The sequence below is a fragment of the Bacteroidales bacterium genome (assembly GCA_016707785.1).
Lineage (GTDB): Bacteria > Bacteroidota > Bacteroidia > Bacteroidales > UBA4417 > UBA4417.
This window is the reverse complement of sequence record JADJGZ010000002.1, coordinates 1-115,343: the sequence shown is the minus strand read 5'-3', so window position 1 is coordinate 115,343 and position 115,343 is coordinate 1. Positions and strand designations below refer to the sequence as shown.

The following is a 115,343-nucleotide window of genomic DNA, read 5'->3' as shown; positions in this document are numbered from 1 at the left end:
GTTTATCCGGACAGAAAACAAGGGAAAGCATTTCTGGGATACATTTGGCAGGGCATTGGCTAAACTACACAAGCAGCCAGGGGAAATGTTTGGATGGGAGCAGGATAATTACATCGGATCTTTGTCTCAAAGCAATCATGAACACCCGGATTGGAATGAGTTTTTCATCCTGGAACGACTGGAACCATTGTTGAAACTTGCCCTTGATCAAAAGAAAACAAGTTCGGCACTGGTCAGGAAATTTGAGTCTTTTTACTCATTATTGCCTGAATTGTTACCATTGGAAAAACCAGCCCTGTTACATGGCGATTTATGGAATGGGAATTTCCTGGTGGATGAAACCGGTAACCCATGCCTGATCGATCCGGCCGTATATTTTGGACATAGGGAAGTTGACCTTGCAATGACCCGTCTTTTCGGGGGATTTTCTGAAGAATTTTATTCAGCCTATCATGCAGAATTTCCCCTGGAAAAAGGCTGGGAGAAACGAATAGATATTTTCAATCTTTACCCCTTATTGGTTCATGTAAACCTTTTCGGAGGAGGATATATTTCGGATGTTGAAAGAATCATGGCTTATTATTAATATCCGGCAAGGGACAATTATAACTTCCTGCTGATTTTTCTGAAAAACAGGATAAAGGAGATAATCACCAGGGTTTCGAGGATAAAAATGATACTTTGCATAGAGTGAAGGGAAAAAGGTACCGAATCCACACTCGATGTGATAAGCGCATAAACATCTGTAATAACTGAATATAGGGTTAGTGCCGTAAACAGGGCAAGAATGAATTGCATGACCCGTTCCGATTGCTGGGTTCGGGATACCTCCATTCCTTCTATGGCAAAGGATAGGGATTTCTCAGCATCCTTGTATAATTCATATTTTGATTCAATATCTGAATTCTTGCGATAAGTCTTCATGAAACGGAACTGGTGCAAGGTGAAATTGGGATTGAACAGTCGAAGGTTCTGAATTTGCCAGGTGTTATAATTGAAAATATTCCGAAGATGGTTGGAGTCAATTTCCAGGTTTTGATTCAAACAATCCAGGAAGGAATTGTAAACATGAAGGGAGTTATTAATCGCAACGGTTTCACAGATCATATAGCTGTCGATGGAAGTTAATCTGACCAACTCTTCATCATCTACCCGCTGTTTCAGTTCCCAGAAATAAATAGGGAATACCGCATAATACTGATGATTTTCAAAGGTGTTGGACTGTTCTTCTACCTGGTAATGAGTTACTGTTTTCAATAATTGTTCGGAATCATTAATATAGAACTGATGAACGAGGTAGTTATAGCTGTCGTCTTTGGTATGGACCTGGTACTTTTCGATGCCTGATGGAACACCAAAATGATAAAAAGCCGATTTTTTCAGTATGCCTATTTCATCCAGGATATCAATCACACGGGAAATTTCTTCAAATAATCCGTCTAATACTTCTGCTGAAGCATCTCCAAAAGATTCAATAGCTGAAAGTTGTTCTTCTTCTATCTTACCCTTGAATTCAAAGATGGGAAGGATATTAAGGAATCCAAAAGTGTTTATAATGAAGCGGAAGGAGGTCAACAGGAAAGGAATTTCTTTTTTGTCCAGTAATTCCTGGTATTTTGCAATTGCCACCTCTGTGCATTTCATAGTTATTTCAATAGGCCTGAAGGAATAGTTACCTATTGGGTTTTCACTGTAAGCAAACTGAATACCACCCTCTGAAAAGAGCCCGGAAGTAATTTTTCCCTGAATCTGTTCATTGATAATTATTGGATCTGCGTCTGTCTGGACAATCCGGGCGTTTAAAGCCCAGACCCGGTTTTCAAGGTACTTGATCATACGATGCTTTAGTGTTTAAATCCGATTGCTTTCTTTCCTCCACCGCCGGAAAGGGGTCTATCCATTGCCTTTTCCGCATCCTCAGGGGCGAAGGTGTTTAATGTAGCCTCATCCACTTCCGGCAACAGAGAAATTCTGTCGGAATGCACCTGGATCATTTTCTCAAAATAGTTCCTGACCATTCTGCCATTTCCAAAGCTATGATCCTTTGATTCATATAAGGTACTGAAGTATTCCTGTACTATTTCCGGCACTTCAGGGTTACCTGGAAGTGGTTTGCCTTACACATTCCGAGGAAGATTTCTGTCAATTCTAGAGATTCATAGTCATTGAAATAAAAATTCCTGTTAAACCTGGATCGGAGGCCGGGGTTGGATTCCAGGAAATGATTCATTTCTTCAGTATATCCGGCTACAATCACTACGAGCTTGTCCCGGTCATCTTCCATACGTTTTAGAAGGGTGTCGACAGCTTCTTGCCCGAAATCATTGGATGAGTCAGCAGGAGTGAGCATATAGGCCTCATCAATAAAGAGAATGCCATGAATGGCTGAGTCGATCACTTTCATAGTTTTGGGTGCTGTATGCCCAATATATTGTCCAACAAGATCGGCCCTCGACACTTCTACCACATGGCCTTTTGAGAGGATACCCATCGCTTTGAAGATTCGTCCAAGCATGCGGGCAACCGTGGTTTTTCCGGTTCCCGGAGGCCCATAAAAAACAGTATGCAGACTAATGGAGTTGGATCCCAACCCCTTCTCCCTCCGCATCTTTTCAATTTTTATATAATTGATCAGGGTAGAAACATCTTTCTTTACATTTCCTAGCCCGGTAAGTAGTTGCAATTCCTTGAGAACATCCTCAAGGGTTTCCTGTTTTTCATCTGCAAACTCATCTTTTACTGCTTCAGTGATATCTGACTCAGTGAATGTAACCAGGTCATCATCACTGATATGTGGAAGCATTGCCAATCGTCCCGACTGTAACCTGACCACTTCCTCAAACAGGTTCCGCATCACCCGGGCATTTCCAAAGCTTTTTGTCCTTGATTGATAAAGAAACCCGGTGTATCGCAGCAGTTTATCAATGGCCTCCTGTTCAATCCTGAAATCACGCGATTTGGTGATTTCGATGAATATATCAGATAACTGTTGAGGGCTGTAATCCTCAAAGAAAAAATAGCGGGTAAAACGGGATTGTAACCCTGGGTTTGCTTCAATAAAACGTTTCATTTCCTGGGTATATCCAGCAACAATCACGATCAACCGGTCCCGGCTATCTTCCATTCTTTTTAACAATGTCTCAATGGCTTCTTTCCCAAAATCCCTCGGATCTTCTTCCGGGGCCAGGCTATAGGCTTCATCAATAAAGAGGATGCCATCAAGTGCCGTATCAATGATTTTATTCGTTTTTAATGCCGTCTGCCCAATATATTCAGCTACCAGTCCTGAGCGGTCAACCTCCACAACATGCCCCTTCTTCAATAATCCCATGGCTTTGAATATTTTCCCTAGCAATCGGGCTACAGTAGTTTTTCCGGTTCCCGGGGGGCCTGAGAAAACAGAATGTAGTGCTACCGGGTTAACATTTAGGCCCCTTTGCTGACGAAGCTTTTCAATCCTGATATACTTCATCAGGTCTTCAACATCCCTTTTAATCGTGTCAAGGCCGGTTAGTCCGTTTAATTCCTTCAGCGACAGGTTCAGTAACTCTTCATCACCTATATCAGGCACCTGGTAAATGGCCGGCTGAGCAACCGTTTCCGACTGAAGGGCCGGTTGCTGTTTAAGGTTTTCTTCTGCATGCTCCAGGTTATCATTGTAACACTCATTCTTTGGATCAATTTTTATCGCCTTTTTGTAATAGTGGATGGCTTTTTCGAACTGATTTTTATTAAAAAATGCAACACCGATTGCATTAAAGGTTTCAGCAAATTCAATCTGGTCGATACAACCGGGAGTTGCCAGGTTTACTGTTTCCAGTACCTTTTCATCATTTTCCTTATAGTTATATGTGCTTATAAGATTGGAAGCAAGAATAGGGGAGTTCTTATCCAGGGCAAAGGCTTTTTCATAATAGACTAAGGCAGTATCAAAATCATCTTTCCATGTATAAGTAGTTGCAATTCCGGCCAGTGCATCCACATTCTTCGGGTCCAGGTCAATGGCCTTTTTGAACTGAACAATCGCCTTATCATAATCCCCTTTATTGAAAAACTGGCTGCCTACAGCCGATAATCGTTCAGACTCAGGATTTATATTTACCGCTACCTTGTCAACTTTACCTCCACCTGATTCAATTTCTTCTTCACTTTCTTCCTCTGAATCCGCTTCCATTTCTGTCATTGCCAGGGCCCATGCATCATTGCCAAATGTTAAGGTGCTGATGCTATATCCTTCCCTGATTTTATCATTGATATCATTCATAGGGAATTCCGGGTTTGTGTACCATTGCTGCATACCAAAACCAGTTCCCTTGGTGAGGATAAGGCCCCATTTGCCATTCCCATAAGCTAAAGAGGTGATATCATATCCCGAATCCCATCCTTTTTGAATTGCGGTTTTCGGAAATTCATTATAACTGTTATATAGCTGCTCATCATAACTGCTTCCTTTTGACATGATAAGACCCCATCTATCAGAACCAAAGGCCAGTTGAGTCACAAAATATCCATCCTTAATCCCTGTTTGAATTTCCTTTTCAGGAAAGCGGGAACTGGTTCTCCAGATCTGGTCAGTATAACCTGAGTTTTCCGACATGAACAGTACCCACCGTCCATCGCCATACCCCAGGAACGTCACATCCTTCCCCGCATTCCATCCGTTTTTTATTTCTTCAACAGGAAATTCACCATCAGTGTTCCATTGTTGTCCTGTATATTCACTAACGGAGGCAACGGTCAATGCCCAGCTTCCATTGCCATATGAGGCTTCATTAATAGCATGTCCTGCATTCCATGATTGCTGAATTTCTTTATCCGGGAATGCTTTGGAGAGGAAAAAGCGATCGATTCTCATTATCTTGTTGTATTTATAAAAATGGGATAACTATTTGATATGCTGTCAGCTGAGTGCTAAGTTGATAGACTGGCTCCACATCCCGGGCAGGAAACCGAACTTCCGGCAGAGGCACTGAATGAGCGGCCACAACTAGGGCATTTGTATGAACCGGATCCAACAGTATTCCCGAACACCCACAACCCTATCATGATGAGAATGAAGGCTGCCACCAGCACCAATAAAAAGAAGGATACCAGTAACGACATGAAATTCAGAATGAATAAGATAAGTATCCGAAGTAAACCAACCCAGGGTCCGGCAACTACAAAACTCTCTATGCACCAGCTTATCGTCAGCAGGATGGTGAGTAAAGTCATCCCGTAAAAAAACCAATGTATCGGGCGGTCGTACCCAATGGGAAGGATATTGAATCCTTCATTATAGAACCATTCCATTTCGTATCCATCCCAGAATGAGCCTATGAATAGAGTAGCACCAAGCATTAAGCCCGAGAGCAGGGGATACCACTGAAAAGCTTTAACCGGGTAAATCTTGTGCAGGAAGTTAATGCCTTGTGAATGTGAGGAGGTCTCATTTTTACCTCCGCCACCCGCGAATTCATCCCCGCCCTTTCTTAGCCGGATAAGTAAAAGGTCCAGTTTAATAAAATAGCGTTTGACAAAAAAGAGGATAATTGCAAAGATGGCCACAATGATCCATGAACGAAGTTTTGTAAAATCGAAGATGTGACTGAACTCATATGAGAGTTTATGAAGGAAGGAACTTCCCCCGGATGGATAGGCATATTTTATAATGGTGCCTCTTGTTGTGAAACCGGATGCACCCCCATTAACCGTTACTTTATACCATCCATCATCATATTTACTGATCACATAAAGGGTATCTCCTTCACCAAGAATTTTTGTGGCATTTGTTTGATTGGTTGTGTCAAATAGTTTGTATTCCGGAGCATCGACAATATAAATATCCCCCACTTTGATTTTATTCTCTTCCTTAAGTTTCCTTTTCTCTTTGTAGCTGTAACGGTCTTTGATTTCGAGTTCAGAGAGGTTTCCGGTTATTGGTTTTCCTGACAGTTGCTCAATTTCTGCCTGGGTGAGTATCTTATCAAAGAACCGGATATCGTCAATTGTACCGTTGAAGGCTCCCACAAAAGCTTTATCTGCATTATCACGTGTAGTTGCCCTTGATGAATAAACCTGGTCGTTAATGATAAACCTTGCTGCCTGGTTTCTGCTGTCGTAAATCATGGCAATAAAGGTCCATTCATCAATTAAAGGCGGGCCATACAAAATCCCATCTTTGCCACAGTTCATTCCAAACCTGAAATTATCATCATGCTTATCAATAATTAGCCCGCGGGCATATTTATCGGTCCCATTCACCAGCACAAGCATTTTGCGAAAGCAGTTAGTGGCTTTGACCCATGCAGTGATAGTGAGTAAAGGGAATTTAGAGGGATTGATATCGATAGGGAAGTTCATATTCTGAACAGAACTGTTATATGTTTTTGGATGGATTGAAAAAGAATAGGCGGAATGCGCCTTTCCATCATGACCTGATGCAATGTTTCCCTGTTTGATTTTTGCTTTTCCTCCACCAGGTGCTGAATTGAGCGTGTTCCCATCGAAAAGATAGGCTGCTACCGGTGCAGGTATAGATGGTTTATTTTTTTCTTGTCCGCAAACATTGATCTGGCTGAGCAGTAAAAGAAATAAAAAGGAAAAAAAGGAAATGGCTTTCATGAGAGGAGGATTGGTACTGACATTTGTAAATAGTGGCTTCGGGGTCTGGGGATGTTAAAAAACAGGCCTGCAATGGTGGGTATTACAAGCCTGCCTGATATAGAATTCACATATAAAAATTCAAAGGATTATCCCCTGTACACAATGGCTTCATTTAAAGCATCCACTACCCTGAAGATGAAATCCTTGTCAAGATCAGTGAGTGCGTCTTCATTTCCGGAGGCTGAACTTAAAGAGACGGTGTATTTATTCTTCTGAAGGAACCAGAAAGCAACGGCTCCGGCAACCAGGATAAGCCCGGCCCAGTGGAAAATAGTAATGATCAGTCCGATAACAGCCAGGATGATGGGCTGCTTTCTATTGGGTTTGATGATGTAAGAACTAACAGCTGTGACCCCCGACATGGAATGGGTTTTGCCAAAAGTTAGGAAACGGGCATTAGTTACTTTAACACCTTTTTCATCGAGAAAAATTTTTTCTTCTGCCATTGTTGTAATTGTTTAGTGATAAGAATTGATTTGGTTTATGAAAGTTTCAACTTGGTTTTCTGTCGGATTGATGCCACAAATGTAGAGGGCCCTGAAGGGTCAATGCAAACGAAGCCTGTTCGGATTTATAAATCCGAACAGGCTTCATGATTTAGAAAATCAATTAGTTGATCAATTGGGGTTTGAGACAGGCTTTCTATCCTTAGATGGAACCTTGTTCAGGTATTCGGAAGGTGTTTTTGAGGTATATTTCTTAAAGGAGGTATTGAAGGCACTTTTGGAATTGAATCCTACTGAAAGAGCAATCCCTTCAATCGTCAAATATAAATTGTCCGGATCAGAAAGCAGTAGTTGAGCCTCCCGGATACGCAGTTGATTGAGATAATTACAGAAGTTTTCCCTCGACATCTCATTAATTACCCTGGAAAGATAGCTGGTATTTGTATTCAGCCTGAGAGCAAGATCAGATAATTTCAGGTTCCCGTTGAGAAACAACTTTTCTTTATCCATGATCTGGTTAAGTTCTGACCAGATCCATTGCTGCTGATCTGGTGTGAGGGTTGGTTTGGATGCCTGGTCAGTAATAAAAGTGATTTTCTTAAGATCCAATCCCGGGAAATCTGAATGGACAGCTCCGGAAGCCTGGCTGGCTAGTCTCATTTTAGATTTCATCCTATAAAGGAATAAAACTGAAATCAGCAGGATCATCAATCCAATTGTAATATTTCCGGCGAGAAATGAACGGTTTTCCAGGGAGCTATTCAGGATCAACCTACTCATTTCCTTAAGCTGGGACTCCTTTCTGTCAGAATCGTACTTTACCTGCATCTCAGCAATGGCTTTCCTGTCATTTAAACTGGCTACCGAATCCTTCCTGGCAGTGTATCTTTTAAAGAAGGCCAGGGCTTCTCCGGGTTTGCCCTCGGCATCATATTCGGCGGATATGGATTCAAGGTTTGACGTGATAAAATCATGCAGTTTTGCAGTCTCAGCAAGGTAAAGGCTCTTTTCAAAAAAACTGCGGGCTATTGAATGTTCATACCTGGCTGAATGATAATGACCGGATGTATTGTAGAATACTACCGTTGACAGCATATCACCTGCCTTTCCGGTAAAATATTCTGCAATTTTCAGGTATTTCCCTGCGAGTGTCAATTCCTTTGTGTTGATATAGAGATCAGCAATATTATTATAAATGAAACATGCCCCTTGCCAGTCAGCTACCGCAACTTTGAGTTGCCCGGCTTCCAGATAGTACTTTAGTGCTTTTGAATTTTCTTTTAATCCTGAAGCTGTAATGCCTAAACTATTCAAAGCATAGGCCATACCCCTCTTATTTCCTGTATTTTTAAAGACATTATAAGCTTTCAGATTATACTCATTAGCTTTCTCTGGTAATGCGAAAGCACCATATACACCTGCAAGATTAGAGCAGAGGTAACCTAGTCCAAGACTATCACACAGTACTTCTGCAATTCTGATAGACTGAATAAATGAAGACACTGCATTTTCCAGCTGGCCGAGATCATTTTGTAAAATCCCAAGGTGACAATAGGCATTGGAAAGCAGCAAGGAATCTCCTCCTTTTTTTAATGTAAGGAGCGCAGCCTCTATCGACTGATTCATTTTAGCGGATTCGTTCAGAAATTTGTAACAATTAGCCAGTTCTGTATAACAACGGGCCTGCAGCGTAGTTTTACTGCTTAGTCTGGCATATTGAAGGGCTATCTGGTACTTCTTAATTGCCTCCCGATATTTGCCATCCTTTTGAAGAATCATGCCCCAATAAAAATAAATCCTGTCAAGACCAGATATGTCTTCAATTTCATTTTTAATCTTTTGCGAATTGAAGAGGAAGATTTTTGATGAGTCAATATTTCCGGCATCGTAATAAACCCTTGCAAGGCTTAAGAGTGAATTGGCAATATCGGGTTCTTGTTTGGTTTGAATGGAATAATTGTAAGCTTCCCAGGCCAATTCTTTGGCCCTGCTCATCGAATCGCTTGATCGATAGTAAGCCAGTTCAGACAACAACTGCACTTTTTCTGAACCCGCTGACCTGGCCAGTTTTGCATATGCTAATTCTGATCTAATTTTAATAGTCTGACATTCAGCGTCCTGTAGAAACTGAAAATATAAAAAACATAAGGCCAAGAGCAATAGAGACTTTCGTAGCATACGCAATAAAAATAAAAAGAATCCTACAATTTATTTACCTGAATTAAATATGTCATTGAGAAATTATCATCAGTATTGAATAATTTTGATAATTGATACATTGATGGCGAACATCTTCAACACACCGTTTGTTATTTCATTAACAGTATGGTGGGGGTGGCATAATATTAAAACATATTGCACAATGGAAACTGAAATTCTGGCCAGAATACAATTTGCTTTCACAATCTCATTTCATTATATCTATCCCCCTTTAAGTATTGGGCTTGGATTGATCATGGTGATCATGGAAGGCATGTATCTGAAAACTGGTCAGAAGATATATGAGCAGATGGCCCGGTTCTGGACGCGAATTTTTGCCCTGACTTTTGGAATTGGGGTAGCCACAGGAATTGTCATGGAGTTTGAATTCGGGACCAACTGGGCAACTTACTCCAGGTATGTCGGCGATGTTTTTGGCAGTGCACTGGCAGCAGAAGGAATCTTTGCCTTTGCCCTTGAGAGTGGTTTCCTGGGGGTTTTGCTCTTTGGCTGGAACCGCGTTAAACCCCCTGTTCATTTTATTGCAACCCTGGGAGTCTGGCTGGGATCAATGTTTTCAGCTGTTTGGATAGTAGTAGCCAACAGCTGGCAGCAAACTCCGGCAGGATATCATATTGTAGGTGAAGGTATAAATGCCCGTGCTGAAATTACTGATTTCTGGGCGATGGTTTTTAATCCTTCCAGCGTTGAGAGATTGTTACATGTATGGATAGGGGCTCTCCTTGCAGGTGCATTCCTGGTATTGAGTGTTCATGGGTATTACCTGCTGAAAAACCGCTATGTTGAATTATCACAAAAAGCTTTTAAGATTGCCCTGGTAGTTGCCACCCTCTTTTCTGTCTCTCAATTGCTTACCGGCCACCAATCCTCTATTGGGGTGGCTAAAAACCAACCGGTTAAACTTGCAGCTTTTGAAGGCCATTTTGATAGCCTGGCAGTAGCTGATATGTACCTGTTTGGCTGGGTCGACAAAGAGAATCAGAAGGTTTATGGCCCTGCAGTTCCGGGAGGATTAAGCTTCCTGACAAATTTCGATTTTAAAAAGCCGGTAACCGGACTGAATGCTTTCCCTGAAAAAGATCGCCCCTCAGCCGTAAATGCAGTGTTTCAATTTTATCACCTTATGATTGCCATTGGAATGGCTATGATTGGCTTAACACTCCTGGCTAGCTGGTTATGGTGGAGGGGAAAATTATTTACCAGCCGATGGTTACTGACAATCTTTGTGTGGGCTGTGCTTTTGCCACAACTGGCAAACCAGGCAGGGTGGTTTGCTGCCGAAATGGGCCGTCAGCCATGGGTAGTCTATGGTTTATTAAGAACCAGCGATGCTTTTTCCAAATCAGTCACAGCCAACCAGATCATCTTTTCGTTGGTCATGTTTACCTTTATCTATGTGTTATTATTTGCTCTTTTTATCTATTTGCTGGATAGAAAGATCAAACATGGCCCCTATGATGAATCTGAAATTGAAGATCGCCCGCGCCAGCATGAAATAGCTGAAATTGTAGAATCCTGATAAATAACGAAGATGGAAACATTTCTTGGTATCGATTATCCCACCTTATGGTTCCTGGTAGTAGGAGCACTTTTTTCGGGATATGCCATCCTGGATGGATTTGACCTGGGAGCCGGAGCCTGGCATCTTTTTTTCCGGAAGGAAGAAAGCCGAAGGATCGCAATAAATGCAATCGGGCCGGTATGGGATGGTAATGAAGTATGGCTGGTGATTGGAGGAGGTGCTCTTTTTGCTGGCTTCCCCGTAATGTATGCCACTCTTTTTTCTGCAATGTATATTCCTTTCATGCTTTTCCTGGCCTTTTTGATTTTCAGGGCGGTTTCTATTGAATTTCGCAGCAAGGAACCCATGGCATGGTGGAGGATGCTTTGGGATATTTCTTATTGCATTTCAAGCGCAATGCTGGCTTTTCTGCTGGGTGTTGTTTTGGGGAATGTTTTACAAGGGATTGCCATTGGTCCGGATTATGAATTTAAAGGCCACTGGCTGCAATTCCTGAATCCATATGCAATACTGGTGGGTTTGACTACCCTGGCCTTATTTATGGTTCATGGTGCCATCTACCTGGCAATGAAAACAGAAGGAAGACTTTTTGCTAAAATCTATGTTTTACTCAAAAAGGCTATCCTGTTTTTTGTGGTCACTTTTGTTGTAACCACAATATTAACCCTTCTAAGTATTCCTCATCTGTCGGATCACCTGCTGGGAAATCCGATCCTCTGGATTGTTCCTGTCCTGGCTTTTCTCAGTATAGCAAACATTCCCCGACTGGTTAGCAAGCGCAAATTCAGGAATGCATTCCTGTTTTCTTCACTTACCATGAGTTTACTGCTAATCCTCGTGGCTATTGAACTTTACCCGGTATTATTATTATCAACGATCGACCCTGCTTATAATATCACAGTTTATAGCGCTGCCTCTTCGATTAAGGCACTCAAAACCATGCTGATTATTGTGCTGATCGGTGCTCCAATGGTAGGAATCTATACCCTTTTTGTCTATCGCACATTCCGCGGAAAGGTTAAACTCGATGATACAAGTTATTGATGAACCAACACCATCCAGACAGGATTCTTCGTATCTTTAAAAATCAGGCCTGAATGAGCATCTGTGGCTTAGAATTCAAGAATTCAAGCCAAAGGCTTCCCTTCGGGAGAATTCAGAATGATTGAACTTAAATATTTTAGAAAAGTTGAGAAAGAAATGGAGAAAAACCGTTGGCGATATTAATACCTGATAATCAGGCTAATCTGACCTCTGAATTCTGAAATCTAACATCCACAATCCAACATTCACCAACATCCGCCATCCAACATCCGACATTCGACATTAGCCATCCGCCCTTCCCATAATTTCAAAACAATAAAGTCGTCAATCAATCTATTAAATTATAGCAAGATGAATATACATTTGAAGTTTATCAACCTTTTTGTGTTTTTACTTTTTATGGGACACATTCTCAACGCTCAGCAGCCCAAGGTCTCCAGAGTTTTTTATGATATGTCAAATCCGGTTAAGGCCAATGCAATCGTAAACACCTATGATCAGGGTTTCCTGCTTTGCGGACAGCACTCGGGTAGCGGCCTTATTATGAAACTGGATGCTGAAGCCAACCTGGACTGGGCATTTAAAATTGGGGATGATTTCTATGAAGAGTTCTGGGCTATTGCGCCCACCCACGATTCCTGCTTTGTGGTGGCAGGCGAAAGTTATGCAGAGGTTGACCCCAATGCTGTTGTTTACTATGTCAAAATCAATATTGATGGCGATACCCTATGGGCAAAATCCATCGACTTTGGTTCATGGTGCAATGTAACCAGCCTTCAGCAAACTGCCGATCACGGATTTATCATGTCTGGAAATCTGGGTTATTCGACAAATCCGTACTCGAGGATTTTTGTCGCCCGGCTGAACGCCGATGGAAATGTACTCTGGGCAAGGAATTATACTGCGTTTAATAATGAAAACAAGGTGAATTCTATCAATGAAACAGCCGGGGGTGAATTTGTCCTTACCGGCATCGTTGAAAACCTTAATCCTTTTATGGCAAAGCCTTTTGTAATGAAAATTTCTGACCAGGGGGATATTATCTGGTCAAAATCTTATGAAGTTTCCAGTTCTGACTTTTATACTGGCAGTGGTTTGATAATCGATGGTAATGCTATGTTTATCAATCTGTTTTCATATAATTATTTCGAACCTATCGTAATGAAGATGGATCTCTCAGGGAATGTTCTGTGGAGTAAGAAATATTCAGCTATGTATTCATTTAATTTTAATAATAACTTTCCTAAATTACACAAGACCTCTGACAATCACTTTGTTTTAGTGACGCCTGGGCAATTTGGAATATTAATGAAGATTGGAATGGATGGAAGCTTATCCTGGATGAGCAGCCTATTTATGGAACCGGTAGATGTACTTGAAAACCATGATGGAGGTCTAATGATTGTTGGCACTGGACCCATATATGGAGTGAAAAAGGGGGCCAATCCGAATCCTCATATTGGTATCATTTTGGCTGACTCGAATGGGAAAGGAGTTGATTGCACCTATGAATTCTCGGGAGGGCTTAAGAATGTTTCAATGGATACCGCTTCAATAACCTTCAGTTGGCAATCAGGTTTTACTCAGAATCATTTATCACTACCGGTGGTTCAGGATTTCCCGGATATCAAGGAAGGCTGTGTCGATTTTATTGGTGGAACAGATGAAAGCCCGGAGGATGAATCTGCATTCAAAATATTTCCAAATCCCACTTCCGGTCTGACAGCCTTTGTACTGGAGGCAAAAAAAAGCACTTCAGTACAAAGTATCCAAATCATCAGCAACAGTGGACAAGTCCGGAACTATCCTGTGGATTTCAGAAACCATGTTTGCACCCTTGATCTTTCAGCACTGCCAAATGGAATTTACCTGGCAAGAATCGTCTGTGGAACAGAGGTATACACAAGGAAACTGATAATCCGGCATTAATTAAGCCGGTAAGAGGTATAATTATTTTGAGTATTGATCGAAAACGTTTCCCAAGCTGCGTTGGCACACCTTGCAAAACTGCATATGACGGGTGTACATGATGCAATCGAGCTGCGAACGGTATAAGCCTTTGGGAGTATAACCGGCTCCTTCAAAAGCGCCTACTTTGTCCTTATACTTTTCTTTAGAAAAATAGGCATCCTCACCGGCCATTTGCCTTACAAAAAGATCTTCCATAACTGATTCCGGCAATAAAGCAGCCCTGATACTATCACGGGACTTTTGTATCTCATAGCCAAATTTGTCAAAGGCTTCCTTCTCCCAGGGGGTGGGAAGAGGCGTTCCCGGTTCAACCAGGTCTTTCCATTTGATGTTATTCTTGTCGAAAAGGGCAGTGATATTGGTTTCCCAGGGTTCAACAGTGATTGCCGGAACTTCATAGGCTACAGAAGAAGTATAATACTCATCGGCGAGGGCGGCAATATGGTGCCCCAACTCATGGATCATGATATACTCAGCAAATTTATTATCAGAAGAAACGGTAGTGTAGAGGTTATAAATCCCGCCACCTCCATAGGTTTGTTCATTTACCAAGTATGACCATGAAATCATAGGGAACGGCAGAAGCCACATTCCTGACGGTTCTGTTATCGTAGGTCAGTACATATCTTTCCGAGTCAAAACTACTATAGTGAGCGGAAAGTGGAGTGCGTTTAAAGATATGATGGTGTGGTTTGGCTACACCTGATTCCATGGCTGGGGTTTCAACCGTTCGAACGTTAAAATCAGCCTTTCTCGATTTAAAAGGTTCAGCAGAAAATAATGCCTCTGTTAATCGTTTAGCATCCTGCTGGAATTTACCCATCTCCTGTGTAGTATATCCATCACCAAGAATCACCAGGTCTACCTTCGATTCAGCCGGGCCGTTTTCGAATACTACCTGCGATTGAAAAGTGTGTGGCAATTCAGCATTGGTAACCTGTCGGGATGCCGGATCAATAATGGTAGACCAGATGGGTTTGAATTTGTTTTCAGCATCTCTTTTCTCCATTTGAACGATAACTGGTTTCAGAGGCCAGGGAAACCGAATGGACTCGTGAAATGTGCCCCAGGTGCTGTCGGCTTCAGGAGTAGTCTGCCATTCGCCAAATACACTGGCAAAGCCTCTTGAATAGAGGAGCTGATGGGTTTCTTTATCAACAACCTTAAACAGGTAAAGCCCTAATTCCAGCGCGTCGATAAGTTGTGTTTTGCTCCCGGGCCAACTGCCATCTGATACCACCTTATCTACAGAAAAATGCTCTTCTTTCTGATTACCGTTGTGGAAATAGTCGAGGCGCAGAGTATTTGCTGCAAAGAAGGTTTCATACGCCGGGTTTCCTTTATTGATAACCTCTATGCCGGATACTGACTTGTCGTCCGGATTCTTTTGAGTTGTGGAGGTTTGCTTGCAGCCGACTATGAGAAGAATTAACGAACTGAACAGAATCGCATTTTTCATCTTTATTGGTTTTGTTTGAAGATCAGTGACAAATTATAGTGTAAAGTAATACAAAAAAGAAGAAGAGGGAGACTGTAGTAATAGTGAAAATTCAATTAAGCAGCTTTTTCCGAAGAAATGGCCATTTTCCGATGGTCAAGTCCCCAGGCAATCATTGCATCCAACACGCTATGTAAGGAGCGCCCTGACTCGGTAAGTTCATATTCTACCATAACAGGGATGGTATCAAAAACCGTTCGTTTGACAATGCCATTGATTTCAAGGTCTTTCAACTCTTTTGAAAGCATTCGTGGGGTAATTCTCGGTATTTCCCTTTCCAATTCCCTAAATCGCTTCTTCCCGAACAATAAGGAACCAATAATGGGTAGTTTCCATTTGCCTACCAGTACATTTAAGGTATCATTGATGGCTAAAACAAAATGAGTTGGGCAACTCTTTACTTTATTCAGGTCTTCTATTGAGCTCATAATTAATTGATATTAAGATCGCTATACAAAAGTATAGTGCTATACAAAAGTATAGTGGTTACAAAAGTATAGCAAAGGTATGTATTTTTGCAATCACAAAACAATTGAAAAAAATATTTTATGATAATGATTACAGGCGCAACAGGAAACTTCGGGAAAGCCACTATCGACTTTCTCCTGGCCAGGGGTGTTCCAGCCACAGAAATAACGGCCTTAGTGCGTGATACTGAAAAAGCAAAAGACCTGACACAGAAAGGAATTTCACTCAGGTTAGGAGATTATCGCGATTATTCTTCATTAGTTGAAGCTTTTCAAGATATTGACAAACTGCTTTTGGTTTCATCTTCTGATATTAATGACAGGGCTAGCCAGCACACCAATGCTATAAAAGCTGCCAGGGAAGCAGGAGTCGGTCATATCATCTACACAAGTTTCCAACGTAAGAACGAAGTAAATTCACCTATACAGTTTATTTCAGAAGCTCACCTTGTAGCTGAGAAAGAAATCAAAGCCTCCGGACTGACTTATACCATTCTGCAAAACGGACTTTATGCAGACATTATTCCCTGGTTCCTGGGAGAAAAAGTGTTTGAAACCGGTATTTATTTACCGGCGGGTAATGGCAAAGCAGCATTCACACTGCGCAATGATATGGCCGAAGCAGCTGCAAATATCCTGGTTGGGAAAGGACATGAAAACAAGATCTACCAGACAGCTGCAAATGAGACGTCTTCTTTTGAAGATGTAGCTGGAATTCTATCTGAGATTTCTGGAGCACCAGTAAGATATACTGATGCTTCCCCTGAAGAGTTCAAAACAACCCTTACTTCTTCAGGTGTACCCGAAGGAATCATTGCCATGTTTGGCGGCTTCAGTGAAGCAATTAAACAAGGGGAATTCGATTTTGAAAATAATGACCTGGAAACCTTACTAAACAGAAAACCCGTTTCGATAAGTGATTATCTGAAGGCTGTATACCAGGAAGGATAAGATCGCAACGAAACAAAACATTATTCACTTCCGAAATGTTAGAATTCATAGAACTATCATCTTAATATTTCGGAATCGAGACAAAATCTAATCAAGTAACCCAATTAAATCTTTGTACTATGAAAAAAGCAGGAATAATAACCGTAATCGTGCTGGCTCTTGGATATTTATCCTTTACAGTAGTTGAAAAATCTACCTGGACCTATGATAAAGCCCACGCAAAAGTCGGGTTCAGCGTAACACATATGATGATCTCCGATGTGGAAGGCTATTTCAAAAATGCCACTGCCACACTTACCACCACTAATCCCGATTTCACAGATGCAGTTGTCGAATTAACAGCTGATGCATCCTCCATTTTCACAGATAACGAAAAGAGGGATGAACATTTAAAATCGGCGGATTTTTTTGACGCTCAGAAATATCCGACCATTACATTTAAGAGCTTCTACTTCAAGAAGACCAAGACTGCAAATACTTATTATGTGAAAGGCAATCTTACTATGCATGGTGTAACAAAACCTGTTGGACTGAATGTAGTTGCCAAAACAGGTGTGAATCCTTACAGTAAAAAAGAAATTGCCGGTTTTAAAATTACCGGGTCATTGAAAAGGTCCGATTTTGGAATTGGTGGTGAAACTCCTTCAGCCATTGTGAGTGATGAGGTTCAGATCATTTGTAATGCTGAGTTCTCAAAAGATTAATGCTTTAGATAGTCATCAGGTGCCATTCTGGTTTATATAGACGAGAATGGCACCTTGACTGTTTATATCCACAAATAACTGTTCCAAAATTTCTGAATTCAAGAATCCAAGAATTTTCAATTTTATTGAAATGACAACGCAGAATAAACTTCCAATCCGTTCCATCGACCGGATTATAGCTCCTCCGGCACCCCATATGGTTGGGGATGGTTTCAGGGTGCACAATTTTATTCCGGGTGCCATTCCCGGTGGGATGGAGAGAACCAATCCTTTCATTATGCTTGATTATGGATCGAAGCATTATTTTCCACCCAGCGAAAAACCCCGGGGTGTTGGTGTACATCCTCACAGGGGTTTCGAAACCGTTACCATTGCTTACCAGGGTAAGGTCGCTCACCATGATAGTGCCGGCAATAGCGGTATTATCGGGGAAGGAGAGGTTCAGTGGATGACTGCTGCATCGGGAATATTACATAAGGAATACCATGAAGAGGAGTTCAGCCGGATGGGTGGTAATTTCCAGATGGTGCAATTATGGGTAAACCTGCCTGCAGCACATAAAATGTCACCACCTAAATACCAGGCTATTACGAAAGAGATGATAAGCCGGCATGAGTTGCCGGGTAAAGCAGGATCTGTGGAAGTGATTTCCGGAGAGTATGGAGAGGTCAAAGGACCGGCAACTACTTTTACCCCGGTTCACCTGATGAATGCAAATCTCAAGGCTGAAGGAGAAGCCATATTTTCATTTCCGCAGCATTATCTTACAGCTTTGCTTGTTATCGAAGGAGAGATCATCGTTAACGAACAAAAACTTGCTGAAGAGAACAGATTCGTCCTGATGGCAAATGATGGTAATGAATTCTCCCTTCGGGCTATTTCACCTTCAATCGTTCTGGTAATGAGTGCCGAACCGATTAATGAACCCATTGCTGCTTATGGGCCGTTTGTGATGAATACCCGCGATGAATTGATTCAGGCTTATGCAGATGTGGAAGCTGGTAAATTTGGTTTTCTGAGTGAGTAATATATAAGAAGGAACTGCTTCCCGTTATTTTACTTTACTTTGCAGGATTATTAAGCCGATATATGTTAAAGACAATCAGGGAAAACCACTCCTTACTGCTCCAAAAGTTCCCACCCAGTGAAGCCTGCAGTTGTGAGATTTGTCAGAGTTATTGCCAGCGTCCCGGCTGGTGGACAGTTGCACAAGCGTCAGATGCTATTGCAGCCGGTTTCGCAAACAGGATGATGCTGGAAATGGCACCCGAAGGTACCTTTAGTGTATTATCACCCGCCTTCAAAGGCAATGAAGTAAATTTCGCACTTGAGGTGTATGCCACACAAGGCTGTACTTTTTTTAGTGGGGGCTTATGTGAATTATTCGGCACAGGACATGAGCCACTGGAATGCAGATTTTGTCACCATGAAAGAAAAGGTGAAGGCCTGGAATGCCATGCTGAAATTGAAAAGGACTGGAATTCCCCGGATGCCAAGCGCCTGATTGTTCAATGGGGCAACCTCACGGGTTTCTGGGCCAGGCAAGGCTTAATCGTTAAGGAAAAACCCTGATATAGCCAAAGTTTATCCACGAATCCGCCAGGCGGCGGATTCGTGCGCATTCGTGGACCCCAGGCTTTTCCCAATATGAAATTATTTCAGTACAACCGTAATTATCGAATGGGCCGGGCTTTTAGCTTTCACGGCTTTTCCATCCAACCATACATAAAACTCCTTTTCTGCAGCCGTTTCATTCTGGATTACAGAAACAATGCTTCCATCAGTATTCACAAAGGCAGTGGCCAGTAAGGCATCGTCATTTGATGAACAAATGATTCGCTTAGCCTCGGGGCGGACAAATTTCGAAAAATGGCCCAGATAGTAAAAGGAATTCATGTAATGTAACTCTCCGGTTTTGGTATTTCCAATCACAGGGGCAAAACAGAAGTTCTGCACATGATTTGGCCCACCGGTTTCATCCAGAAGTATGTTCCAGTCAATCCAACCGGCAGCACCATTATTGAAATCATGAATCATTGACCGGCCATAGGTTTCACCCCAATGCCATTCAAAAATGCTATCGTAATTAAAAGGATAAACGCATCCTTCAGTAAATAGCATTGCCTTATCGGGGAAAGCTTCAGCATGCAACTTTACATTTTCGAAATGATCGCCGGTATACCAATGGAACCCGGTTCCCCAAACATATTTGGCAGCATCCTTATCGTCATACATCACCTTTGCCCTTTGATACATAAGCCCACGGTTATGATCCCAGATGACGATCTTTGTATCCCTCAAAGGAGACTTTCTGATGGTTGGGCCGAGGAAATTTTTCACAAAATCACGCTCTTCTTCAGCGGTATAAATACAGGATTCCCAGGTTTGAACGGCCATCGGTTCATTCTGAACAGATAATCCCCAAAAATCTATTCCCTCTTTTTTATAGAATTCCATAAAGCGGATATAGTAATCCGCCCAGCTTTGGTAATATTCTTCTTTTAACTTGCCACCCTTTAACATATTATTATTATCCTTCATCCAGGCCGGGGGGCTCCATGGAGAAGCAAACATTTGCAGTTCTGCTCCTGCTTTATCCAAAGCGGCTTTTATTAATGGGATCCTGAATTTCTTATCATGGTCGATATTAAAGGATTTGAGCTCTTTGTCACCTGCATTTGCATAAGCATAACTCTCACTGGAGAAGTCACAACTATTGATATGAGTCCTGCAGAGTGAATATCCGATTCCTTTATCTACAGAGAAGTAAGCCTGAATCAATTCATCCTGTTTTGCTTTTGGAAGCTTGTAAAAGGTTTCGGCTGAAGCATCAGTAAGGGCTCCACCAATGCCTACGATGGTCTGGAACGACTTATTCGGATCCAGCATTATTGTTGGAACATGTTCCGAAGGTTGTTTCAGCTCTTCAAATGATAGCTGAGGCATGAGTGTCAGACGCAATGAATCAGCAGGAGCCGTTACATAAATCTCGGCAGTTTTCATTGTTGAGGAAGTGGCACCGTTATTGCCTTCCTGGCTTCCTGATTTACAACCCAGGAAAAGCACCAGGGCTGACATGAATAAATAAATGCTGAAATTCTTCTTCATATCGTTGTAGATTTTGTTATTGCTTATATTTTAATGTCTATTGAAATACCCTGACATAATCGACGATCATCGATTGAGGAAATACTGTGGAAGCATTTGGACTTCCGGGCCAGTTTCCCCCAACAGCTACATTGAAGATGAAAAACTGAGGCAAGCGAAATGCATCATATTTTATTGTTGAAGGTGTCACGGTATAATAACGTTTATAGTCAACAAACCATTCAATTGAATTTTCCTGCCATAAGATGGTAAATACATGAAACTTATCATGATAGTTTTCACTCTGGTTTACCTTGTAGGAGCCTCCGATATATTTATGCCCGCCATCATTGTAATGGATGGTACCATGTACTTTATCTGATTCATGTCCAAGGTATTCCATAATATCAATTTCCCCGCAAGCTGGCCAGCCAACACTGGAGATATTCCCGCCCAGCATCCATAATGCAGGCCAGATCCCTTGTCCGATTGGCATTTTGGCACGTATATCAATCCTTCCATACGTGAATTCTTCTTTCCCTTTAGTGGTAAGTCTAGCAGATGTGTAATTTCCATTATAAGGATTCTTCAAAGCCGTAATAGTCAGAAAACCATTCTGTAGATTCGAATTAGCAGGTAAATCGGTATAAATCTCCAACTCATTATTCCCCCAGCCACCGCCACCAATTTCATAGTTCCAGGAGGTTGTATTTAATGTAGCATCATCAAATTCATCACTCCAGATCAGGCTCATCCCGGGGTAATTATCAGGTGTAATATACCCATCTGCATCCTGAAGTGGTACATAATTATCGTCGTCCTCAATGGTAACCTTAACCTGGGGAATCAGCATTGTTGTATTCTGTAAATTGCTGAATTTGACCACAAAAGCACCATCTAATTCAAGATAGGTATCTGAAAGAATGCTAATTTCAATTACTTTGGAAACTTCACCAGCTAAAAAGATGAGTGGTTGATCAGTAACTGCAACAAAATCCTCTCCTGCTTTGGCAGTTGCATCCTCTGTTGACCAATTGAGAGATACATCAACGGTAGTAGCTTCTGACAGGTCTACAGTAATTATAGCCTTTTTCCCGTCGATATTGCCTTCTGTCACTACAACATCTTCAGCAACAAGTTTAGGGATTACAGGGGGTGCTTCTGATTCTTTCTTACAGGAAAGAAATAATACTCCTCCAATCAGAAGGGCTGATAATATTAGAGCTATGTTTTTCATCTGTGAGTGAATTATTGGATTGTGTGATCAGTGCTATAGAATTGTGAGTTTTGAACGCCAGGTTTCGTTTCCATTTGTAAGTTCAAGGATGTATAGTCCGGAAGAAAGAGTATTCAACATGATGGTATAATTTTCATCGGCACTTTCCAGGGTTTCTTGCCTCAGCAGGGCTCCATTTAATGACATAATAGAAAGGGTTTTATCATTCCCTTTGGATTCTGGCATCTCGATTTTCAGCTTATTCTCATTTTTATTCAGAGGATTAGGGAATATCCGGATGTTCTTATTCGGGTTTACTACTGTATCTTCTTCTGCAATCTTTGTAAACCTGTACCAATTGATATTGAATTCAGGTTTCATAATTTTTACCCGGAGGATTCCCATTCCTTCATTCAGGTTCATTATAACAGAATGGGTAGCCCAGGTTTGCCAGCCTCCTGTAACAGGAACATCCAGTGTTGCAGAATTCAGTAGTGTTCCGCTTTTATCAAGTTGCTGGAACTCAAGAATGCCAGCCGAACTTTGACAAGCAACACGGGCATCAAGGGTATAGGTGCCGCTTTTTGAAACCCGGATTTTGTAATCGAGGAAGTCCCCGGTATTTGTATATCCGATGTTTTGTCCGCCCCCTGCATCTGTTGTGGTTTCAAGCTGTAATCCCCGGTTATAACTGAATGCTTCTGCTTCAATTTTTCCCGGAACAGCCAAGTGAACAGGAAGATTATTGATTACCTGCAGATCAGTAAAAGTTGCTAAAAGGGATTCATCTAAGGCCATAATCCCGGAACCGGAATAATTCAACTTGATATTATCCCCATCCATTAATTCTTCAGATAAACGAATAATTAACTGTTGAGGGTTGAGGCTATTGATTTTTACCGAACTGACGGATACAGTCTGGCCATTCACATTGCCCTCGAAACCGGTACTACTGATAGTTGCAGGATTAATTGATTTGTTGAGGGTAAGATAAATGTCTTGTGTTTCCTGGTATGTTTCAGCGGATAAGGAGCGAAGGGGAACATCTTCAATCTTTTTTGACAGAGAAAACCTCATATATCCCAAATTGGCTCCTCCTTTATCAATGTATACCTGGAGTTGATTAATACCTTTATATAGTATCAGGTCTCCTGCCTGTAAGGTCTTCCATGTTTGATTTCCACCTGTTGAAGTTAGCATAAGGGTTCCGGAGATATCACTTCCATTGCTTTTTATTCGGATCCTTGGAGTTGCCAAAGAAGAAGAAGCATATCTGAGATCCATATTATAGGCAGCCGAGGAGTCGATTTGAACTGTGTATTGAATCCACTCAGTATCCTCTGTCCAGCCCACATTGTAATCATTGGACTGTGGATCGGAATCGAAACAGGTTTCAACATCCACTCCATCATTTCTATACACCCATCCATTATTCCAGGAGGTATAGGTGCCGGAACTTACATGATAATCTGCGAACTCTTTATCTTTATAAGCAACACCATTTTTGCCCATATCAAAATCGGAGAAATGGATGAGTCCGGGGATATGATGATTGGCATATGGTTTGGCTGATGCATCATTAACCTGTCGGAACATTGCATCAATAATATCTTTCCTGAAGATGCAGTTTTCAATTTTAGAATTTTCAGCCAGTTGCATCATGGCATTTTTAGCAAATTCGGTACCCGGTGTGGCACCCCCGTTTTGCCAATAATCCAGTAAAACCTGGTAATCACTGTTCTTTGGTATTGTAAGGGGATTTACTACTGAACTGACCTTTTTCATCGGCCACCAGCACCATCCAATTGAGTTTTTTTCACACAACTGAATAGCATCAGTAAACCAATGATTTGAATTTTCACCGGATTCTCCAAGCCAAAGAGGTATGTTATGGGTATTCCGGATATTGATCATTCCCTGGATAGAATTCTGATCGTTGGTTGACCAATACTTGTGGAAGCTGGCAACCATATTGTTATCCCAGGGAGGGAGCAGTCCATTATAATTATTTGCCCAGCAATTTCCCTCTATGATGATCATGTGCTGCTGATCAACCTCGCGAATGGCCTGTGTAATTGCTACCAGTAGTTGACGAAGAGGAACATTGCTGGATTCAGAACATCCGTTTTGATTAGCTCCAGCTGTGAAGTTCCAGTTCGTTTCATTGATAAGGTCATAGCCACCCATCCATGGTTCATTAGCATATCTTTCAGCCAGTTTTCTCCAAAGTGCGATGGTTTTCTGTTTATTGGCTTCACTCTCCCAAAGAGAAGGTTTAGCCGGGTCATAATCTGAAATTGCCATATCCTTGCCCTGGCCTCCGGGTGCTGCATGCAAATCAAGAATAAGGTAAATCTGGTTCTCCGAGCACCATTTCAGAAGACTGTCAGTAAGGGTAAAACCTTCTTCCAGCCAGGTATTCTCACCGGCAACGGGTTCTGCTTCAATGGGAAGAGTATAAAGGTTATAATGCATTGGGAGCCTGACGGAGTTGAAACCCCAGGAAGCTAAAGAATCGATATCTGTTTTAGTACAATGATTCTGATGCCAGGTTTTATAAAAATTTTCAGTATTCTGAGGGCCTATCAGGCTCTGAATTTTTGCTTTGATCTCTCTTTGTGGATTTGCGAAACTGCTGGTTTCCATCATGTAACCTTCCATGAGCATCCAGCCACCTAATCCCATACCCCGAAGGATTACCTCATTGCCGGCTTCATCAACAATTTTTTTACCACTGGTTTTGAGGTTTTGAGCACTCAAAACATTAATTATCAGCAGGAATACGAGGATCCCTGCTGATCTTAATGCTTGTTTTATTTCGAAGGAAACAAAGGATGTTGTCATTATTCAGACTAGCTTTTTATGAGTTATTTGAGAAATTCCAGTAATACAAGTAACACATCATTTTAGTATCCCGGATTTTGAATCAGTTTAGTATTTTTATCAAGTTCCGATTGTGGGATAGGCCACAATAACCTGTTTTCGTTCAGGTTATAGCTCATATTAACGCCACCGAACTCTGATACTGCATTGAGAACAGCGATAGCCCGGCCGGTGCGCTTTAGGTCAAACCAGCGATGTCCTTCGAAAGCCAGCTCTAATCTTCTTTCCTTTTCAATCGCCAGTCGCATTGCATCCTGTGTGGAGGCTGTAGTATTTGGAAGATCAACCCTGGACCGGATTTGATTAACAAGTGCAGCAGCACCCGGAGTATCGCCGGTTTCATTGAGGGCTTCAGCTTTCAATAAAATGACATCTGCCAGTCTGAAGAAAATGTAGTTCTGTGGACTGGGAGAGGTATAGGCCCTGTATTTATAGGCAAAAGGATAATTGGTTTGTGGCCAATGCTGATCGGTCCATGAACCGGTTACATCCATGAATGTTATAGAAGAATTCTTCCTGATCACATCACCTTCGTCATTAAAGGCTTTCACGAGGTCATTGGAGGGAATATTAAACTTTTTCCAGTCCAGTCCCATAAACATACTGGCTCCCCAGTTGCCACTGCTGCTGGTGCCTGCATAATTGATTTCAAAGATTGATTCTGAAGAGTTTTCAATGCTATTATCCCATAGTTGATCATATTCAGGGAGGAGTGAATAGCCGCCGGAAATTACATCATTACAATATTTCAGCACTTTATTCCAGTCATGAGGTTCAACGGTGGCATATACTTTGGCTAACAAAGTATTTACGGCCCCCCTGGTAACATAACCTTTATCCTGGGCTGTAATTTTGGCAGATGATACGGCTACTTCCAGATCCTTGATAATCTGGGCATAAACCTCTTCCTTAGGGTCACGCGCAGGGAACATGATAGGGTATATTTCAGGTAATAGCTCGGCACTGATTGTTTTGATTTCCTGAAGCTGCAAAGGGACATCGCCCCAAAGCTGCACTAACTGAAAATACATGAATGCCCGAAGGAATGAAGCTTCACCGATGATCTCATTCTTCCTGGACTCGGTAAGTTCCGGATCTGTAACATCCTCAATGTTATTTATTACTGCATTGGCTTTCCCAATAGCTGCATACAAGTAACCCCAGTCACGACTAACATTGGTGTTCAAGGCATCAATATTGTAATCATCGATCTGGAAATTTGCAGGATTATCTGCACCGGCATAAGCATCATCACTTTGAGCATCACCATTCACAAAATAATCGAGTTCGAAATACTCATTTCGCAAATCCCCATATACTCCCTGAAGGGCTGATTCAACATCCCCTGCTGAAGTGAAATAAGTTGAATCTTCATTATTCACAATGATTTTATCATTCTGAGGATTGAGATCCAGAAATTTATCGCAAGAAGTTAATTGTAAGGCCATTACAGGAATTACAATCAGTAGGTATATATATTTTTTCATGATGGCAGCTATTTTAGAATTCAACGTTAAGACCAATAATCAATGACCGGGATTGAGGATAGGTCCCATAATCTATTCCCATTTCTGTAGCACTATTTCCGTAAGCATTTACTTCAGGATCAAATCCACTGTAATTTGTGAATGTCAGCAGGTTCTGACCGGTAACATAAACCGATAGTTTGTTAAAGGCTTTTATTTCATTAGGAGTAAAGACTTTATAGGATAGGGTCAATGACTTTAGTCTTACATAAGAACCATCCTCAATAAAACGGGAGGAATTGCGTACATTGTCCATATTACCAACTTTAGGAATATCCGTGTCAGTATTCTCCGTAGTCCAGCGACGAAGTACAGCAGTTGATTGGTTTTTACTATCGAACATTCCTTCAAGATCAATTCGGGTAGCATTATAGATATCATTTCCATAACTTCCCTGGAAGAAGATATTGAGGTCAAATCGCTTATAGCTGATATTGTTTGTGAACCCAAAGATGAAATCAGGCTGGGCATCACCAATTACAGTACGGTCGCCGGTATCAAAAATGCCATTGTCATTAACATCTTTATACTTCAGGTTACCAGTTAACGGATCAACACCTTCTGAAATGTAACCATAGAAGGAACCCAGTGGTAACCCAACTTTTACAATGGCAACATCTGAATTATTGCTATAAATTCTCCCAAAATAGTAGACATCAGTATACTTTAATGCGGTCACTTCATTCTTGTTGAAGGAAATATTAAAGTCGCTGTTCCACCTGATCTTTTTGTCGATGTTGACAGTGCTAATATTTAATTCCAATCCTTTATTCACAATTTCCCCGACATTTGTTTGAATTGTTGTAATAGGCAGGTAGGATGGAAGTTGAACATTCATCAGCACGTCAACTGTTTTTTTCATATATACATCAAGATTTAATACAAGTCTTGAGTTAAATGCGGTAAGGTCGATGCCAATATTGGTTTGAGAGGTAGTTTCCCATCTGAGATCGGGATTTCCATAGGTATACTGGTAAAATGCCGGGCCTAGCAATGGGTCATTGGGTCCAAGTGTAATTCTTGAGAAATTGGCAAGTCCATACTGAGTATAATTTGGGATTCCTTCCTGGTTGCCGGTTTTACCCCAGCCTCCACGTATCTTTAGGTCATCAATGAAATCAATGCCTTGCATGAATTTTTCAGATGAAATCCTCCATCCTGCTGAGAATGATGGCATCGTTCCCCAGGGGTTGGCTAGTTTTGAAGAACCATCACGACGAATGCTGCCAGTAAGATAGTATTTGCCCATATAATCATAGGATGCCCTTCCAAAAAAGGAAGCAAGCGCCCATTGCTGTCCTGAAGTACCTCCTGTAATCGTATTGGCAGCCCATAAGGTTTGAATCGACACATCTTCAGGGAAATTGCTTCCTGAGAGATAAGATTCTTTGTATGCATACTTTTGGATACTACTACCAATTAGAGCAGTGAAAGTATGATTATCTGAACGCAGAGAATAATCAAGGGTGTTTTCCCAAAGAACGGAGCTGCTATTACCTTTAGAGGATGTTCCTATTCCATGCTCTTTGCGGCCATAGCTGGTCCGGAACGGATCCAGGTAATAATCCCATTGGTGAGTATTCAGATCCACACCTAAACGCGATTTAAGAAACACATCCTTGTATAATTTGGCCTCAGCATTAAAACTTCCAAAAACCTTATTATCAGAGGCTTCCTGATCAGGGCCTTCCATATATGCTACCGGGTTTTCCCATGAAGGTTGGAAGGGATTGGGGTCAAACCATCCGCTACCATCACTCTTGTATATCTGCAAAAATGGAGGAGTATTCAGGGCACTCATAATTACACCACCCCTGCCGGAGCTAAGATTATCAGGAGTGTCCTTCGACTTCAGACTTAAGATACTGATATTGGTTCCAATTTTCAACCAGGGATTCAGATCATTATCAAGATTAATCCTAAATGAATACCGATCGAATTTGGCAGGTTGTACTATTCCCTGTTCTGAAAGGTAACCACCTGAAACAAAATACTTCATTTTTTCACTGCCACCGGTAGCAGATAATTGATAGGACTGGTTAAACCCAGTTCCAAAGACCTCTTCACTCCAATTGGTATATTTGGTCCAGAGGGGGCTGTAACTTCCCGGTGAAATTTCTTCCAGTAAATCCCGATAGTCTTTTGTACCAAGGACTTCAACTGTTTTTCTTAATTTGGAGACACCATAATAAGTGTTGAAACTAACCTTTTGGTTATTGGTTTCACCACGCTTGGTGGTAATGAGGACAACCCCATTAGCAGCTCTTGCTCCATATATAGCTGCAGAAGAAGCATCTTTGAGAACACTCATAGACGCAATATCAGTTGGGCTTAATCCACTGATATCTGTGGTTGGGAGGCCGTCCACCACATAAAGCGGTTCATTCCCGGCTAAAACTGATGTGGCTCCTCGAACACGAACCGACAAACTGGAACCTGGTTTCCCTGATGGTTGTGTCACTTGTACACCGGCTGCTTTTCCCTGCAAAGCCTGGGCTGCAGATACCAATGGACGGTCCCTTATTTCTTTTTCACCAACAACTGAAACTGCGGTTGTTAAATCCTTTTTTTTCTGGGTGCCATAACCTATGATCACCACTTCATTTAATTGTTTGGTTTCTTCGAGCAATACAATATTTATACTTGATTGATTAGTGATAGTAATTTCCTGGGGCACAAACCCAATATAGCTGAATCGTAAAATACCTGCATTCAGGTTGATTTTGTATTTACCATCCAGATCGGTTGTTGTTCCGGTTGAAGTGCCTTTAAGTTGAACAGTAACACCTGGCAGACCCATGCCACTTTCATCAGTAACCTTCCCGGAAATCAGCCTTTCCTGAGCCAGGGCTGTGAGGGAAATGGTCAGGAGAATTATCAGTGATAAATATTTCATCATGGATTTTATTTTTTAATTATTGATCCGTAAGTCACAAAAAGCTGAAATACAGATATTTGTGTTAGAACTTTTGTTAATGAAACCCTCTATTAAAAAATCAAGAGTGAGGGAGTATCCCACTCACTCTTGATTATAGATGGATTAATTGCAAGATTATCTTTGCAGGATTGTTGACCAGGAAGCTGAACCATTATGGTCAACACTGATATCACAAGTTACGAAAAGGTATTCTTTAGCACCGTTTTTAGCATAACCCATTACTTCATATTTATTGACAGTAATTCCACCGTTTGGCAGGTTTGCGCTGCTGGTGTTTTCACCACCGTAGAAGCCCTTCATGAAACCGATAAATGCAGCACCTGTAGCACCGTTTGTCAGTTCAATGATAGCCCTGTTTCCACCTGAAGCAGGAGTGAAGGCATAGGAGTGGATTCCACTTCCGAATGCCGGGCCATTGCCTGCACTTGCGGCTATAGCTGCGTCATCAATACAGCCGTGTGGATCACCCCACCAGCCATCATTACGGGCAGAACCACTGGTTTTGTATTCATATACGCCACCTGCTGAGAAAATAAACTCATCATCAGCCATACATGACCAATCATCAGCAGTACCGGCCATAGTTCCATCAAGGTTAGCTTTAGGAACACTCCACCAGCCAGCGTCACCCATTCCACCACCAACAAATATTGTCAAGTTGTCAACAATAATTTTCCATGCACCACCCTGAAGATCAGCTTCAGTGAGGACATCAGATGTTACGAAAAGTGCTTTGGATGCAGTTGAAGAGCCATTGGTATTGGTTGCAGTAAGGGTAACAGTGTATGGTCCACCACCGGCATATGTATGAGTTGGGTTGGCTGCAGTTGAAGTTGCTCCATCACCAAAATTCCATTCATAGGTAACAGCACCGGTAGTAGTATTAGTGCAGTTAATGGTTAAACCTGTTACATCCACGGTGAAACCAACACTTGGTTTGTTCCCTGGAATTGGAGGCTCCTGTGAAGGATCATCATAATGAACAAGAACATATCTCCAATATCCTAATACTGCAGGATCAGCTGGTTTATCTTTATATTGTACTTCTATCACAAGAGTATCAACAGCTCCATCATAAAGACTTACGATGTTATAAGTAACAGAATCCTGCATCATTGGAGTTAACTCATATACTTCACAATCTGTTGAAGTTTTATAGTATCCGATGTAGGCGCCTTTACCAATAGCGGTAATTTTGTTTTGCTGAGCATCAATTCTGAAGTGGTGTGAACCATCTCCCCAAGCTGAAAGGTCTTCACCTGTTGCTCCAACCATATCAGTTGTTTCTCCACAAGTGTTTGCCGGATCGAAAATACCATCACCCTCTCTCCAGAAATTACCACCAGCGGCAAATGTAAATGAACCATCACGGTTGAAAGTCCATTCATCATTAAGAATACAAGGACGATTGGCGAGTTCATCATTATTATTTCCAACAGCCCACCAAATGGTTGACCTGTCAATTGGTCCAACTTCCAGTGGGAAAACTCCGGTGCTTACATCCCTTAAAAGCTTCCATGATTTGGAGGTTGCACCTACCAATTTTGTCAGCATTACATTAGGGTCAGAAATGGTAATTTTCTGTGCATAAGTATCAGTGGCACCACCTGAAGAGGTAACTGTCATAGAAACATTGAAATCTCCTTCAGCGGTGTAGGTATGTTCCGGGCTAACTTCTGTTGAGGTAGTTCCATCACCGAAAGCCCAGGAAACAGTAGAGTAATTCTGAGAGGTATTCGTGAATTTTACCAGTTTATAATTGCTGGCATCAACTTGAAAGGTGAAACTGGCAATTACCTCAGCTTCTTCTTCCTTCTTGCAGGAAGAATAGATTAAGGGAATAACCAGGAGCAGCAATACTGCCCATGTGTACTTCTGTAAGTGTTTCATGTTTAATTGGTTTTTGAGGTTAGTAATAAAAAAATAGTACTTGATTGAATTTTCTTTGGTTTAGGTTATGATTTGTTTCATGCAAATTAATTTGGTTAACGATATTTTATTTTTCTGAATGGCTTATTTCCATACATAAGTCGCTACAGCACCACCCGGCAAGGTTGTAGTTGCTTTCCTGGTTCCGGATTGAATACTGAATGATTGGGAATCGGTGTTTTCATTTAAAACTATTAACACGGTTTTTCCATCTGGTGTTTTAAATGCAACATTTGACAATTTTGATGGCATTGAAGATCCAATCCTCACTGAACCACTTTTTACAAATCCGGAAGCATGCCCAATAATATAATAGGAAACATTTCGGCTCACGGAGAGGTGAACAGTCAATGCGCCTTCGCAATTGGTGCATCCGCCATTTGTATGAGGTTTATAATATGGATCAGAGGCAAGGTTCCACTCAATTACATTTTTACTCCAGTTTCTTGTAGCTCCAATGATAAGATTCTTAATATGCCATTGCAGATCCGGACCAAAATTGCTGGGTCCGCCTACCCATTGTTCGGTAAAGTAAACGTTCTTGTCAGGATGTTTGGTATGCACCTGTCCTAATGCTGAAATGTTCCCGGCATAAAGATGGAAACCGGATCCATCAATATATTTCCGAGCTTCTGAATCATCAAGAATATTGGTAGCATATTCAGGGTGATCACAATTGTGGTCATAGACAATGATCTTCGTTTTGATGTTCTCATTCTGAAAGGCTGGACCGAGGAAATCACGGATAAACACTTTCTGTTCATCTGAAGTCATCACCATGCTAGGGTTATTATTTGGATTTAGAGGTTCATTCTGAGGAGTAATGGCATCAATCAGGATTCCTTCTGTTTCCATCCCCTTAATATATTTAACAAAATACCTGGCATAGGCATCATAATATTCTGGTTTAAGACTGCCTCCAACAGAATATTTATTGGACTTCATCCATACAGGAGCCGACCAGGGAGATCCCATAATTTTAAGTCCGGGATTGTACTTTAATGCGGTTTTAAGCATTGGAATCAGGTTTTCCCTGTCTTTATCCAATGTGAAATTCTTTAATTCAGGATCAGTTTGGCCAGAAGGGACATCATCATATGAGAACACAGTGGCATCAAGATCTGAGGCCCCTATGCTTATTCTCAGGTAGCTGATGCCAATACATCCGCTATCAGAAGAAAACAACTCATGCATAATGGATTCACGGGCTGATTCAGGTAAATTATTCAGAACATATGCACTTCCGCCTGTCATTGCAAATCCAAAGCCATCAATGGTCTGAAAGGATTGTGTTGTATCAATTATAATGGTTGGGAATTGGGTATTTACACTTCCGAAGGATAATGCCTGTAACTGCTTTCTAAGAAGGAAAGTCTTGTCAGAATAGGTTATCCAGGCTTCAATATCCCGATTTGCAACGGATATATTTGTATCCGGATCTTCCGTATTTGGATTTCCTGATTTTCCACAACTGAAAGCTGAGCCCGATGCAATAAATAAAAGCATCAGACCAATCAGAAAGTATGGACAAGTTTTCCTCATTATTTTATTACTCATTGGTTATAATAATAACGTCTGAGTTGGATTTTATCACTATAAAAGTACAATTTTTTTATATCGGTTTGCAAGCGGATTGGTTTGTCAAGGCTTAATTATCAATTATACTGCGGATTATGATAGAATCAAATTACAGATTGGCTTAAAAATAATTGAATTATCTACTCCTTTTTAGCCATCTATTTAGTTGTTTAAAAAACATGAAATCATTTATTAGTAGCAAGGCTTTTTGCACAATTCCATTTTTTCTTTCTTGACAAGGGACTGGCTGAAATGGTCAGCCAGTCCCGATCAACAACAAATTCAACCTCAAAACCAGTCTTAACAATCGTTAAATTCCAGTCTCTATCTTAAATTCCTGTAGTCATCAATAGTTGATCGTATTGATATAAGCAGGAGTGATTACAAACAATTAATTATAATTAGGATTTTGCTGCATTTTAGTGTTATTGAGTTCCGATAACGGAATTGGCAGAATTTCATGTTTGCCGGCTACAAAATTCTTAAATGCCAATGCAGAAGCGGCTTTTCCTGTGCGAATCAGGTCAAAATACCGTTGTCCTTCGGTGGCAAGTTCAAGTCTGCGTTCCCTGTAAATATTTTCAAGGGTAGCAGCAACCGGGCCTAAACCTACACGTTCCCTGACTTTATTCAGATAAAATTCAGCTTTTGTCAGGTCCCCACCTCCACGAACAAGCGCTTCAGCTTCCATAAGATAAGTATCTGCAAGCCTCATTTCAATGATGTTATATGGATAATTCAGAACGAGGTCACCTCCACCGGTTGAGAAGAATTCAATAAGGGGGGCATATTTTTTCATGAAGAATCCCGTATTCTGATATCCGGCTACGTAATTGGCAACACCGGCAACTTTCAGACTATCAACGTTTATGATAGTATGGGAGTAGCGGGGATCAGTTTTGAGTAAATTTACCAGATCCAGCGTAATTACATTAAAACCATAACCTTCTTTATAAGTAGGGCCTGTATAGCCACGGGGGCCTATCATTTGCACCAGGACATTCCCTTCACTGAGGTTGGAATAACCACCCCAGTATTCATTTGATAAGGAAGTATGGGAAATTTCGAACAATGATTCACTGTTGAACTTATTATCCGGACGGAAAAGAGTGCCATAATCAGCTACTAATGAATAGTTGGCTGAAGTATTTACTTCTTCAAGTAATACTGCAACTTCAAGCATTCTTGATTCATCATTCTGAGTGAGGATAACCTTCCCAAGATAGGCTATGGCTGCCATTTTTGTTACGCGTCCATTTTCGTCTGCGGAAACTACTTCTGGAAGATCAGGAATTGCTTCTTTCAAATCTTTTTCGATCTGTGCCCATACATCTTCTGGTTTTGCCTGGGTGATAGCATACATTTCAGAGGCAGACAGAGGTGTAAGTACGAGGGGGATATTTTTAAAGAGCCTGATAAGGTCAAAATAGAAGTAAGCCCTCAGAAATTTTGCTTCGGCAAGGTAGCGGGCTTTCTTGGAGGCTGTCAGGTCTTTAACTCCATCAATTTTGGATAAGAGTACATTCGCCCGGAAAATACCTTTATAACTTCTATCCCAGAATTGTCCCTGAGGACCAATTCCCGGATCAATGGAATAGTTACTCCAGGCTTGCCAGTCTGGAATATCAGAGGCATCTCCTCCTCCGGCAAAGCAATCATCAGAAGCACAATTTAACATCCCTATCCTGCAGGAATATTTATTGTTTTCTATCTCCTTTCCTAATGCATCATAGATGGCAACAATGCCTGACATGATTTCAGCCTCATTTTTATAGTAGTTGGGCTCAAGATTGGTACCCTTGGGAGTTACTTCAAGAAAATCCTTGCCACAGGCTGTAATCAACAGAATTCCAGCAAGGAATAAGAAAATATATATTGCGAGTCTTTTCATTTCAGTTTAAATTAAAAGGTTACATCAATACCAACAATAAACGAACGGGCTTGTGGGTAAACAACGCGATCGATACCATAACTACCGCCACCGATTTCAGGGTCAAATCCCTGGTATTTAGTGAAAGTAAGCAGGTTGTTTGCTCCCATATAAAGACGAGTTTTCTTTAGACCGATTTTTTCCCTCATATTAGCAGGTACAGAATATCCAATTTGAATGGATTTAATCCTTACATAGGTGCCACTTGTCAGGTAAAAACTGGAAGGTCTGCTAAAATTCTTATTTGGATCACCAGATACAATTCTAGGGAAATCAGTAAGCGGATTTTCACTTGTCCAGCGATCCAGGGCATCGGTTGTCCAGTTTGCATAAGGAATGTCAAGTCGGCGTAAGCCATTGAAAACCTGGTTACCAGCCACGCCCTGAGCAAAGACCATCAGGTCAAATCCTTTATAAGTGGCTGAAGCCGTTAATCCAAATGACCAGTTTGGTGTGGGATCTCCAATAAATGTTCTGTCGTCACCAGTAATTTTTCCATCTTCATTGATGTCGGCAAATTTGAAGTCTCCAAGCTTTGCATTGGGTTGAATCGTGTTCCCTGTGAGAGGATCAGTGTATCCCAGTATTTCTGATTGTTTTCTAAAGACGCCCAAAACTTCATAACCATAGAATGATCCAATTGCATGGCCAACAGCAGTGCGGCTGATAGTGTATTCACTTGCCTGGAAACTTGCTCCATCAATATATTCCTTTTCACCAATATCGGTTACTTCATTTTTAACATAGGATGTATTTCCTTTAATATCAAGGAAAACACCTCCCAATTGACGGGTATATCCTAGTTCTAATTCAAATCCTTTGTTAGTCATAGAGGCAACATTTTGATATTGTCCACCTTCAGCTCCAACATATCCCGGCAGATCAACAACCATTAGCATATCGGTAGTGTTTTTTGAGAAGAAATCCAATACCAGGGTAATATTCTCATAAAGGGTTGCTTCGACACCAATATTGCTTTGAATGGTTTGTTCCCATCTCAAATCAGGATTGGGAGGTGCATCAGGGCTATAACCAATAAGTTGATTATCATAACCATAGGTGTAGTTTCTGCCACCTCCAACAATAGCCAGATAGGCGAAATCTTTGAGCCTGTCGTTCCCGGTTACTCCATAAGATCCTCTTAATTTCAGGAAGTCAACGACATCATTGCTTGGCCAGAATTTTTCCAGAGAAGGAACCCATCCAAAGGATACTGAAGGGAAAATACCAAACTTATTATTGTCGCCAAACCTGGAAGAACCATCACGGCGAATAATTCCTGTAAACAGGTATTTTTCAGAGAAATTGTAATTGACACGTGCAAATAAAGAGGTCAGTTTATATTCGGGATTTTCATATCCATAGCTGGTTTTGTCGGCATCAGCAACACTGAAATTCATTGAAGCTTCTTCAAATGTTGAGGCTGGTATTCCCTGGTAGGTTACACCCATTCCCTTTGAATTGCTAACATAGGAACTTTGTCCAAGGAGTAAAGTAACGTTGTGATTACCAAATGTCTTATTATAGGCGGCTGTATTTTCAAGACTCCAGATGAAACCGGTATTTGTATTTTTTGAATACCTTGTTTCTTCATTGGAATAAGAAGGATTTAACCAGAACAATGGTGAGAAATTTTCACCACCCCAGAAAGCCAGTTTGGTACCAAGGTCTGACTTGAATTTGAGTCCTTTGATTGGCTCTAATTCTGCATAAACATCACCTACAATATTATCGGACCAACCATAATTACCCTGTTGTGTTTGTTCATAAGCCAGAGGGTTTGTCATTTCTTGTCCAACTTTCTTAGAGATTCCATAAGGATATCCGTTTGGATCCAGGATTACATTATGTCCAAGATATAACTCATTGGGAGAGACAATTTTATCAGGATCAGTTTCTACGAGAGGAGTAATGGGATCAAGATTAATAGCAGAAGCCAATGGTCCGCCATACTCAGAATTTGTATTCAGGGATCCTTTGCTCTTAATATGGGAGTAACCGATATTATTTCCGAAGGTTATCCAATCCTTTACTTTATGAGTAGAATTTACCCGGAAATTGAGCCTGTTGTAATTGGATAGTGAAGTGGTTACAATCCCTTCCTGATCATAATATCCGAATGAAGTATAGAAGGTTGATTTTTCATTTCCACCACTTACACTAAGTTCATGTTTCTGGATTCCTGCACTATTATTGAAGATAGCATCCTGCCAATCGGTGCCGGTTCCATAAGATTCAGGATTGGGATAAGGGATTGCTGAAGATCCCGAATTTTTAACCATTTCATTCTGAAGCGTAGCATATTGAGTTGCATTCAGAAGATCAAGTTTTTTAGCTGGTGATTGTGTGCCAAAATATGCGTTGTAATTAACAATCATACTTCCGGCTTTCCCCTTTTTGGTTGTAACAAGGATTACTCCATTGGCAGCACGTGCTCCATAGATTGCGCAGGAAGCAGCATCTTTGAGTACTTCCATGGATTCAATATCGGCTGAATTCAGGTAATCTATGCCGCCATTATCCACTACAATACCGTCTACTACAAATAAAGGATCACTGTCGTTGATGGTTGTAGTACCCCTGACACGGACGGTAGCAGAAGATCCGGGCTGACCTGAACTTGAAGCAATTGTGAGTCCGGAAGTCCGTCCTTGCAACGCATTCTCAATTCTTGAAATTGAAGCTTTCTCCAGATCTTTAGATTTAACACTGGAAATAGCACCCGTTACAACACTTTTTTTCTGGGTGCCATAACCAACTACCACGAGTTCGGAAAGGCCGATGCTCTTTTCTTCCAGAACTACTGAAAGAGGAACACCTGCAAATGCCTGCATTTCTTTTGTGTCAGTACCAACAAAGGAAAATACGAGGGTTACTTCCGGCTTTGGAGCGGTCAGACTGAATTTACCGTCAATATCTGTAGAAGTACCATGGGATACATCGCCCTTAATAATAACATTCACCCCTGGAAGAGTTTCGCCTGACTGATTGGCTACTGTCCCACTGATAGTATATGTTGTTTGGGCAAAGAGAGGGTTAAGTAATCCAAAACTCAATATCAGGCATAGGTAAACATACCTATTTAATATGTGTCTTGGTACATAGTAAAGATTTCTGTTCATATGGTTGGTTTTGTTGTTGAGGTTGCCAGATTTAAAGAAATGCTAAGATAGACTCAGCATTCATAGTAAACAAAAAATCAATGTACATCAAATATGCATCAAACATGCCTGAAATATTACATGTATATTACATCAAAAGTAATGTAATATGAAATTAAATCATAGAATATCAAATTATTATATTTTTTATTTCCCAATTGTTAATACATCAATCACTACACAGCGTATAAAAAGCACCATTTATGTATTTGTATCAGGAGCGTTATCTAAAAACGAACTAAGACTTAGCAGGATTTAAGCTGGGTAACCGCATATTTAAACGAGTAATTAATTTACTCAATAGAAGACTCACATATTCATCATGAACTCAATAAGATTTGCATTTCTATCCAGACCCAATTTTTTTCTAATCCTATAACGGCTTATTTCAACCCCTCTGGTACTGATATTCATAAGTGTAGCTATTTCTTTGCTGGAAATATTCATTCGCAGATAGGCACATAAGCTGAGTTCTCTTGGAGTAAGATCCGGGTAATCGTGTTTAAGTTTTTGAAAAAGGGATTCATGGACTTGTTCAACATGGGTATTGAATACCTGCCATTGTTTTTCATTGTCAATTTCTTTCCCGATGCGTTTTAACAGGGTATTCAACTCAATCTTGTGATGATCTTCTGCCTGGCTGTTTTTAATTTTTGTCAAATCATTTCTAAGCTTATGCAGAATTTCATTTTTCTGAATAATCATCAGGGTTGAATTGGCTAATTCTTTCTCTTTGTGAATCATCTCCAGGTTGAGTTTCTCATTTCTTAGGCGAATCATCTCTTTTTCAGTTATGAGGGCATCCTCCTTAAGTTGCTGTTCTCTCAGTTTGAATTTATTTTTTTGTTCTTCTTGTTCTTTCAATCGGGAATGTTCCATACTCCTGAGGAAGAACCGATAACCAAGGATCAATAAAATGAGGAAAGTCAAAAAATATAGAATCCTGGCTAAGGTTGTCCTGTACCATGGATGCATAATCCTGAACGTATAGGATAGGGTAGGTGTAATTTTGCCAGTTTCTGTCCGGGCCTTTAAAAGGAAGACATATTCTCCGTCGGGAAGATTGGTATATTCCTTACTGGTTTGTGAGGTCCAGGATGACCATTCCCGGTCAAAACCATCCAGTTTGAATTGATATGCGACACCCTGATTGGTATAATAACTGGCCGAGAAAGAAATATAAATGGAGTTATTATTGAACCTGAATTCAGGGATGATTTCCTGTTTTTCGCTCAGACTGTTATGCCGGTAAATGCCTTCAGAGGTGTCACTGGATTGGATTCGGCTGATATGAAGATTAGGAATATAATTATAATCCTGGAACAAACCGGTTACATAATGGGCAAATCCACCTTCAATTCCAATGATTACATTGTTGTTGTTAATGGGATTCACATGTCCATAAGATGGAATAATCTGGCCTTTCAACTCCAGGAAAGGAGCTGTAATGTTTTTGAGGCTACCATCTTCCTGCATCCTTAGAACACCGGGTTGTTGATCCTGGTAATACCAGATATTAAAAGCATTGTCAGGTTTAATATAATCGATGTATTTATTTCCCGGAAGCAATTGGTTAATAAGGCTGTCAGGAACAAATCTTTCCTTTTTGTCATCAAAACGAAAGATTCCATTTCGGGTTGCAACTACTAGTCCGGATTGAAAGCGAAAGAGGTTATTCCCGATGTCTTTTGGTAAGCCGGCTTTTGAGTCATAAAAAGTTAGTTTATTCACTTTTCTTAAAGCTGAATCCGGAGAAATCCGAAAGACTCCTTTATAGCCATGGCTTACCCATATGTCGCCCCGGCTATCTTGTTCATAATAATGCGAAGATTGATCATAGCCCAGCAATTCATTCCTATAAACCCAAAATGCACCTTTCTTTTCCAGTACTGACATCCCTGAATAATGTCCAACCAATACCAGGGGCTGTTTATTCCTTGCTTGTAATAAGTTCCACCCCCCAGGGATATTGGAGACCTTGATAGCATGATTGTCAACTATTTGGAACACACCAAAATTATGGCCACACAGAAGTGTGTTATCAATAATTGCCAGGCTCCACACCTGGCCTTCTGTTCCCTCAATAAGGTGAAAATCTTCCTTCTTTTTCAGTGGATTTACAAAATCAGTCCAGGAAATATGAAATAAACCCTGGTTGGTTCCGAGGTATAAATAATCTCCAAATATGGCTGAGCAATACCCTGATCCTATGTCGAAATAGTTCTGAATATAGGTGATAGGTGAACTAAAGCGGACAATGGAGATGCCATTGTCGAGTCCGAGCCAGATATCTCCTTGTTTATCACTTCCAATACATAACACGGTATTATTCAGAATACCTCTCTCCTTATTGATTTCGAAGAGCATTTTTCCGGAAGTATCACATATGATAAGTCCATTTTGTATGGTTCCGAAAGCAAAATACTTCTCATCAATCATTGCCCCTGAAAAAATTTGATATCGTTTCAGCAGTTCATTCACCGGATTGTTCCAGGCAGTGATTTTTGTACCATCATACCTGAAGACACCTTTTTTTGCAGTACCAATAATAACCTGGTCATCGTTCAATGGTAGAATGGTCCAGATTTCAGTTCCGCTAAAGAAACCACCATCAGGAATTTGCCTGACTTTTCCTTCCCTGAGTTGCATCAGTCCCTGGGTTTCATCATATACCCAAAGGATTCCGTTTACATAGTATGAGAAATGAAATTTTGAACGGGGATATACGATATCAATCTTATTGTCCTTGTAAATGAAAATGGCACGAAATGATTGAAATACGATTCCAAAACTTGTCTTATGAATTCTCCAGATTTCATCAAAATCTGTGATCCTATTTTGAATCAAATGGACTAATGAATGAAATTCAAGCTGACCTTTCTGATTTTCTTCATAATAACCGAATTTATTGAAAGCACCCACATAAATCCTGTTTTCATCGATACAAATCGACCTGTATATAAGCTCCATGTCCCTATATATTGACCAATGAGCTCCATCAAATTCTATGAGTCCATCATTATTGGCAAAATAGATTCTGCCATTTTTGGATTGGGCCATTGACCAGTTCTGGGTTCCCCCCTGGTATTCTGAACGAGGGTGATTCTGAATCCCGGGAAGCCCATATCTCTGTGCTTCTGCGTGCCGGCATAGAAAGCAAAGCATCAGAACTAAAAGGACCAGTGGCTTGGACAGGGTATGATTCATTGTCAGAAAAGTGTTCCCCGGGGGAACAGTGATTTTACTTTTCGAATGTAAACAAATCTTACATTCAAAAACATGGGCACTCAAACTCTATAATGAGAATTGCATTTCACTTAAACTCCTGTATAATCCGTCATCCAGTTTTAGTAGTTCATCATGGGTACCTTGTTCAATGATTCTTCCCTGCTGCAGAACCAGGATATTATCGGCTTGTCTGATGGTTGAGAGGCGATGGGCAATTACAATGGAAGTTCTGCCTTTCATCAGTTTATCAAGGGCATCTCTCACCAGTCTTTCAGATTCAGAATCAAGAGATGAGGTAGCCTCATCGAGGATCAGTATTCTAGGGTTTTTTAATACAGCCCTTGCAATGGCTATTCGCTGCCTTTGCCCGCCGGATAATTGTGTTCCCCGCTCTCCTACTATTGTATCAAGGCCTTCCGGAAACCTGGAAATAAACTCCCAAGCATTGGCTTTCAAGGCCGCATCCATTATCTGTTCCTCTGTTGCCGCGGGTTTTCCATAGGCAATATTTTCCCGGATAGAACCCCCGAAAAGGAAAATATCCTGCGGGACTATAGCCATTTGACTGCGTAACTCTGTAAGAGGAATCGTACGGCTTTCTTTTTCGTCGAAAAAAATATTCCCATCTGTGGGATCATAAAGTCGTAAAAGCAGGGAGACAATTGTTGATTTCCCGGCACCGCTCGGTCCAACTAAGGCTACAAGGGTGTCAGGCTCTATATCAAAACTAACCTCATCAAGTACCGCTAACTCTGTTCTGCTTGGATAATGGAATGAGACCTTTTGAAACCGGATTTTTCCCTCGAAGTTGGTTTCTCCGGATGATAAAGTTTCTGAACTAATAGGTTCAATATTTTCATTAAAAATCTCTAATAAGTCTTCGGTTGCACCAATAAATTTCTGGACCCTGGCGAAAGTATCGGCCATGCCCCCAATTGTCCCGCCTATAAACATAGAATACATCACAAAGGAAAACAACTCACCGGTAGCAAGGTCTCCACTGGCTAAAAGGTTGGAGCCTTTCCAGATAACAGCCACCAATGCTCCGAATAGCCCAAAGATGGAAAAAGCTGAAAAAGCCCCTCGAAGTTTCCCGTTTTTAATACCGGTAAGTGCAATTTCCCGTGTTTTGCTTCTGTAACGGGACATTTCAAAAAACTCATTCGTAAAGGCTTTTACACTCTGGATGCCCTGGAGGGTCTCCTCAACAATTGTATTTGAATCTGCAACCTGGTTCTGGGCCTGCTTCGAAAGTTTGCGGATATACCTTCCAAAAACAACCACCAGGATCATAATTACCGGTATGATGGCTAACATGAATAAGGTCAAACGGGCAGAAGTTATCATCATCAGGCTGATTCCCCCTATGATAATAATCAGTTGTCTGAGAAATTCAGCAAGAGTGCTGGTGAGTGCATCCTGCAATAATGTGATATCAGAAGAAATTCTGGAATTGAGCTCTCCGACCCTGCGGTGTTGAAAAAAACTCATTGGCAATCGGATCAGGTGATTATAAGCACTTTGCCGCAAATCTGCCAGTGTTTTTTCTGTAACCCTGACAAAAAGGAAAACCCGGAAATAGGAGAAAACCGATTGAATAATCAGCACAGCGATTAACAGCAATGCTATCTTGTTTATTTCTTCACCTAATTTTCCCTGGTTCCCATAGTCTACAAGCTGACCTACCAGTTTTGGAAAAACAAGGCTGGCAAGACTGGTAGCCAGTAAAAACAGCAGCCCCAGTCCATATTCTACTCTATAAGGCTTAATATACCGGTAAAGCTGCAGTAGTTTCTTTAAACCACCCAGGGTTATTTTCTTTTTGGGAACTTCATATTTCATTGAGGGCAACTAAAGGGTCAAAATTAGTTATTTACTGAATCGGTGCAGATTTGCGATCCGCCAACCGGTGGAGCAATTCCTTCTCTCGGCATAACTCATTCTAAGCAGGTTTGCGAAAGCAAAACTGCCAAGCATGAGTATAAATAGAACGGCAGAACTGTCATAAAGTTCTGCCGTCATTGGTGATTCAAAATTATAAGAAAGCCAGATCCGGCATCTCTTCATTCATTTTCCATTTCTCTTTCCACGTCTTTATCTCCCCTACCCGACAAATTGATTACAGAGACCTGGTTTTTGCCTTTCAGGTGTTTTACTGCCAAAGCAATGGCATGTGCTGATTCAATAGCCGGGATAATTCCCTCGAGTTTTGAAAGGAGGTAGAATGCATCAATAGCTTCAGTGTCGGTGATGCAGTGGTAAGTAACACGACCTGTTTCCTTTAGGTGTGAATGTTCCGGGCCCACTCCCGGATAGTCCAGTCCTGAAGCAATTGAATACGCTGTTGTAGGTTCACCCTTTTCATCCGTGATACAATAGGAATAGGTTCCCTGGAACACCATAGGTTTCCCCAATACTAATGTGGAGGCCGTTTTGCCACTACCCGGACCTTCCCCACCACCTTCAGCAGCATGTATCTCAACGGCAATATCTTCCAGGAATCCTGAAAAAAGGCCAATCGCATTGGAGCCGCCACCCACGCATGCAAAGATAGAATCCGGCAACTTGTTTTCCTGCTCAAGGATTTGCTGCCTTGCTTCTATTCCAATAATACTCTGGAAATGCCGGACCATCGAAGGGTAGGGGTGTGGGCCAACAGCAGAGCCGAGCAGGTAAAATGAATCAGGGTGTTCGATGTAATAACCAAGGGCAACATCCACAGCATCTTTTAATGAGGCCGTTCCAAGATCTGTAGTGATGACTTGCGCACCCAATAATTTCATTCGCTGAACATTGAGTTTCTGACGGGAAGCATCCCTTGATCCCATGAAAATTTTACAGGGTATTCCAAAGAGAGCCGCCGCAGTAGCTGTGGCCACTCCGTGCTGGCCAGCCCCGGTTTCCGCAATAATTTCCCGGGCATTCATATGTTTGGCTAAAAGGATTTGTCCCAGGCAATTATTGATCTTATGGGCACCTGTATGGTTCAGGTCTTCCCGTTTGAGATATATCTTACTCCCGGTGTATTCTGATAACCGGCTTGCATGATATAGTGGTGATGGTCGACCTACATAATGCTTGAGATAATAGTGGAACTCCAGCATAAAATCGGGGTTCTTGACAGCAGCATAAAAGGCTTCTGATAATCGTGCGAGTGGTGCTTCAAGGACAGGGGGAATAAAACTGCCGCCAAATTGTCCAAAGTAGCCTTCTCTTGTCTGGATAGATTGTTCTCTGTACATAGTTATTGAGTTTTAGGTTAAAAAAAAAGGCCGCCCCATTAGGGAGCGGCCTGGCAAAATATGTTTGCACATGCATAGAATCAGCTGTCCCTACCTGGAGATTTATAACCGGACCACCACCAATTCATGAGCATTATCATATGTTTTCTGTTTTTGTGTCTTACAAAAGTACAAAAAATCTCTGGATTAAGAATCCTCTTATTTATCAGAAGCAATTTTAATTAGAATGAGTTTTTAGGGGGGGAGGAGCTGACAGGCAGTTGTCAGATCATCAGAAATATAGTGATACCATTACTTACTTAGCTTAAATTCGAGAGGAAGATTGAACTGAACCCTTACAGGTTTACCCCGTTGTTTCCCCGGTATCCAGGGGGGCATCATGGAAATAACCCGTTGTGCTTCTTCATCGCACCCTCCGCCTATTCCCCTGAGAACCTTTGAATTAGTGATCATACCATTGGTCTCAACAATAAAAGAAATATAAACCATTCCTTGAATACCAGACTCTTTAGCATTTTCCGGATACTGAATGGTCTCAAGGATGAATTTATGCATTGCGGCAATGCCTCCTTTAAACTCAGGCATCTCTTCAACAACCATTAAAACAGTTTCTTCATCCTGGCTGATTGCAGCCGTCTTTGTTTTGGAAACTGATGGTGCAGACATTTCCCTCAAATCCACCACTTTTTTTTCAGTCCTTATTGATTCATTGGCAGCAATTTCTTCCTTCACTTGTTCAGGTGTTGTTTCTTTTTCCCTGGCTATAACAGGCGTCCTGATTTCATCTGGTTGTTTGTTTTCTGTGACAATGTCATAGTCATTGAGTTCTATATTTTCACTGACAACAAGGCTTTCTGAATCGTCATTTTCAGTTGAAATTGTATTGGAATGAGCCCTGTTGAGTTGGGGTAACTTTTCGGGTTGAACAGCTGTTTGATTTGTTGTAGCAATGGTTTCAGCTGTTTGTTTCAGAGAATCAGCAATGATTTGGGATTCTTTTGATGTTAAAGCCAGATGATCCTTCCTGAGAGGCCGCATTTGTATCACATAATAGATTCCAAGGAAAAGGATAATACTGGCTGCTAAAGCGATCCAGCGGTAAGGACCAGGCATTTTCCTCATTTTTCGAACAGAGGCAGTTTCCTTATGGACGAGCACCCTTCCATGCAAGCGCTCATTGATCTTATTGATGCGTTCAGTATAATTTCCTGCCTCATAGGTTGACGTTGGACGAGCAGCTGGGGAAACCAATGATCCTTCTTTCTTTTCCTGCTGCGACAACCACAAGGATAGTCCCTCCACGGAATCTTTGCAAAATTCACAATGGTCAATATGGTCCTGAACCAATAAACGGTCCGGGCCAGTAAGCCTGTCAAGCGCAAATCCTTCAAGAGATTCAGCGGTAAGGCAACCCGATGAAGTAAAGAGGCTTTTATCTGTAGGATCGTTTTTCTTCATTATTCACGGGCTTTTTCAAGGAAAATTTTCAGGTTTCTTTTGCCATTCTGAAGATAACTCTTCACTTCATTCATGCTATAACCGGTCTGGTCAGCAACCTCTTTGTAGGATTGTTCCTGCAAATAGAAAAGTTCGACACATCGTCGTTGTGCTTCATTTAACTTTCCTATGGCAGCAATCAGCAATCCTTCGTCATCGTTCCTGTTTTCACCCGATAATAGATGCACGGCCTCTTCCGATTCCATAATCTCCGATTGCAGGTCTTTCAGGATTTCCTGCCGGCTGCGCTCTAATGTTTTATGATGTCGCAGGTACATCAGGCATTGGTTTTTGGCAACTGTATAGAGCCAGCTTTTAAAATTCTTTACTTCTGTTTTTTTCAGCTCTTCAAACAGGCGTTCAAAAACCATCATTACCATATCTTCAGCCTCAGCTTCATTCCCCAGGTATTTCATGCAAACCGGGAATAAAAGATGGGTATAACGCTCAAAAAGCAATCCAAGACAGTTAACATCTCCCTCTCGGGCATAGCGATTCACCAACTGCTCATCAGAAAGATGATCAAGTTCTTTCGACGGATGTTTGCGGCTGTTGAAAAGATGTTTTGGCAATTGTGTTGCTTTTATACAAAGGTATTTAAATTCAATAGAATTCATGCCAGCCTTTGTAAATCAGCAGTTCCCGGGCTAACTTAACAGGATATTGCCAATTGCATAATAAAGGTTGCGATTTCAATTTGAATGATGCTTGATTGCAACAGTGCAATTGAATCTGTACTCAATCGCAACGAATTTGCCCCAAAGGGGAGCCTTTGGTTCAAAGCAAGATTCTTGCAGATTGAGTTATGCCGGGGCGCACAGGTATCCTCCGCCAGCCGGCGGATCGCAAAATGATTCAGCAACGGTATAAATCAATATTCCTGCAGACTATCGGCACCACTATCGAAAACCTTCAAGATTTTTAGAACATTTTTGTAAACGTCCGGCATGAAACATAAATTCATTTCTTCTTTCTATTATTCTGGAATTCAACACGATGGATCGATAAATTAATAAAAAAATCATCATCAAAAGACTTGTTGAAACCAGAAAGGCGATCAAGAAAGGTGAGAATGAAAGGATCGGATTGGAGGGGATCATGAATTCCTATGGCATGAGTTTTCCTGGAAGCGGATAATTGGAAGCCTTGTCCTGTCACCCATGTAAAATTGCATTGGCAACCGGGCTTTTGATGATCTGTGATGTTCATTGATGAAAAAGCACGATGGGAAATACCGGTATCTTTAAACCCTGGAATAATGATTACCAGATCGGTAAAGGGGGTATGGGATGAAATGGAGAGTGGTTTATGTCCGGCATTTAGTGCAATACTGGTGAGACTATCGTTAAGATCATACTTCCAGGTTTTACTGGACCGTTTAAATAATGGGGATAAAAACACCCAATGGAGATAAATTAACAAATAGGAATTCATAGGATTAGAATATTAAAAGTTAATAGATACTAAAACGAACTATTACTGAGCAATGGAATCCATCTTACTATTGCAGGTTATTCAATGTCTGCTCGTGAATTTCTTTATTAATAAATGATTGAATATCAGCAACCAGGTTGAAAATTTTGGTTTGATCCATACTTGTAGCCGGCAATTTACTGGCTGATGATAAAGCTGTGATATATTCTTTTAAAAAGGTATATAGAGTTTGGTTATACTCCTTCTGGAAATCGTTGACGGATTGCTCAAGATCCGGCATCCTGGAGGCAATTGATGCACATAGGATAACCCTGGGATCTCTAAGATATTTATGGAATTCTATATTTTTTGTATTAGGATCAGGGAGTAGTGAAGCCAGTTTAACCAGGGTATTAGTATCATTCACTTTGATGGATTCTGATAATTGGATTTTATAGGTTTCAACATTTACCTTCAAATATTTATACCGTTGTTTAACTTGTTCAAGGCTATTCAGGTACTTGTCTGAGGCAAGATTTAATGCATCATAAAAATTGATGTAAGGCTGTAGTTCCGACCTAAAAGATTCAATGTTTTTTTGATTGAAGGCATCTGAAGTACTTGCCGTTACATTCCTGACCTTATTGCCGTTTTTTTCTACAGACAATGTAGTTGTCGAGAAGCCAGCCACCGTGCTGATTATAGCTGCTGTAACAGAGGTAATCGGGTTGGTGTTGGCAATGGTGGAAATCACCGGGTTATTTACCAGTTTTGAGATGACTTGTCCAAAACGCAATTTCTCATTTTCTGATTTCAACTCGCTTATAAAGCATTTTTCTGCAGCAGCCATGATTGTTTCATTGAACCTGAATCCAAGTATATCGCTGGTAGGGTTATTTGCCTGTAATAACTTGGTAAACAGTCCGGTAACAGCTATTTTCCCCGACGTATTCAGAAAGTCAAAATTGATCTTTGAAACATGGTTAAATGCTTCAAAGATTTCAGTCCGGACAGTAACATAAGCCATACTGTCTTTTGTTCTGATCTGGTTTTTTAACTCCATATTTTCCCCTTGCATGGAACTATACAGCTGACGTAATTCAAACAATTGCTTTTGTACATTATCAGAGTTTGTCTGAGTATATACATGTGCAAAAGGAATGACTCCAATAAAAACCGATACAATGAATTTGAACATGAAAAACAGAATACAATCAATTAAAATATAATGGGATTACAGGTAGATGTAATTAATGAACACTTACATCTGTTTCTAATTCCACTCCCCACCAATCCATTACATCAATGTTGATTTTATAGACTTTGATTTTTAGTTCGGGATGAGAAGTGATAAAAGTCTCGATTGCAGCAAAAGTTGTATTGTTCAGTTTATGAAAATATTTAGCAAAATACACTACAATGTAATAATCGTATCCTTCCTCTATCTCAATTATTGCCTGCTGTCCATTTAAAGTAAAATACCGGTCAAGATCCATTCGTAAATTAAGTGTTGAATCCAGGTTGACTTGATTCCTCGGGGGAATTGTATCAAATGTTCCCAGGTCTGACAGATAACCCTCACAAGAAGCCCAGTGAACGATAGGAGAACCAAGATTATCATATACTCTTAGTTGAGACGGCCTAAAGCTTGGTGGCCAACCCGGTTTAAAGGGGGTAGAGCGCAAATATTCAAAAAGCATACTATCGATAGCATAAGTATTTTCAATCGATTGATCAATTTTTACCAAATATTCATTTATGCTTTTTGCAGATTCAATTTTCGGTTTTCGCATTCCGGCTAATCTGAAAATGACGGATTGACAGGAATTTGTAATTGCGAGTACAAAAATTAGAAAGATCATGTAATAAGTTTTCATTTTGTAAATATTAAAAAAGTGGATAAAAGCTGATTACTCGTAATAATCAATTTATTGATAGTTAATAAAATCAAATAATATTAAACATCTAGTAGTTAAAGAATCTTAGCATTACAGACAAATTGGATAATATTTGACTACACCCAAAAACCAAATACAGCATTGATCATTAATTATTGGTAACCAGATATTCGTAATTTCATATCAGATAAATCATAACCCCAGAAATCCATAAAATCTAAGCTTACAAGCAAATATGTCATTTTCAATTCGCTTTCATTATTCAGTTTCTTAATTTCTTCAACCCAGACATTTAAATGCTCTTTATTGAGTTTTTTACCAGCATATTTTGCAAAATAGAGAATTGCATAATAATCAGATTTTGTGAGATGTTTCAGTGACAATACCTGATTTGTTTTTGGATCGAGGATGTGAACAAGTCTGGAGCTGATATTTTCAAAACCTGTCGAATAAGTTTTATTATGCATCAATTGAGTAATAACGAATCACCCGCATGCACTTCTTTCTTATATGGAATAATTGCGCAACGCTCGCCTCGGACCCACGTTTCACAGTCATAAAAGACTTTAATACAAACAAAGATTTTTTCATTTGGCACATTCAACTTATCAAGAAATTCAGAGATTGATTCCTCTGTTTCTAATTTGGGATTTTTGATTCCTACCGCAAGTTTAATTAAAGTGTTGCAACCTGTTAAAATAGATATACAGAAAGTTGATGCAATCAATAAAAGAATTGTTTTCATAAAAGAAGATTTTAGGGATAAAAAAGGGAAATCAATACCATGGCCCTTAAACTCAAATTTCTAGAAGCAAAAGGTTTGCAACATTGGAAACCTTCCATTTACAGACATTCGGAAGATTCATCATATCCGATTGAAGCATTATCTGGATTGCTGGATTTCCCTTGGCAAACAAATCCATATCCGTCCTGGCATTCATCAACAAAGAATTGAAGTTTAGCAAAAAGCCCTAATCTGAATCCAATATAAATTGGCCTGGAATAGGATGATAATGCAGATAAGAAAAGCAGGCAAATAAGAACAATTGAAACTGAATACTTTTTCATAAACAATTAGAGATAAAAGGATTAATAATAGTAAAACTTTGAATAGTTGCTAATTTTTCCACTTTCGCAGTCCATCAACCATTCTACTGAATAGAGAACCAGGCGCCAGCTTATATGAAATCGAATCATACAAAACAGGGTTTAATTGAAATCCTTGCAATTTGAATTTGGGTTAGTTTGATTCATTCCCCGAATTTCTATGAGGATGGGTTGCAGGCCCAATATCATTCACCCGGGAAATCTTGATTCCACTCATTTTTTTAGGAGAAAAGGATGATCATGGATCGATTTCTTCTTTTTCTTTGACCCAGGATCACAACCATGCGTTTTTTCTTCCGACCCCAATAAGAAACCAGGCGATTATTCGTCTTTCTGTTCACAAAAAGTCTGGAAAATGAATTAGAATTCGTTTTTTTCATAGCAGTAAAATTTTATAATAAATAGAAAATACTTCGAAATCTCAATGCAGAATTACACAACAAAAATAAGGAGCTTTTACTCGAAGTGCTCCTTATTAGCTGAAAATATTTATTAACAATTTTGCTAAAGGACTTTATTTAAGTGGATTACCCAACACACTTTCAATCATCTCATATAATTCCGGTTTTCGGATAGGTTTTGAAAGATAATTGTCGGCACCGGCATGCATGATTCTTTCACGCTCGTCACTCATAGCATAAGCGGTTTGTACGATGATACGGGTTTGAATTTTCCGTTCCCTGATTTCCCGCAGGCAGTCGTATCCATTTTTGATAGGCATATTGATGTCCAGCAGAATGATATCCGGGATTCTTTGTTCCAGGAGTTCCATCAGCTGGCTTCCATCATTTACATGGATTAGCTCTGCATGGGTATCCTTGAGCAACTGATTAACATAGAGATAAGAATAGGGGTCGTCTTCGGCAATAATGATAAGCTTACTTGATAGGTCAAGTGTTCGTTTACCGGCCAGGGCGAGGTTTTTCTTCGATTTGGCTTCAATATAGGGAATAGAAAAGCTAAAGGTAGCGCCATCACCTTCATTGGATTCCACTTTTATACTTCCCTGGAGAAGTTCAATGATTCCCTTTGAGATACTTAATCCAAGTCCGGTTCCTTTGTGGGCGCCATTCTCAGTAGCTTGCCGGAATCGCTCAAAAATCAGGTCAAATTTCTCAGGAGGAATGCCTATTCCACTGTCTTTTACAAAAAAACTGAGAAAGGGTGTTTCCGTGCGTGTTTCAATATCATAGCCAAATTCGATAAAGCCGTTTTCGGTGAATTTGATCGCATTATTGATCAGGTTTATAATAACCTGTTGAAGGCGATTAGCATCTGTAATAGCCTTAATATTCTTGTGATTTTCGGGAAGTTTCAGAACCAGGCTCACATTTGGCTTTGTTTTGAGGAGGTCTGAATTAATGAAAGTATAGTAACAATTGCGACAAACATCATCAATATTGCTTTCTCCAAGGAACACTTTAAGTTGGTTTGCTTCAAGTTTCGAGATATCAATTATATCATTAATGAGCTGCATCAATTGATTACTTGAGTTCGAGATGATGAGTGAGAATTTTTGTCTTTCTTCCTCAGTGATATCTTTATCGGACAATAATTCAGAATATCCGAGGATTGAATTCATCGGGGTTCTGATTTCATGACTCATATTGGCGAGAAATGCAGACTTCAGTTTATCACTTTCTTCTGCTTTTTCTTTCTCTTTGATCAGGTTGATTTCCATCCTTTTTTCATTGTCAATGTCAATGATAGAAGTACGGATAACCGGTATTTCTTCTGTACCAAGGGTGGTATCCTTCACACTGATCAGGCGCGCAAAAAACACCTGGTCACGACCGCGATTCATTTTTATATCGCAGCTTTGGGGTTGTTTCTGCATGATAGTTTGCCGCATATGGAAATAGAAGGTATCCTGGTATTCGGCCTGGATAAATTGTGTAAAGGCACTTTTCCTGATCTTGTTATAGTCCCAGTCCAGCAGAGAACAGCCGGTAGCATTCACATCGATAATTGAATAGTCTTTCCTGATTAAAAGATAACCTATAGGTGCAGTATTAAAAAGATCGGCATAGCGGTTCTTGATAAGTTCTAGCTCGGTTTGTGCTTTATGGAGCTCCTCATTCTGGTGTTCTAGTTCGATTTGGTATATATTCAACTCTTCAATCAAAGATTCAAGATCCTTTGTATAATGTGGTTGATCATTGATACCCCGCTTGAGCAGCAGTTGCTCTGCTTTATTTCTCAGTAGTGAGCTGTTTTTCTTGTCCGCTTTCATAAACAGGAAGGTTTGCTGTCAGGATGTTTGTGGTTCTGTTTTATTTTTGAGATTGTAATACTTCTTCTCAATTACTTACAAAGCCTGGGCTTTGTTATCATCTTCTTTTCCATGCACCTCCTGAAGAAGTTTTTCTGAAGTAATATTCATAATGGCTCCCGAGAAGATAAGTGGTTTCGCTCCGGAGTCATATTTAATAACCCGTCCTTTATCTTTATACCAACAATATGATCCATTACGTGCCAGAATCCGATATTCTGCTTCATAGGAATCCGATTTGCCAGCCAGGTGTTGCTTCATTGTGTTCATCACCCGGTCCCGATCTTCTTCATGAATAAGATTGATCCAATCGCTGAACAATGAGCCGATTTCACCCTGTTCATATCCCAGCATCGCACTTCTTGCATCACCTGAAGTAACCATATTGGTTTGGCAATTCCATTCCCACCATGAAATACCACCAACTTCCATTGCCATGCGTAATCGCTCAGATAATTCATGAACAAAGGTTTCTGATTTTCTGAGAGTCGTTGTATCCACGAATGTTATAATGATTCCAGCTACTGCATTTTCTGCTGTCCGATATGGAATAATACGCATCAGGAACCAGTTCTTCTGCTTGTCAGGAACTTCAACATGTACCACTTTAAGACTATCAATCACCATATTGACATCATCAATAAAGTTTTTATAAAGATGATCGAAAGATAAGTGGTGAATTGGTCGTCCAATATCTGAATTCAGGATATGGGTAAGGTCGGAGGCTACCTTATTGACTTTTCTAATAGTAAGGTCCTGGTCGAGGAAAAGGGTGCCTATGTGAGTGTTTTTCAACAAGTTATCCATATCGGCATTAGCTTCAGTCAACTCTTCGATCTTTTTAAGATGCTCAGAGTTAACTGTATAAAGCTCCTCATTTACTGATTGAAGTTCTTCATTCGTACTTTGAAGTTCTTCATTGGACGCAATTAATTCTTCGTTTGACGATTGCAGTTCTTCATTGGATGTTTCGAGTTCCTCTACAGCAGCCTGCAGGTTTTCACTTTTATATTGCAGCTCCCTTTCCAGTTCTTCAATTCTTTCCTGGTACTGTAAATTGAAATCAATTTTTTTAGAGGAACGAAGCGGAACTGCTTTACTTTTCTTGTCTTTTTCAATGAATGACACGATATAGAAGCAGTCTCCATTCTTTTTATCAAGGATTTTTCTGCTGGAGATAGTAAGGAGTTTATCCGTGATTTCAGGGACTTCAATTTTTTCCAGGACGACTTCCTGAGAGGTTTTTTCTGCTCTTCGCAAAAGGCTGCTAATAAGGATGCCCAATTCTTTTGGAAGCATCTTTATGAGGTTCAGACTCACTTGTCCTACCGGCAGTGAAATATATTTATTCACCTGGTGAATAGTGTGCACAATATCCAGATTTTCATCCACTAATACAGATGGAGGGGCAAATTCACCTAAAAGGTCACTAAAGATTCTCTCCAGGTTAAAAGTCTTGATTTTCCCACGGGAATAAAAAACATCCGCATTCTTCAACTCGGCCCTTAGTTTCTGGGTTGAGGCAGCAGCCATATTGTCGATTATATAGGGCCTGAAACCAGGTGATTGCCTGTAAATACGGGATTTATTATCGATTATTGAAAACCCTTCTGACATATTTCCCAGCGACTCACTACTTCCAAGGAATAGAAATCCCTGTGGCACAAGTGATAAGTAAAACAATGCCAGCACTTTCTGCTGAACATTATTGTTAAGATAAATTAATAAATTTCGGCAGGAAATGATGTCAATTTTTGAGAAGGGAGGATCCTGAAGCAGGTTGTGTCTTGCAAAAATGACCATGCTTCGGATGGAGTCATTCACCTGGAAACGTTCACCTTTACGAGTGAAATATCTATTGATAATATCAGGTGAAATATCAGAAATGATACTATCAGGATACTGTCCGGCTCCCGCATATTCAAGGGAATTAGAGTCAATATCCGTAGCAAAGATTTTAACTTCTTTATGTATCGAATTCTTATGCATGAATTCTTTAAGCAATATCGCAATGGAATAGGCTTCTTCCCCGGTGGAACATCCGGCAACCCATACTCTTAGTGTTTCATTAATTGCGGTTTGTTTGAACAGGTTGTTTAACACCTCTTCGGAGAGTTTGTTATAAGACTCCTCGTCCCGAAAAAATCGGGTAACCCCAATGAGCAATTCATTGAACAAGAGGTGAATTTCCCGTTGATTATCAGCCAGAAATCGCACATAATCATCTATTCTGTCAAATCGATTGATGCTGATTCGCTTTTCCAGTCTGCGAATGATGGTGTTCTCCTTATAATTTGAAAAATCTACTCCTTTATGATCACGGAGGATAGAGATTACTTTGGAAAGCTGGTTCTCATCTTTATTTATCTGATGTTCAATTTGTTCAGTTTTACGAATAAGAGGGTGTTTCACATAATTCACCAATTCATCTGCAAGTTTTGCTGGAGGCAGAATGAAATCCACCATGCCTGTTGAAATAGAACTGCGTGGCATTCCATCGAACTTGGCAGTCTGGTCATCCTGAACCATTGCAATTCCACCATATTCTTTAATTGCACGGATTCCAAGTGTTCCATCGCTGCCTGTACCTGATAAGATAATTCCAATAGCACTCTTCTCCTGATCTTTTGCAAGGGAGCGAAGAAAGATGTCGATAGGAAGGTTTAAAGATCGCCCGGGAGCCTGCTCATTTAGGAGTAATTTTCCATGAAAGATGGTCATGTTCATTCTCGGGGGTATGAGATATATGTGATTTTCCTCAACCAACATTCCGTCTTCCACACGATGAATGGTCATCTTAGTGTATCGCGCCAGTAGTTCATCCATAAGGCTTTTGTAGTCCGGAGATAAATGCTGGACAATGACAAAAGCTACCCCGGGATCTGGTGGCATATTTTTAAAGAATTCCTGCAAAGCTTCTAATCCACCGGCAGAAGCCCCTATCCCTACTACGGGAAAATCAACAGCAGAAACTGCTGTACTGTCATGGCTTTTCCTTGTATCGCCTGATTTATTCACCTGTTGATTCTCCATAATAAGCGACTAAACAATTATTTTTCAGTTGAATGAATACTATTTAACAAAGTATAGTTCATGCAGTTTACAAGTTGGTCAGGTAGTTTTTGTTTAACCTATTTGACTTTAAATTCATCAAAAATCAAAGCCATAATCAATGGGTAAAACCAGATTTGGTGAAAGATGTTATTGATATCAAGAAAGATGGACTGGTTAAAAAAAACCTTCTCCACATTCAGATGTCAATGGATTATTGCAAACAATTTAACATACAAGCATATAAATTGTTTGGTGGCAATTACACATATTATTCACCTATTATTTGGAGATTTAGTACTGAAATTATTGGAATTAGGATTTAATTCTTTCTTTGCATTTTCAGATCAGGTTTTATCCACCTAAATACTCAACTCTTTTAGAATCTGTATGACTGTTTCTAAGCTAAATAGCGGCTGGATTGTCTTTGGGACCTTTCGGCCAGATTTCAAAAATGAAGATAACTGATAAGAAATTATTTATGACCTTTTATGGAATTCGAATCAGGCTTGCATCCACTAACAAATAAATATAGTGTGAACCTTAAAATGTTATGTCATGGAAGCCAAGAAATCCAGTAAAGCAGATCTCGAGATTCGCAAGAATCTATTCCTGGAAGCAGGGCTCATTATTTCTCTCTCTCTAGCACTGGTTGCTTTTGAGTGGAAAAGCCCGGTTAAAAATCATATTGAACTTACTCAAGGAATTATTAAGGATGATATCCAGGATATTATTGATATTTCTACTCATGAGATGCCAAAACCTAAAGCTATCCCACAAACATTCACCCGTATTGATATTGTTGAGAATGAAATTAATACGGATGATTATGATCCCTTTAATGCAGAAACTTCTGAAATTGAAGATATCCCGGTTTTCGTACCAACCTTAGCTAAGGAATTGCCGGATGAAAAAAGTAATTCCTCTGATGAAATATTTGTTGGTGTTGAAGAAATACCAGATTATCCGGGTGGAGGAGATGCAATGAGAAAATTCCTTTCTGAACATTTGATATATCCGGAAATGGCTAAATCTGCAAATATTCAGGGTACTGTTTACATTGCATTTGTTGTGGAGAAGGATGGTAGTATGACGGATATTAAAGTTTTGCGTGGAATAGGAGGAGGCTGTGATGAAGAATCTGTTCGGGTATTGAATATGATGCCAAAATGGAAGCCAGGCAAACAGAGGGAACAACCGGTTAGAGTTAGTTTTGGTATCCCAATTCAGTTTCGCCTGAATTAATTTTCCAGGGGCAGGTATAAATTCCTGCCCTAATTACTCTTTTTCAGACAATTCTCTGAATAATTAGGTTTCTGGATAGTTTTGAATTGCATTTCTGTATCCCCAGCCTTTAGGCTGGGGTTTGTCAAAGACATAAGGATCCGGCCTTTAGGCCTGACCTATGTGCCTTGTTTGTTGAACAAATTAATTGAATTGAATTCTGGTTTACAGGAATTCATGGATATTGTTCCTTTGAAAATTACCAGAGATTTATGAACCTTTATTTTATCGTTGTCGAGCATTCTCCATCCGATAAGTCAGGCCTAAAGGCCATGGTTTAGTTGATTTACTTATCCCCAGCCTAAAGGCTGGGGTTTCAAGATGAATTCACTGGTTTTTTTTCTGAGACCAGCAGGAAGACCTGGTTTCTGAATTGACTAATAAATCTATTTCTTTATAAATCTAGCTTTTTATTGAACCGCCCATTGGGTAAAATTTTGTTATGATTTTAATGGCGGAGCCGGGATATGATATCGTCGCCAAAACTTCCAGGTACTAAACGAGGTGTAAGTGATGATTTTATTCACGACCGGGATTCTCATTAAATAGTGGAGAATCCAATATCCTGCCCAGAAAATGAAAATAATAGCCGACCACTTTCCCAGGAAAAGCAGGACTTCTTTCAAAATTCCATTCATCGGGCTCCATTGGTAGCTTATTCTTTCCAGGAGGTCTGCAAGCCAGGGATTAATGGCGTAGGTTGAAATTGCCAGGAGTATAAATATGAAGGAATGAGCTGTTTCAATGGCTCTTTGAGGGCAGTAATTCATACAATGCATACAGCTTTCACAACTGAATTTCCAATAGGGACGTTCTCCATACATAATGATGGAATGTGTCGGACATTGTTTCACACATAACCCGCAATTATTACAGTTATAATTAGCAACAAAAGTTTTTGCTATGAGGTACCTTCCAATAAAATAGTACCCCAAAGCAATAGGTGCAACCAATATGTCCAATGGTAAGAGGATAAAGGATTTCAGAAATACTTTTCTGCCTTCCAATACTTCTCCTGCAAACCAGGTAGTAAGTCGCTTACATCGGTTTACCACAGATTCCACGACTTTAGGTCTGAGACCAGGATGAAGGGAAATCCAGTTTGAGGGAAGGTCAACAGGATACATGGCTTTTAATTTGTATCCTTTTGCCAGCATGATTAATGCGGGGAAATACATTGCTATGCCGCTTAAGCCGGGAAGGAATAATTTCCATAACTTCATTCCTGCGCGGGTATTTCCAATAAAAACATCTGATCCTTTCAACCCCTTAAACTTAAGTAAGAATGCAAGCATGGAATGTGGCATATTGAACCCATGTGTGGCAGAAAAGAACCCGATAAGTGTCCGGCCTTTTAAAGTGTTCATTACTTCAGGATCAAACTGATCATAGGATGAAATAACCACATGAATCCCCCGGCTCTCGGCTGATGCTCCGATCCACTCACAAACTCTTTTAGAGTTACCTGTTCCCGAATAATAGATCAGGAGCAAGTGATCATATTTATTCTGCATATGTGGCTGACTTGTAATGTTCTACAAATTGTTGCTGAAAGGACAGGATCAATTCATCGGGATTGAGTTGATCATCAATTAATAAGTAAGCTAAAGCGCCATCCATTGCCGAGATCAGTGATAAGGCCAGTTGCCGCGCATTCAGCGAGGTTAAATCACCATTTATCATCCCTTTGGCATAAATTTCTTCAATAAATGCCAATTCCTGTCTGAAATAATCCGTGTAATCACCCAGAAGAGAAGGATCAGAAAATCCTTTATTCATGCTCAGGAAAAAAAACCGGAGTTCTTTCCTGTGTTGATCCCAGTACTGAATATAATCCCCGATATATTTCTTCAAGGCCGGAATGACCATATTATTCGAACCAAGCTCTTCAAACATCTGCATAATCGGGGCTGTGAATACCTTGTTAGCATTTGAAAGGATTTCGTCTTTGTTTCTGAAATGATGATAGAGGCCACCTTTGCTAATCCCGGCTTTCTTAGCAATGGCATCCATGGATGAATTTTCGTATCCCTTTTCAAGGAACTCTTCCACAGCAGCAGCTATGATGGATGAAATCCTGATGTCTTTTGAAAGTTTTTCTGTCATAACGATTCAATATTTTCACAACATACCGACGGTCGGTATGCAAAGATATAAACAATATAAGAATCTACACATGCAACATATTCAAATGTTTTTTAATTGAACTCTTTCTAAATTATTGTTAATCCGATAACAACCCATAAAATCAATTAATTTTGCCACACTCCTGGGCACGCCCTCCCTTTAGTATCTAATAATCAACGAATTAACAATATGCATAAAATTAGTGAGCATCCCATCCTGGAAATCCCGGTATCTGAAAAAGTTACATTTTTATTCAACGAAAAAGAGATTATCGGAGAGAAAGGGTTTACGATTGCTGCAGCACTACACCAGGCTGGTTTTCCGGTGCATAGCCATAGCCTCAGAAACCGTGAGCGCAGTCTTGAATGTGGAATTGGTAAATGCGGGGCCTGTGAAATGCTGGTTGACGGACAGGTACGAAGAATCTGTATTACCAAAGTGGATGAAATAAAGGTTGTTTCTGAAATACCACATTCCCATTCTCCTTCAGTACAGGTTCAATCCCCTGATAAACCCATTAAAATCCATAAAACAACTGTTGTAATTATAGGAGCTGGTCCAGCCGGACTTGCATGTCGGGAAGAATTGCTGAAACAAGGCATTGATAATATTGTAATCGACAATAACGACAAAATTGGCGGACAGTTCCTGATGCAAACCCACCAGTTTTTCTTTTTTGAGAAAGAGAAGAAATTCGGAGGGATGAGGGGATTTGATATCGCTAAAACGCTTGCTGGTGACAGTCATGAAGGGATATTTCTCAATTCTACTGTTTGGGATATCCTTGAAGGCAAGAGAATTGCAGTGAAAAACATCAATACTGACGAGATTTATTATGTAGACGCTGATCATCTCGTTGTTGCTTCAGGAGCTGTTCCTTTCATGCCAACTTTCGAAAATGATGATCTACCGGGGGTTTATACCGCAGCCGTGGTGCAGAAAATGATGAATAGTGAGTTCACCCTGCTTGGAAAGAATGTTTTAACAGTGGGCGCCGGCAATATTGGATATCTTACATCTTACCAGCTGATGCAGGCAGGAGCAAAAGTAAAGGCCATCCTTGAAGCTCAGCCATTTGAAGGTGGCTTTCCTGTTCAGGCTAACAGAGTGCGCCGACTTGGTATTCCCATCATGACATCGCAGATTCTTTTAAGGGCTATACCTAATGAGGACCATTCAGGAATCATTGGTGCTGTTGTGGCTGATTGCAGCAATTTTACCGCAGTCCAGGGAACAGAGAGAATAATTGATGGAATTGATGCCATCAATATTTGCACAGGGTTGGTCCCGGATGATCAACTCCTGATTAAAGGAAATGAAATTTTCGGCAGACATTGCTATGGAGCAGGTGATGCCATAAGAATTGGAGAAGGTACAAGTGCTGTAGTCAGGGGAAAGCAGGTTGCTTTCGAGATACTTGAAGAAATGTCGGAACCTTACAATTATAACGAATACCTGTCCGTTTCAAAAGAGTACATCGATTCGCAGCAACATCCGTATAAAGTTATACAGGAGCCATATCTTCCCTCTTCCGGACGAATGCATGAAAAGCCGTTTGTTCTGATCGATTGTCTGTATGGTTTTGCCTGTAATCCATGTGAATTTGCCTGTCCCCACGGAGCGATTACAAAAACATCCACAAGCACTGTACCTGCTATTGATTTCGAAAAATGTGTAGGTTGCATGGATTGTGTTTACCAATGCCCCGGGCTCGCGATATTTGGCTACAGTCTTAAGAAGGATTGGTTGTTTTTACCTATTGAATATCATATCCCTGAAAAGACTGAAGTTTTTCTTGTTGATAACCAGGGAGCAAAACTTGGTACCGGAATTATTGAAAAGATCCTTAAAAAATCAAATAAAACGGATATCGCCCGGGTAAAAGCATTAGATATTAGTGGTGAGGAATTAGTTAAAGTAAGGGGATTTATTTCAAAACAGGAATTTCCTGAACCCGTAACCATGACGCCTACCCTGTATTCAAAAGAGCAGGAGATGTATGTTTGCCATTGTGATGATGTTACTCTTGGAGAAATTGTAACAACGATCGGAGACAGGAAATTTATTTCTGTGGATGAGATTAAGCATACCACCCGATTGGGAATGGGAGCATGCCGTGGAAAGCGTTGTATCCGGAGACTGAAACAGGTGCTGCGAAACAAGGGGATTTCCATTGTTGGTGATGCAACTCCCCGGGGTCCATTAAGCAATCAGCTTTCAATGGGTGAGTTATTCCCAAAAACAGTCAGGGAAGAAGTCATCATCCATAGCAAAGGGAAATCGGTTAAAAAAGTAGAAGCACGAACCGTAATTGCCGGTGGTGGAATTGGTGGAAGTTCTGTCTTCAGGTATTTCGCAGAAGCCGGGAATCAACCGGTCCTGATTAATTTCGGACGAGGCGCTTCCTGGAGAAATATTGCAGGAGGCAGGCCAGCTTTCAGCCTTCCTGAAATTGCTGATATTGCAAGGCATAACCTGGAAATATTCAGGGAGCTTCAACAAATCAAGGACATTAATCTCTTACAAACTCAATATGTAAATTTTGCCCATGATGAAGCAACTTACAAAGCTTTAGATGAGTCCAGGTCATGGTCAGATGCTTTCATGGTAGATTCCAAAGATTTCTCCCATAAGATTTCTCCTTTTATCAGCCCTGAGCTTAAAAAAACCTATAACGCGGCATTAATAACCCGGGATTGCTGGCAGGCAACACCAGGTCGGGTGATTGACCTGATCAGGAGGCTTGGTATTGAAAATGGCGGGAAAATTTATGAAGACTGTCAACTTCTGGATGTAAGGAAGGAAAATAATAAGTTTATAGTCCTGGTAAAGGATCATGAAAAGAATTTTATTGAGTTCACAACAGATCATTTTGTAAATGCCCTTGGACCGGAAAGTGAAAAGTTTACACAGCAACTGGGAATTGAAACGGGTCTTTACCCTGTTAAGCACCAGGCCTTCATTACCCGCAGGCTGCCATATCTGGGAATGAATGGAAACCCCTTGGATATGTTGATTGACAGAAGGAAGTATAAAGGCTTTTCGGCAGTGTATGGACAGCAACTGGGAGAAACAGGACAGGTGATTGGTTGTGCATCTCCTTTGATAGAGCACATGGAAGCCGACAAGAATCTCAAAATCAACTCAAAGGAATTCCTCGAAATTGTCTCAGAAGTCTTTGTCTCCTGGATTCCCCAATTATCTTCAGTTGGATTTCAGGCTGTTTGGGCCGGATACTATGTTGAACCCCGGATGATCATTGATCCTGAATTGGGATTGTTCGTAGGCTTAAGAGGACAAGGATTTATGTTAGGACAGTACCTGGCAAAACTATATGTGCAAAAAGCACTCGGTAAGGAAGTTCCATCTTACTTTGAGCAGTTGAAACTCAAAGGTGACGGATTACTTGAAAAAGCTTTTAAATAAGAATTTCCAAACAAGCAAGTTCTGTTAAATAGAAAAGGGGCAGCCATATGTAGCTGCCCCTTTATGTTTTATCGATTTAAGTAACCTGATTTATGAGAAGAGTTTCTTGAAAACACCCGGGTCTTCAGTTTCTACTTCATCGGTATAATATCCATGTGAAGCCCCATAACCATAACCATAACCGTAGCCATAACCATAACCGTAGCCATATCCACCATAAGCGGATTTTTCAAGATTGACGTCGTTTACAAGGACAACAGCATTCTTAATCTCCCTGTTCTCAACATCGGTAATAATTGCATTAAACATCTTTTTATGGGTATAGTTCTGGCGCACAACCATGATGGTAACATCTGCGTATTTCATCAGTAAGTATGCATCAGTAACCAATCCGATAGGAGGAGTATCAAGTACGATATAGTCATACATTCCTTTAAGTTTTTCAATCAACTCATCATTGCGGGAAGTTGAGATTAATTCTGTTGGATTTGGAGGAATGGGACCTGCAGTAATAATATCCAGGTTGTCGAATGGTGTCTTCTGAATAATTTGGTCAATAGTGGCTTTACCAATGAGGTAAGAAGTGATACCATAGTCGTTGGATAACCCAAGATCCTGGTATAATTTCGGTTTACGAAGGTCATAACCAATGAGAAGTGTTTTTCTGTCAAACTGCGCATAAATGGATGCAAGGTTCATTGATGTAAACGACTTTCCTTCCCCCACCGTTGAGGAGGTAACCACAATGGTAACCTTTTCGCTCCCTTGTGTTATGAAGTGCAGATTTGTTCTTACTGCCCTGATGGATTCAGTAAGAGATGATTTTGGATAAATAGCACCAACGAGGTTGGTATTATGACTATTATGCAGGACGTGGCCAACAATCGGCAGATTGGTATGGTTTTCGACATCCCTTTTCTCAATGATGGTATCATTCAGATAATCTTTACCAAGAATAAAGAGAATAGGAATAATGAAACCAAGGAGAAGAGCAATTGTGAAATTCAGGGTGGTTTTTGGATAAACCTTCTCTGTGAGATTCGCTTCCGCAATATCCAGAATTTCATTATCAGCGCTGTTGCTGGCTAGTTTAATCTGTGCTTCTGAACGTTTTTCCAGTAAGTAGGTATAGATCTGGTTATTCAGGTTGACCATACGCTTAATACCTAATAACTGACGTTGTGTTGCAGGTAGTGATTTAAACTTATTGGTAAGTTGTCCGATTTTTCCATTCAAATCCCTGATGGTAATATCAGAAGTATTAACTGTGTAAGAGATATTTTCGAGAAGTGATTTTTGTGCACTTCTAATTTTATTATTAAGAGCGATAATTACAGGGCTGGTCTCACGAAGGTTTACCAGGCGCTGTGAACGTTCAGAATAAAGCAGAGTAAGTTCATTGATAAGAGAGTTGAGTAAGGGATCCTCAATTCCAAGCGAAGAAGGAACCGGCATCTTATCGATGTCATCATTGTTCTTTTTCAGGTAATCCTGAAGATATTTATAGTATTTTGATTTTACCAGCAATTCCGCTTTCTGGGATTCTAATTGTGTGAGATAAGAATAGGTTTGCTGCGATTGTGCATCTATATCCATGATCTCTTTATTCGATTGGAAATTCTGCAATTGTGATTCATTCGATCGCAATGTGTCACCAATATCTGTAAGCTGAGTATCAATAAAGTTGATGGTATTAAAAGCGATCCGGTTCTTTTTTTCAAGGCCAAGCTGGATGTATTCTCTCGCAAGAACATTAAGGAAGTCAACGGATTTAAGCCTGGAATTCCCATTATAGGATATTTCAACGATCATAGCATCCTTGTTGATCGGTTCAATAGCAAATCCTGAGAAATTGGTAACAAGGGTGTTTAATGAGTTAAACAGGAACTGGTAGTTTTTCCCGATATCAGTTGCAGGATCAAACTTATCATTCAATTCAATTTTAAAGGAAAAGGCAGAATCTGTTACAACATCACCAAATGCAATCTTCTTCTTCAATGAAAGCGATTTGATCTTAATTTTCTCATCAACTTCTGTAAGTTTACTATAATCATACAGAGCAATTTCCTGACCATCGGCACTTAACTGAAACTGATTTTTAGAAAGAATGGTCACATTAAACTTTAAGTTGCTGACAGGTTGTATATGAGTTGAGTCGAAAACAACCGTGAATGGACATTCCTTGTAAATTTCATTTACCACAAAGTTATCTTCCTTGAAATAGGATACATAAAAATCCAATTGTCGGATAGCACGAGAAATGAGGAAGCGGGATTTTAAAATGCCGATCTCAGTCTGTAAGTCCTGTGTGCTTGTACTGGCACCCAATCCCAACATTTTCTGAGGATCAATCATATTCATATTCCTTTGTTCTCCCTTGATTACCAAAGTAGTTTTCACTTTGTAAACCGACTTGGCAAACTTGTTGAAAAGGAAGGCCAGAGAAAGTGAAACCAGGATTGCTATTACAAAAAGATACCAATTAGACAGTATTTTATAGAATAGCGCTTTATAATCAATAGGTTGATCCTTTTGCTTTAATTCAGGATTAAAAATAGGTGAAGTGTCCATTCTTCCGTATTGTATTATTTAACAGTTAGATTTTAAAGAAAGTAATCAAGGCGAGCATTGTCGACAAACTTGATAGTATCAAAGCATATGGGAATGATTCAAAGGCATATTGCTTGTACTTGAGAGGTTCAACGTATAATATATCGCCTGGCAGCAGGTAATAATATTCAGAGGAGATGATGTCTTTTTTAGTCAGGTCCAGATTGACAATAAGGGTTTGAGCACCTTGTTTCCTCAGTAATTTCACAGAATTCCTGTTTGAATAAGTGGTGAGGTCACTGGCAAGAGCAAGTGCCTGGAAAATGGTAACTCTATGCTGATTCACAATATATGTCCCGGGGTTTTTAACTTCACCAAGGATAGAAACCTTGAAGTTCGCCAGTCGAACAACAACGCCCGCATTATTGACCTCCTTAAGCATCAATAGCCGGATATTTTGTTCTATGTCGGTCACAAGTAATCCTGCCGCAGGAATTTTTCCCAACAGGGGGAAATTGATGAACCCTGAATCACTCACAAGGTAGCTGGTAAGGTAGATATTTTGCTCGTAAAGGGCTGTATTTCCGTTTCCACCACTCATTTCTGAGTAAATCATATTTGCATCCTTATCCATAGTAAAGAGGCGGATGTAAAGATAATCTCCGGGTTGGATTCTATAATCCTTTACTTTATTGTCGATTAGATTACTAGGCTTTGTATCGCTGGAATCTTGCAGATACTTGATTTTTTTCTGAGGAACACAGGAATAAAACAGCCCGGTAAATAAAACTAATAGAATAACAAATGACAATTTGATGCTTGGGGTCTTCATGGTTGTGAAAGTAAATGAATAAGCGTTTTTTACTCGGTATAAAGTTACAAATTAGGTTAAATGAATCATCAATGCTGTATTATTACTATAATATATTGATGAATCACGAAAAAGTAATTAATTTATGCATACTTTTTATTGTCAAAAGGCTATTGGGCGGAGCCTTTTAAGGTAGCAGCCGTGCAGCTTTCAATTTTTACCATTACATAATCTCCGGGCTTATAATCTCCTTTTCTGAAAACAACAACCTTGTTCTGTCCTGTTCTGCCATAAAGCTGATCCTCTGAGCGCTTGGAGATCCCTTCAACCAATACTTCAAATATTTTACCAATATCCCGTTTATTGCTTTCAAGGGAAAGTGTTTGCTGTAAGGCAATAATTTCGTCGAGGCGCTTACTTTTTATCTCTTCCGGCACATCATCTTCAAATTTCTTCGAAGCAATGGTGTTAGGCCTTTCAGAGTATTTGAACATGTAAGCATAATCATATTTTGCCCAATCCATTAGAGAAAGTGTCTCCTGGTGGTCCTCTTCCGTTTCACCACAGAAACCGGCAATGATATCCGTAGAAATGGCACAATCAGGCAGGTATTTCCTGATGGCTTCCAGTCGTTCTTTATACCACTCCCTTGAATAACTACGATTCATGAGTTTAAGGATTCTTGAACTACCTGATTGAACAGGAAGATGAATGGAGTTACAAATGTTAACATGAGTGGCCATTACTTCAAGCAGATCGTCAGAAAGGTCTTTGGGGTGTGAAGTGGCAAATCGGACCCTCAAAAGAGGATTAATCTTTGCTACTTCTTCAAGTAATCCTGGAAATTCAAGGGGGATTCCCTCTACTTCCCAATGATAAGAATTCACATTTTGACCGAGAAGAGTCACTTCCTTATAACCTTGCTCAAACAATGAACGGGCTTCTTCAATGATACTTTTCGGATTACGGCTTCTTTCTTTTCCCCGGGTGTAAGGAACGACACAATATGCACAGAAGTTTTCACAACCCCTCATAATACTGATAAAGGCGGTGACTCCATTTGAGCTTAGGCGGACAGGATTAATATCAGCATAGGTTTCATCAGCTGACAACAAGGTATTAATGGCTTTTTGTCCGGAGTCCACCTGTTCAAGCAGCTGAGGAAGGGAACGATAACCATCCGGGCCAACAATCAAATCAATATGTTTTTCTTCCTCAAGTAATTTCTCTTTCAGTCGCTCAGCCATACAACCCAGTAATCCGATCTTCAGGGATGATTTTTTCCGTTTCAATGCATGAAGCTCATTAAGGCGATTACGGACACGTTGCTCAGCATTATCCCTAATAGAGCAAGTATTCATTAATATGAGGTCAGCCTGTTTCATGTCTTCAGTTGGCTCATAATTATGCTCCTGTAATATAGACCCGACAATTTCGCTGTCAGAAAAATTCATCTGGCAACCATAGGTTTCAATATATACTTTCTTCCTTATTTCCACTGTGAGTATCAGATTTTATAATAGATGCCTGTTTAGCAGGGTAAAGTGCCACAAAGATACTACTTAAATAAATACCAAATTACTTTATAATAGACTGAAAAACAACATGATGGTTAATTTATCTGAAACGATTCTATTCAATAGGCTTTTAATGGTGCATAAGAGAAATCCGTTTTTTGCTTGAATCACAAATTAAAATGTTGTAAATTAATTGTTTTACTTTGCAGATTATTCTCGGGAAAATTGAAAGGCTATGAGTAAGAATCTAGTAATTGTTGAGTCTCCCGCCAAGGCAAAGACCATTGAAGGTTACCTGGGCAAGGATTTTATTGTAAAATCCAGTTTCGGACATGTTAGAGATTTGTCGACGAAAGATCTGGGTATTGATGTGGCAAATGGGTTTAAACCCTTATACGAAATCATGCCTGATAAGCAGAAGATGATTCGTGAACTCAAGAAAATGGCAGATGGTGCTGAAACGATCTGGCTGGCAACTGATGAGGACCGTGAGGGGGAAGCCATTTCCTGGCATTTGTCAGAAGTGTTAGGTTTGGACCCGGAACGGACCCGAAGGATTGTTTTTCATGAAATTACTAAAACAGCTATCACTGAAGCTATTGCAAAGCCACGTAAGATTGATCAAAACCTTGTAAATGCCCAGCAAGCCCGAAGGGTTTTGGATCGTTTGGTTGGGTTTGAATTGTCACCAATTCTTTGGAAAAAGGTGAAACCCTCTTTATCAGCAGGTCGTGTGCAATCTGTTGCAGTCAGGCTGATTGTAGAACGAGAAGAGGAAATTCGTGCATTTAAATCAAGTTTTTCCTTTAAGGTAACAGGCATCTTCGACGTAAACAACGAATTCGGCACTGCCAAGATCAAGGCAGAACTGCCTAAAAGGTTTGCCACCAGCGATGAAGCTTATAAATTCCTGGAAATTTGTTCAAAAGCAAATTTCTCAGTAGCCGATATTGAGACCAAACCGGGTAAACGTACTCCGGCTCCTCCGTTTACAACATCAACTTTACAGCAGGAAGCAAGCCGAAAACTGGGATTTTCTGTCTCCCGCACCATGACCATTGCTCAGCAACTTTACGAAGCCGGAAAAATCACCTATATGCGTACCGACTCCGTTCATCTTTCACAGATGGCCCTGGGAATGGCAAGGGATACTATTATTGAGCAGTTCGGGAAAGAGTACCATAAATCAAGGCAGTACGCAACCAAGAGCAAGGGTGCACAGGAGGCCCATGAAGCTATCCGTCCTACCAGCTCAAATCAGTCATCGATTGATGGTGATGCCGCACAGAGGAAATTATATGAGTTAATCTGGAAACGGACCATTGCTTCTCAAATGGCAGATGCAATTCTTGAAAAAACCAATATTTATATAAATATTTCTACTGCAAAGGAGCAATTCATAGCTGCAGGAGAAGTGATCAAATTCGATGGATTCCTGAAAGTTTATATGGAATCAACAGATGATGATACTGAGAATGAAGAAGGAATCCTCCCCCCATTAAAAAAAGGAGAAATCCTTGGAATGGATGAGATTCAGGCAGTACAAAAATATTCACAATCCCCGCCAAGGTACAACGAAGCCAGCCTGGTAAAGAAAATGGAGGAATTGGGAATTGGCCGGCCTTCCACGTATGCTCCAACTATTTCTACCATTCAGAAAAGAGAGTATGTATTGAAGGAAGACAGGGATGGTTTTAGCCGCGATATTGAACAATTGGTTTTGAAAGCAGGGAAAATCAAATCCGTGATCAAAGCCGAGAAATATGGGTTTGAAAAGAATAAACTTTTCCCCACAGATGTTGGTGAACTGGTTACCCGTTTCTTGTTGCAGTATTTTACTGACATTATGGATTATAATTTCACGGCGAATGTGGAAAAAGAGTTTGATGAAATCGCTGAGGGCCTGAAAAAATGGAATTCCATCATCAGTGATTTCTATGGCCCGTTCCATAAAAAAGTGACTGAAACCCTTGAAAGTAAAGAAAAGGCTAAAGGTGAAAAACTTCTAGGTGTTGACCCGGCCAGTGGGAAGAATGTTTTCGTTAAGATAGGACGGTTTGGTTCAATGGCTCAGATTGGAAACAGTGATTCAGAGGAAAAACCACGTTTTGCCGGCCTTCGAAAGGGTCAATCTATAGAGAATATTTCACTTGAAGAAGCGCTGAAGTTATTTGAATTTCCAAGACCTATTGGGGAGTTTGAAGGAGAAGAGCTGATCGTTGGGATAGGCCGCTTTGGCCCTTACGTTTTACATAACAAGAAATTCTTTTCTTTGAATAAAACCCAGGATCCTAATACAATTACAGAAGCTGAAGCAATCACACTGATTGAAGAGAAGCGCATCGGCGAAGCCAACAGGATGATCAGGGAATATGCCGAACGTCCTGATGTCAAGGTTATAAATGGTCGCTTTGGCCCTTATATTTCCATTGGCAAAGAGAATTTCAAGATACCCAAAGGAGTTGTTCCGGCTTCCCTCACCTTACAGGATTGCCTGGATATTGCCAAAAATGCACCCCCTTCAACCAAGAAAAAGGGAGCAGCTTCCAGGGGTAAGAAATAGTTTTTCCTGATAAGAAATGCTACTTTGGATCATTAATTTTTCTGATGGTCTTTATTCATATTGTATCTGCTTCATCAAATAAAATCTGTTTCTTTGTTTAAACACATTTTCTTTCTTCGTTCTGAACCAAATCATTTAAAATGAAGGATATTGCTATTTACTTCCAACCTGTTACCAGTCTGGAACCCACTGAAATAACAAGTACTACCTATAAAAAACTAGGTGAAGTTTTCTCAGTTTATACTGATGAACATAATTTCCCGTCTCTTTCAGGCATCGATATTGCAATTGTTGGAGTGAATGATGACAGGAATGCAGTAAATAATGAAGGCTGCAGCAGAGCCGCAGATGCAGTGCGTCAATATCTTTATAAATTATTTCCCGGCAATTACTCCATCAAACTGGCTGACCTTGGAAATATCAGGAAAGGCAATTCGCCGGAAGACACTTTTTTTGCATTAACTACGGTTGTTCAGGCCCTCTTAAAAGAAGGAATAATTCCCATTATCATAGGTGGGGGACAAGATCTGACTTATTCAGCCTATAAAGCGTACAAGGAGTTAAATCATATCATTAACCTGGCTGCCATTGATAATTTATTTGATCTTGGTGAAACCGAAGGGAAACTGAATTCTCAATCCTATCTCAGTCACATTATTTTACACAAGCCTAACTATCTCTTTAATTTTACCAATATAGGGTACCAGACTTACCTGGTTGATCAGGGGGCTGTTGACCTCATGAAAGACCTGTTTTTCGACATATGCAGGCTTGGAGTTGCACAGGCTAGTATTGTTGATATTGAGCCACTGATCCGCAATGCAGACATGCTTACTTTTGACATGTCTGCTATAAGGCAATCTGATGCTCCTGCTAATGCCAATGCCACACCCAACGGGTTCTATGGAGAGGAAGCCTGTCAGATCTCCCGTTATGCAGGCATGAGTGAGAAGATGAGCTGTATCGGGTTTTATGAAATGAATCCTTTATTTGACAGGAATGGTCAAACGGCTCATCTCTTAGCACAGATGATCTGGTATTTCATTGATGGGTTCTATCACAGGCAGCAAGATCATCCCTCAAAAGACCCAGCTGGCTTTATTCGCTATAATGTTCAATTGACCAACCAGGAAGATGGAATTGTATTTTTTAGAAGCAAAAAAACAGATCGTTGGTGGATGGAAGTGAAATGCTCAGAAAGTGTCAGGGAAAAATACCGGCATCACTACCTGGTACCATGTGCCTATGCCGACTATCAAACCGCATGTGAAAATGAAATGCCTGACCGCTGGTGGCAAGCCTATCAGAAGTTGATGTAACCTGATCAGGGTTACTTCCCGATAATTTTATCCGGATTTTTACTGATGAAAGCACTCCAACCGGAGTAATTTGTGCTTTCTGAACCAACAGAACGCTGGAAATAGTGACAACAGGCAACAGCGACTGCATCTGTGGCGTCAAAATACTTCGGCTGTTCTGCAATAACAAACAAGCGGTTAAGCATTGCTGAAACCTGTTCCTTGGATGCATTTCCCCTGCCAGTAATAGACTGTTTGACCTTTCTAGGTGAATATTCAAAAATCGGAACATCCCGATAAAGCGCTGCAGCCATTGCTACTCCTTGTGCCCGGCCTAGTTTAAGCATACTTTGAACATTCTTCCCGAAAAAGGGAGCTTCAAAAGCAACTTCATCAGGGTGGTAATTATCAATCAACCCCAGCACTTTTTCAAAGATGCTTTTCAACTTTAAAGGATGTGAATCCAGATGGTCAAGTTTGATCACATCCAATGCAATGAGTTCAATTTTCTTACCTTTATCCAGAATTAAACCAAATCCCATAATATTCGTTCCCGGGTCAATTCCTAAAATGATTCTTTCTGAAGGCATTAAAATGGGTATTAATATTACGTTGATTACTATTCTGAATTTCTTGCATTGATGACCTCAAAAGTACATAAAACTCTGAACATCCTGCTGCGGCTAATTATTGTCCTGCTTTCTCTGGGCTTTATTTACTGGAAGATTTTTGCAAAAGGTGAAATACAGGAGTTGAGAATGGCCCTTGAATCATTTGGATCTAATTCCGCATTTTTTGAAGGCTTGATAATCGTTATGCTTTTAATGCTGGCCAACTGGGGAATTGAGGCAATCAAATGGAAACGACTGGTTTCAGAGGTGGAGAACATCAGCTTTATCAAAGCTTTTCAATCCGTAATCACTGGTGTAACCGTCAGTATTTTCACCCCGAACCGAACCGGGGAATTTATTGGGAGAGCATTCATCCTGAAAAAGGGAGATCCATTACAAGCTGTGCTTTTAACCCTTGTTGGAAGTTTTAGCCAGCTGCTGGTCACCCTCCTTGCCGGTTCAGTTGCCTTAGCATTCACATATCGTCTTTTCCTTCCGGCTGGAGTTCTCATTCCTGCCTGGACACATGTTGGGATTATGGCCGGATTACTTTCCGGGGTAGTTATATTAATTACTATTTTTCTCAGTATACCGGAATTTACAAAGTTTTTGGAAACGAAATTTAAGACTCGGCTTAAGCGAATTTCCTTTTATTTACAAGCATTACAAGCCATATCTCGCAAAGAACTGATATTGATTCTTTCTTTGAGTTTCCTCAGGTATTTTGTCTTTAGCCTTCAATTTTACCTGATGCTGCTTATTTTCGGTGTCTTTATCCCTTTATCCTCCGCAATTCTTCTCATCCCTGTGATATTTATTACATTAGCTGTGATACCTACTATTGCACTTTCCGAAATAGGGGTCAGGAGTTCTGTAAGCCTTTTTTTTATAGGTGAGTACATCCTGCAAACAAGAGGGGTGGCTCCGGGTGAAAAGGAATCACTGGCCATTATAATGGCTGCTTGTCTGCTATGGGTAATAAACCTGGCAATTCCAGCAATTGCTGGTGTGCCGTTTGTTTTCAAACTCAGGTTTTTCCGCAAATGATAGTCTTGATAATATTATCAGCTGTAATAGGCTTATATGCAGTCCTTATTGGAGCGCTCATAATAGGATGGCTAAATCTTCCAATAATTCCGAATGAAGGGAATGTGCCGGTCACAAAAGTAAGTGTGATTATTGCTGCCAGAAATGAAGAGCATCATATACACAATATTCTTTCAGACCTTGAAAGGCTTGCTTATCCCCGACAACTTTTGGAGATTATCATAGTTGATGATCACTCTGATGATGATACCGGTAGGAAGGTAGAAGATTTCATTCTTTTTTCAAAGGCCGGTTTTACCCTGATGCGTAATGACAGTATCGGGAAAAAGGCTGCAATTGAAGCCGGTGTCAGAGCCGCGAAAGGGGAGTTGATTTTAACTACTGATGCTGATTGTCATATAGGGGAATATTGGGTAAATACAATTGTTAACTTTTATGAAAACAAACATTCGGAGATGATCCTTTCACCGGTCAATTTTAAACGAGGAAAAAATCTCTTTGAAATGATGCAGGAGTTGGAATTCATGAGCCTTCAGTTTTCAACGGCAGGTGCTGTATCCATTGGTAAACCTATGATGGCCAATGGCGCTAATCTTGCCTACCGGAGGGAGGCATTCCTGGAAGTAGGAGGTTTTGAAGGCAACAACCACCTTCCTTCCGGTGATGATGTTTTCCTGATGCAGGCTTTCAGTAAGCGATTTGGACCTAAGATGGTCAACTATTTATCGGATCGGCAGGCCATGGTGTCCACATCACCTGAAACTACATTAAAAGGATTAATTTCTCAACGTTTGAGATGGGTTTCGAAAACAAGGGGAATAAAGTCCCCGGCTATTCTGATCCCCGCTGTTATAGTATATTTTATTAACCTGGCGATCGTTTCCAGCATGCTCCTGGCACCCTTCTTTTCCCAGGCCATCTTTACATTCCTGTTATGTATCCTTGGGAAAACCCTGATCGACTTACCTGCTTTGTGGCTGGTTACGGGATTTTTTAACCGGAAGAAATTATTATGGTTTGTACCTCTGCTTGAGTTGGTAAATGCTATATATACAGTTTTGATAGGGATTTTTGGTAACCTGGCTTCTTTCAACTGGAAAGGCAGAATCCTCCAAACCAGAAATTCATAAGATAAAGGAGCATCAATCCTGCTGCTTTAGTTCCCGCAGGTAGATTTCAGCAATTTGGATATCGCCTGGAAGAGTGATTTTTAGGTTTTGATATTCTCCTTCAATGAGATGTGGTTGAATTCCCATTGCTTCCAAAAGTGATGCATCATCAGTAAATGAAGGTTGGTATTCCTGCTCATAGGCTTTACGGATCAGGGCAACAGAAAAGACCTCCGGAGTCTGGATTAACCGTAGTTCTGTTCTATCTACCAGTGATACCATCCCGTTTTGAATTCGCCTAACAGTTTCATTTACCGGAATACATGGAATCGCATTGGAAAATTGCTCGGCTTCATCAAACAGTCTTTTGATCAATAACTTGGAAATCAAAGGGCGGGCAGCATCATGAACAGCGACCAGGCCATCACCGGATATAGTGTTTAAGCCATTTCTGACAGAATGAAAACGTGTTTCACCTCCAGGCACAACCCTGTGAGGGATATTGAAGAAAAATTCTTTACACAGAGAGTGCCATTTGTCAATAAAAGCGGGGTGAATGGAAATTACCTGCTCAATCGTAGGACAATAGTCTGCAAAGGCTTCCAGGGAATGCATCAATACTGGTTTTCCATCAAGGAGAAGGAACTGTTTCGGGAGGTCAGTACCTATTCGACTTCCCATCCCACCGGCAACAATTATTACAAATTTTTCCATCGAGGATTCAGTATTAAAGTTGCAGGGCTAGTCCCCCCTCAGAAGTTTCCTTATAGATATCCGGAAGGTCATGCCCGGTTTCTTTCATGGCAATACAGGTTTTATCAAAACTCACCCTATGCTGCCCATCGGATAATATGGCATAGGCTGAGGCATCCATAGCTCTTCCCGCAGCAATGGCATTTCTTTCGATACAAGGGATTTGAACAAGCCCGGCAACCGGATCACAGGTTAGTCCAAGGTGGTGTTCCAGGCCCATTTCTGCGGCATATTCTATTTGTGAAGGGGTTCCGCCGAATAGCTGAGCTGCAGCTGCTGCAGCCATAGCACAAGCAGTCCCTATCTCTCCCTGGCATCCTACCTGTGCTCCACTGATAGAGGCATTTTCCTTGACAAGGTTACCTATAAGCCCGGCGGTAGCTAATGCACGGATAATTTTAGTATCTGAAAACTGGTAAGAGTTCTGAATATGGTATAAAACGGAGGGTACCACACCGCAGGAGCCACAGGTTGGAGCAGTTACAATTTGTCCTCCGCCGGCATTTTCTTCAGCAACAGCCAGGGCATATGCAAACAATAAAGCCCTTTTCTGTAATGTACCGGCTGAACTTTTGGCTTTAATATGATAAGAGGAGGCCTTTCGGGGCAAATGGATACTTCCGGGAAGAACACCTTCATTATCAAGCCCTCTGATAATAGAAGCCTGCATAGTATGCCAGGCATCTTTCAGGTATTCCTGGAACGCACTATCTTCATGAAGCTCAACATATTCCCACAGGGTTCTGCCATTTCGCTGGCACCAATGAAGTATCTCCGTAAGTTTTGAATGGGGATAGATATTTTCGGCAGAGTTATTCGTTTGATCATCCATGATGTCGCCACCTCCAACACTAAAAACGAGCCAGTCATCCAATAATTTCCCGGATTTATCAAAAGCTTCGAATTTCATTCCATTGGGGTGCTGGGGAAGAACAACATCTTTTTCCCAGAGGATATTTACCTTATCAGAAGGGAAGGATTCCCGGAGTACTTTATCTGTAAGGTGACCTTTCCCGGTAGCAGCAAGGCTTCCATATAGTGTGATGCGAATCTGGGATGCGATTTCATTCTTAGCCCTGAATATTTCAGCAGCCAGGCGGGGGCCCATTGTATGACTACTGGACGGTCCAAGGCCGGTCTTATATATTTTTCGGATGGATTCCATATTTTTATAAGGAAGTGTAAGACCAGGATACAAAGTTAAAGTTAAGGACCGGATCTAAGATTATATGGATGTAAAAGTAAGGAATATACAAACCCTGAAGGACAGTAAGGCCGGGCTAAAAAGCAAAACCCCGGTCAACACTTGAAAGACCGGGGCTTTGATATTATTTGGAAGACAAATGATCAAATGATAAGCATAGCGTCTCCGTATGTAAAGAAACGATACTTATGCTGAACGGCTTCCTTATAGGCTTTCATTAAAAGGTCATAACCGGCAAATGCTGCTACCATCATCATCATAGGTGATTGTGGCAGGTGGAAATTAGTCACCATACTGTTGGCAATGCTGAAATCGTATGGCGGGAAGATGAATTTGTTGCTCCAGCCTCTGAAAGGATTCAGATTTCCTGAAATAGCAACTGATGATTCCACTGCTTTCATGGTAGTGGTGCCTACTACGCAGACTCTCTTCCTGGCATCTTTGGCCCTGTTGACAACGATAGCTGTTGGGTCTTCGATGATCAGTTCTTCAGAGTCCATTTTATACTTCGTGAGGTCTTCAACATCAATGGCGCGAAAATTTCCGAGTCCGGCATGGAGAGTTACTTCAGCAAATGAAACTCCTTGCAGTTCCATCCGCTTCATTAATTCACGGCTGAAATGCAATCCGGCAGAAGGTGCAGCAACAGCGCCTTCATTCTTTGCATAGATGGTTTGATATCGTTCCTTATCCTCAGGTTCAATATCTCTCATACGCTGAAGCTCTTCAGGCAAAGGTGTTTTTCCAAGAGATTCGATGGTGCGTTTGAATTCGTCATAAGGGCCATCAAAAAGGAACCGGAGGGTGCGTCCCCTGGAAGTGGTGTTGTCAATAACTTCAGCTACCAGGGCATCATCATCTCCAAAATATAGCTTATTACCAATCCTGATTTTTCTGGCCGGATCAACAAGAACATCCCAAAGACGTGCTTCACTATTCAATTCACGAAGCAGGAAAACAGTGATTTTAGCACCGGTCTTTTCCTTTTCTCCAAGTAATAATGCTGGAAATACCTTTGTATTATTCAGGATAAATACATCGCCATCTCCAAAGTAGTCGAGAAGTTCTTTAAAGGTTTTGTGTTCAATAGTCTGAGCCTGACGGTTTAAAACCATCAATCTTGATTCATCCCTGTTAGGGACAGGCCGCTCTGCTATGAGCTCAGCAGGTAAGTGATACCTGAATTGTGAAAGTTTCATATGGAGTTACTTGCATTTTCAAAAATGGGGTGCAAAAATAGTGAAATTTAGTGTGAAAATCAAGGGTTTATTGGTTTTATTGAAGGGCTTTAACGCTTTTTAACAGCGTTTTTTCGGTTTTTGACCCGACTTTTTCCTTAGAATGCTCTGTAAATAAAAGGTTGATCAGGATTTATTGACAGAATTCTGAACAAATCGCTGGTTTTGAAAACCTACACAATAAGGAAGGATAGCTCATTTTTTTTTTTCTACCTTTGCCCCTCATTAAATCGATCAAATATGTTACGTTCCAGGACTTGTGGAGAATTAACCATTGCGAATGTCGGAGAAAAAGTAACCCTTTGTGGTTGGGTACAACGGTCACGCGACCTTGGGGGAATGACTTTCGTGGATTTACGTGATCGTTATGGAATCACTCAATTGGTATTCAATATGGAGTCAGATTCGGGATTGCGTGAAGCTGCCCGCAAACTTGGAAGAGAATTCGTAATACTCGCTGAAGGAAGTGTTGCAGAACGTAGCAACAAGAACCTGAAAATGCCTACGGGTGAGATCGAAATCATGGTTGGGAAACTTGAAGTCCTCAACGAATCGAAAACCCCGCCCTTTACAATTGAAGATAATACTGACGGAGGGGAAGAGCTTCGGATGAAGTATCGCTACCTTGACTTGAGGAGGGGGCCGGTTAAGCGAAATCTTGAATTGCGTCACCGTATGGCTTTCCAGACCCGTAATTATATGGACTCCATTGATTTTATTGAGGTAGAGACTCCTGTTCTGATAAAAAGTACCCCGGAAGGTGCCCGCGATTATGTTGTTCCTTCAAGGGTGAACCCAGGTGAATTCTATGCTTTGCCCCAATCCCCGCAAACCTTCAAGCAATTATTGATGGTTGCCGGCTACGACCGCTATTTCCAGATTGTAAAATGCTTCCGCGATGAAGACCTTCGCGCTGATCGCCAGCCGGAATTCACACAAATCGACTGTGAAATGTCATTTGTAACCCAGGAAGATATCTTCCAGACTTTTGAAGGATTGGTAAAGCATCTCTTTTTGACAGTCAAGGGCATTCAGATCGAAAATCTCCCCCGCATGACCTATGCTGATGCCATGAAATATTATGGTTCTGATAAGCCTGATACAAGGTTTGGAATGAGATTCGTTGAACTGACCGGATTGGTGAAGGGGAAAGACTTTAAAGTATTCGACGATGCCGAACTCATTGTCGGGATTAATGCCGAAGGTTGTGCTGAATATACTCGCAAACAGCTGGATGAGCTTACTGACTTTGTGAAAAAACCTCAGATTGGTGCCGGGGCCTTATCTATGTTCGATATGCTGCTGATGGGAGCTTGAAATCATCCGTGGATAAGTTTTACTCATCCGATGAGCTGAAAAAATGGGCAGAAGCTTTTGGGGCAAAACCGGGCGACCTCTTGCTGGTGTTAGCAGGAAAAGGCAATAAAACCCGCAAAGCCCTTAATGAACTCAGGCTGGAAATGGGCAACCGCCTTGGCTTCCGAAATCCTGAAACCTTCTCACCTCTTTGGGTTTATGATTTCCCACTTCTTGAATGGGATGAAGAAAGCCAGCGTTTCTATGCCATGCATCATCCTTTTACATCACCCAAACCTGAAGATATTGCTTTACTGGATACCGATCCCGGTGCAGTGCGGGCCAATGCATACGATATGGTGATCAATGGTGTTGAAGTTGGTGGAGGTTCAATCAGGATCTTTAATAAACCCCTTCAACATAAAATGCTTCAATTATTGGGATTCAGTGAAGAAGATGCCCAGGATCAGTTTGGATTCCTGATGAATGCCTTTGAATTCGGGGCTCCTCCACACGGGGGAATTGCTTTTGGTTTCGACAGGCTCTGCTCACTCTTTGGTGGGAGCGAATCCATCCGCGATTATATCGCCTTCCCTAAAAACAATGCTGCCCGCGACGTAATGATCGATTCTCCTTCAAGAATTTCTGATGATCAGCTTAAGGAATTAAGTCTGAAAGTATCGATTTAAGATACCTGCAATCGAGAGGTACCTGTTGGTTCTTTAACCCTATTCATTTATTTGGGGAAAGGCATTATATCTCATGATTTACTCGTCTGATTGATAATGACTATTTTTGCATAAATTTTATCATGCAGGAACAGTCAATAGAAATCATGTCACCGGTAGGCTCATATGAGTCGCTGATGGCTGCCATACAAGGAGGAGCCGGGTCGGTATATTTCGGAGTTGGAAAGCTGAATATGCGCTCCAGGTCAAGTGTGAACTTCACTTTAAACGATCTGGAGAAAATTACAGACATATGTCGTGAAAACGGGATTAGCTCGTACCTGACCCTGAATACTGTGATCTATGATCATGAGATTGAAGAGGTTCAACAGGTTATTGATGCAGCAAAACAACATGGAATTACTGCAATCATTGCATCTGATCTCGCTGTCCTGGAATATGCCAGTCAGGTAGGAATGGAGATCCATATCTCCACGCAATGTAATATCACTAATATTTCTGCAGTTAAATTCTATTCCCGGTATGCCGATGTAATGGTTACCGCCAGGGAGCTCTCTCTTGAGCAGGTTGCTCAGATTACTCGTCAAATCAAGGAACAGGATATCAGGGGACCCAAAGGGGAACTTATCCGGATAGAAGTGTTTGTTCATGGAGCCCTTTGCATGGCTGTTAGTGGCAAATGCTACCTGAGCCTGCATAATCATAAATCTTCAGCCAACAGGGGCGCTTGTCTTCAGGATTGCAGGAGGAAATACATTGTAAAGGACAAGGAAACCGATATGGAACTTGAAATTGATAATGAATACATTATGTCACCCAAGGACCTGAAAACCATTCATTTGTTAGACAAGGTTTTGAATGCGGGAATTAAAGTACTGAAAATTGAAGGGAGAGGCCGATCGGCAGAATATGTTAAGACTGTAACAGAGTGCTACAAGGAAGCGGTTGAAGCCTGGAAAGTGGGAGACTTTACGCAGGAAAGAATTGAATCCTGGGATGCAAGATTATCTCAGGTATATAACCGGGGTTTTTGGGAAGGATATTACCTTGGACGCGAACTCGGAGAATGGTCGCCGGTACACGGCTCTCTTGCTACTGAAAAGAAACTGTATATCGGTGTGGTAGCCAATTATTACAGTAATCTGAAAATTGCCCATGTCCGGATGGATACCCATGAGCTTGAAATTGGCGATAAAATCCTGGTTACCGGCCCTACGACTGGTGTTTATGAATCGGTTATCACTGAGATGATCTCTGATAAGGTGCCAATTACTCGTGCTGTAAAAGGAGATCACCCCACTTTCCCTGTTTCTGTGGTGCTCAGAAAAAATGATAAAGTTTACAAAATCGTACCTGCTGAACCGCTTTCCTGATTACAAAGAACGTCCCCATACAAACATGATTAACTGCAACCACCATACTCATTCTGTTTATTCCGACGGTCATGCCCAGCCTTTGGATTATGTTTTGCATGCACTTGAAAAAGGATTTGATATCCTGGGCTTTACAGAGCACTCACCTTTACCTTTTGAGAATTCCTTCTCCTTTAAAATGGAGAATAAGATGAAATACCTTGAAGAACTGGATAGGTTAAAAATGGAATATAAGGGTAGAATCCAGATATATACCGGGATGGAGATGGATTTTATCCCCGGAATATCAGAGGATTTTGATAAGGTAAGACAGGAATTTGGGCTGGATTACCTGATTGGCTCGGTACACCTTGTAAAACCTGAAGCTCATGAACGTCTGTGGTTTACTGATGGACCCAACCACGAAACTTACGATGATGGATTAATCCAGTTGTTCGGAAATGATATCAGGAAAGCAGTTTCCACCTATTACCGGCAGATCAACCAGATGATTACAACCCAGACGTTTGAGATCATCGGACATTTCGATAAGATCAAAATGCATAATAAGGGAAGATTCTTCAGCGAAGAAGAGCCATGGTACTGTGCATTACTTTCTGAAACCCTTGATCTGATCAGGGAAAAGGGATTGATTGTGGAGGTAAATACAAGGGGTTTGTATAAAAAACGTTCCGATACCACATATCCGGGTCTTGCAATACTTAAAGAGATCAAGCAACTTAAGATTCCTGTGATGATCAATTCAGATGCGCATCTGCCACATGAGCTTGATGGTGCATATAGTGAAGCTGCTGCACTGCTCGAAAATGCCGGAATCACAGAGGTGATGAAATTTAGGGAAGAGGGATGGGTTTCTGAACCGATATATTCCTGAACACCTTACAGCAGTCTTTTCCAACTACTCCCCAAATATGTATGCAAAACATCCGTAAGCTCCTGTTTCAGGGAGGTTGGAGTTGTACCTAAGGAACTGGTGAAAAGACCTTTTAACGCAAAACAGGTGAAAGATCGGCCGTTTCGTTGAGTGGGTCAACGAAGAAGTCAATATCCAGCAAGTTAAAATTCCTGATCACGAGGTTGACTCTTTTGCTCCAGGTATGGGCAGCGGAGGCGTATCCCGAGTTTCGAATGGCTGCAATCCAGAGTTTATGATCAGGATTATTGCGCAATTGCGGATAGAATTTTTTACGGGAGATCACTTCACAGAAATGCCTGTAAGAAGCACTGTCACTTTGATATTCCTTATAATGGGAACGACGGCCTAGTTTATGGATGGCATTGTAGTTTTTACCGACAATACCAAAATGGTTATTGAATTTTTTGCTCAGAACAGAGGTTCCGGCACCACTTTCAACAACGGCAACACCAAGGATAACACTGGCAGGAATTGAATATTCACGCATCAAATCAATCGCCAGGGACTTGTGTTTATTGATATATTTGGCCGTATTATCCTGACTAATGGCTAACGTCCTGATTAACAGGAGAAAGACAATAATAAGGGTGGTTCGGTTTAAAATCATTGTTGGGTTTTAGGATTTGCAAAAATACGAAATATCTGTGATGTTATGAACAGAATGTATTGCAACATGTTCATTCTGTAGTAGATTGATAAAAATATGCAGGAGGTCGTTACAAAGCTTTCTTTAGAGTCACAAAGCTTTCGGGAGGTTGGGTAGTAGGGTGAAAAGTCTATTAAAAAATGTTAAACGGGGTTTGCTATTCTGCTGAATAGAACGTAGATTGGTATATTATTATCGTTTCAGTTCTATCAAATATAATGCAACTTCGAACAGTTTACGCTGTTTATTAATGATTATTTATACAAATCTTTAAGGGTTGAGGGTACTTATTTGGTATCGTAAGCCCATTTGATATATATCGATCCCCAGGTAAATCCTCCGCCAAAGGCAGCGAGAATGATATTATCTCCTTTATGAAGGCGGTTTTCCCATTCCCAGAGGCAAAGTGGAATTGTAGCAGAAGTGGTGTTTCCATATTTTTCAATATTTACCATCACTTTTTCCTTTGGCAGTCCCATACGGTTACCAACGGCATCTATAATTCTCAGGTTAGCCTGGTGAGGCACCAGCCATGCTACGTCATCAGAAGAAAGGTTGTGTTTTTCCATCATTTCAACGGAGATGTCCGCCATTTTGGATACAGCCCATTTGAAAACAGCCTGACCTTCCTGGTAAACGAAATGCTCTTTAGCATCAACGGTTTCATGTGAAGGAGGTTTAACACTCCCTCCGGCTTTCATATGTAGATGTGTAAGTCCCACTCCATCGGTACGCAACATCGAATCAACTATACCAACATCTTCAGTAGTGGGTTCAATCATTACAGCAGCTGCAGCATCTCCGAAGAGCGGGCAGGTTGTACGATCAGTATAATCGGTAATGGATGACATCTTCTCAGCACCTACTACAATTACCTTCTTGTATTTTCCACTTTCAACAAACTGGGTTGCAACGGTGAGCGCGAAAATAAATCCGGAGCAGGCTGCATTAATATCAAAGCTAAAGGCATTTTTAATCCCGGCTTTTTCACTTATGATATTGGCTGTAGCTGGGAATATATGGTCAGGAGTAACAGTAGGGCATATTAATATTTCCACTTCTTCAGGAGAAGTATGGGTTTTTTCCAAAAGCAATTTTACAGCTTCCGCACCCATATCAGAGGATCCTTTTCCGGGCTCTTTCTGAATATGCCTCTCTCTGATACCGATTCGGGTCATAATCCACTCATCGGTAGTATCCACCATGGTACTTAATTCTTCATTTGTGAGAATATAATCGGGCAGGAATCCTGCTACACCGGTAATTGCTGCATTAATTTTTTTCATTCCTCTTATTTAGTAGGATTTGTTAAACAGTGCATTGCCAGGACTTCTCCTGTAATTCAGGTCAAAGATTCTTTTCCCCGACGATTTCCAATAATGCACCTTTAATTTTCGACACCAACCTTGCTTTATAAACATCCCTGCTAAGCAAGATCATGTTTTTGATAGCGATAGGGTTGGAAATTCCATGTCCCATCACAACAGTCCCATTGACACCCAGAATAGGTGTACCGCCATAATTTTCATAATTGAAACGGCTGAAATAGTCATCAAGCAGATTCCTTTTATCCATGATCCGATAAATGGATTCTAAAGTTTTGAGGACAATATTGCCTGTATAACCATCACAAACGATTACATCAGCCCTGTTTCTGAAGAGATCACGGCCTTCTATATTTCCTGTGAAATTGAAGTCGCGGGATTCTTTCATGATATGGAATGTAGACTGGCAGTTGATATTTCCCTTTTCCTCTTCTTCACCAATATTCAGAAGGGCAACTTTGGGGTTTGGGATCCTCAGCACATATCGCGAATAAATGGATCCAATGATAGCAAACTGGTACATCATATCCGGTTTTGCATCAGGATTGGTGCCGATATCTATCATTATGCTAACACCCCCGTTCTCCTGGGGTAAGAAAGCGAAAGTACAAGGCCGGATGATGCCTTGAATTGTATTGATACTGAAAATTGAGCCGACCACCATTGCACCACTGTTGCCAGCGCTGGAGAAAGCATCAATTTTTTTATGTTTGAGCAGATGGAACCCAACCCCGATACTTGATTCTGGTTTTTTGATGAGTGCTTTGGTAGGGTGTTCTCCCATACCAATCGTATCAGGAGCATGTACAATATCAAATGCTGCCGGATCGACATTGCGCTCCAGAAGCATATCACTGATCATAGTCCCGGGACCGATCAAAGTGATCCGATCCGAGTTTTGCAGCTCTTTTTGTGCTAAAATAGCTCCATCAATGGTAGCTACAGGCGCAAAATCGCCCCCCATTACATCCAAGCCGATTCTCATCTAAGAATCTTTTGGTTTATCGGTAGTTGTTGAAATTCTGCTATCAATTAGGCAGTGGTATTTTTTTCGATGGCCAGGCGACCTCTGTAAAAACCACATTCAGGACATACGCGATGATATAACACGGAAGTTCCACAATTGGAGCAAGCTACAAAAGTAGGAGCATCTATTTTGTAATGGGTTCTGCGTTTTGCCGTTCTGGTTTTAGAAAACCTGTGTTTTGGATTTGGCATTGTATTTAAGTATTAGTAGTTATTTTTTCTTTTTCTGTTTTTTTTCTTCCTGATTACTATCCTCAACAGAAGACTTAAGTCGGTTGAGAACATCCCATCTGGGGTCTGTATCTGTATGTGCTGTCAGTTCATTAAGTATTCTAAGTGTTTCCTGGTTGCAGTCTGAATGGCCGTTTTCATCTTCCGGATGTACAATTCTAACCGGTAACATCAGGTGAAGGTACTCATAAATATAGGGCGAAAGGTCAACTTTATATTCTGTAGCCGGGATTGTGATCATATCATCACTCTCTTCAGCATATTCTCCTCCATATTTAACAATCAGGTGTTCATTTCCCGAAACCGGCATAGAAAACTCCTCTGCACATCGGTCACAAGTCACTTCAATGGTTCCTTCCAAATGAAAGGAAAAAACCAGCATTCTTTCCTGTTTATCCAGTTCTACCAACACTTTCACATTCCCTTGATGCAATTGGGAATACTCAAAGCGTTCAAAGAACAAATCGTTGACATCGAACTCAAAATGATGATTGCCAACACTTAAGCCAACAAAATGAATAATAAAGTCTTTCAGGTAATCCACAAAATGACTTTTTTAATTGAGGGGCGCAAAATTATAAAATTGTCGTTAAAATAACAAACTGTTGTTTAGCAGCAAATTAAATATAAACAGTAATTTTGCATTCGTTTACTTAAAATCAAGTTGTGGAGCAGGCAAAACAAAATGTTTCTGATGAGCTGATTAGCCGGCTGGATAAAGAAAAGAGGCTGAAACAACGGTCAAAGGTGATCTGGTTTACAGGTTTACCTTGCTCCGGGAAAACTACATTGGCATTGGGGGTGGAAAAGCAGCTTTTTGAGCAGGGATACCTTTGCCAGGTGCTGGATGGCGACAATGTCAGGAAGGGAATAAATAATAATCTTGGCTTTTCGAATGATGATCGCCTGGAAAATATCAGGCGCATTGCTGAAATCTCAAAACTCTTCCTTTCTGCCGGTGTTATTACAATCAATGCATTTGTGAGTCCAACAGAAGAAATCAGGGAATTGGCAAAAAAGATTATTGGCGAAGCTGATTTTATTGAGATATTTTTGAATCCATCCATAGAAGTATGTGAAAGGAGGGATGTGAAAGGGATGTATAAATTAGCCAGGGCGGGTCAGATTTCAGGTTTTACAGGAGTAGATGCTCCTTTTGAAATCCCCGGGCTACCCGACCTTGTGATAAATACAGATCAGGAAAGCATTGAAACCTCCATACACAGGATTCTTGATTTTATCATCCCGGGGATAAAAATTGATTGATCTTTAATATCCCCTGTTGTCAGGAAGAAAGAAGGTTTACATTACAGTGTTGAAGAAATGAGAGATTATAACATTACCCATCTTGATGAACTTGAGAGTGAATCTATTTTTGTGATTCGGGAAGTAGCAGCACAATTCGAAAAACCAGCCATCCTTTTTTCCGGGGGGAAGGATTCAATTGTGATGACTTACCTGGCCAAAAAGGCATTCTGGCCGGCAAGGATTCCATTTCCTCTTCTACATATAGATACCGGTCACAATTTCCAGGAGACCCTTGATTACCGGGATGATCTGGTTAAGGAATTAGGTGCCAGGCTTATTGTGGGATCTGTCCAGGAAGCAATTGATTTGGGCAGGGTTACTGAAGAAAAAGGATATAATGCAAGCCGAAACCTGCTTCAAACCATCACATTGCTGGATGCGATTGAGAAAAACAAATTTGACTGTTGTATGGGTGGTGGAAGAAGGGATGAAGAAAAAGCCCGGGCTAAGGAGAGGTTTTTTTCGCATAGGGATGAATTCGGACAATGGGATCCCAAAAACCAACGTCCCGAATTGTGGAATATCTTCAATGGAAGAAAACATATGGGGGAACATTTCAGAGTTTTCCCTATCAGTAATTGGACGGAAATGGATGTATGGCAATATATCCTGAAAGAGAATATCCCTATGCCCAGCATCTATTTTACCCATGAGAGGGAAGTGTTCAATCGTGATGGTACATGGCTCGCAGCAGCTCCTTTCATGAAACTCAAACCTACCGAAAATCCTGAGATGAGAACTGTCAGGTGCAGAACCATAGGGGACATCAGCTGTACAGGACTGACACTCTCCACTGCCAATAGTCTTGAAGAAATTATTGACGAAATTGCTGCCACCAGGGTTACTGAAAGAGGAAGCCGGGCCGATGACCTCAGGAGTGAAGCTGCTATGGAAGACAGGAAGAAAGAAGGCTATTTCTGAGAGGAGCTTTCAGCAGACAATCATATTTATCAACAACCCTTTATTTATCAGATACTACCGTGACTGAATTCTCATCAAAAGGATACCTCGATATGGAACTTCTCCGTTTTACTACGGCTGGAAGTGTAGATGATGGAAAAAGCACCTTGATTGGAAGGTTATTATATGACAGTAAATCCATTTTCGAAGATCAGCTTGAAGCCGTAAAACGGGCAAGTATTCAAAGAGGAAATGAATATATCAACCTGGCATTGCTTACTGATGGACTCCGGGCTGAAAGGGAACAGGGTATTACCATTGATGTTGCGTATCGGTATTTTGCAACTCCCAGGAGGAAATTTATTATTGCTGATACTCCCGGTCATGTGCAATATACCCGTAACATGGTAACCGGCGCATCAACTGCAAACGCTGCAATTATTCTGATTGATGCCAGGAACGGAGTCACAGAACAAACTTACAGGCATAGTTATATAGCCGCTCTTCTGCAAATCCCGCATATTATTGTCTGTATAAACAAAATGGACCTTGTGGACTATTCCAGGGAGGTTTTTGAGTCGATCAGGAAAGGCTTTGAAGAATTTGCAGAAATCATAAAGATCCGTGATTACCGCTTTGTGCCGATTTCTGCCCTTCATGGTGACAATGTCGTGGAACCATCTGCCCATATGGATTGGTATGATGCCGGCACACTGTTGCAGGTTTTGGAAAGTATTCCCATTAATCGTGATTATAATCTGGATGATGCAAGATTTCCTGTACAACATGTTATTCGTCCGATTTCTGAGGAATTTCATGACTACCGGGGTTATGCAGGAAGGATTGATGGAGGGATTTTCAAGCCGGGAGATAAAGTTATTGTTTTGCCGGAGGGATATAAATCTAGCATCAAATCAATTGATCAGCTAGGAAAAAGCCTTGATGAAGCCTACCCTCCTATGTCGGTTACACTCCAGCTTACCGATGATATTGATATCAGCAGGGGCGACATGATCGTAAAGGATGATAACCTCCCACAGGTAAGCCAGGATATTGATCTCAAAATTTGCTGGATGAATCCCCGCCCGATGCAGGTAAACGGGAAATATGCTTTAAAGCATACAACCCGGGATGTAAGGTGTCTTATTAAGGAGGTTCACTATAAAGTTAATGTGAACAACCTGGAGAAGATTACTGATGATAAAGAGGTTCGAATGAATGACATAGCTCATGTAAGTATCCGGACAACCAAGCCTTTGTTTTTCGATCCATATCAAAAGAACAGGAGAACAGGAGCTGTCATTCTGATTGATGAAGGCACCAACGAAACCGTGGGTGTTGGAATGATCGAACAGGATTTGGAGTATTAATTCAAGCCTTCTGTTTTTCGGGATTCAGATTAAAGAATCCTATTATCTTTGAAACTGGAATTAAGCAGATTCCGGATTCAAAAATCCCAATCAATTCATCTAATCGTCTAAATATGAAAAGAACACTTTTCCTGGTATTATGCCTCATTGCTGTGGGTATATCAATGCCTTCAAAAGCATGCACCAACTTCCTGATTACAAAAGGAGCTTCAGCCGATGGTTCCTGTATGATTAGCTATTCAGCTGATTCCCATACCTTATTTGGAGAACTCTATCACTGGCCGGCTGCAACCTATCCCGAAGGATCCTTACTGGATATCTATGAATGGGATACAGGTAAATACCTGGGTAAGATCAAACAAAGCAGCAGGACCTATAATGTGATTGGCAACATGAATGAAAACCAGGTTGCTATTGGTGAAACCACTTATGGTGGAAGGGAAGAACTGATTGATACAGCCGGGATCATGGATTACGGAAGCCTGATATATGTCGCACTTCAAAGATCGCGTACTGCAAGGGAGGCTATCGAAATTATGACAAGCCTTGTGGCTGAATATGGATATTACAGCTCAGGAGAATCCTTCAGTATCAGTGATGCCAACGAAGTTTGGATCATGGAGATGATTGGTAAAGGTAAACCAGAACAGGTAAAGGATAAAAAAGGCCGGATTACCTGGAAGTACAATAAAGGAGCTGTGTGGGTTGCTATCAGGATACCTGATGGTTATATTTCTGGACATGCCAACCAGGCACGTATCACTACTTTCCCCTTGAATGATCCGGCTAATTGTATCTATTCATCAGATGTTGTTTCCTTTGCAAAGGGTAAAGGTTGGTTTAGCGGAGAAGATAAGGACTTCAGTTTCAGTGATACTTATGCCCCGGTAGATTTTGGAGGCGCACGGTTTTGTGAAGCCAGGGTTTGGAGTGGATTCAACAAAGTTGCAAAAGGCATGGATGCTTATCTGGATTATGCAAAAGGTGAAAACCTTCATAACAGGATGCCTTTATATGTAAAACCAGACAAAAAGCTCACCCTGCTTGATGCATTTGGATTGATGCGCGACTATTACCAGGATACACCTCTGGATATGACAAAGGATGCAGGTGCCGGCCCTTATGGAAGTATTGTACGTTGGCGCCCTCTTACCTGGAAGGTAGATGGTGTTGAATATTGCAATGAAAGAGCTATTTCGACTCAACAGACCGGTTTTTCATTTATCACTCAATCAAGAAGTTTTGTCCCTTCTCCATTGGGCGGAATCATTTGGTTTGGTGTTGATGATACCTACAGCACGGTTTATGTACCCATGTATACCTGTATGACCAGGGTTCCGGAGACTTTTGCCGTTGGAAACGGAGATATGATGACATTTAGTGAGAATGCTGCTTTCTGGGTATTTAACCAGGTTACTAATTTTGCCTATACCCGTTACAAAGATATGATTCCTGAAATCCTTCAGAAACAAGCTGAACTGGAAGGTAACTTCATCGCAATGGTACCTGCCATTGATAAAATTGCTTTTGAAAAGTCACAGAAATCACAAACTGATGCGGTTCAATTTCTGACTGATTTTTCGGTGAACCAGGGGAATAGCACAGTTTACCAGTGGAAACAACTTTATAATTACCTTTTTACCAAGTATATGGATGGTAATATTAAGACCCCTGTTGCCGGTGAAAAGAATCCCAAGGTAAAACAACCCGGTTATAGTGAAGATTTTTACAAGACAATTGTCAAGGAAACCGGTGATAAATTCAAAGTTATCGGATCAAGCGGCCATTAAGCATATAGCCTGGCTAATTATATAAAAACATTTAAATTATGTACACCCGGCAATAGTTTATTGCCGGGTTTTTTATTATCGGAATTACCCATTGATGAGATAAAAGAAAATCCTTAAATTTGCGTTTATTATCCTGAAAAGCTAAAATTAACTAATTATGGATCAGAAACCTGCAAACACATTAGGGTATAAGATTACCATAGGTGTTCTGGTGGCCATCATTGCTGTAATGGCCTATATGCTCATGAACCAGAAGAAGGAAGTTATCACCATAACAAAAACGTCCAATGAGGAAAAGGTAACACTCCAGGAGCAGTTGGACTCCCTTTTGATGGAACATGAAAAAGTGAAGGCTGCATATGGCGATCTGAACGATTCTTTAGTAGGCAAAGACAGTATCATAAGGGCACGGGCAAATGAAATAAAAAAACTTCTTGGTCTGGGTTCAGAGTTGAGTGTAGTGAAAAAGAAACTGCTTCAATTGCAGATGATTACAAAAGGATATGAAAGCCAGATTGATTCTCTTTATACGGTTAACCGACAATTGAGGCAAGAAAACGAGAAAATAAAAATAGATTATAATCTTGAACAACAAAAAAGTGCAGAATTGTCGAAGGATAAGGAAGAGTTAAACCAGACCATCAACAGGGCGGCTGTGCTAAAAGCATATAAGGTTTCAGCTACTCCTTTAAAATCAAAAGGTGTAGATAAAGAGAAAGTAACAGACAAAGCATCACGTACTGATAAAATCAAGGTTTGCTTTACTGTGAGCGAGAATAAACTTGTAGGAACAGGTTATCAGCGCTTTTTTGTCAGAATTGCCAAACCTGATAATGCTATTTTAACCCGGGGCCCATCTTATACTTTTCAATTTCTGGGACAAACCCTGCAGTTCTCTGCCATGGAAACATTAAACTATGATGGGGCTGCCGCAGATATTTGCACCTATTATGAGCATCCTGCTTCATCAGGGGATTTGCCTAAAGGAAGATATATTGTCAATATTTTTACTGAAGACAGGGAAATCGGGCAGGGAAGCTTTGACCTTAAGTAGCTTTTCATTGTGATTCCATATAGATTTCAGAACGAATAGCAAACATGCATAATCTTACCATTAGCTAAGTAAGAGGATCAGCATGAAAAGGAAGAATGAAATTGACGAATCCGCTTACGGACTACAGTTGTTCGTTGTTGTTCTTTGAAGCGTATACTTTTTTGCCAAGATAAAAAGAGCCTAGTATCATTAAGATGCCTAAACCTCCACCCAGGGGTGCATTTTGACTTGCAGGCTGATTGCCTCCTAATCCATGACCACTATTAGGTCCTCCGTTAGGTGGTGGTGGTGGGACTTGCCCGGTAGCAGTATCGATATTAAAAACAAATAATGCACATACCAAAAGTAAAGCTATGAAAGATAGCCTTGATATCCTTTTCATTTCAAACAGGTTATTAGGTGGGGTTTTGGTTTGATATAAGATCTCCAGTAAAAAATTCCTTACCTTTATTGATCTTATATTCAATCTGCAAAAGTACACCAATCCTATCAGGGAAACAACATTGTGGGTTATTTATTTGTTAAATGATGCAAATTCGTAAAGAAGTACTGATACGCCAAGTTTATTGCATTAAAAAATTGAATAAAATGGAATCTTAATTTATGGTGTCGGGGAGGATCTGATGGACTCTATTAAAAAAGCCCAGAGCCATAAACAATTTCAAATTAGATTAAGCTTTGCTGTTCTTCAAAGGCTAATTCGTGCTCGTCAGTTTAAATAACATCCCCAATTATATATGGTGATAACTATTTAATATTCCTGATCCGAATAAATATTAATTACTATAGTATAACCTATATAAGGGTTTGTTTATTAATAATAATTACCGGGTATGATTATAAAAATCTATTACATAACATAGAGAAATAGATGAAAAAGGGTAGTTTTGTGTTTAATTGATTATAAAGTTGGTATGCCAAAGCATCATCGTCATAAAAGGAATGTCAAGTATTATTTAAAAAAGATATTTCCATTTTTATATCGGCCCAAAAAGTTCCGGGGGAAGCCTGTTGAAGAGGCATCTCCGGACACTAAATTTCTGACTCTGAAAGAGGTTAGGGAAGCTCAGGCGGCTGCGATTTCACAGGGTACTTTTGACACCTCAGCTGACAATACAAAATTTTTTGATTCTGCAAATTACCAGCAACGCCCTCCAATTCCGGTTCATGTCAGAAGGAGAAAACCTGCCAAAAGTACTTTCCGAAGATTATTAGATCAATTTTCTTTTAGCAGGTTTAAAAGGAGGAGGAAATCGCAATCGAAAGAAAAGTATGAAGTACTTTCTTTTGAGGAATTGAAGAGGGCAAAAGAGCGGCTCAATAGTGAGGCTGAGTCTTTCTCCCTCAAACAGGAGGCTCCCCTGCAAATCCCAAATACTGAAAGGGAGCATAGCAGAATTCATCAGAAAAGAAGAAGTAAACCCAGTTCATTTCATAGGTTTACCAGGTTCTTCAGAAGAAAAAAGGAGAATCCTGTCATTCTGCCAGGTGTTGCAGATCTTATTGACACTGAAAAACCCAAACTTAATTTCGGGGCACATATCCGACCTGTCATTATATCAACAGCTGCGTTCATGATCGCTTATCAACTGGTTTGGCTGGTCTACCAGTTTGCTGTCATGGTAGTTGCTTCATTCAATGAGATTGATTCTGTTCTCTATTACTATGAAGTGATGTTTCCGATTGGAAATACCTCACCAAAGTGGACACAATCCAGTATTATTTTTATTACCCTGGCAGGACCCTTGTTTTCCCTGATCATGTGGGCTGTTTACCGGCATGTTATATTGCGGAGGTTTAAAATAGGGGCAACATGGCGACTCTTTTTTGTATGGCTTACCCTAGGCTCCATGATGATGTTTTTTGGTGCATTTGTTGCAGGAGCAATCACACGGCAGGGATTTGGTTTTGTCGTAAACTGGCTATATATGAGTATTGCATTCAGGATATTCTTTTCAATGATTTTCCTGAGTTTTATCATTTGGTTGAGCTGGAATATTGTTAGGTTCCTGCCAGAGTCTTCAGGTTCCGATTCATGGAAAAACAACAGGTTTCAATTTGTCTTTAGCCGGCTCATTCTACCCTGGTTAATAGGTGGTAGCATTATGGTAATGCTTAAAGTGACATATGTTGTACCTCAGCATGATAACATTTTTGATTATGACCTGATTATCCTCGGCTCTTACCTGTTTGCTGTTGTTCCACCACTATTCAATTCAAAAACCAAGCCTCATCATCAGCAGAATAGAAAAACCTATCCACGCTTCCACCGTACATCGGCTGTTAAATGGTCACTTATAGCCATTCTTTTTGTTCTGATAGTAAGATTCGGGATTTTAGATGGTATCCATTTTCTATTGCGCATAGGGCTTGATATGGGCTGGTACCATTAATATTTTCCCACAGTGGTAAAGTTTAAAAGCCTTCACCGGGTGTTTTGAATGGACTATTTCCTGCCAAAATCTGCGGGAATTTCTCCCCAGGCGGCTGTTTCCCATTTGAGAAGTTTTGTATCGTAGCTATTGTTATGGAGCCAATTCAAAGCTTTTTCAATAACCTGGAATAATTCATCATTCTTTGAAGTCCGTTCCAATTTGGTATTGACACGCTTTTGCATTGTCCAGCTTAAGCCATTTCTGGAATCACTATATAGCGGAACATTCCAACCTTTTTGTTGCAGCCAGGCCAGACCAGTAACAATGGCCAGGAATTCCCCAATGTTGGTGGTTCCTTCAGGATAGGGGCCCCGACGGAAAATTTCTTCCCCGGTCCGGGTATATACACCCCTGTATTCCAGTACTCCAGGGTTACCACTGCAGGCAGCATCCACAGAAATACTATCCATAACCGGCATCCCTGTTTTCCTGATCAATTCTGTGTTAACAGGGGTTTCCTTCTTCTTTCCAATATAATTGAACGGATTGTCGCCAAAAGCTCTTTTAGCTTCTTCAAGCGTGAGAAATCCTTTGAATCGGGCACCTTCATAGCCTTCTACCCTTTTCCGGCAGTCTTCCCAGGAATTGCAGATACCCGGCTGTTTGCCTGACCAGACCACGTAGAATTTGTTTTTCTGCTTCTTCATAGAGCTGCAAATATAGCAGCCTTTCTGTTGAATTCCATGTATCAGTTCTAAGGAGGAATCTTCATCCCAGATGTTTTTTTGGTTCTAAATGCCACAAAAAGAGCAGTTTGAAATCAAACTTTATAATTAGGTTATATTTACTAACATTCCCTTGTTTAAGTGGTTCATGTACTCCTTGTTAATACTTTTGTAAAAAACATATAGATGGAAAACTTCACTTATTATAATCCTACTGTTTTGCATTTTGGTCGGGGAGTCCTTGACAAATTACCTTCAACCTTACTTCCTTATGGGAAAAAGGTCTTACTGGTATATGGCAAAGGATCGATTCGTAAAAATGGAGTCTATGACAAAGTGATTGCACTTCTTGAAACTGCAGGTCTTGAAATCACAGAGTATTCAGGAATTAAATCCAATCCATTGGTGGAAGATGTGGATGCAGCAGCCAGCCTGGGAAGGGAAAAAGAGGTGGATGTGATCCTGGCTATTGGAGGAGGGAGTGTTATAGACTCAGCCAAGATTATTTCCATAACGATTCCTGTTAATCATACTGCATGGAATTTCTATACCTATAGGGCAAAACCACAGAAATCAGTCCCTTTGGTAGCCGTTCTTACCCTTGCAGCAACAGGGACGGAGATGAATCCTTTTGCTGTTTTACAGAACGAAAAAACAGGAAGGAAAGATGGTTACCGATCAGACCTAATTTTTCCCAGGCACTCATTTCTTGATCCTGAACTTACCTATTCTGTTCCGCAGAATTATACGGCTTATGGTATTGCAGATCTCATCGCTCATTGTCTTGAGAACTATTTCGGTCAAGGGGAATGCTCTCTTACTGACCGGTTTATCTTTTCCATAATAAATGATGCGATGGATTGGGGTCCCAAATTGATTAATAACCTGGGTGGTTATGAAGAACGGGCAGCCATTATGTATGATGCCACTATGGCACTAAACCTTCTCACGGCCAATGGTAAATCAGGCGGTGATTGGGGCGTACATGCCCTGGGTCACATGCTTTCTTTATTGCATGATGTACCTCATGGGGCTTCTCTTTCTATTATCTACCCAGCCTGGATGAGACATTTCAATGAACAGGCAGGTGAAAGAATCGGGAAATTAGGGGTGAATTTATTTGGGGTTACTGATATTACAGAAACCATTGAAAAGCTTGAATCATTTTTCAGGCAAATCGGTTCACCGGTAAGGCTTTCTGAAGTAGGAATCGGAGCTGATAAATTTGAGGAAATCATTCAATACTGGACCAGGAATAAGGCTGAAGGGAGCTTATATAAATTTAGTGCAGGTGATTATTCAAAACTGATCAAATTAATGGCCTGATAAGCCAACAATGCCTGGGATTGATTGTTTTAAAGACTGGATTCAAAAAAATAACAGGAGATGAAATATATCGGAGCTCATGTAAGTGCTGGCGGAGGTGTTGAAAATGCCCCTATCAATGCCCATGAAATTGGAGCAAAGGCTTTTGCCTTATTCACAAAGAATCAGCGGCAATGGCAATCGGCACCGCTCACTAAGACCAATATTATTAAGTTCAGGGAGAATTGTGAAAAATTGGGTTATGTTCCTTCGCAGATTCTACCTCATGATAGCTATCTCATTAACCTGGGACATCCAGACCCTCTTAACCTGGAAAAATCCAGGGCAGCATTCCTTGATGAGATGCAGAGATGTGAATTATTAGGTCTGGACCGCCTTAATTTCCACCCTGGGAGTCACTTGAACCAGATTTCTGAGGAAGAGAGCCTTGCGATAATAGCTGAATCTATAAATATTACCTTGTCAAAAACCAAGGGTGTTATAGCAGTCATTGAGAATACAGCCGGACAAGGAACTAACCTGGGATATAAATTTGAACATCTGAAATATATTATTGACCGGGTTGAAGACAAGAGCCGGGTTGGAGTCTGTATTGATACATGCCATACTTATACTGCCGGGTATAATATTGTAGATCCGGCAGGATATGAAACCACTTTTCAGCAATTTGATGCTATTGTAGGGTTTGATTTTCTCAAGGGAATACACCTGAATGACTCTATGAAAGCTCTGGCAAGCAGAGTCGACAGGCATGATAGTATTGGAAAAGGTTTGATGGGGATTGAAGTATTTCAGAGAATCATGAATGATCCTCGGTTTGATGATCTTCCCATCATTCTGGAGACCCCGGATGAAACAATTTGGGCAGAAGAGATTTCAATGCTCTATGGATTCCAGGCATCTGTTGTAAAAGAATAGTAGGGGCTTAACCGGTAACCGGGCTTATTCTTTGTGATACAGGAGGACTGTTTAATCTGATTTTTTCAGCTTTGGCCCAATCAAGAGATGCCCCGGTTTCACTGCCGAGGGCCATTTTGGCATTACCACGTGCAATGTAAGCATCCGCATAATTAGGATCAAGCTGGATTGCAGCATTAAAATCCAGCATAGCTCCACGGGCATCATCCATTTTCAACCGCGTATTGCCTCTGTTGTAATATAAAACCGGGTCATGCGGGTCCTTTTTGAGAGCATGTGAAAAGTCTTGCATAGCCCCAACAAGGTCATTCATATAGAAACGGGTATTTCCACTCATTGATAAGGCATCAGTAAAAGAGGGTTTCAACTGGAGTACCTTCTGAAGGTCTTTAATAGCCAGCGGGTATTCACCTAACTGGAAATATGCATTTCCCCTGGAATAATAGGCCTCATAGAATCGGGGGTTATAGCGTATAGCTTTTGTGAGGTCCTCCACAGCACCCGGATATTCGTTCATAGCAATTTTTGCCAGTCCGCGCTCATAATAGGCTTTAGGATTCCGGGGGTCAATTCTTAAGGCCCGGGTAAAATCCCTGATTGCTTCTGAATGATTTTTCGATCGTTTGTGAGACTTCCCATGCAGGAAAGAGATATACGATCGTATCCTGTTAAAGGATAAAATTGAACCGATATAATTAAAAAAATTACCAGAGTGATTCATAATCGTGTATCGCAAAGGGAATACTGAGTACTTGGCAGAAATATGCAGGCGTTTTCAGGATTTCCCGCCCGATAACAGAAAGTGAAATGAGATTGCAAAGGTATAACTGGAATAACTTTGCAGCAAGAATCTGCCTTACAGATCCAGGACAATGTAAAGTTAATCAATTTATACTGAATCTGAATCATTTTCATTCGACTTAGCCGTTTGATTTGGGTAATTGAGTACCAACCTTAACAAAAAAGATGTATGTTTGGGAGTGGATACTCTGGTTGAAGTCTTCTTTATTTAATTAGTCATTCAGCCGTCTGTTTGATCCAATTTAGGCTGCAAAGGGCCTCTTGTTTCCTGAAGTATATACTTGTAACAACAGAAATATAATTCCGAATGTTCAAAAGGTCACGTTATCAATTGGAGTATCGCCAGAAGCTAAATGCTGATAAGAGGCGTATGAGAATGTATAACAAAGCCATGCGCAAGAAGATGAAGGAAGAAGCCCGGCAGGAGAAAAAACTGCGCAGAAAGAACTTCCTGTCGCATCCTTTTCAAAGCTTTAAACTTAACCCTGAGCAAGAGTTGAAAAGGGAATTAAAACAAGAGTACAGGCAAAATAAGCGTTTAGAAAGAAAGAGATGGTTGGAACGGTTCAAGAAAAACCCTTTGAAAACGCTTTTTACGAATGAGAAAAATAAGGATCATCATTTGCTGATGGAGCAGATGAGAGAAGAAAGGAAATACGCTCAAAGGAATAGAATAAAGATCATTGTCCAATCTTTTAAGGATATTTTCCAGACAAGTGAGTTAAGAAACAAATATTCAATTAGCCTGATACAGTCGACAACCTATTTTATTCTCTCTTTTTTATTGATTTATATTATCAACCAGTTTACAACTATGCTGGTTGCCAAGGGGTTTGATATTCCAACAGTCTGGTATTATTACAGGGTTAAATTTCCTTTGTTTGCAGGATCCCAGCTTTATACCAGGACTGCCCTGATCGGAATTTTCGCTTCCGGACCCGTGATCAGCCTGGTAACTGGCTTCATCATGCTGAAACTTTATTTCAGCAAAAGCCTGCTCAACAAGAAATTGAGGCTATTTTATCTATGGGGTTTTGTGAATGGGATCAACTTTTTCTTTGGAGCTTACCTTGTAGGATTTGTTACCCGTACAGAGTTCATTTATGCTTCTGAATGGTTATTTATGAGTTCAATGTTTGATGTGGAAGAAATTGTATTTGCTGTGCTTTCCATCACCATTTCACTATTAATTGGCCGACTTATCACACCGCTTTTCCTTCTGTCATCCAGCTATCCGGTTTTCATTACATCGAAATACAGATTCGCTTATATCCTTAGCAATGTATTCATTCCATGGCTAATTGGGGCAGGGGTTTTCCTGGCATTATCGCGTCCGGTATATTATTTACCACTTACTTTAAAGACTATCACACCTGCCTTATTATTGTTTCCTTCAATTTTGACATACAATTCAATAAGGAATGATAATATAGCCAATACAGGTAAGGTTCAGGCCAACTACTTCCGCTGGAGTATTGTCATCATCGTGATTGCTCTCTTGTTCTTCTACCGGTTACTGCTCAATTTCGGATTGCAGCTTTTCTAGGGGATCAGTTTCCGGCCACTCAGACTTAAAAAAATGAACATAAAAAACTTTGAGTTCAAGGCAAAAGTTGAAAGCCTGGAACCATTCGAACAAATTCTCAGGGAATTACATGCAGATTTTAAAGGAGTTGACCATCAGATCGATACATATTTTAATGTCCCAAAAGGAAGGTTGAAGCTTCGGGAGGGAAATATTGAGAATGCATTGATAAGCTATGAGAGGGAGAATATTGCTGATGCTAAATTATCCAAGGTCATTTTATTCAAATATGAACCTAACGTCGCACTGAAAGAAATCCTGACAGCTCAATTGGGTATATTTACCATAGTTGACAAAACAAGGAAAATCTATTTCATCGAAAATGTAAAATTCCACCTTGACCACATAAGGGAACTTGGATTTTTTATAGAAGTTGAAGCCATCGACAATGAAGATAAGTATAGCATTGAAGAACTTAAACAACAATGCAACAGCTACCTGGAGATATTCAAAACAGGAAAGTATGAATTAATTGATAAATCATACAGTGATCTGATTCTAGCTCTTGTCAAATAAATGCCATCATTTATTCCTCAGGCTCATAACCAAATTCCTTCCCTTTTTTAATTGCCGGAATACCCTTACTCATCCATAAAGGCATAGGTTTGTCCTTCAGATAATGATCGAAAAATTGATTCATTCGAATTGCCAGGTCCATTCGGTTCGGGCGTTTAGTGAGGTTATGTTCATCACCATTATAATTCAGTAACCAAGATGGTTTGCCCAGTCGTCGAAGTGCGGTAAAAAGTTCAATTCCTTGTTGCCAGGGGACAGCCCCATCATTATCGTTGCTCATAATCAACAGGGGTGTCGTGACTTTATCGGCGAAGAATACCGGGGAGTTTTTCAGATACAATTCCCTGTTTTCCCACAAGGTGTTGCCAATTCGGCTTTGTCCCTGTTCATATTGGAACTGACGTACTAATCCGCTTTCCCACCTTATTCCCCCGTAAGCTGAAGTCATATTGCTTACCGGAGCACCTGACATTGCCGCTTTAAACAGGCCGGTCCTTGTAACAAGGTAAGCAACCTGGTAGCCACCCCAACTCTGTCCCTGAATACCCATGTGCTCTGTGTCTACATAAGGACGTTTCATCATTTCCAGCACCCCACTCATAATACAGATATAGGCATCCTCACCGGGCTGACCTGTGGTATAATGAATATCCGGAATAAACACCAGGTACCCATTGCTGTTGTAAAAGGGGAAATTCACAGTTGATCTGGAAGGATTAGGCACATAATGTGAATGGATGGCCTCGGAATATTTCTCATAGAAATACACTATCATAGGATATTTAGCGGTATCAGAGAAGTTTTCAGGTTTATAGAGCAAACCTTTAAGTGAAATTCCTTCGAGAGAGGTCCAGCTAACTGCTTCAACCGTCCCCCACCAGAAAGAGGATTGTTGTGGATTGGTTATTGAAAGCTTTTCAACTTCTGAGAAATCGAGTTTACTGGTCCAGAGATCTGGATATTGTGTATAGGTAGAACGTTGCCAGATTAATTCATCTGCAAGCTTAGCCTTTATTGGATTTGTGTATTCTGCATCAGCTTCCGAGAGGTACTTTAAGCTGCCGGGCTGATTAATAATCAAACTTGAAAACCCTTGTTTCCTGCTTTCTTCTTCCACCGTTTTTATTATTACAGATGAAGCCGGGTTTATGGAGAGTGCCTCCGGATCAAGGTTTACGTATCGGTGAATGACTTTTCCGGCACGCCCGTTTGTTAGGTTAACAGGCCCTTTCAAACCTTTTGGATCAAACTGCCAGATATCATATTTGTCATAAATCAGGACAGAAGCATCGTCGGTGGTCCAACCAGCAATACCATATGGGCCGGGGGTTGAAGGTACATCATGATCCTCTTCATAAAATGCAAAAGGAACTGATTGAGAAATATTCCTGATCTGTGATTTTATGAGGTCCATCAGATACCAAATTTTTTCGTCGCCTTCGTACCATATGAGGTATTTCCCTTCAGGTGAAAGGTTAACAGTGAAGCCTTTTTTAACGAGTGTTTTCTTTTTGATGCCTGTTTTCAGGTCCAGTAGAAATGCATCCTTGTAACTATTGTTTTCCCATGAAGTTTGAAGCAGATAGGGAATCGACGAGAACCCAAGGGCCAATTCCCCGTTACCTTTTTTAATCGTCCTCACCTGTGTAATCAATGTATCTGCCAGCTGGATAATTTTTTTGTCAGGGATACGGTAAACACTCAAATAGGAGCGTTTCAAATCATCTTCGAGTTCTTTCAGTTGCTGGGTTTGGAGCCTGTTGTCCTGCCAGTTCCAAACATCGACCCTCACTTTTTCTTCGTCAAGTAAAGTATCAGTTACCGGTTGCGGAACCTTGGGCATGGTTTCGAAATATAGTTTTGTGCCATCTTCCGAAAAGGAAATTTTTCCATTTTCACTTACTTCCCATTGATTGGGTATTCCCCGGCTTGCAGTGTCGGCAACTTTAATGGGAGACAGTAGTTTTTCATTCCACAACTGCAGGGAAAAACGTTTTACCTTGGAAGTATCACCGGTGAAAAGAAAAGCCAATTGTTTGCCGGCATCATCAGATACCGGTTTTGAAGCGAATCCCGGTTGTTTGAGAATCATTCGCGACTGAAGAGAGCGGGTATCGAAAACATGGACCGAAGTTGTATCAATGGAGTCTTTGGTAAGAGTGATGTATGCAAAAAGGAATCCATTTTTTGAAAAGGAGGATTCGGTAACATTATCAACCGTTAAGACAAATCCTGACAAAGGATTCTGCAGGGTGAGAGTATAGGTTTCCTTATCGTTGAAAGCTCCTTTCGCTTTTTTCTTTTCTGTTTTAGGTTTTTCTTTTGTTTCAATGGAGGTTGAATCAGGTTCGCTGACCTTGCTGAGAGTATCCTTTTCTGCCTCTTTCACTTTAGCTTTTTCGTGAAGCGAAGCTATCCAGGAGCCACCTTCTTTAGGTAGCTGAAAGGATTTCAATCCTGATGACTTATACAGGGAGTCTTTTCCCAGCAGCCAGATTCCCAGGGAGTCTTTTGGCATCTCATCTTTCTTCTTTTTTGCCAGCTTAAGTTTTCTGATTGAATCTTCCGGCTGTTTTATTCTGAATACCAGCAAATCGGAAGAATAGCTGAATAATGCCTCCTGTCCTCTGAAGATTGAATCGTGCATTCCAACTGATATGTTGTGCAAATGAAGCCATCCATCTCCTTTCTGCGGGTTAACTTCATACGACACCCAATTACCATTTGCAGAAATCTGGGGTTTTGACAGCGCTTTCCAGGAATCGTAATCGGTATGGTTCAGGCTTTTTTTCGTGGATGATTGTGCATTGGTTTCCATCGAAATAAGCCATAATAAGGCGATAAATGCTGCGAGTATATTTAGTTTCATGTTCTTTTACTTGAATGAAAAAACTTTGAGGTATTTGCAAGTGTAAAAATCAAGAAAAGAATCCAATTGGAGTATATTCTTTATCATTTTCCCCTTGCTTATCCTACTTTTGTTTCCATGGCCGGAATCACTGACATACTCATCAATTGGTACAGCAATAATAAAAGGGATTTGCCCTGGAGAAATACCAGAGATCCCTATTCCATATGGTTATCGGAAGTAATTCTGCAGCAAACCCGGGTGAGCCAGGGATTGTCATATTACTATCGTTTCCTGGAAACCTTCCCCAATGTCGAAGCTCTGGCCCGGGCTTCAGAAGAGACGGTCCTGAAGGTCTGGCAAGGTTTGGGGTATTATTCAAGAGCAAGGAATTTGCATCATACTGCACGGGTAATCGCTAATGAACGTAATGGAGTATTCCCTATTGATTACAAAGGACTGCTGGAATTGAAGGGGGTTGGAGAATATACTGCAGCCGCCATAGCATCGATAGCGTATAATGAAGCTGTGCCAGTGGTCGATGGGAATGTAGCCAGGGTAATCTCGCGCTTATTTGGCATTCATGAACCGATAAATAGTACTATGGGGATGAAAATCCTGAAAAAAACTTCCAATGAGTTAATCCCATCTCATCAACCGGCTACGTATAACCAGGCCATGATGGAATTTGGGGCCTTATTTTGCAAGCCTTCGAATCCGGATTGTCCAGAATGTCCTTTAAAACAGTATTGCTTAGCGTTTCAAAAAGGTGAAGTGGGCCTTCTGCCGGTAAAAAATGCAAAACAGTCAGCCCGTGACCACTATATTTACTACCTGGTGATGGAATATATGACTGAAGGGAAAGAGCAAATTCTGATTCGCAGACGAACAGCACAAGGAATTTGGAAGAACCTCTACGATTTTCCATCGGTAGAAAGTGCCGGTCCGATGGAAATAGCATCTGTCCTGGAAAAAGGAGAACAGGAGAGGTTACTTACAATCAACGACTATTGTGTTCATTCTGTCTCCGGTATTTTTGCGCATCAGCTTACACATAGAAATATCAAAGCGGTCTTTATCCATATCACTCTGTCGGCACCAATAGTGCAAATCGGAACCAATCAGTGGATTGAGAAAGATAGAATCGGGGAGTTACCGGTACCCCGGCTTATAGAAAATTATCTACTTTCCGGCAGTTTTCTTAATTCAATCAGGCATAGTCTTACCAGGGACCAAATGATATGAACAATGGTTATTTCACAAGGGTTTATACCTAACTTTGCAAGTAAGGTATTTTAAAATTTAAGAGCATATGGCAAGAGGTGTTAATAAGGTGATCCTGATTGGGAACCTGGGGAAAGATCCGGAAGTACAGAATTTTGAAACCGGTAAGAAAGCATCATTTTCTCTGGCTACTACAGAGGTTCAGCGCGACAGGGAAGGGAATGAAAACCAGCATACAGAATGGCATAATGTCGTGATGTGGAGAGGCCTTGCCGATATCGCAGAAACCTATCTCAGGAAAGGCAGCCAGGTATATGTTGAAGGTAAAATCAGGAGCCGTTCATTTGATGGAAAAGATGGAGTGAAAAGGTTTGTAACCGAGATACAGGTTGATAACCTTGTATTGCTGGGAGGACGAAAGGAATCCGGGAATGATAGCACTTCAGGATATCAACAGCCGGCATCATCACCGGCAGTTCAACCCCCAATAACCAATGCTGCATCAAATCCTGAAGAGAAGGAAGATCTTCCATTCTGATAAAAGGGGCGTATTCAGGCATTTGATCATGATACTTTATTCAGGATAAAGGTTTTAGTCAATGTTGAATCATCTCATATTGCCTGTTATTAAAACAAATTGTATTTTTGCCTATAGTTAACTAATTGTAGCACACATTGGAAGATCCTCTCCCTGGCACTCTCTCAATCGTCCAGATTTTCATTACCGGTGCCATCTCTACAGATATTTCAACCTCATTTGGTTTGATTCTGTCTTTTCTGATGGTAATAGTTCTTTTGTTTTGCTCTGCTGCGATTTCAGCCTCCGAAATAGCCTATTTTTCTTTGAGTGCTGCAGATCTCAATGAGATCAAGGCAAAAAAATCAACCACCAATAACCAGGTATTAACGCTACTGAATCGCCCTAAAACACTCCTGGCGACGATCCTGATAGGCAACAATTTCGTGAATGTGGGGATTGTTATGCTTTCTACCTATATCACAGCCTCTCTTACCGATTTTTCAAGGTATCCCTTACTGGGGTTTGTTATCCAGGTAGTAGTAGTTACCTCTTTGATCCTTCTTTTGGGGGAAATCATGCCCAAAGTATTGGCAACCCGGCAAACCATAAGGATTGCCTCTGCTATGGCCCGTCCCTTGGCGGTCATGGTAAAGCTGTTTTATCCTTTAAGTTTCCTGCTTGTTAAATCAACCGGACTTATTGATAAAAGAATCACCGGCAGGAAATATACACTCACAATGGATGATCTCTCTACGGCTATTGATTTGACGGCTGATGGTGAAGCAAACGAAGATGACCGAAAGATCATGAAAAGCATTACGCGGTTTGGAGACATCAGTGCCCGTGAAATTATGCGCCCAAGGGTTGATATTACTGCTGTTGACGAAACGGCTAAGTTCTCTGAACTGATAAAGATTGTTATTGATTCAGGATATTCCAGAATTCCGGTTTACAGGGAAACCCCTGATCAGATTATTGGGATCTTATATATCAAAGATTTACTCCCTCATCTCAGTAAAAATGGCAATTTTGAATGGGTACAACTAGCCCGGACAGCTTTTTTTGTCCCGGAAAATAAACCTATCAACGACCTGATGCTTGAATTCCAGGAGAAGAAAATTCATATGGCCATTGTGGTTGATGAATATGGAGGAACATCAGGAATAATAACCCTTGAAGATATCATTGAAGAAATTGTAGGGGATATTAATGACGAATTTGATTCAGAAAGTGAAGGATTCAGTTTTTCGAAACAAGATGAACGGAATTTTATTTTTGAAGGAAAAACACTGCTCAACGACTTTTGTAAGATCATAGGCATTGAAGATCGCATCTTTGAAGAAGCCAAAGGAGAAAGTGACACCCTTGCCGGACTTCTTCTCGAATTAGCCGGCAAAATGCCCGAATACCACGAGCAAATACCATTTCAAAATTATGTATTCAGAATTGAAGCACTGGATAAACGAAGGATCCGCCGGGTTAAAGTAACCATTCTCGATGATGAAGAGGTGAATTCACAATAAATCCGGCTTATTCACGTAAGTTTATTGACACAACCCCCAGTTTCATGTACAACCCATTGAAATCCCCTGCCCGGTTTCCCTTATTATTCCTGATCACTGCGTTTGTATTTGTTGCTTGCCACAGGGATGATTTTACCCCTAAACCCAGGGGATATTTCAGGATTGCACTGCCAGAAAAAAATTACCGTTTACTGGATTCAATATACCCTTACAAATTTGAGTTTCCCGAATATGCAATTATTACTCCCGATGCGCAAGCCCTGAAGGAAACCAATTGGATCAATATTGATTTTAAAAGCTTCAGGGGGAAAGTGCATATGAGTTATAAGAAGATCGAGAATCCTGGCAACCTGAATATTTATGCTGAAGATGCGCGGACCCTGGCTTTAAAACATATCCCCAAAGCATCCAGTATTGAGCAGCAGCTCATTTCCTATCCGGAGCACAAAGTATATGGGTTGATCTATAACATCAGGGGCTTAGGGGCTGCGTCTCCTTACCAGTTTTATGTGACCGATAGTGTACATCATTTTGTAAGAGGGGCTCTTTATTTTGATGCTGTACCCAATAGTGATTCTTTAATGCCCGTTATCGATTTCGTTAAGAAAGACATTGATCACCTCGTTCAGACCCTTGAATGGAAATAGTCATCAAGGGCTGTTAGCTTCCTTTTACTTATTTGTCTTGTTTTGTTAAAGTTTGGTAAAAACCGCCAGGTTGCTATCAATCACTGTTGCTGTTAGTATGTTGAAACGGTTTTTTTTGTAAGATTGAACTGCAATTTATAATTGAATGGAAACACCCGAATCAACATACACTCTCCTTTTAGACCAGTTTGATCAACAAAGGCTGAAATACCACAGAATTTGCAAGACTTTTACCTGGCTTCGGCTTCTGGCTTTTTCAGGGATACTGATCAATTTTTATTTTGCCCTGACAGCCGATTCCCCTATTCCGGGATTTATTATGGCTTCGGCATTTATCTTTTTGCTGGCTGTTTTCGTTTACTTCAATTCAAGGTTCCAGCATAAGAAAAGCTATTTTGAAACACTTGTTCAAAGATGTGAATTGGAATTGAAAGCCTTGAAATTTGATTTTCTTGGGCTTGACGAAGGAGCTGAATTTGTTGATCATAGCCATGATTATGCTTCTGACCTTGATGTTTTTGGGCATGGTTCAATTTTTCAATATTTGAACAGAACGGTTACACATGGGGGACGAATACAACTTGCCCGGTGGCTTAAGAAACCAGAATTAAATACAACGGAGATCCTTGCCCGGCAGGAATCGGTAAGGGAACTGGGAAATCACACTTTTTGGCGACTGAGTTTTATGGCAACCGGTTTATTAAAGGGAAGGAGCGGTTCGACAGAAAATTTGAAGTTTTGGCTTGAGCAAAAGAATATCTTTTCTAAACATAAATTATTCAGCAAGGGGATTCGGTTATGGCAGGCTGTAATGACCGGAATCCTTTTCTCTGTTTTAATGGGCTGGATGAATTATGCCATACTAGTATTGCTGGGATTAATAAATCTCGGAATAGTAGGGTATTATTTGAAGAAAATCAATGGAATCTCATTGGTTTTTGGCAAGACATACAGCTTCCTGTCAAGTTACTCCGATCTGATGGAAAAGCTTGGTGAGATTGACCTGGAGACTTCATGGATCCGATCCAGGAAACAATCATTACTTGGCAGGAATAGCAATGCACCGGCAGAGATCAGGACCCTGGGCAGAATCCTGCAAAAGTTTGATTCAAGAAATAATTTATTGATAGGCTTCTTCCGGAATGCCCTGTTTCTGACAGATCTGCTTCTTGTGATAAGGATGGAGATCTGGAAAAGCAGGAATTCGGCCAATATTCTCAAGTGGTTCGATATTTTAGGTGAAATCGATGCCCTTATCAGCCTCTCAACATATGCGTATAACAACCCCGGCTATACATACCCTGTACCTGAAAGCGGGGAATTTTCCCTCTATGCCGAAAACCTTGGGCACCCTCTTATTCCACCGCAAGAAAGGGTTTGCAACCTTTTCAACCTTCAGGGCTGGCACTCCATCATCGTATTAACCGGGGCCAATATGGCAGGTAAAAGCACCTTTCTTCGCACCATAGGGTTGAACCAGGTACTGGCTATGACCGGGGCTCCTGTTTGTGCCGATGCTTACGGGTTTTTACCCATCCAGCTCATCACCAGTATTAGAACCAACGATTCATTGATCAAACATGAATCCTACTTTTATGCTGAATTAAAAAAATTAAAGAATATCATTGATGTGCTGGAAAGAGGTGAAAAGGTCTTTTTCTTGTTGGATGAAGTGCTGAAAGGAACCAATAGCAATGATAAACTCAATGGTTCAATCATCCTGGTACGAAAACTATTGAACCTTTCTGCTTCCGGAATCATTGCAACGCATGACATTGCTTTGGGGGAACTGGAAGCTGAGTTTCCCGGACAGGTGCTCAATTTCTGTTTTGAGGCAGATATCACAGATGGGCAGCTTAGCTTCGACTACAAGATGAAGAATGGTGCAGCTAAAAGCATGACCGCCTTATTCCTGATGAAACAAATGGGGATTGTGTCATAGCTCAACCGGCCATTTCTGCAGCATCAAAGGCAGATCTCTTACCAATTGCCGGGAAATTCCTCTGCGATCGTCCCCTGCTATGATCTTATCTGTAAATTTGAATCATAGTTACCGGAACAAATTCCTGTCCATTACTGTTTCATTTGTTAAGAGCTTATTGGCTCCCGGACGTCAATCCAAGAATAAAATTGCGATTTAAAAAAGGATTCCATGCACAAAATTTTTATCCTCATTCTTCTGGTTACACTACCCTTCCTGGCTTTCAATCAGGAATCCACCTATTCCAGGATTAAGATCCATCTCGATGGGAAGAACATTCAAACCCTTTTCAAGGCGGGTATTGAGCTAAACCAAATAAACCAGAAAGAGGGCTGGGCTACGGCTGAATTATCCGATCAGGAACTTCAAAAGGTTATCCGGGCAGGTTTTGAGTTTGAAGTCCTGATTCCTGATATGAGCCGGTATTATGCTGAGCGATATCAATCAGCAGGAACCGGGATGAAAAACCTTGATGCATTTAACACAAGTGCCTGGCCTGTGCCGGCTCATTTTTCACTGGGTAGCTGCGGAGGTTTCCTTACTATTGAAGAGATGCTGGCCCAATTGGATGAGATGCGGGAACTTTATCCGAACCTGATTACGATAAAACAATTGGTGAGTGATACCATTACTACCATCGAAGGCCGGCCTGTTTATTACGTAAAGATTTCTGATAATCCGGATATTGCAGAGACTGAACCCCAGGTACTCTATACCGGTATGCATCATGCCCGTGAACCAATCGGAATGCAGCACCTGATGTATTATATGTGGTACTTGCTGGAGAACTACGCAGGTAATTCAGATGTCAGGGATGTGGTTGATAACACCGAGATGTATTTTGTCCCGGTCATCAATGTAGATGGTTATCAATATAATATCACTACAAATCCATTCGGTGGAGGGATGTGGAGAAAAAACCGAAGAAACAGTGGTGGTGGCGATTATGGAATCGATATAAACAGGAATTACGGATATATGTGGGGTTATGATGATGAAGGTTCCTCTCCTGACCCTTCTTCCGATCTGTACCGGGGGACAGCACCCTTTTCAGAACCGGAAACCCGAATGATGAAATATTTCTGTGAGGGACATGACTTCTTAATTGCCTTAAACTATCATAGTTACAGCAATCTTTTCCTTTATCCCTGGGGTTGGACACCGGATTTGTCACCTGATGAATCCTTATTAAATGCCTATGCTGCTGCAATGACTGCTGAGAATGGGTACACTTTTGGCCCGGGAAGCACAACTATTTATCCTACCAATGGTGGATCAGATGATTGGATGTATGGAGAACAAACCAGTAAATCAAAAATTCTATCCTATACTCCGGAAGTAGGTGGAGGTAGTGATGGTTTCTGGCCAACAGAAGAGAGAATTCTCCCGCTTTGCCAGGAAAATATGCTGGCAAGTCTCACAGCTGCCAGGCTTGTTGGGAAATTTGGCAAGATTAAAGATATCGCACCTCTCTTTATTTACCAGGATAACGGCTATGTCAAATTTGAAGTGAAGCGCCTCGGAATGCAGGAAGGGGATTTTACGGTTTCTATTGAACCACTGGGTGATGCATTTGCCTCATTTGGCTCCCCTGTAACCTATTCAGGAATGGCCTTACTCGAGAAACGAACGGATTCCATAGCCTACCAACTAGCCCCGGTAAATCATGTGGGGGATACATTGCGTTATGTGCTGACATTGGATAATGGTCTCTATACTGTTAAGGATACCGCTGAGAAGATTTTTGGCTATCCTTACCCGGTTTTCACAGACTATATTAATAACAAAAATAATTGGACCGGAAACTGGACCTTGATTAATACGGATTATTTTTCGCCACCATCTTGCCTTACAGATTCTCCATTTGGCAATTATGGATCTAATGCAAATCGCAGCATTTCCCTGGTCAATTCTCTTTCCCTGGGTGAAGCCTTACTCACCGTTCTTGAATTTAAGGCGAAGTGGGCTTTGGAAAATGATTTCGATTTTGTGCAATTGAAGATATCTGAAGATAACGGGACATCCTGGACACCACTGGAAGGAAAGTATTCTAATCCGGGAAGCATTTACCAATTAACCGGTCAACCATTATATGACGGAATGGAATCAGAATGGGTTAGTGAAGCAATTTCCCTGAATAATTGGCAGGATAAAAGCATTAAATTAAGGTTCACACTGGATACAGATGGCGGTACAGAACTCGATGGATTTTATTTTGATGATGTTCAGATCAGTATTTTATTAGACCCTACTGCTATTTCGGAAGCTTCCCCCAGTCGCACCTGGCTGGGCATACCAACCCCTAACCCGGCTTCCGGACAAGTGAGGGTGAGTTACCTGGTGCCATCTAAGTTGGAAAATCCTGTCATGAGGGTACTGGATGCTACAGGTAAGGAAGTCACAACACTTTCCCTGATGCAGAATGAAGGTTGGGCTGAATTTAATGTGAGTAACTGGGCTGCAGGAATTTATTTCATCCGGCTTGAAATAATTGGCCTCCCGGCACAAGTAACCAGATTAGTGGTTTACTAAAAGGGAACGCGGTTTCGATTGCAGGTTCAGAAGCCTGTAAACATAAAAGGCATACACATTTTTACCCCTTCTTACAATGTGGAGAGTATCCGGGGGCATGATTTTCTCATAGTGCAATTCATAAAGTTTTTCAGGTTCCCTGAAATCCAGGCTGGAGGTGATATACCAAGCATCATCATTGAGCCTGAATCCTCCATGCACCTTGTTAATCCAGGCATACTTGTGTATTTCTTCAAGCTTTCCTGAAGCAAGCACATGTCTTTTGCCGGGCCTGGCTGCATAATATTCCAGGTTGGCTGCCGGAAACCAGCGATAGGAGACGATGGGTGATCCTGTTTGAATTTTACCTTCAGCTTCATACTTTTCCGCCAGGATCTTAAATTTTTCACCCATCTGAGTCCATCCATAGATATCAAGTGAGTAATCCCGACGACCATCCTCTTTGCTTTCCAAAGGAATTAATCCAGTTGAGATTTGGAACATGGCAACCGAAAGGATCATGCCCATGACTAATAGCGAGGCGATCATCCATCCCGGGAAAAAAGAAGGATGTTCTCCCTGCTTAATCCGGATAAAAAGGGCGGCAACCGGTATAAGGGTCAGGTAGCCTGGTCCCGACCAATGGGGCAGTGTCCCCCGGAAAAGGGATAGAGAAAGAAATGTTAGTACCAGCGGCAGTCCGGTCAGCAGCAGAATACGAATAGAGGGGTTTCTCTGAAGATTTGAAGATCGGATGACAATAACAATTCCCAGGATCAGCAGCAGCAGGTTAACAGGGTTGTTGTAAAGCACTTCCCCCAGCAATTCAGTTAAAAAACTATCAATATTGAACACCAATCCTGACACGAGTCCCCGGCCTCCCTGGTAGGTAAAACTGATAAAATTATTCCTGAAATTCCATACCAGTACAATGGCGAAGAACGACAGCATGATGAGGTTTGCCAGGTAGAAGTAGCTCCTTTTTAACCAGGAGCGGTTGAAAAGGAGGATAAAGAGTATCATTCCTGCCCACAGAAAAGCCGTAGTGTATTTTGATAGCATTCCAAGTCCCAGTAATATTCCGATCCCGATCATTTTCCTTTTGATACTGCCAGAAGGCTGATTTTCAGGCAACACATCCAGCATCAGGTAAAGTGCAGATAGCCAAAAAACTGTTTGTGGCGTATCAGGCAGGATAAATACACCACTGATAACAAATCCATAGATTGAAGCAATATGGAGCAAAGCGGTATACCAGCCGGTAGTTTCATCACGAAGTTTTGTGCCGATTAGAAAGAGTATGTAGGTATTGAAAGTCCCTCCGATTACAGAGGCCAGTCGCACGAAAAATTCCTGTTGAAACTGAAGGTTCAGGGTAAAAATGCGGATAAGCCATCCCACCATTGGAGGGTGATCAAAGTGGCTGATATCAGGATAAACGGCATAAGTCCAATAATACACCTCATCATTTCCCAACTCGAACATTCCGGCAATAAATCCACGGACAAGGATGGAAATCCCGAGCAGAACCAGCAGCTTTCGCTTGTAATTATGAGGCTGAAGTAATAAGGCTGAAGCCATCCTTTCTTGCATTTGTAAATGGTTGGAATGGATGGGTAAAGATAAAATTAATCGTCTGTTATGTCTTGCTTTTGATTTTGAAAAAGTAGAAGCTGATCAGATAGAAAATGAAAAAAGAAAACACATTGAGAATGAGGGCAATGATAAAGGATGATCCGAATAGAAACACAATTGAGAAAAGGATGAAAATTGAATTCAGGATGATTCCAGAGAGTAAGGCCTTTGACCTGAATTCTGAAAGATGGGGGCTTTCTGTTTTTTCTTTTGAAATGCATAATAGGATCAGACCTGTTAAATAAGAAGCCAGTGCCAGTTCATCTGTAATATTAGCGTTAAAAACAATGAAGTAGCGGGTTCTCAGAAAACTGCTTATCACTGCTAAAACCGGGGCATCAATAGATACACCTCTATCGTAAAGAAAAGTGAAAATGAGACCTGCAACCACCAATGTTATTCCGAGCCATTTAAACCAATAAGGAATCAGGATGCGTTCCATAGAATTCATTTTAATCATTGATCAATTACTATCTTATAGTCTGCTTATCAGATCATTTCCAGATTTTACCATCTTATTCAGAATCCCGAACCTGCGTTTTTCAGAAAAGGGCATTGAATTGAATAGATGATCTGCAACAGGTTTCCAGTCAGCAGCAATTGCTTTTGTCTTGGCTGCCAGGTCTTCACCGGTTTCTGCACAATCCAGGTGTGTTGAATGCACGCTTTTATCATTGGTAAGTTTTACGATAGCATCGGGCACATCCATTAAGGGGCAAGGGCGTAACAGGTTTTCAGAAAAAGGTTTTGCTTCCCTGAATCTCCTGAAAAAAGGGGATTGGAGTGCTTTTGCCAGGGTTGTATCATTAATATTTACATCAGAATAATGACAAAAGGCACAGGGTTCCAGGTCTCCATTTGCATTAATATGGGCAAAATCGCTCCCTGCGGCAACACAGCCAAAAGCTTTATGGCCATGGTTGGCGAAATCGATAAGGGTAAAGTTTGTTCTTTCGGTGTAGTTTTCTATTTTCCGAAGCACATAGGCCCTTTGTTGTGCATTGCAGCAAAGGCTGATTTCAGCATGTATCCCGATAGGCAGGTAGTTGAACAGCCAACCAAACCAGGCACCCTTTTCTTGCATAAAATTCAGGAATTCATCACTGGCAATAGTTTTGTAATTCCCTGAGTGATAGCATGCTGAAAACCCGAATCCGATATCATGTTTCTTCAGCAGGTCCATGGCTGAAATTACTTTATCATAGGTGCCATTCCCCCGGCGGAAATCGGTTTCATCCCGAAAGCCTTCAATGCTGATAAACACATTCAGGTTACTGATTTTCACCATTTCCTTCACAAAAGCTTCATCAATCAGGGTGCCATTTGTAAAAGCTGCAATGCTGATTTTTGGATATCTTCTGCTTAGTTCCAGGATTTCGTTCTTACGCATCAAAGGTTCACCACCACTCAGGATAATCTGACTAACGCCAAGTTTACAGGCATCCTGAAAAAGCTCATCCAGCTTTTCAAAAGATAGATGGCTGCTTTTACCATAATCGGCTGACCAGCATCCGGTGCACTTCAGGTTGCAGGCTGAAGTTGGATCGATAAGAAGCAAGCGGGGAATAGCACTATGGTTTCGGGCATTCATCCAGAACTTCTTCGGCACATAAAATAACCCATCAATGGTGATGAATGAAAAAACCGATTTCACCCGAAAAAACCGGTTCACACGGTAAACAAAATCCTTATGATGTGGAAATGGAGGAATAGGTTTCTTTTCCCCCTGTATAAATAGATATTTCATCCGCAAGTAAGTCCGATCCCCATTAAGGGAATGATGAGTTAAAATGAGTTTTACAAGAGTTTATTTATTCTCTTTACTGGCATATACGGGGAACTTGGCTGTTGAATTGTCATCAAAAGTAAATTCCATGCCTACCATTCCGAATTTGTGATTGGCAAAATACCTGATATTTTTTACGCCCATTTTGTTGTGTGGCTCTTCAACTTCTATGACTTTGATCAGCATAAAACCATAGCCATAGTCATCGTCGGTTGAACGACTCACAACCTTACGTTCTCCTCCGGTAGAGATGGGATACGTGTCACCGACTTCAGCATCATATTTCACAATAATTCCGGGAGCCAGTCCATGAACGCTTTCAATGCCATCGGTAGCAATCTTCATTTGCACATCATCCAGTACAACGTTATTTCCGTTGATTTTAATTTCAGGAAAATTTGCGAGGATGGCTTTAATTTTATCATTGGTGCAAACAGCCGAACCGGAAATTTTGGAAATACCTGATTCAAGCGCAGTAACTGATGCATTTAGATTCGAAACGCCTTCAATTTCCATGGAAGTAGTGGAAAGGGTAGTGCCGACAGTCCCAATTTCCGACTGATCTCCATTCAATTCATTCGGGTCTTCATTTTCGAAGATATTCTTGATTTTTTCGCAGGAAAACAAAAACATGCCCAAAGTAATGAGCAACAAGAAGGTGTAAAAACTTTTCATATAGTGAGATTTGAGGGTTCCCTGGGAAGAATAATAATTATATACTTGAAAACCAACAACAATTGCCAGCAATAAAGATAGGTAAATATGCCTGCGTATGCAATATGTCAGGATCAAAAATATTAATTAATCCCTATTGCAACACTGAACCTTTCACGAAATTCAAATTGGATAAAATAAACACGGATCTTAGGTGGCCTAAGATCCGGTACATTCTAAAGAATAATCAGGTGTGATTCTGTGCAGACTCAGCACCTTACCATTTTGTTGTTATTTTTTCCTGATAATAATAATTTCTTTATCCCCATCCTTGATGCGTTCAACTTCTGAGTTTTCATCCACGTCTTTTAAGTCACGCTTTTTGATGATTACTTTTTTCTCTTCATGTTTAGGGGTCCATTGTGCATGGTTATCATCATTGTAGTAATAGTGATAGTTATTTCCATGTCGTTCAGGCCACTCATTTTCCCTGTCTTCAAAACTGATGATAATTTTCTTCCCATGCCTTTTCTTTTTAATCACAATATTATCGAGGGCGCCCAGATCCTTTAAACATTCCAGCCCGGGAATCATATACTGGTGAAGTGGCGGGAAAGGAGGATGGCCTTCAAACCTGAAGTGTGGGCAGTCCGGAGAGCCCGGGAATTCAGGAGTCCTGATATCTTTCATCGATTGATCCATATATTCTTGAATGTTCAGATCTTCTAATTCCGGGAAATCATGAAACATCATTTTTAATTCTTGTCCGTTGATGCCAAGGAAAATGGTGTCTCCATTTATAATCATTGTATCGGGCAGAGACCCTATTTCGCTTTCTGCAAATTCGGGAATCGTTATCTTGATTTCCTTGTTTATTTCTCT

Annotated in this window: 86 protein-coding genes and 2 pseudogenes (1 of these 88 running past the window's edge); 33 read left to right on the top strand and 55 right to left on the bottom strand. The window is 40.8% G+C overall.

The annotated features are described in order from the left end of the window. Nucleotides 1–586 carry the 3' portion of a fructosamine kinase family protein gene (locus IPH84_02275; protein MBK7172068.1) on the top strand. It extends 293 nt beyond the left edge of the window, so 586 of the gene's 879 nt are visible here — the last part of the coding sequence; its start codon lies beyond the left edge, outside the window; its stop codon occupies nucleotides 584–586. A 17-nt stretch (nucleotides 587–603) separates the two neighbouring features. Here IPH84_02275 and IPH84_02270 read toward each other — a convergent pair whose 3' ends face one another. The 6 genes from IPH84_02270 to IPH84_02245 form a co-directional block, all read right to left on the bottom strand. Continuing rightward, complete coding sequence (locus tag IPH84_02270) at nucleotides 604–1,836, bottom strand: hypothetical protein (protein ID MBK7172067.1); 1,233 nt, start codon at nucleotides 1,834–1,836, stop codon at nucleotides 604–606. Between the two features lie 8 nt (nucleotides 1,837–1,844). Further along, nucleotides 1,845–2,090, bottom strand: a complete 246-nt coding sequence (locus tag IPH84_02265) for a hypothetical protein (GenBank protein ID MBK7172066.1) — start codon at nucleotides 2,088–2,090, stop codon at nucleotides 1,845–1,847. Beyond that, the gene (locus IPH84_02260) at nucleotides 2,078–4,855 is read right to left on the bottom strand and encodes an AAA family ATPase (GenBank protein MBK7172065.1); all 2,778 of its coding nucleotides are present in this window, start codon (nucleotides 4,853–4,855) and stop codon (nucleotides 2,078–2,080) included. The genes IPH84_02265 and IPH84_02260 overlap by 13 nt, the downstream gene beginning before the upstream one ends. A gap of 56 nt (nucleotides 4,856–4,911) precedes the next feature. Beyond that, the gene (locus IPH84_02255) at nucleotides 4,912–6,603 is read right to left on the bottom strand and encodes a hypothetical protein (protein MBK7172064.1); all 1,692 of its coding nucleotides are present in this window, start codon (nucleotides 6,601–6,603) and stop codon (nucleotides 4,912–4,914) included. Nucleotides 6,604–6,731: 128 nt separating this feature from the next. Further along, nucleotides 6,732–7,091, bottom strand: coding sequence for a QacE (locus IPH84_02250; GenBank protein MBK7172063.1), 360 nt, complete (start codon nucleotides 7,089–7,091; stop codon nucleotides 6,732–6,734). A 171-nt stretch (nucleotides 7,092–7,262) separates the two neighbouring features. Then, the gene (locus IPH84_02245; protein MBK7172062.1) at nucleotides 7,263–9,086 is read right to left on the bottom strand and encodes a helix-turn-helix transcriptional regulator; all 1,824 of its coding nucleotides are present in this window, start codon (nucleotides 9,084–9,086) and stop codon (nucleotides 7,263–7,265) included. 367 nt (nucleotides 9,087–9,453) lie between these two features. Between IPH84_02245 and IPH84_02240 the strand changes: the two genes are divergently transcribed. From IPH84_02240 to IPH84_02230, 3 genes are all read left to right on the top strand, one after another. Then, nucleotides 9,454–10,830: a cytochrome ubiquinol oxidase subunit I gene (locus tag IPH84_02240; protein ID MBK7172061.1), complete on the top strand. Its 1,377-nt coding sequence runs from the start codon at nucleotides 9,454–9,456 to the stop codon at nucleotides 10,828–10,830. A gap of 12 nt (nucleotides 10,831–10,842) precedes the next feature. Beyond that, nucleotides 10,843–11,877, top strand: a complete 1,035-nt coding sequence (gene cydB / locus IPH84_02235; protein MBK7172060.1) for a cytochrome d ubiquinol oxidase subunit II — start codon at nucleotides 10,843–10,845, stop codon at nucleotides 11,875–11,877. Nucleotides 11,878–12,228: 351 nt separating this feature from the next. After that, complete coding sequence (locus IPH84_02230; protein MBK7172059.1) at nucleotides 12,229–13,806, top strand: T9SS type A sorting domain-containing protein; 1,578 nt, start codon at nucleotides 12,229–12,231, stop codon at nucleotides 13,804–13,806. Between the two features lie 21 nt (nucleotides 13,807–13,827). Here the strand turns inward: IPH84_02230 and IPH84_02225 are convergent. Then, nucleotides 13,828–15,307 (bottom strand): annotated as a pseudogene (locus tag IPH84_02225) (IgA Peptidase M64). Nucleotides 15,308–15,402: 95 nt separating this feature from the next. Then, on the bottom strand, nucleotides 15,403–15,774 hold the full coding sequence (locus IPH84_02220) for a helix-turn-helix transcriptional regulator (GenBank protein MBK7172058.1): 372 nt from the start codon (nucleotides 15,772–15,774) through the stop codon (nucleotides 15,403–15,405). A 120-nt stretch (nucleotides 15,775–15,894) separates the two neighbouring features. Between IPH84_02220 and IPH84_02215 the strand changes: the two genes are divergently transcribed. The 4 genes from IPH84_02215 to IPH84_02200 all read left to right on the top strand — a co-directional run bounded on the left by IPH84_02215 (nucleotide 15,895) and on the right by IPH84_02200 (nucleotide 19,040). Beyond that, a complete protein-coding gene (locus IPH84_02215) occupies nucleotides 15,895–16,764 on the top strand; it encodes an SDR family oxidoreductase (GenBank protein ID MBK7172057.1) in 870 nt (289 codons plus the stop codon). 119 nt (nucleotides 16,765–16,883) lie between these two features. Continuing rightward, nucleotides 16,884–17,468, top strand: a complete 585-nt coding sequence (locus IPH84_02210) for a YceI family protein (protein ID MBK7172056.1) — start codon at nucleotides 16,884–16,886, stop codon at nucleotides 17,466–17,468. A gap of 130 nt (nucleotides 17,469–17,598) precedes the next feature. Then, on the top strand, nucleotides 17,599–18,495 hold the full coding sequence (locus tag IPH84_02205) for a pirin family protein (protein ID MBK7172055.1): 897 nt from the start codon (nucleotides 17,599–17,601) through the stop codon (nucleotides 18,493–18,495). A 62-nt stretch (nucleotides 18,496–18,557) separates the two neighbouring features. After that, nucleotides 18,558–19,040: a hypothetical protein gene (locus tag IPH84_02200; GenBank protein MBK7172054.1), complete on the top strand. Its 483-nt coding sequence runs from the start codon at nucleotides 18,558–18,560 to the stop codon at nucleotides 19,038–19,040. 81 nt (nucleotides 19,041–19,121) lie between these two features. Here the strand turns inward: IPH84_02200 and IPH84_02195 are convergent, their stop codons facing one another. From IPH84_02195 to IPH84_02080, 24 genes are all read right to left on the bottom strand, one after another. After that, on the bottom strand, nucleotides 19,122–20,576 hold the full coding sequence (locus IPH84_02195; GenBank protein MBK7172053.1) for a glycoside hydrolase family 30 protein: 1,455 nt from the start codon (nucleotides 20,574–20,576) through the stop codon (nucleotides 19,122–19,124). 37 nt (nucleotides 20,577–20,613) lie between these two features. Beyond that, nucleotides 20,614–21,792: a family 16 glycosylhydrolase gene (locus IPH84_02190; protein MBK7172052.1), complete on the bottom strand. Its 1,179-nt coding sequence runs from the start codon at nucleotides 21,790–21,792 to the stop codon at nucleotides 20,614–20,616. Between the two features lie 33 nt (nucleotides 21,793–21,825). After that, entirely contained in the window at nucleotides 21,826–24,615 is a 2,790-nt protein-coding gene (locus tag IPH84_02185) for a carbohydrate-binding protein (GenBank protein ID MBK7172051.1), read from the bottom strand. 62 nt (nucleotides 24,616–24,677) lie between these two features. Further along, nucleotides 24,678–26,141, bottom strand: coding sequence for a RagB/SusD family nutrient uptake outer membrane protein (locus IPH84_02180; GenBank protein MBK7172050.1), 1,464 nt, complete (start codon nucleotides 26,139–26,141; stop codon nucleotides 24,678–24,680). 13 nt (nucleotides 26,142–26,154) lie between these two features. Next, nucleotides 26,155–29,076, bottom strand: coding sequence for a TonB-dependent receptor (locus IPH84_02175; protein MBK7172049.1), 2,922 nt, complete (start codon nucleotides 29,074–29,076; stop codon nucleotides 26,155–26,157). A gap of 156 nt (nucleotides 29,077–29,232) precedes the next feature. After that, complete coding sequence (locus IPH84_02170; GenBank protein MBK7172048.1) at nucleotides 29,233–31,008, bottom strand: PKD domain-containing protein; 1,776 nt, start codon at nucleotides 31,006–31,008, stop codon at nucleotides 29,233–29,235. Nucleotides 31,009–31,131: 123 nt separating this feature from the next. Then, entirely contained in the window at nucleotides 31,132–32,553 is a 1,422-nt protein-coding gene (locus IPH84_02165; GenBank protein MBK7172047.1) for a glucosylceramidase, read from the bottom strand. Nucleotides 32,554–33,016: 463 nt separating this feature from the next. Then, the gene (locus IPH84_02160) at nucleotides 33,017–34,516 is read right to left on the bottom strand and encodes a RagB/SusD family nutrient uptake outer membrane protein (GenBank protein MBK7172046.1); all 1,500 of its coding nucleotides are present in this window, start codon (nucleotides 34,514–34,516) and stop codon (nucleotides 33,017–33,019) included. Between the two features lie 11 nt (nucleotides 34,517–34,527). Further along, complete coding sequence (locus IPH84_02155; GenBank protein ID MBK7172045.1) at nucleotides 34,528–37,677, bottom strand: TonB-dependent receptor; 3,150 nt, start codon at nucleotides 37,675–37,677, stop codon at nucleotides 34,528–34,530. Nucleotides 37,678–38,025: 348 nt separating this feature from the next. Beyond that, a complete protein-coding gene (locus IPH84_02150) occupies nucleotides 38,026–40,923 on the bottom strand; it encodes a hypothetical protein (protein ID MBK7172044.1) in 2,898 nt (965 codons plus the stop codon). Between the two features lie 87 nt (nucleotides 40,924–41,010). Continuing rightward, nucleotides 41,011–42,786 (bottom strand): ATP-binding cassette domain-containing protein, encoded by a 1,776-nt coding sequence (locus tag IPH84_02145; GenBank protein MBK7172043.1) that lies wholly within the window; start codon nucleotides 42,784–42,786, stop codon nucleotides 41,011–41,013. A 27-nt stretch (nucleotides 42,787–42,813) separates the two neighbouring features. Then, entirely contained in the window at nucleotides 42,814–43,011 is a 198-nt protein-coding gene (locus IPH84_02140; GenBank protein MBK7172042.1) for a hypothetical protein, read from the bottom strand. Next, complete coding sequence (trpB, locus tag IPH84_02135) at nucleotides 43,008–44,186, bottom strand: tryptophan synthase subunit beta (protein MBK7172041.1); 1,179 nt, start codon at nucleotides 44,184–44,186, stop codon at nucleotides 43,008–43,010. Before trpB ends, IPH84_02140 begins: the two co-directional genes overlap by 4 nt. Nucleotides 44,187–44,477: 291 nt before the next feature. Further along, complete coding sequence (locus IPH84_02130) at nucleotides 44,478–45,644, bottom strand: TonB family protein (GenBank protein MBK7172040.1); 1,167 nt, start codon at nucleotides 45,642–45,644, stop codon at nucleotides 44,478–44,480. Then, nucleotides 45,644–46,255 carry a sigma-70 family RNA polymerase sigma factor gene (locus IPH84_02125; GenBank protein MBK7172039.1) on the bottom strand — a complete coding sequence of 204 codons (612 nt, stop codon included), beginning with the start codon at nucleotides 46,253–46,255 and terminating at the stop codon, nucleotides 45,644–45,646. Before IPH84_02125 ends, IPH84_02130 begins: the two co-directional genes overlap by 1 nt. Nucleotides 46,256–46,643: 388 nt before the next feature. Beyond that, nucleotides 46,644–47,117 carry a hypothetical protein gene (locus IPH84_02120; protein MBK7172038.1) on the bottom strand — a complete coding sequence of 158 codons (474 nt, stop codon included), beginning with the start codon at nucleotides 47,115–47,117 and terminating at the stop codon, nucleotides 46,644–46,646. 67 nt (nucleotides 47,118–47,184) lie between these two features. Then, the gene (locus IPH84_02115) at nucleotides 47,185–48,294 is read right to left on the bottom strand and encodes a hypothetical protein (protein MBK7172037.1); all 1,110 of its coding nucleotides are present in this window, start codon (nucleotides 48,292–48,294) and stop codon (nucleotides 47,185–47,187) included. 52 nt (nucleotides 48,295–48,346) lie between these two features. After that, the gene (locus IPH84_02110; protein ID MBK7172036.1) at nucleotides 48,347–48,889 is read right to left on the bottom strand and encodes a hypothetical protein; all 543 of its coding nucleotides are present in this window, start codon (nucleotides 48,887–48,889) and stop codon (nucleotides 48,347–48,349) included. A gap of 257 nt (nucleotides 48,890–49,146) precedes the next feature. After that, entirely contained in the window at nucleotides 49,147–49,461 is a 315-nt protein-coding gene (locus IPH84_02105; protein ID MBK7172035.1) for a hypothetical protein, read from the bottom strand. Further along, nucleotides 49,461–49,739: a hypothetical protein gene (locus IPH84_02100; GenBank protein MBK7172034.1), complete on the bottom strand. Its 279-nt coding sequence runs from the start codon at nucleotides 49,737–49,739 to the stop codon at nucleotides 49,461–49,463. The genes IPH84_02105 and IPH84_02100 overlap by 1 nt, the downstream gene beginning before the upstream one ends. 98 nt (nucleotides 49,740–49,837) lie before the next feature. Next, the gene (locus tag IPH84_02095) at nucleotides 49,838–50,062 is read right to left on the bottom strand and encodes a hypothetical protein (GenBank protein ID MBK7172033.1); all 225 of its coding nucleotides are present in this window, start codon (nucleotides 50,060–50,062) and stop codon (nucleotides 49,838–49,840) included. A 260-nt stretch (nucleotides 50,063–50,322) separates the two neighbouring features. Further along, nucleotides 50,323–50,481, bottom strand: coding sequence for a hypothetical protein (locus tag IPH84_02090; GenBank protein MBK7172032.1), 159 nt, complete (start codon nucleotides 50,479–50,481; stop codon nucleotides 50,323–50,325). A gap of 134 nt (nucleotides 50,482–50,615) precedes the next feature. Beyond that, on the bottom strand, nucleotides 50,616–52,334 hold the full coding sequence (locus IPH84_02085; GenBank protein ID MBK7172031.1) for a response regulator: 1,719 nt from the start codon (nucleotides 52,332–52,334) through the stop codon (nucleotides 50,616–50,618). A 75-nt stretch (nucleotides 52,335–52,409) separates the two neighbouring features. After that, nucleotides 52,410–55,406, bottom strand: a complete 2,997-nt coding sequence (locus tag IPH84_02080; protein MBK7172030.1) for a PAS domain-containing protein — start codon at nucleotides 55,404–55,406, stop codon at nucleotides 52,410–52,412. 576 nt (nucleotides 55,407–55,982) lie between these two features. Here IPH84_02080 and IPH84_02075 point away from each other — a divergent pair. After that, nucleotides 55,983–56,669: a TonB family protein gene (locus IPH84_02075; protein ID MBK7172029.1), complete on the top strand. Its 687-nt coding sequence runs from the start codon at nucleotides 55,983–55,985 to the stop codon at nucleotides 56,667–56,669. A 479-nt stretch (nucleotides 56,670–57,148) separates the two neighbouring features. On the opposite strand, the gene IPH84_02070 is transcribed toward IPH84_02075, so the two are convergent. Further along, a complete protein-coding gene (locus tag IPH84_02070; protein MBK7172028.1) occupies nucleotides 57,149–58,222 on the bottom strand; it encodes an EFR1 family ferrodoxin in 1,074 nt (357 codons plus the stop codon). Next, complete coding sequence (locus tag IPH84_02065; GenBank protein ID MBK7172027.1) at nucleotides 58,212–58,814, bottom strand: TetR/AcrR family transcriptional regulator; 603 nt, start codon at nucleotides 58,812–58,814, stop codon at nucleotides 58,212–58,214. The genes IPH84_02070 and IPH84_02065 overlap by 11 nt, the downstream gene beginning before the upstream one ends. A 210-nt stretch (nucleotides 58,815–59,024) precedes the next feature. On the opposite strand from IPH84_02065, the gene IPH84_02060 reads away from it, so the two are divergent. Next, complete coding sequence (locus IPH84_02060; GenBank protein ID MBK7172026.1) at nucleotides 59,025–62,261, top strand: FAD-dependent oxidoreductase; 3,237 nt, start codon at nucleotides 59,025–59,027, stop codon at nucleotides 62,259–62,261. A gap of 90 nt (nucleotides 62,262–62,351) precedes the next feature. On the opposite strand, the gene IPH84_02055 is transcribed toward IPH84_02060, so the two are convergent. The 3 genes from IPH84_02055 to miaB form a co-directional block, all read right to left on the bottom strand. Next, nucleotides 62,352–64,832, bottom strand: a complete 2,481-nt coding sequence (locus tag IPH84_02055; GenBank protein ID MBK7172025.1) for a polysaccharide biosynthesis tyrosine autokinase — start codon at nucleotides 64,830–64,832, stop codon at nucleotides 62,352–62,354. Nucleotides 64,833–64,857: 25 nt separating this feature from the next. Beyond that, nucleotides 64,858–65,643: a polysaccharide biosynthesis/export family protein gene (locus IPH84_02050; protein ID MBK7172024.1), complete on the bottom strand. Its 786-nt coding sequence runs from the start codon at nucleotides 65,641–65,643 to the stop codon at nucleotides 64,858–64,860. Between the two features lie 149 nt (nucleotides 65,644–65,792). Continuing rightward, nucleotides 65,793–67,076, bottom strand: coding sequence for a tRNA (N6-isopentenyl adenosine(37)-C2)-methylthiotransferase MiaB (gene miaB, locus IPH84_02045; GenBank protein ID MBK7172023.1), 1,284 nt, complete (start codon nucleotides 67,074–67,076; stop codon nucleotides 65,793–65,795). Nucleotides 67,077–67,374: 298 nt separating this feature from the next. Here miaB and topA point away from each other — a divergent pair, with 298 nt between their 5' ends. Together topA and IPH84_02035 are read left to right on the top strand one after the other, a co-directional pair. Beyond that, nucleotides 67,375–69,702 (top strand): type I DNA topoisomerase, encoded by a 2,328-nt coding sequence (gene topA / locus IPH84_02040; protein MBK7172022.1) that lies wholly within the window; start codon nucleotides 67,375–67,377, stop codon nucleotides 69,700–69,702. Between the two features lie 140 nt (nucleotides 69,703–69,842). Then, complete coding sequence (locus IPH84_02035) at nucleotides 69,843–71,021, top strand: formimidoylglutamase (GenBank protein ID MBK7172021.1); 1,179 nt, start codon at nucleotides 69,843–69,845, stop codon at nucleotides 71,019–71,021. Between the two features lie 11 nt (nucleotides 71,022–71,032). Here IPH84_02035 and ruvC read toward each other — a convergent pair whose 3' ends face one another. Then, a complete protein-coding gene (ruvC, locus tag IPH84_02030; GenBank protein MBK7172020.1) occupies nucleotides 71,033–71,590 on the bottom strand; it encodes a crossover junction endodeoxyribonuclease RuvC in 558 nt (185 codons plus the stop codon). A gap of 51 nt (nucleotides 71,591–71,641) precedes the next feature. Here ruvC and IPH84_02025 point away from each other — a divergent pair, with 51 nt between their 5' ends. Together IPH84_02025 and IPH84_02020 are read left to right on the top strand one after the other, a co-directional pair. Further along, nucleotides 71,642–72,658 (top strand): flippase-like domain-containing protein, encoded by a 1,017-nt coding sequence (locus IPH84_02025; protein ID MBK7172019.1) that lies wholly within the window; start codon nucleotides 71,642–71,644, stop codon nucleotides 72,656–72,658. After that, nucleotides 72,655–73,788 carry a glycosyltransferase gene (locus IPH84_02020; protein MBK7172018.1) on the top strand — a complete coding sequence of 378 codons (1,134 nt, stop codon included), beginning with the start codon at nucleotides 72,655–72,657 and terminating at the stop codon, nucleotides 73,786–73,788. Before IPH84_02025 ends, IPH84_02020 begins: the two co-directional genes overlap by 4 nt. Before the next feature lie 12 nt (nucleotides 73,789–73,800). Here IPH84_02020 and IPH84_02015 read toward each other — a convergent pair whose 3' ends face one another. From IPH84_02015 to queA, 3 genes are all read right to left on the bottom strand, one after another. Then, complete coding sequence (locus tag IPH84_02015; protein MBK7172017.1) at nucleotides 73,801–74,481, bottom strand: 2-C-methyl-D-erythritol 4-phosphate cytidylyltransferase; 681 nt, start codon at nucleotides 74,479–74,481, stop codon at nucleotides 73,801–73,803. Nucleotides 74,482–74,494: 13 nt separating this feature from the next. Then, nucleotides 74,495–75,685, bottom strand: coding sequence for an L-serine ammonia-lyase (locus IPH84_02010; GenBank protein ID MBK7172016.1), 1,191 nt, complete (start codon nucleotides 75,683–75,685; stop codon nucleotides 74,495–74,497). Between the two features lie 182 nt (nucleotides 75,686–75,867). Next, nucleotides 75,868–76,923, bottom strand: a complete 1,056-nt coding sequence (gene queA, locus IPH84_02005; protein ID MBK7172015.1) for a tRNA preQ1(34) S-adenosylmethionine ribosyltransferase-isomerase QueA — start codon at nucleotides 76,921–76,923, stop codon at nucleotides 75,868–75,870. A 279-nt stretch (nucleotides 76,924–77,202) separates the two neighbouring features. Here queA and aspS point away from each other — a divergent pair. The 3 genes and pseudogenes from aspS to IPH84_01990 all read left to right on the top strand — a co-directional run bounded on the left by aspS (nucleotide 77,203) and on the right by IPH84_01990 (nucleotide 81,194). Further along, nucleotides 77,203–78,947, top strand: a pseudogene (aspS, locus tag IPH84_02000) (aspartate--tRNA ligase). A 122-nt stretch (nucleotides 78,948–79,069) separates the two neighbouring features. Next, entirely contained in the window at nucleotides 79,070–80,320 is a 1,251-nt protein-coding gene (locus IPH84_01995) for a U32 family peptidase (protein MBK7172014.1), read from the top strand. Continuing rightward, entirely contained in the window at nucleotides 80,277–81,194 is a 918-nt protein-coding gene (locus tag IPH84_01990; GenBank protein MBK7172013.1) for a histidinol-phosphatase, read from the top strand. The genes IPH84_01995 and IPH84_01990 overlap by 44 nt, the downstream gene beginning before the upstream one ends. Nucleotides 81,195–81,306: 112 nt before the next feature. Here IPH84_01990 and IPH84_01985 read toward each other — a convergent pair whose 3' ends face one another. The 5 genes from IPH84_01985 to IPH84_01965 form a co-directional block, all read right to left on the bottom strand. Continuing rightward, nucleotides 81,307–81,843, bottom strand: coding sequence for a glucosaminidase domain-containing protein (locus tag IPH84_01985; GenBank protein ID MBK7172012.1), 537 nt, complete (start codon nucleotides 81,841–81,843; stop codon nucleotides 81,307–81,309). 326 nt (nucleotides 81,844–82,169) lie between these two features. After that, on the bottom strand, nucleotides 82,170–83,168 hold the full coding sequence (locus tag IPH84_01980) for a ketoacyl-ACP synthase III (GenBank protein MBK7172011.1): 999 nt from the start codon (nucleotides 83,166–83,168) through the stop codon (nucleotides 82,170–82,172). A 61-nt stretch (nucleotides 83,169–83,229) separates the two neighbouring features. Further along, complete coding sequence (plsX, locus tag IPH84_01975) at nucleotides 83,230–84,192, bottom strand: phosphate acyltransferase PlsX (GenBank protein MBK7172010.1); 963 nt, start codon at nucleotides 84,190–84,192, stop codon at nucleotides 83,230–83,232. 47 nt (nucleotides 84,193–84,239) lie between these two features. Further along, on the bottom strand, nucleotides 84,240–84,425 hold the full coding sequence (gene rpmF, locus IPH84_01970; protein ID MBK7172009.1) for a 50S ribosomal protein L32: 186 nt from the start codon (nucleotides 84,423–84,425) through the stop codon (nucleotides 84,240–84,242). A 19-nt stretch (nucleotides 84,426–84,444) separates the two neighbouring features. Continuing rightward, nucleotides 84,445–85,008 (bottom strand): DUF177 domain-containing protein, encoded by a 564-nt coding sequence (locus IPH84_01965; protein MBK7172008.1) that lies wholly within the window; start codon nucleotides 85,006–85,008, stop codon nucleotides 84,445–84,447. A 122-nt stretch (nucleotides 85,009–85,130) separates the two neighbouring features. Between IPH84_01965 and cysC the strand changes: the two genes are divergently transcribed. The 5 genes from cysC (at nucleotide 85,131) to IPH84_01940 (ending at nucleotide 90,886) form a co-directional block, all read left to right on the top strand. After that, nucleotides 85,131–85,730 carry an adenylyl-sulfate kinase gene (gene cysC, locus IPH84_01960; protein MBK7172007.1) on the top strand — a complete coding sequence of 200 codons (600 nt, stop codon included), beginning with the start codon at nucleotides 85,131–85,133 and terminating at the stop codon, nucleotides 85,728–85,730. A 57-nt stretch (nucleotides 85,731–85,787) separates the two neighbouring features. Continuing rightward, nucleotides 85,788–86,693: a sulfate adenylyltransferase subunit CysD gene (cysD, locus tag IPH84_01955; protein ID MBK7172006.1), complete on the top strand. Its 906-nt coding sequence runs from the start codon at nucleotides 85,788–85,790 to the stop codon at nucleotides 86,691–86,693. A 92-nt stretch (nucleotides 86,694–86,785) separates the two neighbouring features. Next, complete coding sequence (locus IPH84_01950) at nucleotides 86,786–88,042, top strand: GTP-binding protein (GenBank protein ID MBK7172005.1); 1,257 nt, start codon at nucleotides 86,786–86,788, stop codon at nucleotides 88,040–88,042. Between the two features lie 113 nt (nucleotides 88,043–88,155). Further along, nucleotides 88,156–89,832, top strand: coding sequence for a C69 family dipeptidase (locus IPH84_01945; protein ID MBK7172004.1), 1,677 nt, complete (start codon nucleotides 88,156–88,158; stop codon nucleotides 89,830–89,832). A gap of 157 nt (nucleotides 89,833–89,989) precedes the next feature. Beyond that, complete coding sequence (locus IPH84_01940; protein MBK7172003.1) at nucleotides 89,990–90,886, top strand: hypothetical protein; 897 nt, start codon at nucleotides 89,990–89,992, stop codon at nucleotides 90,884–90,886. A 121-nt stretch (nucleotides 90,887–91,007) separates the two neighbouring features. Here IPH84_01940 and IPH84_01935 read toward each other — a convergent pair whose 3' ends face one another. Further along, a complete protein-coding gene (locus IPH84_01935) occupies nucleotides 91,008–91,268 on the bottom strand; it encodes a hypothetical protein (GenBank protein ID MBK7172002.1) in 261 nt (86 codons plus the stop codon). Between the two features lie 913 nt (nucleotides 91,269–92,181). On the opposite strand from IPH84_01935, the gene IPH84_01930 reads away from it, so the two are divergent. Continuing rightward, nucleotides 92,182–93,279, top strand: a complete 1,098-nt coding sequence (locus IPH84_01930; protein ID MBK7172001.1) for a hypothetical protein — start codon at nucleotides 92,182–92,184, stop codon at nucleotides 93,277–93,279. A gap of 53 nt (nucleotides 93,280–93,332) precedes the next feature. On the opposite strand, the gene IPH84_01925 is transcribed toward IPH84_01930, so the two are convergent. Next, nucleotides 93,333–93,968, bottom strand: coding sequence for a ribonuclease H family protein (locus tag IPH84_01925; protein MBK7172000.1), 636 nt, complete (start codon nucleotides 93,966–93,968; stop codon nucleotides 93,333–93,335). 204 nt (nucleotides 93,969–94,172) lie between these two features. On the opposite strand from IPH84_01925, the gene IPH84_01920 reads away from it, so the two are divergent. Both IPH84_01920 and nfo read left to right on the top strand, forming a co-directional pair. Then, nucleotides 94,173–95,312 carry an iron-containing alcohol dehydrogenase gene (locus IPH84_01920; protein ID MBK7171999.1) on the top strand — a complete coding sequence of 380 codons (1,140 nt, stop codon included), beginning with the start codon at nucleotides 94,173–94,175 and terminating at the stop codon, nucleotides 95,310–95,312. A 60-nt stretch (nucleotides 95,313–95,372) separates the two neighbouring features. Further along, on the top strand, nucleotides 95,373–96,230 hold the full coding sequence (gene nfo, locus IPH84_01915) for a deoxyribonuclease IV (protein MBK7171998.1): 858 nt from the start codon (nucleotides 95,373–95,375) through the stop codon (nucleotides 96,228–96,230). 7 nt (nucleotides 96,231–96,237) lie between these two features. Here nfo and IPH84_01910 read toward each other — a convergent pair whose 3' ends face one another. Beyond that, nucleotides 96,238–96,966 (bottom strand): tetratricopeptide repeat protein, encoded by a 729-nt coding sequence (locus tag IPH84_01910; GenBank protein MBK7171997.1) that lies wholly within the window; start codon nucleotides 96,964–96,966, stop codon nucleotides 96,238–96,240. Between the two features lie 372 nt (nucleotides 96,967–97,338). Here IPH84_01910 and IPH84_01905 point away from each other — a divergent pair, with 372 nt between their 5' ends. Next, nucleotides 97,339–98,577, top strand: coding sequence for a hypothetical protein (locus IPH84_01905; GenBank protein MBK7171996.1), 1,239 nt, complete (start codon nucleotides 97,339–97,341; stop codon nucleotides 98,575–98,577). Between the two features lie 33 nt (nucleotides 98,578–98,610). Next, on the top strand, nucleotides 98,611–99,132 hold the full coding sequence (locus tag IPH84_01900; GenBank protein ID MBK7171995.1) for a class IV adenylate cyclase: 522 nt from the start codon (nucleotides 98,611–98,613) through the stop codon (nucleotides 99,130–99,132). Between the two features lie 10 nt (nucleotides 99,133–99,142). Here IPH84_01900 and IPH84_01895 read toward each other — a convergent pair whose 3' ends face one another. Then, the gene (locus IPH84_01895) at nucleotides 99,143–102,001 is read right to left on the bottom strand and encodes a S9 family peptidase (GenBank protein ID MBK7171994.1); all 2,859 of its coding nucleotides are present in this window, start codon (nucleotides 101,999–102,001) and stop codon (nucleotides 99,143–99,145) included. A 117-nt stretch (nucleotides 102,002–102,118) separates the two neighbouring features. On the opposite strand from IPH84_01895, the gene mutY reads away from it, so the two are divergent. The 6 genes from mutY (at nucleotide 102,119) to IPH84_01865 (ending at nucleotide 110,407) form a co-directional block, all read left to right on the top strand. Next, complete coding sequence (gene mutY, locus IPH84_01890; protein MBK7171993.1) at nucleotides 102,119–103,225, top strand: A/G-specific adenine glycosylase; 1,107 nt, start codon at nucleotides 102,119–102,121, stop codon at nucleotides 103,223–103,225. 67 nt (nucleotides 103,226–103,292) lie between these two features. After that, nucleotides 103,293–103,742: a single-stranded DNA-binding protein gene (gene ssb / locus IPH84_01885; GenBank protein ID MBK7171992.1), complete on the top strand. Its 450-nt coding sequence runs from the start codon at nucleotides 103,293–103,295 to the stop codon at nucleotides 103,740–103,742. Nucleotides 103,743–103,984: 242 nt separating this feature from the next. Next, nucleotides 103,985–105,247, top strand: a complete 1,263-nt coding sequence (gldE, locus tag IPH84_01880) for a gliding motility-associated protein GldE (GenBank protein ID MBK7171991.1) — start codon at nucleotides 103,985–103,987, stop codon at nucleotides 105,245–105,247. A gap of 44 nt (nucleotides 105,248–105,291) precedes the next feature. Then, entirely contained in the window at nucleotides 105,292–105,894 is a 603-nt protein-coding gene (locus IPH84_01875) for a gliding motility lipoprotein GldD (protein MBK7171990.1), read from the top strand. Between the two features lie 145 nt (nucleotides 105,895–106,039). Further along, nucleotides 106,040–107,836 carry a hypothetical protein gene (locus tag IPH84_01870; protein ID MBK7171989.1) on the top strand — a complete coding sequence of 599 codons (1,797 nt, stop codon included), beginning with the start codon at nucleotides 106,040–106,042 and terminating at the stop codon, nucleotides 107,834–107,836. A gap of 210 nt (nucleotides 107,837–108,046) precedes the next feature. Further along, nucleotides 108,047–110,407, top strand: a complete 2,361-nt coding sequence (locus tag IPH84_01865; protein MBK7171988.1) for an immune inhibitor A — start codon at nucleotides 108,047–108,049, stop codon at nucleotides 110,405–110,407. Here the strand turns inward: IPH84_01865 and IPH84_01860 are convergent. The 5 genes from IPH84_01860 to IPH84_01840 form a co-directional block, all read right to left on the bottom strand. Continuing rightward, a complete protein-coding gene (locus IPH84_01860; protein MBK7171987.1) occupies nucleotides 110,393–111,979 on the bottom strand; it encodes a glycosyltransferase family 39 protein in 1,587 nt (528 codons plus the stop codon). The two genes, IPH84_01865 and IPH84_01860, sit on opposite strands and share 15 nt — an antisense overlap. Nucleotides 111,980–112,025: 46 nt before the next feature. Beyond that, on the bottom strand, nucleotides 112,026–112,463 hold the full coding sequence (locus tag IPH84_01855; protein MBK7171986.1) for a hypothetical protein: 438 nt from the start codon (nucleotides 112,461–112,463) through the stop codon (nucleotides 112,026–112,028). A gap of 33 nt (nucleotides 112,464–112,496) precedes the next feature. After that, nucleotides 112,497–113,768, bottom strand: a complete 1,272-nt coding sequence (locus IPH84_01850; GenBank protein ID MBK7171985.1) for a radical SAM protein — start codon at nucleotides 113,766–113,768, stop codon at nucleotides 112,497–112,499. 60 nt (nucleotides 113,769–113,828) lie between these two features. After that, on the bottom strand, nucleotides 113,829–114,482 hold the full coding sequence (locus tag IPH84_01845; protein MBK7171984.1) for a hypothetical protein: 654 nt from the start codon (nucleotides 114,480–114,482) through the stop codon (nucleotides 113,829–113,831). 270 nt (nucleotides 114,483–114,752) lie between these two features. Beyond that, nucleotides 114,753–115,268: a hypothetical protein gene (locus tag IPH84_01840; GenBank protein ID MBK7171983.1), complete on the bottom strand. Its 516-nt coding sequence runs from the start codon at nucleotides 115,266–115,268 to the stop codon at nucleotides 114,753–114,755. Nucleotides 115,269–115,343 lie beyond the last annotated feature (75 nt).

What these genes read in the sequence shown, in the direction of transcription:
- ssb (MBK7171992.1), top strand. Translation starts at nt 103,293, where the DNA reads ATGGCAAGAGGTGTTAATAAGGTGATCCTGATTGGGAACCTGGGGAAA.
- queA (MBK7172015.1), bottom strand. Translation starts at nt 76,923, where the DNA reads ATGAAACTTTCACAATTCAGGTATCACTTACCTGCTGAGCTCATAGCA.
- IPH84_02070 (MBK7172028.1), bottom strand. Translation starts at nt 58,222, where the DNA reads ATGCAGAATAAATATGATCACTTGCTCCTGATCTATTATTCGGGAACA.
- gldE (MBK7171991.1), top strand. Translation starts at nt 103,985, where the DNA reads ATGGTAATAGTTCTTTTGTTTTGCTCTGCTGCGATTTCAGCCTCCGAA.
- IPH84_02260 (MBK7172065.1), bottom strand. Translation starts at nt 4,855, where the DNA reads ATGAGAATCGATCGCTTTTTCCTCTCCAAAGCATTCCCGGATAAAGAA.
- IPH84_01985 (MBK7172012.1), bottom strand. Translation starts at nt 81,843, where the DNA reads ATGATTTTAAACCGAACCACCCTTATTATTGTCTTTCTCCTGTTAATC.
- IPH84_02075 (MBK7172029.1), top strand. Translation starts at nt 55,983, where the DNA reads ATGGAAGCCAAGAAATCCAGTAAAGCAGATCTCGAGATTCGCAAGAAT.
- topA (MBK7172022.1), top strand. Translation starts at nt 67,375, where the DNA reads ATGAGTAAGAATCTAGTAATTGTTGAGTCTCCCGCCAAGGCAAAGACC.
- IPH84_02250 (MBK7172063.1), bottom strand. Translation starts at nt 7,091, where the DNA reads ATGGCAGAAGAAAAAATTTTTCTCGATGAAAAAGGTGTTAAAGTAACT.
- IPH84_02180 (MBK7172050.1), bottom strand. Translation starts at nt 26,141, where the DNA reads ATGAAAAAATATATATACCTACTGATTGTAATTCCTGTAATGGCCTTA.
- IPH84_02020 (MBK7172018.1), top strand. Translation starts at nt 72,655, where the DNA reads ATGATAGTCTTGATAATATTATCAGCTGTAATAGGCTTATATGCAGTC.
- IPH84_01900 (MBK7171995.1), top strand. Translation starts at nt 98,611, where the DNA reads ATGAACATAAAAAACTTTGAGTTCAAGGCAAAAGTTGAAAGCCTGGAA.
- miaB (MBK7172023.1), bottom strand. Translation starts at nt 67,076, where the DNA reads ATGAATTTTTCTGACAGCGAAATTGTCGGGTCTATATTACAGGAGCAT.
- IPH84_01875 (MBK7171990.1), top strand. Translation starts at nt 105,292, where the DNA reads ATGTACAACCCATTGAAATCCCCTGCCCGGTTTCCCTTATTATTCCTG.
- cysD (MBK7172006.1), top strand. Translation starts at nt 85,788, where the DNA reads ATGAGAGATTATAACATTACCCATCTTGATGAACTTGAGAGTGAATCT.
- IPH84_02195 (MBK7172053.1), bottom strand. Translation starts at nt 20,576, where the DNA reads ATGAAGAAGAATTTCAGCATTTATTTATTCATGTCAGCCCTGGTGCTT.
- IPH84_02160 (MBK7172046.1), bottom strand. Translation starts at nt 34,516, where the DNA reads ATGAAAAGACTCGCAATATATATTTTCTTATTCCTTGCTGGAATTCTG.
- IPH84_01980 (MBK7172011.1), bottom strand. Translation starts at nt 83,168, where the DNA reads ATGAAAAAAATTAATGCAGCAATTACCGGTGTAGCAGGATTCCTGCCC.
- IPH84_02115 (MBK7172037.1), bottom strand. Translation starts at nt 48,294, where the DNA reads ATGTTCAAATTCATTGTATCGGTTTTTATTGGAGTCATTCCTTTTGCA.
- IPH84_02065 (MBK7172027.1), bottom strand. Translation starts at nt 58,814, where the DNA reads ATGACAGAAAAACTTTCAAAAGACATCAGGATTTCATCCATCATAGCT.
- IPH84_02080 (MBK7172030.1), bottom strand. Translation starts at nt 55,406, where the DNA reads ATGGAGAATCAACAGGTGAATAAATCAGGCGATACAAGGAAAAGCCAT.
- IPH84_02120 (MBK7172038.1), bottom strand. Translation starts at nt 47,117, where the DNA reads ATGAATTCCTATTTGTTAATTTATCTCCATTGGGTGTTTTTATCCCCA.
- IPH84_01940 (MBK7172003.1), top strand. Translation starts at nt 89,990, where the DNA reads ATGGATCAGAAACCTGCAAACACATTAGGGTATAAGATTACCATAGGT.
- cydB (MBK7172060.1), top strand. Translation starts at nt 10,843, where the DNA reads ATGGAAACATTTCTTGGTATCGATTATCCCACCTTATGGTTCCTGGTA.
- IPH84_02270 (MBK7172067.1), bottom strand. Translation starts at nt 1,836, where the DNA reads ATGATCAAGTACCTTGAAAACCGGGTCTGGGCTTTAAACGCCCGGATT.
- IPH84_01935 (MBK7172002.1), bottom strand. Translation starts at nt 91,268, where the DNA reads ATGAAAAGGATATCAAGGCTATCTTTCATAGCTTTACTTTTGGTATGT.
- plsX (MBK7172010.1), bottom strand. Translation starts at nt 84,192, where the DNA reads ATGAGAATCGGCTTGGATGTAATGGGGGGCGATTTTGCGCCTGTAGCT.
- IPH84_01860 (MBK7171987.1), bottom strand. Translation starts at nt 111,979, where the DNA reads ATGCAAGAAAGGATGGCTTCAGCCTTATTACTTCAGCCTCATAATTAC.
- IPH84_02150 (MBK7172044.1), bottom strand. Translation starts at nt 40,923, where the DNA reads ATGAATCATACCCTGTCCAAGCCACTGGTCCTTTTAGTTCTGATGCTT.
- IPH84_01990 (MBK7172013.1), top strand. Translation starts at nt 80,277, where the DNA reads ATGATAAAGTTTACAAAATCGTACCTGCTGAACCGCTTTCCTGATTAC.
- IPH84_02015 (MBK7172017.1), bottom strand. Translation starts at nt 74,481, where the DNA reads ATGGAAAAATTTGTAATAATTGTTGCCGGTGGGATGGGAAGTCGAATA.
- IPH84_01895 (MBK7171994.1), bottom strand. Translation starts at nt 102,001, where the DNA reads ATGAAACTAAATATACTCGCAGCATTTATCGCCTTATTATGGCTTATT.
- IPH84_01995 (MBK7172014.1), top strand. Translation starts at nt 79,070, where the DNA reads ATGCAGGAACAGTCAATAGAAATCATGTCACCGGTAGGCTCATATGAG.
- trpB (MBK7172041.1), bottom strand. Translation starts at nt 44,186, where the DNA reads ATGTACAGAGAACAATCTATCCAGACAAGAGAAGGCTACTTTGGACAA.
- IPH84_02055 (MBK7172025.1), bottom strand. Translation starts at nt 64,832, where the DNA reads ATGGACACTTCACCTATTTTTAATCCTGAATTAAAGCAAAAGGATCAA.
- IPH84_01870 (MBK7171989.1), top strand. Translation starts at nt 106,040, where the DNA reads ATGGAAACACCCGAATCAACATACACTCTCCTTTTAGACCAGTTTGAT.
- IPH84_01905 (MBK7171996.1), top strand. Translation starts at nt 97,339, where the DNA reads ATGTTCAAAAGGTCACGTTATCAATTGGAGTATCGCCAGAAGCTAAAT.
- IPH84_02145 (MBK7172043.1), bottom strand. Translation starts at nt 42,786, where the DNA reads ATGAAATATGAAGTTCCCAAAAAGAAAATAACCCTGGGTGGTTTAAAG.
- IPH84_01945 (MBK7172004.1), top strand. Translation starts at nt 88,156, where the DNA reads ATGAAAAGAACACTTTTCCTGGTATTATGCCTCATTGCTGTGGGTATA.
- IPH84_02255 (MBK7172064.1), bottom strand. Translation starts at nt 6,603, where the DNA reads ATGAAAGCCATTTCCTTTTTTTCCTTTTTATTTCTTTTACTGCTCAGC.
- rpmF (MBK7172009.1), bottom strand. Translation starts at nt 84,425, where the DNA reads ATGCCAAATCCAAAACACAGGTTTTCTAAAACCAGAACGGCAAAACGC.
- IPH84_01920 (MBK7171999.1), top strand. Translation starts at nt 94,173, where the DNA reads ATGGAAAACTTCACTTATTATAATCCTACTGTTTTGCATTTTGGTCGG.
- IPH84_02105 (MBK7172035.1), bottom strand. Translation starts at nt 49,461, where the DNA reads ATGCATAATAAAACTTATTCGACAGGTTTTGAAAATATCAGCTCCAGA.
- IPH84_02205 (MBK7172055.1), top strand. Translation starts at nt 17,599, where the DNA reads ATGACAACGCAGAATAAACTTCCAATCCGTTCCATCGACCGGATTATA.
- IPH84_02200 (MBK7172054.1), top strand. Translation starts at nt 18,558, where the DNA reads ATGTTAAAGACAATCAGGGAAAACCACTCCTTACTGCTCCAAAAGTTC.
- IPH84_02095 (MBK7172033.1), bottom strand. Translation starts at nt 50,062, where the DNA reads ATGAAAAAGTATTCAGTTTCAATTGTTCTTATTTGCCTGCTTTTCTTA.
- IPH84_02085 (MBK7172031.1), bottom strand. Translation starts at nt 52,334, where the DNA reads ATGAAAGCGGACAAGAAAAACAGCTCACTACTGAGAAATAAAGCAGAG.
- mutY (MBK7171993.1), top strand. Translation starts at nt 102,119, where the DNA reads ATGGCCGGAATCACTGACATACTCATCAATTGGTACAGCAATAATAAA.
- IPH84_02140 (MBK7172042.1), bottom strand. Translation starts at nt 43,011, where the DNA reads ATGAAGAGATGCCGGATCTGGCTTTCTTATAATTTTGAATCACCAATG.
- IPH84_02110 (MBK7172036.1), bottom strand. Translation starts at nt 48,889, where the DNA reads ATGCGAAAACCGAAAATTGAATCTGCAAAAAGCATAAATGAATATTTG.
- IPH84_01845 (MBK7171984.1), bottom strand. Translation starts at nt 114,482, where the DNA reads ATGAAAAGTTTTTACACCTTCTTGTTGCTCATTACTTTGGGCATGTTT.
- IPH84_02190 (MBK7172052.1), bottom strand. Translation starts at nt 21,792, where the DNA reads ATGAAAAACATAGCTCTAATATTATCAGCCCTTCTGATTGGAGGAGTA.
- IPH84_02155 (MBK7172045.1), bottom strand. Translation starts at nt 37,677, where the DNA reads ATGAACAGAAATCTTTACTATGTACCAAGACACATATTAAATAGGTAT.
- IPH84_02220 (MBK7172058.1), bottom strand. Translation starts at nt 15,774, where the DNA reads ATGAGCTCAATAGAAGACCTGAATAAAGTAAAGAGTTGCCCAACTCAT.
- IPH84_01855 (MBK7171986.1), bottom strand. Translation starts at nt 112,463, where the DNA reads ATGGAACGCATCCTGATTCCTTATTGGTTTAAATGGCTCGGAATAACA.
- IPH84_02245 (MBK7172062.1), bottom strand. Translation starts at nt 9,086, where the DNA reads ATGAGCAGGGCCAAAGAATTGGCCTGGGAAGCTTACAATTATTCCATT.
- IPH84_02210 (MBK7172056.1), top strand. Translation starts at nt 16,884, where the DNA reads ATGAAAAAAGCAGGAATAATAACCGTAATCGTGCTGGCTCTTGGATAT.
- IPH84_02215 (MBK7172057.1), top strand. Translation starts at nt 15,895, where the DNA reads ATGATAATGATTACAGGCGCAACAGGAAACTTCGGGAAAGCCACTATC.
- IPH84_02130 (MBK7172040.1), bottom strand. Translation starts at nt 45,644, where the DNA reads ATGAAGAAAAACGATCCTACAGATAAAAGCCTCTTTACTTCATCGGGT.
- IPH84_02010 (MBK7172016.1), bottom strand. Translation starts at nt 75,685, where the DNA reads ATGGAATCCATCCGAAAAATATATAAGACCGGCCTTGGACCGTCCAGT.
- ruvC (MBK7172020.1), bottom strand. Translation starts at nt 71,590, where the DNA reads ATGCCTTCAGAAAGAATCATTTTAGGAATTGACCCGGGAACGAATATT.
- IPH84_02240 (MBK7172061.1), top strand. Translation starts at nt 9,454, where the DNA reads ATGGAAACTGAAATTCTGGCCAGAATACAATTTGCTTTCACAATCTCA.
- IPH84_02170 (MBK7172048.1), bottom strand. Translation starts at nt 31,008, where the DNA reads ATGAAACACTTACAGAAGTACACATGGGCAGTATTGCTGCTCCTGGTT.
- IPH84_02025 (MBK7172019.1), top strand. Translation starts at nt 71,642, where the DNA reads ATGACCTCAAAAGTACATAAAACTCTGAACATCCTGCTGCGGCTAATT.
- IPH84_02165 (MBK7172047.1), bottom strand. Translation starts at nt 32,553, where the DNA reads ATGCTTTTATTTATTGCATCGGGCTCAGCTTTCAGTTGTGGAAAATCA.
- IPH84_01925 (MBK7172000.1), bottom strand. Translation starts at nt 93,968, where the DNA reads ATGAAGAAGCAGAAAAACAAATTCTACGTGGTCTGGTCAGGCAAACAG.
- IPH84_02060 (MBK7172026.1), top strand. Translation starts at nt 59,025, where the DNA reads ATGCATAAAATTAGTGAGCATCCCATCCTGGAAATCCCGGTATCTGAA.
- IPH84_02050 (MBK7172024.1), bottom strand. Translation starts at nt 65,643, where the DNA reads ATGAAGACCCCAAGCATCAAATTGTCATTTGTTATTCTATTAGTTTTA.
- IPH84_02175 (MBK7172049.1), bottom strand. Translation starts at nt 29,076, where the DNA reads ATGAAATATTTATCACTGATAATTCTCCTGACCATTTCCCTCACAGCC.
- IPH84_02185 (MBK7172051.1), bottom strand. Translation starts at nt 24,615, where the DNA reads ATGACAACATCCTTTGTTTCCTTCGAAATAAAACAAGCATTAAGATCA.
- IPH84_02230 (MBK7172059.1), top strand. Translation starts at nt 12,229, where the DNA reads ATGAATATACATTTGAAGTTTATCAACCTTTTTGTGTTTTTACTTTTT.
- IPH84_02100 (MBK7172034.1), bottom strand. Translation starts at nt 49,739, where the DNA reads ATGAAAACAATTCTTTTATTGATTGCATCAACTTTCTGTATATCTATT.
- nfo (MBK7171998.1), top strand. Translation starts at nt 95,373, where the DNA reads ATGAAATATATCGGAGCTCATGTAAGTGCTGGCGGAGGTGTTGAAAAT.
- IPH84_01950 (MBK7172005.1), top strand. Translation starts at nt 86,786, where the DNA reads ATGGAACTTCTCCGTTTTACTACGGCTGGAAGTGTAGATGATGGAAAA.
- IPH84_02090 (MBK7172032.1), bottom strand. Translation starts at nt 50,481, where the DNA reads ATGAAAAAAACGAATTCTAATTCATTTTCCAGACTTTTTGTGAACAGA.
- IPH84_02035 (MBK7172021.1), top strand. Translation starts at nt 69,843, where the DNA reads ATGAAGGATATTGCTATTTACTTCCAACCTGTTACCAGTCTGGAACCC.
- IPH84_01865 (MBK7171988.1), top strand. Translation starts at nt 108,047, where the DNA reads ATGCACAAAATTTTTATCCTCATTCTTCTGGTTACACTACCCTTCCTG.
- IPH84_01840 (MBK7171983.1), bottom strand. Translation starts at nt 115,268, where the DNA reads ATGATTATAAATGGAGACACCATTTTCCTTGGCATCAACGGACAAGAA.
- IPH84_01850 (MBK7171985.1), bottom strand. Translation starts at nt 113,768, where the DNA reads ATGAAATATCTATTTATACAGGGGGAAAAGAAACCTATTCCTCCATTT.